Genomic DNA, 115,343 nt, shown 5'->3' with positions numbered 1-115,343 from the left:
GTTCTTCCTGCACATTTCGGAAAAGTATCCGAACTTGGGCATGGAGGAAAAGTAATGGCGAAATTGTCGGAACTCTTTGGTAAGAATCCAGGTCTGAATATTCAAGATGAAGAGGCATTCCGGAGCACTGTAACGGAAAACCTTCCACCTCAACCGAATGCCTACCAAGAAATCCGTCAAACGAACATGGGTAAAATGACACCAAGTGAAGAAGAGCAGCAAGAGATGGAAATTGGTCCAAACCGCTGTGCCGTTCACGATAAATAAAAGGAGGATTTAATAACATGCAAGTAGATCTTGTGGTCGATACAAAAGGATTAGCTTGTCCAATGCCGATCGTAAAAGCAAAAAAAGCTTTGGACAGTCTTACAACTAGTCAAATCATGGAAGTACAATCAACGGACAAAGGTTCTATCAATGACTTTCAGGCATGGGTCAAACAAACCAAACACGAGCTTATTAAATATGAAGAAGAAAATGGTATCTATAAGTTCTTTGTAAAGAAGATTTAGAAAATAAGCGAACACGCACGAGCGTGTTCGCTTATTTCAAGCCGTCATAGACAAATCTTACACCAAGAGAGCCATAGCTCTCCTCCTTATAATGACCTTTGGGACATATTTTGGTACAGCAGGCAGCATTACTATGGGCATTCAATCTATCGTTGCATACTGGACACTTATCTTCAAAAAGAGATTTCAACACACTAAACATACTTAATCACTCATTTCGCATAATTTTACTTGGTAATATTATACCCGCCTATTTCTGATTCGTATACAATTTTATTTTTTCTTCTTTACCATATACAGGGGGGTGAAATCCGATGGACATACTGCTTTTTATCGTAATGGTATTGCTCGGTCTGGTCGGTTCTTTCTTTTCGGGATTGCTTGGGATTGGTGGAGCAATTATTAATTATCCGCTGCTCTTATATGTTCCCTCCTTGCTTGGGGTAGCTCATTTCTCCGCCCATGAAGTGTCGTCGATAAGCATGTTCCAAGTTTTTTTCGCTTCGCTTGCAGGAGTTATTGCTTTTCGCCGAAAAAAAAACAATGGGGGGGTTGTTCATAAGGGTCTAGTAGCATATATGGGGAGCAGCATTCTTGTGGGCAGCCTGGCTGGAGGATATATCTCGGGGCTGCTAAATGGAGATGTGATCAACTTGATCTACGGAATCCTTGCAGTTTTAGCGTTTATACTCATGCTTATCCCGAGAAAAGGAAGCGAAGAACAGTCGGAACATTTAACATTCAATAAACTCATTGCAATAAGCGCCGCTATATTGGTAGGTATCGTTTCAGGAATCGTAGGAGCAGGCGGTGCATTTATTCTTATTCCTATTATGCTTACTATTCTCAAAATCCCCACTCGTACAACCATTGCCACCTCGCTTGCTATCGTCTTTATATCAGCAATCGGTGGTTTAATCGGTAAAATCTCGGCAGGGGGTATTCCTCTGGAACCTACAATCTATACCATAATCGGGAGTCTACTCGGAGCACCGCTTGGATCCAGGATTAGCTCCAAAATGAATGTTAATGTGTTGCGGTATGGATTAGTCGTCTTAATTGCCCTCACGGCAGTAAAGGTATGGTCTTCCATTCTATAATCATGCCTTATAAATCATAAAAAGATTTGTACTAACGATTATTCATGTTATAATACCCATAGGGGTATGAGTATTAAGTAAAATGAAATAAGAAGAAAGGTGAGGATTAATGATGGATTACAATTATTCGGATGAAATGAAAACACGCTTACGCAGAATCGAGGGGCAAGTTCGAGGTGTGCTGCGAATGATGGAAGAAGGGCAGTCGTGCAAAGAAGTTGTGGCTCAATTGTCTGCCGTACGCAATGCATCCGATAAAGCCATTGCCCAAATCGTCGCAGAGAATCTGCATCAATGTATTTTAGCTGAACAAGCTGAGGGTAACCAAAATACCGAGAAACTAGTCAAGGAAGCCATCGCACTTCTAGTAAAAAGTCATTAACGGATAACTCTAACTTTAAGAATAAAAAAATAAAGGAGCCATTCCTGTAATGAATTAATTTGAGGTTTGAATGAAAAAAGCGCCAACTGTATACTGGGAAACGTTCCGCCAAAGAACAATTCCAGCACAGGAGGCACTCAACATGAAGTATAAACAATCGAAGAAGCAGAATCAACGGATTACACGAATTTCCGACAAGACCCTTGTCGTAGGCGCAGACATTGCGAAAGAAACCCATGTGGCTCGCGCTATCGACTACCGGGGGATTGAACTCGGAAAGGATTGTGTGTTCTCAAATACCCGTACCGGACTGGAGCAACTGGTTCAGTGGATGAAGGAGCTTCAGCGGGAGCATGCCAAGAGCGACGTCCTCTTTGGCATTGAGCCTACCGGACACTATTGGTTTAACCTGGCCGAGTATTTGGGACAGCACGGCATTCCTTTGGTCATTGTCAATCCGCATCATGTACACAAAAGCAAAGAACTGGAAGATAACTCACCCACGAAAAACGACTATAAAGACGCTAAAGTCATTGCCGATTTAGTGCGGAATGGGAAATACAGCGAACCTAAATTGCCAACGCGTATCTACGCAGATCTGCGAATTCTCATGAATCTTCGGGAGAAGATCATGGTGAACCTCGGGCAGGTGCAAAGGCGGGTGCAGAACTGGCAGGATCGCTTTTTCCCGGAATACACTGAGGTGTTTAAAGACTGGGAAGGAAAAGCCTCGCTTATTACTCTAGACGAGTTTCCGACGCCGGGTGAGATCGTAGGACTCGGTGCAGAAGCCATCGCTCAGCGGTGGAAGAAAGACGTGAAACGAGCGGTGGGAACGAAGCGAGCCCAATTGCTGGTCGAAACGGCGAGAGGCTCTATCGGTCTGACCGAAGGTCTTCCTGCAGCAAAGATCGAGATTAAAACACTTCTGGAGCAGTATGACATGTTCGCCAGACAGCTTGAAGAGATTCTGTCCGAAGTAGAACGTCTACTAGGGCAAATTCCAGGCACGAAAGAGATGCTTACCGTGCCCGGTGTGGCTGTAGTGACGTTAGCGGGATTCCTGGCGGAAGTGGGCGATCTGAGTGGTTACGAGCATGGACAGCAGATTATTCGGCTGGCCGGACTGAATCTCAAAGAGAATAGTTCGGGAAAGAAAAAGGGCAAGTCCAGTATTACCAAACGTGGACGTGCAAAGCTGAGGGCCCTGCTGTTCCGGGCGGTCATGCCCATGGTAGCAAAGAACGCCGAATTCAAGGCACTGCACCAGTATTTTACGACACGAAGTCAGAATCCACTGAAGAAAAAGCAATCCCTTGTGGCGTTGTGCGGGAAACTTATTCGCGTGCTTCATACGCTCGGGACGAAGCACATTCCATACGATGCAAACAGCGTGTTAGGGCCGGTCCGTCAGGCCCAGCTACAGATGGCAGCCTAAGAAAAACCAAACTCATTTTGCTCATTGAAGTAGGTTTCACCAAAGACAAAAGAAGCACGGAGCAGCCGCAGGAACTAATTCCATAAGGGCAACGACCCTGTAAAGGAGCAAGAAACGGCGTCCACCTCTTGAGAGGCAGAACGAAGGAATGTAAGGGCAAAGACCCCGCGTGACATGGGAGGGTAAGCCGTCAAGAGACAGGTGTGGATATCCAAAGTGCGATCACAGGAACGATCCATGGGCTGGGGACAATCCCCCCAACCTCTATTCCCGCCACCGGCTCTGCAAGAAAATAATGTCATCCTTACATGACTTCTCCAACTCTCAACCTGTCCATGGCTGAAAACCTAAGAACGAGTGAGCAAACAAGAGAAAATATTAATTTATAGTGGGAGAGATTAACATGGCTTTCAAAATTTCAAAAGAAATCGCACCCCAAAAGGTAGCAGCACAGCTCAAGAAAGGGGAGTCTCTTAATATGCTCGATGTTCGCGAACCCGCACAAGAAACCATTGTCATCTGTCGAAGCGGAAGCCGGAGCGGTCTGGCTTGCGAACTGCTGACTGAAAAAGGATTTAATGTTGTGAACATGACCGGTGGGCTTAAGGCCTGGACGGATGAATTGGTTCGTAATTAACGCCTTACAAGTCGGTTATGCAGTAGCCGGGGCAATAACCAGTAGCTGCAACGCTATTGAAAGGACTGGATCAACATGATAATACTTTTGTACTTTTTGACTGGAGCAGTGGTTTTATGGGGCGCGCGCCAGTTGTGGCCCGTTCGCTCACTCTCCTATATGAATGCTCACGACTGGGTCCAAGAAAAGGATAACTTAAACTTGAAAATGCTCGATGTCAGGGATGCTTCGGATTATTTAGAAGGACATATTTCCGGCTCGATAAATATATCTTTGGGGCGTCTTCCTTATGTATGGCAACACGATCTATTTCCTGATGATAAGGTACTAATTCTGTCCAAGAATTGGTACCAAAGCAATAAAGCAGCAAGAATCCTCCGTAAGTATGGATTCCACAGTTTGTTCACAATGCAAGGTAACGTTTGGTCGGCACTATCATGTTTCCATAAAAAACCAGCAAAAGAAGGAGGATATTGTGGACACAGGTTCAATCATTAACATTGCATGTACTGGAGCCGGAGAGTATAAGACCGTAGTGGGATGCGAAGCAAGAATGCGGCAAGAATTCTGCTGAAGAACGGTTATACAGGGCTTGTTCACCTGCAAGGTGGCTTGAGCGCCTGGAGCGGTAAACTGAAACGCTGATAAGGAAGTTATCCCTTTATGACCTCACTATGTTCTGATCGTATAAAAATAACAACAGGAGGATGAAGGATCATGTTCCATTATACTGTTGAAACCACCAAGTCTCATCGGGCTAATAGATAATGACAAGTTAATATCTATCGCGTCCGATATCGAGAAGCGCCTTATCTCATGTGTAGTTAAAAGTCAGTAATATGATTTCTATTTTGTTATAATGCTCTGATTGAATGGAGTGGATTTCATATTAACTACTGTCCAGTACCCGTCGGTACTGGGCTTGTTTTATTTGGATGAGCTTAACGGATGGTTACCACATGTAAGCTGCTCGAAAGCGGGCGGTAATTGCATGCTGCGCATATATTGCTTGGATGGATGCCCTGATAGACTTGGTGTCAAAACATCCATCAGAGAAATTAGTACTTATGTACAAAATACGGGTTTTGTGAAGTAGTACCAAGTAAATAAATAAGACCAGCCTAATTCAAGCTGTTTCAATCCGTTTTTGCATCTGATTTGGCTCATTGTACTTATGTACTTTTAATGCTGATTTAATCCTCTTTCTCTTTACTTTACATAGATCATTTTGTAAATCGTTTTTTCTTTTATCGGCACAACACTTTTCATTTAGCTAGTACCGTCATTCAAATATTGTTAATGTTTATGACGGTCTTAATTAGGCTGTGCTTGATGATTATTAACTCGACCGCCTGAATCATCCCGTGAATCCCAGGTTATTCCTAATTCAGTCTTAATTATAATCCTGAATCTCAGTATCATAATTCGAGCTGATTTATTTAACTCTTCTCATATAGTTCTAAGTTAGTCCTGTTGCTAATCATTAGCCGTTTGTTACAATTTTCAATAAAATCCCCACCCCTGCCCTCATACTAATTAATTAACATATTATGTTATTTATATATCTACGCTATTTCAGAATTATTTATAGAATTCATCAGTCCACCCACAATACAAGATCCCTCAGCCAATGAGAAGGCGTTGCCATCTGATTTTCCAGAAAAATATTGTCAAATCCTTAATAATCATGTCATTATAAGTAGGTTCGTATTATAAATAACATTAAAGGGAGTGTGTTTTTGAGTCGGTTTAATCTAGTTCTCATCTTTGTTTTATCCATCATGATAGCTTTTCTCCTGGGAATCTATGTGGCCCCTAGCATTGACCCCCGTCTGAGCGGGCAGACCGTGGCAAGCAGTCCCATTGCGGCAGAAAACCCGCCGATCCCTACTGAGAGCCCCTCTGCTGCTGCAGTAGACGTCGCACCTGCACCTTCTCCATCCCTGGAACCCGTTGTCTTGGAAGATATGCCTTCGGACAATGATACGGGTACCATCAGTGATGACTCTGTCGGCTATGACGCTGAGGAGCTACCGGCAGACGTCCCATCCGGAGAAGGCATTGGAGAGCCCATTGATTTCAAGTACAGCATGAACTCAGCCGATGCTGTTAAGCTTACCTGGGAAGCCTACAACCTAACCGGAAAGACAATCAATTATTATACAGCTCATATCAGCACGTATAATCCGGTGGGCGATCCTTCGTATGATCAGTTGAGCGGTGAAAGCAACTTTCTTGTTAAATACGTGGGGCCGGTTGAGCCTGATGAAACTTTATTTATTTATAGTGACTTTACATACCAGAATACACTGGACCGGATTATCATTGACCAGCTTACTCTTCAATATGATGACGGTACTATAGAAACCTTCGACTATGGTTACGAAACCACCGAAGAACGCGGCTTTTAATCGGAAGATTCAATTGGAGCGCAACGTCAATGGGTTCTATCCGATTTCTTTTAGGTTCGTCCAGAAGCCTGGAGGGATTTTGATTCGATCTGTAAAATGAGCGTTTTATGGCAACCAATTTCAAGAGACAATATCCAATTGCAAAAGGTCCACGGAGCCCGTGGACCTTTTCTTCTTCTGATTATCGACTAGCCGTCGAGCAGCGTCATCTGTTCTTTCATATAACGCATGCCGTGAACGACATTCTTGGGGCTGACCTGATCGATTCGTTCGAGGTCCTCCTTCATGAGAAGGATATCAGCCGCGGCCGCATTTTCCTCCAGGTACTTAATACGTTTCGTACCCGGGATAGGCAGCGCCCCGTTGGCAATCGTCCAGGCAATGGCCAATTGGGATGGTGTACAATTCTGCTCCATCGCGATCTCCTTAATCTTGTCGACAACCTCAATGTTCTTCCGGAAGTTATCTCCTTGGAACCGCGGCATCCATCTGCGAAGATCATCGGCGGGCAGATCCTCGAAAGTGCGAAGCTCGCCGGAGATAAAGCCCCTGCTTAGTGGACTGTAGGCCACATGGGTAATCCCCAGCTCTCTTACGGTAGGGAGTATCTCCTCTTCGATGTCACGGCTCCAGAGCGAATACTCACTCTCTAGCACGGAGATCGGATACACGGCATGAGCGCGGCGAATGGTGGGAGCGGAAGCCTCGGACAGGCCGAGCGCCCGAACTTTGCCTGCCTTGACCAAGTCTGCCATCGCTCCGACCGTCTCCTCTATGGGGATTTGCGGATCGACGCGGTGTTGGTAGTATAGATCGATGTAATCCGTATTTAAACGGCGAAGGCTATCCTCCACTACCTTCTTGACGTAATCAGGATGGCCGCTGATGCTCTCATAATTTGGGGTGTACGAGAATTTGGTGGCGATAATGGCTTGCTCGCGGCGCCCTTGAAGAGCACGGCCAAGCAGCTTTTCGTTATGCCCGTTCCCGTACACGTCCGCGGTATCGAACATCGTGACGCCTATGTCCAAAGCGCGATGGATCGTTTGGATCGACTGTTCGTCGTTAGTCTCCCCGTAAATGCCTGGAGACATTCCCATAATTCCCAGTCCGATCGAAGAGACGAGGATATTGCTATTGCCCAAAATTCTTTGCTGCATTTGTTAATCCCTCATTCTATGTTTGTTGTCGCTCTGACTCCTCCATCTTGATTAACAACTGGCTCTCGGAAGGGATTCTCCCTTTCTCGATATCTTCGTATATCGACAGTTTGTTATTGACGGCGTCGAGCGCTTCGGCTAATTCGTTCTGGCGGCGAAATAAATCTTCCTTGTACTGGTTCAAGATCGCTTTGCGCTGTGGAATCGTGGAATCACCACCCAGCGCAAGATCCACCATCTCCTTCAGTAACGACAGCTTCATCCCTGTCGCCCGGAAACATGTCATCAGCCGGATCCAATCTAGGTGGTCTTGTTCGAACAGTCGATTCCCGTTCTTATCTCTCTTAATGTAAGGGAGCAATCCCTCCTTCTCGTAAAAACGAATCGTATGAGCTGGGCAACCAAGCCGCTCTGAAGCTTCTTTGATCGTAAATGCCATTGGCCTGATCGCTCCTTGTCGGTTATTTTCAGGGCAGAATCAGCTGGTTCTTCCTCATCCTAAACCTTAAAGTACACTTTAAGGCAAGCGCTATTTTAGGAGAATAAACTGCCGATTGATTGTTATATTCTTATGTTTCGGGATTTTCCTTCACAGGATTAAGTATCCCGTAATAAACAATATCCTCATATGAATCGTTCTTGTAAATATGATCTTTCAATGTGCCTTCATAGCTCATTCCGCACTTTTCCATGATTTTACCGGATGCCGGATTAGATGCGAAATGACGTGCGTATACCCGGTGGTAGTTCTTTTCGGTGAAAACAAATTCAATAACTGCTCGGGCTGATTCGGTTCCATAACCTTGACCCCAATGGGCTTCCCCTATCCAATAAGCGATCTCACCGTTATGATATGGCTGATGGTTGGAAATGCCGACTGCTCCATACAATTTGCCTGTGTTCCTATCTGTGATTGCGAATTCATACATCCGGCCTTGGTCAAAATTCTGCTCATGATTGGCCATCCAGGACACAGCGCATTCTAGTGGATACGGATACGGCAAGGTCAATGTACTCCGGTAGATATTGTAATTGTTACAATAGTCTCTAACTTCCTCCGCATCCACTGGCTTAAATAGGCGCAGAAGTAATCTGTCCGTTTCAAGGGTCCGGTCTGTACGGTTATATTTCATCTGACTTCTCCTACTCTCTATATCATAAAATGAACAGCTATGAAATTCTTGTATATTGGAATCCCTCAATCTACATAACTATTCTCAAAAATATCCATAAAAGCGGTCACCCGTTGCGATTGCGCTATTGCATCCGCATCTTCCGTCTCCGTCAATTGCCATCCGTATGTACCATACTGCTGATAGTTCTCCATAGACAAAGGACGCAGCTCAAACTCTTTACGGATAGCTTCAATACCTGCAGCATAATCAATCTTCATCCGGGCGAACGCCTGTTCCGGGTCCTTAAAAACTGCATACCCTTTGCGGTCTGCCCCAATGTGATATGCCGGATCATCTCCCCACTGCGTAATGTCTACAGAGCCTTTGATTCCAGGAGCACCAATCACATACTCTCTAACATACTTATTCATGTTACCGGACTGAGAATGGTTCGAATACACCCACAGTGCAGCCAATATCACGAATGACAGCAAAGCCAAACAGCCAATAACCTTAGATTTGTTCATAGATTTCATGAGGCTTATCCTTCCCTTAGATGGATGCAACAAAAAAGCGGATGCACCAGGACCGTGAATTCAGCCTTTGATTGCCGCTTTTGGGAGAAACGAATCAAAAGATCCATATCATTTAAACAGGCCAAGAATCAGAGACGATTCCCAGCCTGCCTTTTTGCCAGCTATACTATAATACTATACCTTATGCCGCACGGGTCAGCTTACGGACAACCTCCTGGCTGTACTTGCGCTTGGTGATGAAGTAAAAGCTGAGCTGGAATACGAAATAGATCGCGACCACAATCGTTGTATTCTTCATGAATTCCCCAATGATGTCGGACCCGCTCATGACGTGGGTGATCAGATAGATGAAGCAGTAGCCGAAGATGCTGCCCAGCAGCAGCGGAACAAAGAAGGTGATGAGCAGCTCTGCCGATACTACCGACCTTATCTCCTTATCACTGATGCCAATCTTATACAGCTTGCGAAAAAAGACGGTGGCGTTCCCGATTTCGGTATATTGCTTGAAATATAGCACCATTCCGCCTGCTACAAAGAACAGTACGCCGATCAGCGAGGTGACGAACACGAAGAGTGAATAGTTCTTCTTCAGCTCCTTGTAGGCATCCACTTTGGAGGCTACCGCAAACATTTGCCCGCTTCCATCCTTATCCGTAGCATTCAGCGTATCCTTGAGCTTCTGGACAACCCCTTCTGTCCCTTTCCAGGCTGTAAAATCAATTCCGTAGTGGGTACCTATTGCATTCGGGCTTACCTTAGACTCCATATTCTTGTAATCCTCATTGCTTACTACGATCCCTGAGCTAGTTGGATAAGAGCTCGCTGTGGCAAACCAATCCCCGTGATAGGATGATTTCACCTTGTAATTGAAGGTTTGCGTGCCATCCGTGAATTGAATGGCCTCCCCTTCGCCAATGCCATGGGTGCCCGGCTCCCAGGCTGTAACAATATTAAGAACTTCTCCGGCGCCGACCGTTACCTTCTCCCCGGTCAGAGAGTTGTACATGTCCTGCGACACAATCGGCTTCGTCTTCAGGACATCGTATTTATCTCCTTCCAGATTCATTTTGAGGTTCAGGAAGCTGGTTTCCTGGATCGACTTCAGCGGCTCGGAGGACTGCTTCAGCACCTGCTCTAATTGTCCGCTCTCCAGCACATGCACGCCGGCTACCGAGATATACTCGATATCATACTTATTTCGTTCCGCGATGCTCTCCGACAACTGCAGCAGCGAGAATGGCGAAGCAACGAGAAAGATAGTCATCCCGCTGAGAATGCTCAGAATGAACATAATCCGCTTGTTCTGGTTGAATTTGTGATTGATTTCGGTGATGGACAGGATATGCCGGTAATAGAATTTCTTATTCTTCAGGAAGCTGATCAATGTGTTCCCAAGATGGGAGATGACCATGTAGATCCCGATGAAGCTAAGCAGGATATAGGTAATGATCATGAAGGGATTCGTATTCAGACTTTCGTGATTGGAGATGACCACCAGGAAGATGATCGAGGCCACAACCAGCCCCACTCCCACCAGCCCAAGCCGGGTGTCACTTTTCTTCGCCTGGTTATCCTGCTTGCGGGAATCCTTCATCAGGTCTGCGATGTCCAGTTTACCGACCTTAACACTTGAAATCATCTGTGAGGCGGCAAAAATCACGGTAAATACAACCGCAGTAACGATGAAGCTCGCCGCGCTGAGTGAGTAGGACACCCCTTGCAGATCCAGCAGATCAATCGCCACATTCTGGAACAGCCGTGAAAAGATCGCGCCCGTGATAATCCCGGCAATGAGCGAGGATACACTGATAATCAGATTCTCCAGCAGGATAATCTTCTGCAGATCGTTCTTGTGCATCCCAAGCGACATAAAGATGGCGAATTCCTTGCTTCTCGACTTGATGAACGAGGAATGCGCATAGTTGATGAAGAACACCGAGAACAGGGTCAGTGCAGCCAGACTCAGCATCAGCACAATCTGGATCACATCCTCTGTCGCCCCTTCCCGGATGCTGTTATTGAACAGCAAGGCGGCATAGAGGAAAAAGATCGTAATCGCAAAGGCGCTGCAAATGAAATAGGAGAAGAAATTCCGCACATTGCGTTTGAAGTTCTTAATCGTGACATCTCTAAAGGTCATTTCGTTCCCCTCCGATGATCGCCAGGCAGTCGAGGATTTGATCAAAAAACTCCTTGCGGACCCCGCTGCTGACAATCTCCATGCTGATGGCACCGTCCTTGATGAAGATGATCTTTTTGCAGAAGCTCGCGGCGAAAGCGTCATGCGTCACCATCAGGATAGTGCTCTCACGTTCCTGGTTCATCTTCTCGATACATTTCATCACTGCATTGGAGGACTTGGAATCCAGGTTGCCTGTAGGCTCATCGGCGAAAATAATATCCGGATCATTCACAAGCGCCCGGCTGACCGCCACCCGCTGCTGCTGGCCGCCCGATATGTTGTAGGGATATTTGCCGGCAATTTCTTCAATGCCCAGCAGCTTCATAATCTCTTCACTTTTGGCTTCCATTTGCGCTTGGTCCCGCTTATCAAGGATCATGGGCAGCATGACGTTCTCCTTCAGTGTCAGACTGTCCATCAGATTGAATTCCTGGAAGACAAAGCCGAGATGCTGTCTGCGGAAGAGCGCCATTTCATTCTTATCCAAGGAGGTGATATTCTTGCCCCCGATGTAAACCTCGCCGTAGCTCGGCTTACCGATGCCGCTCAGGATATTCAGCAATGTGGTTTTGCCGCTGCCTGAGGGGCCCATGATGCCGATAAATTCCCCCTTCTCTACGTTAAAGCTGACGGAATCCAGTGCCACTGTGGAATTCTCACCGTTCTGCACACCATAAACTTTCTTAACCTCTTTGACTTCCAGTACTACGCTCACAGTTTCATCTCCCGTTTGTCGTATATTTATCCTCAATTACAACTTATAACTTCATTGTAGTAGACACTGGATTCCATATCCATCCATTTACATTACGTTATCTTTCATTTTTGAAAGGTAAGAAATCTGCACCTCTGTACCTTGATTGACTTCCGAGGTAATCGTGAGGCGGTGGCCCAGCTTCCGGGCAATTTCTGAGCAGACATAGAGGCCGATGCCTGTCGCCTGGTGATGGGTACGTCCGTTTTTTCCGGTGAAAAAGGGCTGGAAGACCCGCTGCAAATCGACGGGCTCAATGCCGATCCCCTCATCCCGGATGGATAACACCACCTTGTCGCCACGCTGCTCAATGTGGAAGTGGATGGATTTCGCCACTTCGCCCGAGTCAGAGTATTTAATTGCATTGGAGATGATCTGATCCAGCATCGCGGTATTCCATTTGCTGTCCGTCATGACCGTGATGCGCTCGTCCTTACATTCGATGACCGGGTAGACATTATTATAGATATATTGATTCCGCTTGCTGTTAATCAGGCTTCTGAGTGATTCCAGCAGGTTGATAGGCTCCGGATTATAGTCCCGGGTGAAATGCTCCAGGCGGAAGAACTTCAGCATCTGGTTCAGCATGCTAAGGAGCTTATCCTTCTCTTCTTCCACATGCTGCAGAGCCAGGGCATGGCCCGTTGGATTCAGCTTGTAGTTCTGCAGAATGAGGTCGATGACTGACAAGGGCGTTTTGAGATTATGTATCCACTGCGAGATGAACTTATGGGTGTTGTCGGCCTGGGCTTTGACCTCGTAGATCTGGTCCTGATAGCTATGGTGTATCCGGTGAATGAGCTGAATGACGGCTTGCTGCTCGTACGAAAAGCCCTTTTCCTCAATCTCGATATTCTCGGATAACCGCTGTATTTCCCGGTGGGTGGAGACGTATTTGATCAAACGGAAGCACATAAATATGATAAATACGTAAAAATAGATGCTAAGCAGGTACATGAGCTGGATATTGCTGCTGATAAAGAAATTACAGTATACGCTCACCAGGATATGACTTAAAAAATAGACAAGGGTAAACGCCAGATGATCGCGCATGAACCCCCGAAACAGCTTAATGCTCACTGGCGGGTCCCTCCGATCATAGCCGAATCAAAAATGTAACCCACGCCTCTTTTGACTTTGATTACATCCTGAAAGCCGAGACTGGCCAGCTTGCTTTTGACCCGGGTGACATTGACCGTCAGCGTATTATCCACGACGAAATGCACATCATCCCACAGCTCTCCCAGCAGTTCTTCCCTGGTGACAATGGTATCCTTATTCTCCATCAGCTTCTTCAGCAGCTTGTATTCATTCTTGCTGAGCTCTTCAACGGCTCCCTTGCAGGAAATGCTGAAATTACGGTCATCCAGATGAATCGGCAACGGCTCTTTCTCCAGTTCCGGCTTGCCTGCATACTCCCCGTAATTCCGGCGCATGATCGCCATAATCTTAGCCAGCAGCACCTGAATATTCAGCGGCTTCACGATATAATCATCCGCTCCCAGCTCCATGCTGAGCACCTGGCTGGATTCCTCATCCCTTGCTGAGATCACAATAATCGGCACCGTTGTTTTCCTTCTGAATACCCGGCAATAATAGAACCCGTCATAATAAGGCAAATTCAGGTCAAGCAGCACAAGCTGCGGCGCTTCCTGCTCGAAGATCTTCTCCACCTGCAGGAAATCCGCAACCTCCACCACTTCATAGCTGTATTTGCGCAGGATATCGGTCATCAGGGTTCTGATTTTGATATCATCCTCGACGATCATGATCTTGAACAATTGGCTCACCTCTTAGCAGCCCGGGCAAGTCCTGAGACTCTCGCTGTTATGAAGCCTCCGCCAGCTTGTTATCGATAAACCCGATAATTGTAGCAATGCTCGCGAAGTGTTCATGAATCAGTTCCTCGGGCAGAATAATAATCTTGAATTCCTGCTCCAATCTGGCAACCAGATCCAGGAGACCCAGGGAGGTCAGTAATCTGGACTCGAAAATATCGGTATCCAGGTGCAGCTCCCCTGCCGGAATACGGGTCAAACCCGCTACGATCATTGTAACTTGTTCTGTGATTTTCATATACTATTTTCTCCATTCCTGGTGGATTTGTAGTAGGGATCAAAAACATGGGCAATCGCCCGGATAAAGTACGTACCGGTAAGGGTTACTGTAATTCGCGGAGAGTCCACACCCAGCAGCAGGCCATCCTTCTCCATGCCTCTAAGCACGCTCAGCTCCTCCTGAAAATAAGAGTCAAAATCGATACCAAAGCACTCCTGAAGCATTGGCTTGTCAATAGGGTTACCGCCCAGCAGCTGCTTCAGGATGATATCCTCACGAATGGCATCTTCGATGGACAATAGATGGGTTTTGCCGGTCTCAATTGGGAATTTCCTCAAATCAAGTGCGGCACGGTACCGATCCATCGCCGGGACATTCTTATAATAGAGACTGCCAATCTTACTAACGGCCGACTTGCCCAGACCCAGCAGATGCTGGCTGCTTCTTTCGGAGGAGCCCATGAAATCACGAACCACATGCGTTCCGGGATGCTTCTCCCGCCCGTTGTTGCGGATAAAGGTATCACTGCCCATCTCAGTGTAGTCCTGGGATAAAACCTGGCGGGCCAGCTCGAACAGGCGGGACACCATGTAATTATTGGGCAGGCTGAGATGCGGGATTTTGCGCTGCAGCGGATAAATGGCCGGGTAATGGGCATAGGGAAAAGCCACGATTTTATCTGGGGCAATCCGCACGATCTCCTGCAAGGTACGCTCGAATTCTCCGAGTCCCTGAAAGGGCAGGCCATAACATAAATCCACATTGACGGTGAAGCCCATGCTCCGGGCAAGGCCGATAATCTCCCGCGTATCCTCAAGATCGCATTCCCGGTGAATTGCATTCAGAACCCGGGCATCAAAGTCCTGAATGCCAAAGCTGATATAGTTAAAACCCAGTGCCTTCAGCAGCCGCAGCTTGCCTTCGGTAACAATCTGCTTGTCCGGGTAAGCCTCCAGCTTGATTCTGGCGTTATCTTCAAAGTCCACATACTGGGCAATAATTCCGTACAGCCGCTCGATCTGCCGTTCATTCAAATATGCCGGGGTCCCCCCACCCCAGTGCAGATTACCGGACTTCAGCTTCCGGGCACGGCCGGAGAGCTTGAGTGCCAGCTCCTGCTCCAGCACATCGATATATTGATCCTTGTCTTCATCCTTGCCGCTCAGCACCCGGTCACAGCAGCAGTAATAGCAGATCGACTTGCAGAACGGAACATGCACATAAACCTGTGCTTCTTCGATTTCCTTAAGCTCCTGAGCTATAGCAGATTCATCCGCAGGCTGGCGCCAGTGGCTGTCCACCGGATAGCTTAAATACATGGGAAGGTTATATTCGTTGTACTTTTGCGATAAATAATGCAGCTGATTCTGAATGGTCTGATTCATTGCCAAGCTCCCTCCTTGCCCCGGCTTGCCGGGCGGCACATCATCTCCATGACTTCCTGCTCCTTGTGTACAATGTCTTCCAGTAAGCGGCTATGAACAGTTCTCCAAGTGTCCGGCAGCGCAATGCCTTTGCTGCACCTGATCAGGTCACTGCGGATGTCCATCCATGCACCGGTAATTTCTCCGAGCCTGGCCGCAGCCGCTTGCCGTTCGGTAAGAAGACGCTCCAGCCGGTACTTTTCAGCCCGCTTAGAATCAATGATGGCGTTCAGGCCAGCAATCTGGCGGTTGACGTGCTGCTCTGTATAACTCCAGTGCTGTGAAGTATAGTGATCTTTGAAGGCGGACAACGTCAGCAGGCTCTGCGTAATGGCGTCCCGCTGTGTGCGGTACAGGCAATTAAGTCGATTAACATCTGGCAGCAGTTCATAGGTGTACGGCTGCTGGACACGCGGGAATTCCATCAAGGTGTACGTCTGCGCAGATGACATTAGATGCTGGCGGTACCCCTGATAACTGTTCAGCAGATCCTCTGCTGCCAGAGTCCGTTCCCTGTAGTTCAGCGCATCCTTATGGCTGTGCTCCAGCACAATAAACTGATCCTGCGCCTCACTATAACCGTAGACCAGCAGCGTGTGGGCAAGATGTTTCTTCATATAAGCGTCTCTACGGGCCGGTTCATAGAAGCTGTCCACCCAGAGAATGAACAGGCTTTGCCGGGCCAGCCCAGGGATAAGCCTCTCCTTCAGCCCATTCCCGCCCTGCGGGGACTCATACCGGGCCGTAAGGTGCAGCTGCTCCAGAATAGCTTCCGGGGGCGCGGATTCCATGCAGGCAGCAGAGAGGTACGGCTCTGCCTGTGCAGAATCAAGAATATACACAAACATATCGCTGCTCAGAAACGTGTTGATATTCCGGCCAAAGACATTCAGTACAGGAAATAGTGAGTTATATAAGCAGCTTTTGTAATAGAGATCGTTAAACGGCTGCGGCTGTGTGAAATAACGGGACAAGCTCGGCTCCGTTATGATCTTTAGCGGGAGGCTGGAGGCAGCTGCGACTTCCCCGCAGTGAACCTGAACCGGCGGGATACAGGCCGCACTTACCCGCGGAGTAACTCCCGCTTCCACAAGCCCGGCCTGCGCCCTAATGGTAGAGGCGCTCAGCAGCTCTTCGTAAGAAAGGGGAATGCCCCTGCGGGCAAGCTCACTCTGCAGCGTAACCGCCTCAATCGAGCTTCCGCCAATTTCGGAAAAGTCATGGTCCGCTCCGATGGGTTCAAGCTCCAGGACAGCCTGCCATGCCTGGCAAATGGACTGCTGCAACGGAGTGGTGCAGGGTGAGAAATCACTATCCGTAAGCATGTTGTGCAGAGAAACCTCAGGCAGCTGCTTTTTGTCCACCTTGCCGTTGGCATTCAGCGGGAACTGCTCCAGCCGGACGAACACGGACGGGAGCATATAAGCAGGCAGGCGCGCAGCCAGGTACTGCTTAAGTGCAGCGCCGGAGACGGCTTGAGCGGCAGTCAGATAGGCACAGAGGTATTTATCCCCTGAACTGTGGCTCCTGGCCATAACGGCAACATCCCGGATGCCCGGATATTCCAGCAGCAGCTTCTCCACTTCCTTCGTCTCGATGCGGAAGCCGCGGATCTTGACCTGATCATCGCGGCGGCCGAGGAATTCGATAGTTCCGTCCTCCCGCATCCGGCCCAGGTCGCCAGTCCTGTACATCCGGTCTGCCTCAGATTCGCGGAAGGGGTCCGGCATGAAGGCTTGTGCCGTCTTCACCGGGTCCTTGATGTAGCCGCGCGCTACCCCGATACCGCCGATATACAGCTCACCTGTCTCTCCCGCCGTAACCGGCTGCAGGTCTTCGTCAAGAATGTACCAATAATTCTGTTCAACCGGTAGCCCGTAGGGAATGCTTGTCCAGTCCTCCCGGACCTCCGTAACCGGATAATAGATGGACCAGACCGCAGCCTCCGTAGCCCCGCCGAGAGCAGTCAGCTTCGCCCGGGGGAAATAGCGGGAGTAGTTCCTCGCCAGCTCCAGGGGAACCCAGTCTCCGCTCAGGAAGATGTGCCTCAATTCCAATTGGGCGAAATCAGGGATACACTCCGCCAAGTGCCGGACCAGAACATGCAGTGTGGTCGGGACGGAATTCCAGAAGGTGATCCTCTGCTCCAGCAGCAGCCGTGTTAAGCTGTCAGGATCAGTAATCTGCGGCTCCGGACACAGGACGATCGTGCCTCCGGCGGCCAGCAGGCCGAAGATATCATACACAGATAGATCAAAGCACACCGAGGTTACGAACAAGCCTCTATCACGGCTGCCCATATCCAGCTCGCGGTTCACCCAGGAGATTAAATTCACGGCGGAACGGTGCTCGATCATTACGCCTTTGGGCGTGCCGGTAGAGCCGGAGGTGTACATGATATAGGCCAAAGCACTGCCGTCAATGGAAAGATCCGGGTTGTCTGACGGATAGCCGGATGCTGAGGAAGCAGCGGTTGCGCCAGCTTCGGCAGACCCTAGGCGGATCTGAACCAGCACATCGAGCGGTTCATCGTCTTCACAGATCGCAGCAGAGGCCCCGGAATGCTGCAGAATATAGTTCTTGCGGCTGGCCGGATAGCCGGGCTCCACCGGGACGTAGGCCGCGCCGCTTTTTAACACGGCAAGCAGGGCAATAACCAGATTCATATTGCGCTTCACACTTACGCCTACATGATCATTCGGACGAACGCCCCGGGCAATCAGCTCATGCGCCAGGCAATTGGCACGCAGGTTCAGCTGCTGGTAGCTTATTGACTGTCCGGCAAAAACAATGGCCGTATGCTCCGGATGCAGGGCTGCCCGGACTTCGAACCCTCCATGAAGCGTGGCAGCAGCAGAAAGGGACTGCTTGGAATTGGAATGAAAGTTGGCCAAAGGTCTCACCTCCCCGGAAGGCTGTCCAGCGAATGTTCCCTGCCCAGCTCAGCGGTCAGCGCTGTCAGCTCGCCCAGCGTCTCACAGCTGAGCAGCTCATCTACATGCTCTTCCAGGTTCACGTCAAGCCTGCTCTCCACCATCGCGATAATCTCTACAATCATCACCGAGGTAATGGCCAGATCACCCTCAACCGACAAGCCGGGATGCAGCTCCTCCTTGTCGAAGTAGCATACGCTGGCGATAATCTCATACAGCTTGTCCTGCATCTGCACAGTCTTCTCTCCCCTCATCTTCCTTCAGAGCCGCTTGCGGAATTCATGCTTCAATTGCTGCCGGTCAACCTTGCCGCTCCCCCCTGTAGGGAACCTGTCAAAGACATGCACCATATCGGGAATCATATACCGGGGCAGCAGCTTGCCGACAGCCTGCTTCAGCCCAAGCACGGTGAAGCTGCCAGCTTCATGCACAATCACGGCAGCGCAGATCAGCGGATAGCCTTCACCATCCTGGATATCCACGACCGCGGCATCCAGAATATTCTCCATGTCATGCAGCACGCGTTCAATCTCCGGAAGCTCAATGCGAAAGCCAGAACGCTTAATCAAGGCGTCTTTACGGCCAATCAGGACGAGCGCTCCGTCTTCGTTAACCATAGCCATGTCCCCGGTACAGTAGAGCTTGTCTCCAAGACCCCAATTCGGCGGTATGCTGCGGAAGCTCTGCTCTGTAAGCAGAGGGTTGCGGTAATAGCCCTTCATGACTATTGAGCCTCTTACACAGAGTTCACCCTCTTCACCGGCACCGGCAATGCGTCCGTCAGCGGTTACCACGACAACTCCGGTATTTCCGCAGGGATACCCGATCGGTACGGGAGTGTCGCGTATACCGTCTTGCTCACTCAGCGGATAATAGGTACAGACGTTGGTTTCAATCAGCCCGTACAGATTGTAGAAATCCGCCTCTGGCAGCAGCTCCATCACCTGGTGCAGCAGCTTCGGCTGCAGAACCTCGCCCGCAAACAGCACGCCCCGCAGCGAAGGCAGCCCGCCTGCCGGCAACCGGCCGTATTGGACCACGGCAGCCCAGAGTGAGGGCACGGAATAGACCCAACTAATTTCCCCCTGTTCGATGGCCGTGGTAAAACGCGCCGGATGCTGAATGACTTCAGCCGACAGGAGGACGAGCGTTGCCCCCACGGCAATCGGCACGAAAATATCAAACACCGAAAGGTCAAAATGAAAAGGTGCGATGGCCGCGAAGCGTTCATGTCCTTCCGGTTTGAAGTAACCGCAGCACCAGTCAATGAAGGTTCTGGCATTCAGGTGGGTAATCATCACGCCTTTGGGTACTCCTGTGGAGCCTGAAGTGTACAGAATATAAGCCAGATCCTCGCTGATCGGCTGTCTTCTGCCCTTGTACAAATGGCGCAGGGGCTGATCCGGCGCAGCTTGAACGATCATGCCGAAATCTGCGTCGTCCAGTTCGGCGCCCCCCTCCACCAGCAGTATATGAAGTAACCTCAGCCGCTCCAATTGCTCCGGATTCGCACCTTGCAGCAGCTTCAGCAGATTCGCACCATCAGTAACCAGAAACCGCGTCCCGCTCTGCTCCAGAATGGTCAACATTCTGTGTACAGGAGAGTAGCTCGTGTCCAGCGGGATGTACGCCCCTGCGGTGAACAGCACGCCGAACATGGCGCATACCGCCTGCGGGGACTTGTCCAGACAGATTGCAGCGGTCTCCCCCGGCTCCATGCCGGTATCGATCAGTGCATCGGAGATTTGAATACTGCGCCGAAGCAGCTCACCGTAGCTTAGCTCCCTGCCTTCAAAGCGCAGCGCAGTCTGGTCCGGGCAGCGCTCAGCGCTGCGGAGCAGGTAATGCTGCAGCAGAAAATCACTCATACCCTTCCCCCAGACCTTCCAGCATAATTTTCTTCTGCATCTCGCTCGTTCCCGAGTACAGCTTGGAAGCAAGGGAATCCCGCATCTGTTTCTCCGGCGGGCTCTCCTTCACATAGCCGTAAGCTCCCCAGATTTGCACTGCCGCAAGGCTGTTCTGCACCTTGGATTCGGAGGTATGCAGCTTCAGCATGGAGGCGCTGTGCATTCCGCAGCGCCCCTGGTCAAAGTCCTCGCACACCTTATACAGCATCAGCGTGCTTGTTTCCAGCCGGATTCTCATCTGGACCAGCTTGTCATAGACCCCTTCGAAGGAGCGGATAGCCTGTCCGAATTGCTTCCTCTGGCCCGCATACTGATAGGTCTGTTCATACTGCTGTTCCATAGCTCCGACATGATAAGCACTGACTATAATCCGCTCCCACAGCATCGCCTTGAAAAAAATACCCATCCCCTGCCGTTCCCGTCCCAGCAGCCTGTGGGCCGGAATGCGGGTGTGGTTCAGCAGAACCTCACTCATCGGGCTGGTCCGCAGGCCCATCTTCTCAAAGACCTGTCCAATCTCGTATTCCTGCTGCCGCGCTTCCAGAATAAAGGCCGACACATCCAGCATGGGCAGGCCTCCCGCATGCTTGCCGTACACCAGCAGGATGTCGGACTCCGGGGCGAGTGTAGCAAAGGTTTTGATGCCGTTCAGGATATAACCTTCCGGTTCCTTCTCGACAGAGGTGGTCATGGCGGAAGAATCAGAGCCCGCCCCAGGTTCCGTAATTACACTGCTGCCGATGAATCTTCCATCAATGAGCGGTGCCAGATACCCGGCCTGCTGCTCCTCACTACCATATACCCATAGCGGCACTTGGGCCGCTGACATTTGAGCGCATACCGAGAAGACCAGGCCTTCATCCTGACAGCGGCGCGCCAGCGAACGGATCGCCAGCGCCGTGGTCAGCATTCCCTGCTCCGCTCCTCCATACGCTGCCGGAAAGGGAAGCCCGAGCAAGCCGGTACCGGCTAATCGGGACCACTTATCCCTGCGGAAGGTGCCGCTCTCGTCATCCGCATACACTCCGTCATTCAAATACCGCTCACAACATTCCTCCATTAAGCCGCAGATCTGCAGCTGCTCCACGGTATAGCTGAAATCCACAATAAGCGCCCCTCGACCTGTGATTTATTGAAATATAAGAATTTGAGCTAAAACCTCACTTAGCGGGGTTATCTTGTAGCTCCCCGGCCATGCCTCTGACGATCGTGTCATTGAGCAAAAACTGGCTTTCCGCCGGAATACCCTCTACGGCCCATCTTCGGAGGATGTTCTTCTGCACCTTTCCGGATTCCAGCACCGGCAGCTGGGAGACGAGATGCACCCGGTCCGGAACCTTATAGTTGGCGATTTTGCCGCGGCAATAGGCTTTGACCTCACCTTCGGTAAGCAGAACTCCGGGCCTTGGGATCACAAAAGCAGCCAGGGCCTCACCCAGAATCTCATCCGGCTCTCCGACAACTGATACATCCTCAACCTTGTCCATGTTCAGCACACATTCTTCAATATCTACCGGGTAGACATTGAAGCCGCCGCGGATGACCATATCCTTGATGCGGCCGGCAATGCAAATATTGACGCCGTCCTTGTAATAACAGGCCAAATCCCCGGTGTACAGCCAGCCTTCCTTGTCAATCACCTCGCGCGTCTTGGCTTCGTTGTTGTAATAGCCCTTCATCAGATACCCTCTGATCGCCAGCTCCCCGATCTCGCCCTTCGGCAGCTCCTTGCGGTCCCGGTCTACAATCTTGACCTCGAAGCCTTCAATCGGCCTGCCGACGGTGTTCAGCCGGACCTCCGGCGGATCATCCAGCCGGGTCATTGTGACCAGACCCGTAGCCTCAATAATGCCGTAGGCGTTAATCAGCGTGCAGCGGGTCGTTTCCTCGATGGAGCGGGCTAAATACGGGGTACAGAGGGAACCGGAGACCACGACCTTGCGCAGCTCCCTGAACAGCCCGGGCTTGCAGTAAGGCATGGCCAGGATCAGGCTCCACATCGTCGGCTGGGTGTGAAAGAGGTTGATCCCGTTTTTGGCGACATGGGTCAGAATATCATTCGGATTGAAGTTTGCGATCCATTTCATCGTGATACAGGAGACAAAGTAGACGAGCACGGCATTGAAGCCCTGCGCAGCATAGAGAGGAGCAATCGAGAAGCCGATATCATCGTGTATATCCAGCAGCTGTCCGCCATAGTAGGAGGTGGCCACCAGATTGCGGTGCGTGATCATCACGCCTTTGGGGTGGCCGGTGGTTCCGGAGGTGTAGCCGAGAATCGCAATATCCTCAGGATCAATAGGCTCGAGCTGTCTGTCCTGAAAAGGGACTGTGAGCGGCTTCAGCAACCCGGCAAAAGACAGGCTGCCCTCCGCAGGCTCATCGCCGAGCACGATATAATTGCGGATCGCCGGCAGTTCGGGCCGAAGCTCGGAGAGAATTTCCTCATAGTTAAAAATGCCCAGCCGGTCCTGGTATATGATTGTCTCCGCATCGGAATTGTCCAGAATCCGCCGGATTTCATCCGGTTCGTACCGTGTGCTGACGGGAACAATCCACGCGCCGATTTTGAACAGGGCGAAGTAGACGTACAGATATTCAAGACTGTTCTGCAGCAGCACGGCCACCTTGTCGTTCTTCTTGATCCCGAGGTCCAGCAAATTACCGGCAATGGTGAGGGAATAGTCATACAGCTGCGCGAAGGTGACAGACTCCTGCTCGAACACCACCGCAGGCTTGTCCGGGAAATCTCTTTGTAATGTATCCAGCACGCAGTCAATGGTCAAACGTTCATATTGGATCATCAGTGTGCCCTAGTCTCCTTTGTTAGCCCAAATAGGATAAATCAAAGCCTTCGAAATGCTGCGCGGCCTCTTCCTCATTGAGAATGGCGCCGATACAGCCCGGCAGCCTGCGGGGGCGCTGCATGGCCGTCATAATATACTGGATATAATTGAAGTTGTTCGAGAACGAACGGATGCCGATGGCCTGCATGATGATCCCGATGAACGCGCCGGGAGCCAGATTGGTGTTCATCATTTTGTCCGCAAAATCCGGAAACAGCACCGCCTTCAGCTTCTCCACGCATACGAACAGAAACTTCTGCATACGGATGAAGATATAATCCTTTTCCTTCTGGTAGATTTCGTCTGTATGGACCAGCTCCCCATCGAGATAAAACTCCGCCAGAATCGGAGATTTCAGCTTCATATAACCTTCCTGGTCGAAGGTAATATGATTGAACACATCGTACAGGACAACCGTATACTTGATATCCTCCTTACCGCTGAACGCCTGGAGCCCGGTCAAATACAGATTGCCTTCAGCGGCGTAAATGTCCACGATATCTTCCTCATAAAATAAAGCGCCGGGGCCGGTGTCCCCATGCTGCTTGTGCATGAAATAGGAGCTGTAAATCCCGCTCATAATCTCAAAAATATGAAAACATTTAAACCGGTCAAAGCGGAGCCGGGCAGCGAGTTTTTTGTCAAACCACTGACCCTCCAGCTCCTCCTTCAGCTTCTGCTCCAAATAATCCCTGGAACAGAGCACACCCTTGCCGCCGTTAAAAAGATCATCCACCGCCGCTTCCAGAATCAGGCCGTCCGGGCTGACGGTAAGATGAACCATGAAGGACAGGGAGACATCCTGCTTGCGCATGCGGGTGATATCCCGCTGCCAGCCGATAATGTGCAGATTCCCTTCACCATCCGTCTGCAGATTGGTGCCACGCGCCCTGATCATGGGCACAAGCTTATCCGTGCAGGAATAGTTGCCGTAGGCGACCTTTTTGCGGATGATTTCTTTGTCTAGGGGTTCTCTTACAATCAGCCTGGGAACGGGGAAACTCGTGGCCGTCATAGTCTGTCCCCCTCCCTTACCATATGAGGTATGCCGCCGCATAGGTTAAGCCGCAGGCACTGCCCAGCAGCAGGATCGAGTCTCCCTTATGCAGCAGCCCCTGCTCCTCGGCGATCGCCAGACCGGCGGGAATATTGGCGCTCCCCATGTTGCCGTTCTCGGGGAAGGTATTGACGGGGAAGACTTTCTCCGTCCTGACCTCCAGCTTGTTCAGGAGCGAGTTGGTGATATTGCGGCCCAGCTGGTGGGAGAAGATATAATCTATGTTGTCTTTGCGCAGCTCATGCTCCTCCAGGAATTCAAAGACAAATCCGGGCATGTCGCGGATGACCTTGGCGGCAATCCCGCGCCCGTCCGCCCAGCTCATGAAATCCATTCCCTCGAACCTTGGTGCGGGCATATGGATTTTGGGCGATACATACAGCGACAGCTCCCAATCCGCATGGTTCCTCTGCTCCCCGTAGTACTTAATGGACTTCTCGCCATTGTCGGCACTCAGCAGCATCGCGGCGGCTCCGGCTCCGGCAAACAGCAGATTCATTTTGTAATCGGCTTCTTCAAGACTGCCGACCTTGCCTGCGTAGTTGGAGGCCTCCAGCAGCTCCAGCGGATTCTCACTGGTTACAACGAGGATATTGCGGTATTTGCCCGATTGAATATAGAGGCTGGACAGCTCCATCGCTTTCAAGAACCCGTTGCAGGTGTCGTTGATGTCGTAATAATTGCCCCGGGTCATACCCAGCTCATGCGCCAGGATAATCGCATAAGACGGTTCGCGGAAGGGATTACACACACCCACGAACAGCAGCAGATCAATTTCGCTTGCTGTGATGCCCGCTTTGCCGATCGCTTCCTGCGAGACCTTAACGGCCATCTGCACAGAGCTCTCCTCCCGGTAGTCCGCTGAGCAGGAACGGGTCGTAATTTCCAGAAAATCGAGCTTGCGCTTGCTGCCGTACACCAGTTGCTCCAGATCATCCTCCGGCAGATGCTGAAAGTACTTCTCCGCGAACAAATCTACGATCTCCCCGTTGGTCATCCGCCCCTTGGGGATGTAATAGGATAGGGCACGTATAGACAGATTCAACATGGTCATGCTCCTCTGCATCAAGATGATTAACTGCCGGTCTGCGTGTCCCGGACCAAACTTCTATAGTTGTCAAACAGCTCATAGGCTTCGCCCAGTGTCCGGGTCATTACCCGGTCTTCAGGGTTGAACATGACCTGGTACTCTCTTTCGAGCCTAAGCATCACATTGACCAAAGATAAAGAATCCACCCCCAGCTCCAGCAGCAGATTGACCTCAGGGGTCAGTCTTGAAGCTTCAATCCCCAAATATTCGGCAAAGATTCCCTGGAACTGTGCAAAGCTTATCCGTTCTTCCATATGCTCACCTGCCTACTGTTATGTTTTGTCTAACCTGTTCAATCAGGAGCGGCACCGCCTCGAACAGATCGGCAACAATACCGTGCGCTGCCAGTCCCAGAATAGGGGCTGCCTTGTCCCTGTTGATAGCAATCACGGTGTCCATTCTGCGGATGCCCACAGTATGCTGAACCGCTCCCGAAATGCCGACGGCGATATAGATTCTGCCGCTCACATTCCGGCCTGTTAAGCCAATCTGCCGGGAATAATCCAGCCAGCCCTGGTCAATCACGGGTCTTGTTGCACCCAGCTCTGCACCCAGACATGCGGCAAGCTCTCTGACCAGCTCTATTCCTTCCTTGCTGCACACGCCCCTTCCTGCGGCAACGATAATACCGGAAGCGGCGGAGCCTGGCGCCTCTCTGCTCTTGATCACCTCAAGGATAGAGGTGCGTAGCACGGATGGAAGCTGGAGCTGCGGATGTATAATCCGTCCGGTCCGCTGCGGATCGGGTACGCAAGGGGGCATGGCCCCGGGCCGGACTGTCGCCATTTGCGGTCTGGCCTCCGGGCAGCAGATGGTCGCCATTAACGCCCCTTCCCGGGCTGGCCGGATCTGCAGCAGTACCCGGCTAGGCAGATCAATGTCTAGCTCTGTGCAGTCCGCAGTTAATCCGGTGTTAAGCCTTGCAGCTAATCTTGCGGCGATGGATTTGCTATGTATAGTGGAGGGAAGCAGCAGGATTTCCGGTTTAACCTCCAATACCAGCTGATGCAGCAGCTCCGTATGAACCTCTTCGCTCAGCGGACTGAGGCCGGGCTGATCGAGTACATAGACGGTGTCCGCGCCATGGCTGATGCAGGAGGCCGCATAGGCTGAAGTACCGCTTCCGATAAGCACGACGGCAATGTCCGTCTGCAGTTTCCGGTTCAGCTCACGGGCTGAGCCCAGCAGCTCATATACAGCCGGGCTAAGACGTCCTTCCGCGTATTCACCGGCAATCATGAGACCTTCATATTCTCTGGCCCGCAGGCTCTGATCCGGCATGGGAGCCTCCTTATCTGAATGAAAATAACAAGTGGAAACGGCTTTGCCGTCCTTTTGTAAGAACGGTACTGTTTCAGCGAGAAATAGAAGGATAAGTTATCATGTGAAACATATAAATTCTTATATTTTAGAAAAAGCATCATATACCCGGTGACATATTCTTAGCTGTCAAAAGCTGCGCGATCTCCTCAATCTGCTCCCGCAGGCTCTTGCCGCTTACTGTGAAGGGCACCTGCCGGTCTGCGGCATTCCGGGTTGCCTGCACCCGGGTGGGCGATCCCGCAAGCCCGCAGGCTTGCTTGTCCAGGCTCAGGTCCTGGGCGGACAGCCTGGTGATTTCACAGCGGTTAGCCTTCAGAATTCCATTAATGGTCGCCATCCGCGGCTGATTAATGCCTTTATGCACCGTTATCAGGGCCGGGAGCATCAGCTGCACAATTTCAAAACCGGTCTCTGTCATCCGCCTGCAGGTGATGTGCTGCTCCTCCAGGGCGAGGATCTCCAGGACATGCGTGATGTGCGCAGTGCCCAGCTTCTCCGCCAGGGCGGGACCGACCTGCGCGGTCTCCCCGTCAGTCGAATGGGTGCCGCAGAGAATCAGATCCGGCTTGCCTGTTAGCTCAAGCCCACGGGAGAGCACAGTGGCCGTTGCGAGTGTGTCCCCACCTGCGAATAGCCTGTCCGTCAGCAGCACGCCTGCATCCGCACCCAGTGAGATGCAGCTCCGCAAGATCTGGGCTGCGGATTCTGCTCCCATGCTTACGGCGGTTACACTTCCGCCCTGGCGCTCCCTGATCCGCAGCGCCTCTTCCAGGGCAAAGACATCCGCCGGGTTCATAACAGGCCCCATGTGAGCGGAGGGTACCTGCTTGACACATACAGCGATTTGCAATCCGCTCACTCCTTCCTGGACACGGGCCTGCTCATGAGGTCTGGCGCAGTTCCTGGAGAATCGGCGAAATGTTTTCTTTGCGCACATCGTCGCAGTTTCTGACCATTTCTTCGGCCATTTCCTTGCCCATGAACAGCCGGGTCATTTTCTGTCCGACCTTCATCATGGTTTTATCCTTGTCGGCCAGCTGTTCAAAGTTAAACCGGCCTTCCAGCGGGAAATATTTCAGCCCGGCACGGATTTTTTCGGGTATGCTTTTGTTGTAGTTTTTGACGGAGGCTTCGCTTTGCACAGGCGTTTTGGAGACGGAAAAGAGGATGACCTTCTTATGCTTCAGCTGGTCCCAGACCTTCTTGAGATAATCGGCAATGACCAGCTTCTGAACCCGGACATAGGTACCTATAATTACGGTGTCATACGGGCCTACCTGCTTAATGTCAAACGTGTCGATGTCCGCGAGATCGGCTCCAAGCTCCTCCGCGATCCATTCTGCATACTGCTTCGTACTTCCATAGACGCTTGTGTAAAGGACGAGACTTTTCATAAAGCACCTCCTGAAATGGTTGATACTCTTACGTTATAATGGTAGCATCTCTTGCAGACATTGCATTAACCGGGCTTCCGAGCCGTCAGTCATGGCCTTGGCCGGAAGCACAATGGTAAAAACATATTCACGGCGCAGAACGGATATGGCCTTGAATTGCGGGAAATTCTTGAACTGGCTGATCACTCCATGTCCGCTGCATGCGCAAGCTTTGATTTCGAACAGATCGGTGGGAACGGTGAAGCCGGTCTGAAGCACCTTGGACATCGCTTCCTTCGCCGTCCAGAGCAGGGTCAGGAAGAACGGCGGCGCAAGCTCAGGTCCTATGTCCTTCATCAGGCCCTCTTCCTCCTTGGAGGTAATCCTTCTTAACGCGTCCATCGCCTTCTCATCCACAAGCTCCATGTCAACGCCCAGCAGCAGGCGCGGGTCATAATCAACCGCCGCTCCCAGGGTGTCGCAATGGGTAATCGTAATCTTCCGGTCCCTTCCGGCCACCAGCGGCTGACACATAATCCCGTGATCGATCTTAATTTCGGACAGATCATCCTGCTCCCCGGCCACGGCCATCTTGGCGGCCAGCTTGCCGAGCAGGTAGCTGTTGCGGCGTCTGGGATATTTGAAGCCGAAGTATTGCTCCTTCTCCGCCGCACTCAGATAATCCAGAGGCCCGTCCTCCTGCGGCAGGGAGACCACACTCAGCTTCAGCCCATAGCGATCCTCCGGGCCTTCCAGCTCAAAGCTGAGCCTTCTTACCGTCTGGGAGAGGAACTGTTCATATTGCCTTGCGAAGGTTGTATATAGCATCTCTGTGCCCCTATTCTTTTTCCCAGGGAAATCTTTTGTAACGCACATAATTCTGAATGTTCTCTCTGACTTCTGCGGAAGCGGTCAGCTTGTCAATCTCGGCTACGGCGTCATTTTCCATCGTTTCGTTGATAATCCACATTTGCCGGAAAAAGCCTTTGATCTCCCTTACTGTCTGCGGCGTGATCCGGCTGATTCTCCGGTATAGCCGCAGAATGCTGGCATCCGGCTCAGCAGTCACTTCATCGGCCAGTCTGCACCCTAGCGCTTCTTCCGAGGACAAGGGCAGCGTGGTCAAGGTCATCTTGTATGCCTGCCAATAGCCGGTCCGCCGGATTAGATATGGACTGACGAGAGCAGGCACGAGGCCCCAGATCGCTTCAGGCAGGGCAAAGGTGGAACGCGGCGAAGCGACCACATAATCACAGGCAGCCATCAGCCCCACACCACCGGCAAGCACCTGCCCGTCTACCTTGGCGATCACCATTTTGGACAGTTCGCCAATCCTTTTCATCGTCTGCAAAAAATCTACGGATGGCGGGGCGGCAGAATCACCGGGTGCGTCATCCTCCCCGTCCGTAAACGCCTGAAAATTCATCCCGGTACAGAAATACCCGCCCGTACCTTCAAGGACAATCACCCGGCAGGCGCTCAGCTCCTCCAGCATCCCTAAGGCATGCTGCAGCTCTGATACCAGGGTGGCAGTGATACTGTTCTTATGCTCCGGACGGTTCAGCCGGATGCTGTAGAGTCCTTCTTCCAGGTGACTTACGGCAATAGAATGATACTCCATAGCAGTCACTTGTCAGCTCCACGCATATTTGCGGTGAAAGTCATCGACTTCGGTCAGAACCAGATAACCTTTGCCCTTGAAAAAGTGATCATAGATGCGGCTGAATCCGGAGAAATCCACCTTCTTGTCCCGAATCCCGAACAGCCACTCCACGTTCTGGTCCAGGATGTCGTCATATTCCTCAAAGCTGAGCTCATAGCGGCTGTCCAGCCCCGCCTGAATATTCATCGCACTTAGCTTCCTTACGGATTCCGGCGTAATCACCCCGCTGTAAAATTCCGAAGAGCAGCCTGAGCCGTAGGAGAATAACCCGACTCTGCGGTAATCCGCAATGTCCGCCTGATCAATCAGACTACATAGGCTGAGGTATAAAGCTGCGGAATAGACATTGCCCACCTGCATGCCGTAGGTCAGGGACGGGGCGACTCTTTTGTCAAAATCCTGCTGGACTGCCGGGCCTCTCAGTTTCAGCTCCTCATGGATCAGCTTGCGGTGTGCACCTTTGACCATGCCGCCGAAGGGTGTATGGAAGGCCAGGAAATCAAAGGTTTCCTGAAAATGGACACCGTCCACCTTCTCTTTATAATTCTTATAGGCATTCTCCAGGCAGTCCAGATAAGACAGCAGCGACAAATCCGGGTTCCCGGTCTCGATCTCCGGTAGCGGCCGGCAGGTATCCATCACCTCATAGCTGTAATGTCCGGTTGCGCCGAAATCCAGCTCCAGAATCTCCGGATTGGCACTGATGAGCATGGCCACGGCTCCAACAGCCTGAGTCGGCTCACCGTAGGTGCTCTTGGCTGCGGCTCTCGCTACATCCGTGGCGATGACCAGCGCCTTGGCTCCGGGGGAAGCACCCGAGGCGATGAAGCAGGCAGCCATGTGCAGCCCGGCTGTTCCGCCGTAACAGGCCTGCTTCAGCTCGAACAACCGGCAATGGCGGCTCAGCCCCAGATAGTCATGGATATAGGTACTGAGCGATTTGCCAAAATCCACACCGGACTCGCTGGCTGTAATCACCAGCTCGATCCGGTTCTTGTCCTCTTCGCTTAAGGCATCGATGATCGGCTTCGCCGCATTGACTCCGCCTGTTACAGCATCTTCGCAGGCTACACCCACAGATTTCCGGTCCATCATCAGATTATCGAACCGGCTGAGGTCAAGGCCTCTGCCTTCAAAGATACTGCGGGCGGAGATCACCGCCGGCCCCCCGTAAAAGTTGATACTCTCAATTCCTACTCGCATTCAGCTTGCTCCTTTTCTGATGATAATGCTGGTATTGATTCCTCCGAAGCCGTAGGAATTGCTAAGCCCATAAGTAAATCCCGCCGGTTCCGCCAGGCTGGAAGCGAAATAGTGCTCACGGCTGATGGGGTCCTCCAGAGAGGGCAGCGGATGAAGGAAATTCCCCTGCAGCTGAAGGATCGTAGCCACGGCTTCCACCACTCCGGCTGCATACAGGCAATGTCCGGTCAGCGCTTTGGTCGAATTCAACCGGATGTGACTTAGCTGGCCGCCAAACACCCGTGAGATTGATTTCAGCTCCGTCACATCCCCCAGCGGTGTAGAAGTGCCATGCGCATTGATGTAATCAATGACAGAGGGGGCGATTCCGGCGGTGTGGAGCGCCTGCTCCATCGTCCGCACCTGTCCATCTTCGCTCGGGTCAGACAGGCTGTGTCCGTCCAGAGCAGCCGCCCCGCCGGCTATAGTTGCCAGTACCTCCACTTGCCGGGCCTCAGCACTGTCCTCCCCCTCCAGGATCAGGCAGGCGGAAGCCTGTCCGAAGATGAAGCCTTCATGCCTGCTGTCGAACGGCCGGCACGCCGCGGCGGGTGCATCATGGAAGCTGCGGCCTCCGTACGCCCCAATATTGAGGAAGCCCTGCAGCTCCAGCGGGGACAGATCGGCCAAAGGTCCGATAACCATACAGACATCGACAATCCCGAGCTGGATTATTTGCGCTGCCCTCAGCACCGCCGCATTGCCGCTGGCTGAGGCGCCGCCAACCGTCGCCCCCTCTCCCTGAATGCCGAACATTTCACTAAGTACCCCAAGCTGATGGGTATCCATGTAATTCAGCGCATATCTGGGATGGAGCAGCTCCAGCTGGTGTCCGCATTCCATCATTGCTGCATAGCTGACCGCCGGAGAAATATTGCTTCCGGCAATGATCAGGCCGATCCGCTCTGCCTCCGGCCTGCTTACATTCAGCTTCGCCTGCTGCCATGCCTCAGCCCCGGCCAGCGCCGAGGCCTTGACCGACTTGCCGGAAATTCTGAACAAGCGGCCGGCGTTCCGGGATAAATCCCCTTCATAGCGGCCGAAGGATTCCTGCAGCCCTTCCCCGCTCAGCTCAGCACCGATCAGCGGCTGTCCGTCCGCATAGGTTAATCCTGAAAGATAGCCAATTCCGCTGCGGCCGTCTTTCAGGGACCGCCCGAAGGCTTCCACACCGCTTGCTGCCGGGCTGAGGATACCCATCCCGGTGACGGTCACCAGGCGGAAATCCTCAAACCGCCAGCCGGCTGCACCGTTATAGATTCTCATGCAGGAAATCTACGACCTCACCGATATTCTTCAGGCTCCCGAACTGCAGCAGCGGGATCTTAATATTCAACTCATCCATGGTGTCGGAAATAATATCAAAGCGGTCAATGGAGTTCGCGCCGAGGTCTTTCATGCTTACTTCTCTCTGAATCTGCTCGGTGGTCAAATCCGGCAGGATATCGATCATTTTACTCTTCATAATTTCCAGTACCTGGTCTTTGTTCATACGAGAACCTCTCCTTTTATGATCTGGGCAGCCCCGTTCATCATTGTGACGGCAATCTCGCCAGCCCGGCGGTTTCTCCAGGCTTCCAGCGGTGTTCCCTTCACCCACTGGTTGAAGGCTCCCATGGCCGGACCGCACATAATGCTGTAATTGACCTTATTGGCGGATTCACCGGCGATGGCGGATGCTTTGCCTTTGGCGATATACCATTTGAAGACGGCCGCAAGCTGCTGCTTCGAATCACCCTGGACAGCTGCTTTCTCCTCCGCAGACATTCCACGCTTGCATACCTCCAGGACGTCCGTCATCGGCTGGCCGAAATATTTGTCTTCCAGCTGAGACTTCGTCTTGCTGTCCAGCTGTGCAATAGAGCCGGTATTGCGGTACAGCTCATACAATTTGTTGGCTCTTGCCGAGAAGAACAACCCCTTCTTGAGCACCTGGGCCTTGCCGCCCAGCTCGAACAGCTCCAGGGAAGGGACATAGGCCATGTCGTAGACATTCACCTGCTCCAGAAGCTCCTTCACCTCCGGGCTTGCGCCGCTCTCCACCGTGCATTGATTAATCGATCCGGTCAAAATAAAGTCTGCGCCCATCAGGAATACGCCAGCTGCAGCTTCCGGGGTTCCAATCCCTCCAGCGGCACCGATGTGCATCTCCTGCACCGGAGCGAAGGTACGGGACAATTCCTTCTTCAGACGCAGTAGCGTCGGCAACAGGCTGATGAGATTGGCCTGATCGGTCGGTCCTGCCGAATCACCTGCTGCGCAAAGATCATCCGCCACCGGAACTAACCGGGCCAGCTCTGCCTGCTCTGCCGTAATCTGCCGGTCAGCCAGCAGCTTGTCCACGATACGGGCCGGAGCCGGAAGCATGAACAGTGTAGCGATATCCGGCCGGGATACCTTGGCAATGATCCGGTTGGCACGGCGCACAGATCCATCCTCCGCTCTCGTAAGTCCCAGCAAACGGTACTTTACAAGCGCCGGTGTCAGGGTGAGGTACGAGGAGGCTTCAACCAATTGAATCTTCTCTCTCAATAGAAGATCTATCAGCTCCTCTTCCCGGTTCGGATAGATCGGATGATAGGTTACGGCAACCCCAATAGATTTGCTGTTCCCCAGCTCCCGGCGGATATGGCGGATGGCATCTGCAAGCTCTGCCGGCTTCATCCCGCCTGCGCCCAGAAAAGCGAGACAGCCTGTCTTGCCAGCCTGTACAACCAGTTCTGAGGAGGAGATTCCGTCATTCATCCCTCCCAGCAAATACGCATAATCCAGTCCGTAGCGCTGCTTGAATGCCGCGCTTCCGAGCCGGGTTCCGGTGAAGGCAGTCTGTACCAGCGCCTCTTCCTGCGTCTGGACAGGCTCCGGCTCCACTGTGAAATCTGCGGCCGGAGCTTCAACTACAGCAGGCTCAGCTGTGTTCAGAGCTTCAATTGCTGCATCGGACTCAGCCGTTTCCGGCGCTGTCTCGGCTTCGGCAGTTGATGCCGATTCGGCAAATAACAGCCGGGCCTCGGCGGCATCATCCACGATCAGCGGCTCCGCTTCCCGTTTGATTTTGCTGACCAAGCCTGCGATGACGTGACCCGGGCCGATCTGGGTCAGCTCCATTTCGGGGTGTCTGCCCATGAGGTAACGGACCGATTCGGACCATTTCACGCTGCTGACCATCTGCTCTGTCATGTAATGTACGGCATCGCCTACGGAATAAGGCCGCGCCGTCAAGTTGGCGATAACCGGAATAGAGGGCGGAGCGAGCTCGAACTGGCTGAGGAACTCCTGAAATTGCAGCGCCGAGCTGCGCATATACCGGGAGTGGAAGGCGCCGCTGACATTCAGAACGACATAAGCAGAAGCTCCATTCTGTTCAAAAATCTCTTTGGCGGCCTGCACATCCTCCATCAGCCCCGAAAGGGCAATCTGCGTAGGCGTATTCAGGTTGGCCACATCCAGCTTATCGAGGCGGTGGTCGGCGAGAATCCGGTGAATGGCTTCCTCGGTCAGCCCGATGACGGCGGCCATACCGCCACCGGTCGCCGTGTTCATGAGCGCGCCTCTCTTTTGCACAATCTTAAGTCCGGTCTCGAAATCGAACACGCCTGCCGCATACAGCGCACTGTACTCGCCTAAGCTGTGTCCGGCTACGAAATCGGGAGCCTCCCCGGAATCCCGCAGCTCCTTAAGGTAGGACAAGACATTAACGACATAGAGCGCGGGCTGCGTATAAGCGGTAGTATCCAGCAGCCTGCTGCTGTTCTTCAGACATAGCTCTTCAATGGAGTAGCCCAGCACCCGGTCGGCAATCGCGGTGTATTCGGGGAACTCCTTGAACAGTGTGCCTCCCATACCCATGAATTGCGCGCCCTGTCCCGGGAATAAATAAGACTTCATCTTCATCTTCGCCTCCCACGCTTCTTTCTTAAGGTTCATTTGCCCATACTCAGCCACGATCTCATTCAGCTTCTTCAGCTCGCTGCCCATTGGCGTAATCACAGAGCGTACCTGCCGGGCCTGCGGCTGCTCCAGAATGTATTTACTGAAATTCTCCAGCGTACCCGACGGACCCAGGTCGAGAAACAGCCGCTCCCCGCCGGAGGACAGGCTCTCCAGTGCACCGCGGAAATTCATCGGCTTCCTTAGCACATCCCACAAAAAGGACTCTCCCACAGCCTGCACGCTCCCCCCGGTCATAGCCGATACCAGACGGACTCCCCGGGCTGGAGTCTTATAGTCAATCTTCTGCAAATATGTACGGTAAGGCTCCTCCAGTTCATCGATGGAAGCGGAATGAAAGGCATAGTTCACAGGCAGCTTCAGACTGGCGATGTTACGTTCCTTGATGAACTGCTGGATCTCTTTGACATGCTCGCGTTTGCAGGCGATTGTAAAATGCTTCTCAAAGTTCACAGCAATCAGCTCCGAGCGGGTGTTCAGCTCCGCATTCCCGTGATACAGCTGTTCATTGTCCAGAATGGCAATCATCGCACCGGTTTTGCAGGTCTTTTTGAGCAGCTCGACCTGCTTCACGATAAGCTCCAGCGCTTGCTCAGCCGTCAGCACCCCAGCCACCGCCAGCGCCACATATTCCCCCAGGCTAACCCCCAGCGTATAGCGGGGAGTCATTCCCTCAGCCTTCAATGTCTCCGCCAGCGCATATTGAACCATGAAGATCGCAGGATGGGTATACAGGATATCCTCGAATCTGGAACCCTTGCGCTTGGTGTTGAGATATAGCTCTTCTATTACGCTTTTGCCGGTCAAATCATGAAAAATACGGTCCAGCTGTTCCATGGCTTGACGAAACACAGGCTGATTCTCGTATAATTCAAGACCCATTTTGTTGTATTGCGAGCCTTGCCCGGAGAACATAAACACCATTTCACTGTGCATTACGGTACCTCCTGAATTTGAGCAGCTTATTTGAAATCAAAAACTCTGGCATTGTTCTTTCTGTTCCTGTATTTCACAAAATGATTGATGTCATCGATTTGGAAATACAGATTTCTTTTATAGAGATAGCTCATCTCTTTGCCCGGCGGATCGCCGAAGGAATGGCCCGGGAAAACACGCACATGTGCCGGAATCAGCCGGATCAGCCGGTGGATGCTGTAATACATATCCTCTGCCGAGCCCCCCTCGCTGTCGCATAAGCCGCAGCCTTCGATAAATACCGTATCCCCGGAGAAAAGGTTGTCTTCACCCCAGTAGCAGACACTTCCCTGCGTATGCCCGGGAGTCACCAGACAAGTAATCTGGGTGTCACCGATACGTATCCGGTCCATGTCTTCAACGGTTCTGAGCCGGGTGCAGCGGTATCTGTAGTAGTCCGCCTCTGTTCTGGAAATATAGACCGATGGGTGATAGAGCATTTCCAGTTTTTTGACCATATTGGTGTGATCGAAATGAGAATGCGTCAGCAGTACAGCCTCCAGGGAAGCGCCCTGCTTCTCCAAAATCTGAATCATCTGCGATACATCCCAGGACGGATCAACAACAAAAGCTTTACGGGAGGTCTTGTCAATTCCGAGATAAGCGTAGTTAGAAAAAGTCATACACTGCGTTTTGATGGTAAACAGATCATACGTTGCTTCCATGTCCGCCTCCTCGAAAATCTGGTTTGTCATATTTCCACAATTTTCTTGATGAATCTACTAAATTATCATCTACGATTTCCTTCAATGTCAATGAATGTTTATGCTGTATAATGTTAAAATTAGTATCATATTTTTGAATTTTTACCTTTTATGCGCTGCGACAAGAACACAGTCGGCCATAAAGCGCCGTTCATCGTCGCCAGGGAAGACCTGAATGTCCTGATAACCGGCATTCGTGAATACTTTCTCCCAGGCATACGGGTCAATAATCGGAGATTTATCGCGCAGGCTCCGGTCCTCGAACATCCACCAGCCTTCCGCCAACCCCCAGACCATATCCACCCAGCGCAGGCGTTTGCAGGCCTCAATCAACAGCATCAGACCATCCGGCACAAGCAGCTGCCGCAGATTAGCCAGCGTTCCGCCGATATCTTTAGTGGCATGAACCACATTCAGCCCAAGCACAACATCAAAGCTGTGCAGTGCCAGGCCCTGCTCCGCCGGATTTTTGCTGATATCAAAAGTCTTAAAGCGCAGGGAAGTGAATTCGGGCTCATCCTTCGCCTTGTTAATAAAATACTCGCCAATATCGGTGAAATAGTAGTTCACATTCGGGAGTTCTGCCAGATCCAGCAGCTGCCGGGTCAAGAGTCCGGTTCCGCCGCCGACCTCAAGGATATTAAGCGGCCCGCCGCCTCCATCCCTGGAGATCAGCATGGAGAGAATATCATGCACCACCCGGGCATAGACCCGTTCCCTGCCATGCTCCACGGTATCCCGGTTGCTCCGCTCTAGGGCGTCAGAGCTGCCCTTAGGGAACAGCACGCTGACCGGAGGGACCCGTCCGCTAAGCGCATCCTTATAATTGCCGGTGCAATAATCCAGGAACTGGAGCATCCCCCGGAACTCATGGAAATCCAGCAGACAGGCCTCATACAGCTCCTGCGGCTGCGGAATCTCCGCTTCGGCCTTGATGAATTTGACGCGGCTGTTCAGCAGCTTCACTACACCGTCTTCCGCCAGCATGTCGATCATGCAGTCCAGCAGCTTGGTATACCCGGGGAGGATCTTCAGCCGCTTCACCCACTCTGATCGGTCATGAATCGTGCCGGGAGTGGTGTCGAGACCGCACTGCCTGATATAACGGTAGGCATAGCTCATGCACAGCTCGTTCAGACGCTCTTCCAGTCCCTCGTAGCCTTCGATTCCCCGTATATTCAGCTCTGCTCTACGCAATTGCTCAGCATCCAGAATTTGCGCATAGCTGTCCCGCAGGCTGAAGGGTTCAGCCTCCGGCCGGAAGATGAACTCTTCCATCGCCCGGTGCAGCTGCTCATGATGCGTCATGAACAGGAAGTGGGCGGCATCTTCCATTTCAACGCAGCGGGCCCCCGGAATTGCAACTGCCATTTCCTTGGATTGCCGGGTATTGATGATGGTGTCGTTCTTGCCATATACGATCAGTACAGGCACCTGAATGCGGCCGATCAGCTGGATGGTCGAGTAGCTTTTGTGATTGCCGGGCAGATAATATTCCATGTACTTCGTGAAAATCTGCTTGTTGATGCTCTTCCCGTATTCCATCAGCTCCAGGGAATCCAGTCCCCGCTCGACTGCTTCAAGATCCTTCTTCATCGCTGCGTCGGCATTCATTTGCGGATTCTCATTGACGATTTCATAGATGGAGCTGACCAGGATCAGGCTGGAAACCCGCTCCGGATACTCCACGCTGAAGGTTTGCCCGACGAGTCCCCCCCAGGAAATGCCGACAAAATCCACCGGCCCGCTCACTCCCAGATTGTCCAGCACCTCCGCAATCACCTTGACCCTGTGCTCCAGCGAGTAATTGTCAATATCCTCACTGAGTCCGCAGCCCGGATTATGGATACTGATGACCCGGCAGCGGCTTGAGAAATAATCGAGCTGATGCAGAATCATCGGCGAAGCCATACCCACACCTCCGACAATGACCAGCGGCTTGCCCTGACCGGAGATTACTACCTCCATCTTCTGACCGGCCGAGGTATTCACCAGCAGCTGGATGTATTTGTGCGGGACGCTATCCAGCTCAGCAGTGGACAGCGGAGGATAACCCGTCCCGGGAGCGTTGATGGAGGAGTCGGCAAGCTTGCTCCAGAAGTCGAGGAAAAAGGTATCTGCACTGTTGACCAGCCACAGGGAATCCTGCCGGGCAGGGGTCAATTGCCCAGTCTCAGCGGGGCTTTGAGAAGGCAGGTGGCCCGTTGGCTGTACAGCAGGCTCCCCGCTGAAGCTGACGTCTGCACCGGAGGTTTGGGTCAGTAGAAACCCGGTTAAGGTGTGGATTGTGCTGTATTCAAAGAAGACATCCAGGGGAAAGCTGAATCCCAGCTTCTCTGTCAGATAGCTGTGAAAGGCCGTGAAGCTGATGGAATCAAACCCAAAGCTTTTCCAGTCGGCATCCGGGTGGATTTTGCCCGCCGGTACCTTAAGCAGCGTGGCTACTCCCTCCACCAGGAGCTTGTTCAATTGCGAGCCCAAATCCTGCCGGTCCGCAGGAGCCGCGTTAAGCGGATCCTCCTGAATCGGCGGCTGCGGCTGCGGCTGCGGCTGGCCTGCAGGACGCTGACTGTTCTCCCTGATGATCTTCAATGCTCCCTCCGGAGACATTTGCTGGTTCTCCACCAGCTTTAACAACTGCATTCTCGAATAGGTGCTCATTCCAAGAGATCCCCCACTAACAGATTTAAGTTCTCGGCGCTTATTTCCCCTTTGTGTACCTTGTTCAGCCACAGCAGCAGCTGATCGTCATCCAGAACAACCGGCTCTTCTTCCGCATGTGCTCCTGCTTCCGGAGTATGAACCGGGCTTAGGGCAGATTCTGGCGCGCTTATGCAGTCCGGTCCGGGCAGCCAGTATCTCTCCTCATCAAAGGCATACTCGGGAAGCGGCGTCTTGCGCAGCGGCTGCGGGTACCAGGCCGTCCAGTCGATGGCAACGCCCTGCACCCATAGCTGGGCAATCTTGTCCAGCTTCTCTCCCAGCAGCAGCTCATTCATGAACAAGCGGCTCTCCTCGCCGTCGAACAGCTTGCTGAGCGCCGAGCGCTGGCTGCTCTGTCCTTCATGTATGCCCGCCTGATCCTGCTTCCCGGACAGGTACATTCCCAGCTTCCCGTGAAGCGTGCTCAGGCTGTCGGCCACAATGGCCAGCCGTTCCGTCATCTCAGCGCGTCCGGTCTGCAGACTGTAAGCCAGCTGCTCCAGGGTGAGGCTGTCCGGCAGAGCAGTTCCTTCCTGGTGCACTCCACTGCGTCCCGCCGCGTAGTAATTGCTGATCCCGCCGGGGTCGTGCTGCAACAGGAACATCACCAGACTGTTCAGCGAAGAGAAGCCGTACACGGCGTCCTTGAATTCGAGCGAGAATTTGTCCTTCAGCAATTCCAGCAGCTGCACGTTCTTGACCGCGTCCAGTCCGTATTCCTCAAGCTCTGCCGCAGGATCAATGTCCTCACCGTCAAGAACCATCACCTGCCGGAACAAGGCGATGACATCACGCCGCAGGCTTGTTTCCAGGCTGTGGGCGTTGTCCTCCGCAGGAAGGGCCGCCTCTCCCGCAAGGCTACGGGCGACAAAGGCCTGGAGTCTGCGGCTGTTCTCCTTTAGACTGCTTTGACTTTTGGCAGACAGGAGAATGATGTGCCGGGAGCGGCTCTGTGCAGGCAGCCCAACCGGCGGATTGCGGTATTCTTCCAGAATGATATGCGCATTGCTTCCGCCTACACCGAAAGCGCTGATGCCCGCCCGGCGCGGAATCTCGCTGCCCCGGTTGCCGGTGAGCGGCTTCCATGGGGCTGTATGCGCTGCAATACTCAGACCGCTGCCTTCCAGCTTGATATAGGGATTCAGCTCCTTGAAGTGAATATTGCCCGGAATCTTCCCGTGCTTCATGGACAGCAGCACTTTGCTTACGCCCGCTATGCCAGCCGCCGATTCCAGATGGCCGATCGCTGTTTTGACCGAGCCGATTACGCATTGCGGCAGCTCTGATTCCGGCTTGCCCCACTCTTGATACAGAGCCTTGAATGCCTTTTTCAGTCCCTCTACTTCAATCGGATCGCCCAGGCTAGTGCCTGTTCCGTGCGTCTCAATATAAGTGACCGTGGAAGGGTCTATGCCTGCCCTCTCATGTGCGCGGATAATGACTTCCGCCTGGGATTTGGCATTCGGGGAAGTAATGGAATTCGACTTCCCGCCATGATTGACCGCCGTCCCCCGGATTACGCCATGGATATAATCCTTATCCCTTAGCGCGGCAGACAACGGCTTCAGCAGCAGCGCCCCCGCTCCTTCGCCTCTCACATACCCGTCGGCGTCCTTGTCGAAGGTCTTGCATTTCCCGTCCTTGCTCAGCATCCCCAGGCTGCTGCCGGCAATGAACAGGTTCGGGCTGGCAATCAGATTGATTCCGCCTGCGACTGCATAGGGGCATCCTTCATGCCAGATCGACTCCACCGCGCGGTGGATGGCTACCAGCGAGCTGGAGCAAGCCGTATCAACCGGTTCGCTGGGTCCGCTCCAGTTGAAGAAATAGGAGATCCGGTTCGTCAGCATCGTGCGGGTCAGCGTGGTGGCAATCTCATCCTTCAGCAGCAGCTCCTGATAATCCCCATTCGATACCCCGATGTACACCGAGGTCCGGGTTCCCGACAGCTGCTCCGGCTTGTAGCCCGCATTCTCGAGCGTATGCCATACGGTCTGGAGCATATGTCTTTCCTGCGGGTCCATCTTCTCCGCTTCCACCGGCGAAATGCCGAAGAAGAGCGGATCAAAGGTGTCGATGCGCTTAAGGAAAGCACCGTATTTCACATCGGTTCTGCCCGTCTCCCGGCGCGGGTCGCCGTAGCGGTTCTGCCAGCTCCAGCGGTCTTCAGGAATGGTCGTGACCATGTCCTTCTGTGCTTCCAGATTGGACCAGAACTGCTCCAGATTGTCCGCTCCGGGCATCATCCCGCTCATGCCCACGATAGCGATAGGCTCCTTGGTGTCCGGCAGGGCACCGGTGTTCCGCCCTGAACGATCCGCCAGGTCCGGGAACAAGGAGGGATCCGGTTTGCGGTGCAGCAGCCTGAATGCAGTCTCCGGCTGAAGGTACGGGTGCGGCGCTTCCGCTTGCAGAGCCTGAACCGGGAGGCGTTCGCCGCCTCGTTCCGTCGGTGCAAAATGAAGGTCGATCACCGTCCGGTATTCACTGTATATCGCTTCCGCAATGGCAGCCGGAGTAGACTGCTCGAAGAACAGCGTTGGTGTAATCTCCACTCCTAAGGCCCTGTTGATGGCATTCGACAGCTCAGTGAACGAGATCGAATCAAAGCCAAGCTCACTGAGATCGGAATCCCGGCTGACCTCGCTCCGGCTGCTCTTGAGAATATCCGCCATGATGCCGATGAGCGCTTCCTCCAGCTGATGGCTTTGTCCGTTATCCCCAGGCGCAGCGGCCGCAGCGGTGAAACTGCCTTCCGGCTGCCGGCTTTGCCGGCTGGCCTGGCGAAGTTGGCCGGTGAAGGTACGGATGAGCTTCTCCCTGTCTCCCGATACCGCCATCACCTGATCCTCCCGGAAGGACAGGCTATCTTCCAGGGCCCGCAGTCCCTGTTCATCGGACAGCGGGTTCATCCCGAACTTTGACCACAGCAATTCCCTGGTAGCGCCGTCCACCTGCATGCCGCCATTTTCCCACAGGGACCAGTTCACTGCGGTATCGCTTCTGCCCCGCTTCTCATTCATCAGCGCCACATAATGATCCAAAAAGCTGTTGGCATAGGCATAATCGCACTGGCCGATATTTCCGACTAAGGCGGTTGAGGAGGAGAAGGGCACGAACAGCAGCTCCGGATTTTCCCGTGACAACGCCCGGTACAAATATACCGTTCCGTATACCTTGGGACTGAGCACATCGGCAAAATCCGCCATGTTCTTCTTAACCAGCAGCGAATCCTTGATTACACCGGCGCAATGAATGACTCCATCCAGCTGATTAAACAAATTCTTAACCTCAGCTACCGTAAGCTCCACCGCTTTCGCATCGGCCAAATCCATCGGAAGATAGACCGCGTCTGCACCCAGCGACTTCAGCCGCTCAAGCTTGGCCGGGTCACCTTCCGGGCTTCTGCCGCACAGCACCAGGCGCGCCTGGTAATTCTCTGCGAGATGCTCGGCAACCCTATAGCCCAGTCCGCCGAGTCCGCCGACGATCATATAGACGCCGCGGGCCTTCAGCCTGCGCGTACGCTCCCGGGGCGGCTGTGCAGGAATTAACTGTCGGGTATATCTGCAGCCCGCTTCATATTTCACCTCATGCTCAGGCTGGCTGGCTGATAACTCCTGTTCCAGCACATGATTCAACCTCCTGTGATCCTTAATATGGATCAGGCTGCCCTGCAATTTGGGACTCTCCAGCACGGCTGAGCGGAAGAAGCCGGACAATGCGCTATAAGCGGCCACTGTTTTCTCATCGCGGTATATGCAGAACAGTCGGACCGGGCTTTGAAACCCGAAGGAAGCCAACCATTTGGACAGATGGAACACGGGATAGACGTCCTGAGCCACACACTCTCTGACCGTCCGGGCGCCTGTGCCGCTAAGCAGATAAACAATCTGCAGCTTCGTATCCTCAGCAATGCCGCAGGCTTTCGCCAGTCTCGTATAACTCTCCGGATCGGCTGGATCAATCTGAAACTGATTAACGGCTAGTGCCTTGTACACTGAGCCAAAGCTTACCCGTACAGCTGGGTCCCCAAGTGAGTTTGTCAGACTCGCCTCCTTCTCCGCCAGAGCGCCGCCCATGAGCAGTAGTCTGGTTCCCGGAGCAGACGGCAGCGCAAGTGGATCTATGGGACTCTCCACCCAGCCAGGGGTCAAATAGACTAGCTCACTTCCGGCGAAATTCGGCTGCAGCAATGCTGCGGAGGCTCCCGCCAGCGGGTTCACCTGAAACGGACGGATGGCAAGCTCCCTCATTCTTGAAACCACTTGTCCTGCTTCTGCCAGAAAAGCGATATCGAATTTCAGTCCCTGACCCGGCGAACGCTGAACATAGGCGTAGGCAGGCTGTACTGAAGCATCCAGAATTTCGAGCTGTCCCAGCACGAACGGCACAAACAGCACCTGCCGGTCAATCAGCCCGGTCCGGTAGGCAAAAGCCACCGCAGACTGCAAGCCTCCGTCGGTCAGGGTCGGGTGCAGCTGATAATGATCCAATGTGGTCATAAGATTGTCCGGAACAGCCAGCCTGGAGACGGCTTCAAACGGATTGCAGTACAAAGCCTGAATCCCCGAGAACCGGCTGCCCAGCTCAGCGCCCAGGCTGCCCAGCAGCTCATAATAGGCACGCGCTTCCTGTTCGCCTCCGCTGCTTCTGCCGATTAAGGCGCTGATATCCAGGCTCTCCTGCCGGAAGTTCCCGGAAGAACCCAGCTCCAGCTTGCCCTGGGCATGGTCCACCCGCTGCCCGCCTTGCTCGGAGTAAATCCTGAAGTCAATCCCTTGGGGTCCGGGCTGCACAGCAGTTCTGACCAGTAACGCTTCCTTGTCCACAAGCACCGGAGTCGACCAGACCACATTGCGGATTCCGGTTACAACATGCTTAGGATCGGCCAAGGCTCCGGCTGCCCGGACCATCTCCAGATAGACAACGCCTGGCAGAACATGCCCATGATCAGCCAGATAGAACTCGTCGCCCTGAAAGGTCTTCCCGAACTCCTGTTCATACAGCGTCGACAGGTTGCGGTCGATCAGGGCGTGCAAGGCTGGCTCCGAGACCACCGTCTTGACGGAAGCGGGGTCTGCCTTCTTCAGCGGCATCCAATACCGGGTCTGTGCAAATGGATAGCCAGGCAAGGAAACTCTCGCCGGACGCTGATTCCCATATAGCTCGGTCCAGGAAATACGGGCTCCGGTTGACCAGGCCTTGGCGAGGGTAACGTGATCCGTAGCCGCCAAGGCATGGGCGATAACCGCTTGTGAATAGTCCTCAGCTCCTGTCTCTGAACGGGATTTCTTAACGCTGCCCGTGTACAGGCCGGATGCTTCATATCCGCCGCAATAGGCGGCAAGCCTGTCCCGCAGCTCCTCTGCAGTGGCTGCGACGATAGCCAGCCGTTCCTCCAGCTCTTCACGTCCCACCTGGAGCGTGTAGGCGATCCCTCGCATATCTACAGCCTCAGCTAGAGCGCCGCGGAAGAGTGCGGCGTATTCGCGCAGCCGGTCACGATTCTTGGCCGACAGGAGGAATACTACAGGTTCATCCGCAGTTTGAGCAGGAGCCGCAGACGGCACATACTCCTCGATGACGGCATGGGCGTTCGTGCCGCCGAAGCCGAAGGAGCTGACACCTGCGCAGCGTGGTAAGAACTGGCCGGACGCGTTCACCTTGGCCTCCCAGGTCTTCGTGCGTTCCAGCACGTAGAACGGGGAGCCTTCCAGTTGAATGTAAGGATTCAGCTCCTTGAAATTCAGGTTACCCGGCAGCTTGCCCCTGGAGAGGGAGAGCAGAACCTTAATCACTCCGGCAATACCGGAAGCCGGCTCCAGATGCCCGATGTTCGTCTTGAGCGCGCCCAGACCGATCTGCGGACCGGGGCACGGAGCCTGGCCCCGGCTCTGGTAAAGCTCGGAGAAGGCTTTTTTCAGCCCGTTGATTTCCACCGGGTCGCCCAGCTCCGTTCCTGTTCCATGCGTTTCGATATACGATACCGCAGCCGGATCTACGCCCGCTTCGGTGAAAGCCTGCACCACCAGCTCAGCCTGCGCATCCGGATTGGGAGCGGTAAGGGAATGCCCCCGGCCGCCGTGATTCTCGGCTGTGCCTTTAATAACGCCGTAAATGTGATCGCCATCCGCCACAGCCTGATCCAGCGGCTTCAGCACTACAACGCCGACGCCTTCTCCTTTGACATAACCGTTCGCACTGCGGTCAAAGGTTTTGCACTGTCCCTCCGGTGAGAATACCCCCATAACTCCCGCACCTACATAGGTATTGGGATCAAGCATCAGGCTCACCCCGCCGGCCAGCGCAAGGCTGCTCTCGCCGTGCTGAATGGATTTCACCGCCCGGTGCAAGGCTACGAGACTGCTGGAGCAGGCGGTATCAATTGATTCACTGGGCCCTTTGAAATTGAACAGGTAAGAGACGCGGTTGCTGAGCAAGGCCGTTGCGTTGCCGATGCTGGACTGGGCCTGAATCTTCTCCATATTCGCGGACAATAACTGCTGGTAATCGGTAAATTGTACGCCGGAGAATACACCCACCGGCTTCCCGGCAAGTGTAGACATTTTATAACCGCTGTCCTCCACCGCTTTCCAGACCGCCTGAATATATAATCTGTGCTGCGGGTCCATCAGCTCCGCTTCGCGGGGCGACAGCTGGAAGAACTTGGCGTCAAAGGTATCATGGCCGCCGATAAAGCCGCCCCAGCGGGAATTGGTGCGGTTCTCAGCCTGCGGGTCGGTGCTGTAATAGGCTTTCCAGTCCCAGCGGTCTGCAGGAATCTCCCGGATCTGACTCTCCTGGCGATCGAGGAAATTCCACAGCTCCTCCGCCGTGTCCGCACCCGGCAGCTTGAAGCTCACGCCAATCACCGCCACATCCCGCCGCGCCGAAGCTTCCGGCACGGCCTTGGTGCGGCTGGTCTTGCTGCGGCCGGAGAATTTCTGTGCCAGCGGCAGCAGCGCAGGCGGCTGTGCTTCCCCTGCACCTGCTTCTATGGAGCGGGGCAGACCGGCAGGATCCTCCTGCGGAACAGATTGCGGTGCCGGAGCGGTCTGTGGCTTCAGCTGAATTGCCTCCTGTGCGGGCAGCGGTGCAATACGTATCTGCTGCTCAAGTGAACCAGTCACAAGAGTCGCCGCTGCATAATGAGCCTGAACCTCCCGGCTGAATTCCTCCATCAGGAACGGGGTCAGCTCGCTCAGTGTGGTTTTGGCGAAAAAGACAGCCGGAGACAGTTCAATTTCATACAGCTCGCTTAACCCGTCAGCAAATTCCTTCAGTGAAATCGAATCAAAGCCGAAATCGCCCATGTTCTCCTCCGGATTCAGCTTGCCGGGCTGTGTCTGCAAAATTTGCGCCGCCAGGTGCAGCACATCGCGCATTACCTGTTCTTCCATGGACTCGGTTGTATTCCCCGTATGCTCCTCCAACTTAGCTATTCCTCCTCTGGCCTGCTCGGCCTCCTTCGGCTTCAGCCTCAGCTGCGTTTCCAGCCTTGTTCGTTCCCCGTACACTACTGCAGCTTGCTGCTCCTGGCCTGCCAGGATGGCTTCAAAAGCACTGATGCCCAGCGCCTCTGTTAAATACCCCATTCCGGAAGTCTGCAGATAGAGCTGTTCCCCCTGATTGTCCAGGTGCATTCCGCCCGCTTCCCATAGCGGCCAATTCAGGCAGAGGCTTCTGCCCTGCCGTTCGCCCTTCTCGGTCTTTTGCTGCCTGCGGCGGCAAAACCGGTCCAAAAACCGGTTCGCCACGGCATAATCACACTGTCCGAAATCACCAAGCAGGGATGAAGTTGAGGAGAAGGCGGCAAAGAAATCCAGCGGCTCCTGCTGCGTGGCTTCATCCAGAGCAGCAATACCCGCGATTTTCGGCTGGAGAATCTCTGTGAAGGCGGCCGTGCTTTTCTGAAAAATAAGCTGATGGCTCGCTTGTCCCGCCGCATGAATCACACCGTTAAGGACTCCGTAATGCTGCTTGGCCAGACGGACTGCCGAATGCACTTCAGCGAACTTCGCAATATCGCAGGTCAGATACAGCGCGTCTCCACCGGAGGCACGCAAGGCCGCCAGTTTATCCTCCAATGAGGCTGTAAGCGGACTTCTTCCCAGCAGAACCAGCTTCGCCCGGTAATTCTCCGCGAGATGAGTGCTCAGAATCATGCCCAGCGCACCGGCTCCGCCGGAAATCATATACACGCCGCCTTGCTTCAGAAGAGCAGGCCCGTCTGTCCCCAGGTTAAGCTCGCTGAACCGCTGCTCCAATCGGCAGCCACCCGTATATCTCACTTCATGTGCAAAAGCAAAGCGGGTCAGCAGGCTTTCCTCCCGGATGAGTTCCGCCAGATTCGTTTCTCCACCTTGCAGCCCGATATGGGTGAAGCGAAGACGCGGATATACCCGCTGCAGCGAGCTGCCGTAGGCTCCCAAAGCTTCGATTGCAGGCTGCTCTCCGCCGCCGCTCCGGGATACGGACAACCAGCGGATATTCAGCCGCAGCTTCAGGGCATGAAAGGCCTGGACCCAATGAAAAATAGTGAAAATAGCACCGGTGTCCGGCGGTGTCAGTAAATCATCCGGCGGCGCGGTATTCTTCCAGAGCATCGCCATATAGGCGATTTGCAGGTTGTCCATGGCAGCTTCAGCCAGCACAGCGGTATAACCCTGCTCCACCGCAGGATTGATCGTGTACGTATGACCGTCCTGTTTGTGAAAGGAGTTTCCCGCCAGCACGGTAATTACAGTGAAATCCCGGCTGAGTTCCTTCGCTGCCGCCTGGCCCTCCATGTCCTCTGCCTCCATAAACAGCAGCATTGCCTTAGCCTCTTCCTTAGAGGGGATCGCCCGGGCTTGCGGAACGGGGGCGGATTCCGCCCACAGCTCCTGGAAATAGATTAATTCCTTACGGTCTTCCGGTTTGTCCATGCTCATTGTGCTGACCACCAACCTATGTTTGATATGCTATATTCTGGCGCTTGCCCTCTTCAGACGGTTGCGGGTACTCCCCGCCGTTCTGCGTCTAAGACTGAGGCTCCTGTGAGCTTCAGGGTCAGCTCTTCCATGGTCATCAGAACCCGCGCTTGCGGATCAAGGATAGAGATGTCAACTGCCGTCAGCCCGTCACTCATCGTCCGCCACCGGGCGAGTACCTGAACATCCCGGGTCATCGGACCGAGCACCGTACATCTCAGCATCTTGCGGTATTCCACCTGGTCAGCCTGTACGGCCAGCTGCATCAGGCTAGCCAGCAGTTCTTCAACAGCTGAATAGTGAAGCAGCGCCCGGTTCTGCGCGGAGTCCAGAGTTTCCTTAAGGCGAACGCTGATTGCTGCCTGATGTGCGCCGGTCCGCAGCTCATGAATAGTCTCAATATGCTGAAAGGCGGTGGTATTAGGCTCAGGCCATGCAGCGGGCGCTCCCAGTTCAGCCATACGGAATGGCATTACTGCGGCTGCAGGTCTGTAAGGAGCTGCTGTGACTTTTCCCTGGGCACAAATAACATAATCGCCTTGCTCGTTGTCATAGCCTGTCTCACATTCAATGTGCGCACCAGCTTCATACAGGGAAGTCATAAGGCTGTCCGCCGCCACAGGCTGCGGCTGCACGCCCCAAATCACATCCTCAATCACATGGCAGGGCGACTCCAGTGACAGCTCTGCGGTGATACGGAACAGCTCGATAAAGGCTGTATTCGCCAGTCCGCTGTTCCTATCAGACGCCTGAAGGACCGTCTCGTACCGCTGCTTGCTGAAGCTGGACAGGTTGCGGTCCACCAGCGGATGCAGCTTGCGTCCTTCCCCGCCCTTTGCGGAAGCCGGCGATTCGGTCCGGGTAATCCAGTAACGCTCTCTTTCAAAAGCATAGGTCGGCAGCGGTATAATCCGCACTTCCTCGCCCGAATGCAGCTTCGGCCACTCAACCTCGGCCCCCTGCACCCATTCAGCTGCCACTTCTGCAGCATCTCCGGCCGTAAGCACTGTCCCTTTCGTCCGCTTGGATACCTTGCCGGAAAAGATGTCTTCCAGGTTCTCACCGGCCAGATAGCTGTCCAGCTTCGCCTGTAATTCCGCGATGCTGGTACATACAAAGGCCAGGCGGCAGGTCATTTCTTCCCGTCCGGTCTGTAAGGTGTATGCGGCATCCGCAAGCGCGGTATCCGGATTGCCTTCCAGGAATGAGCGCAGCTTCACGGCCATTTGCTTCAGGGAATAAGGTGTCTTGGCTGACAGCACGATGAACTGAGCGCCGCTGCTGTGTCCGTTACCGGAACCAGACTGTGCCGAAGGCACACCCGCCTGGACTTCAGCGGTGTATTCCTCAATAAGCACATAGGCATTGGTTCCGCCGGCCCCGAAGGAACTGACACCGGCCCGCCTTATGGCTGAGCCGTCCGGTCCGGCCACCGTCCAAGGTGCCTGCTCATGCTGTACTCGGAAATAAGAATTCGCAAAATCAATATTGGCATTGGTCTGCTCCGCATGGATGGAAGGGGCAAGCTGCCGGTGTTTCATCTGCAGAAGCACCTTCGTAATGGAGGCAATGCCTGCTGCCGCTTCCAGGTGGCCGATATTGGATTTGACCGAACCGATGGCACAGGACTGCTTGGGCGGATTCGCTTCAGCAAATACCTGATTGAGCGCATTAATCTCGATGGGATCTCCCAGCTTGGTCCCTGTGCCGTGCGCCTCGACATAAGAGAGGCTGCTAGCATCCACTCCCGCCTGCTTCAGCGCCTTGGAGATCAGGCTGACCTGGGCATTCGGATTCGGAACGGTATACCCGCTGACCTTGCCGCCATGGTTGATTCCGGTCGCCTTAATCACGCCGTAGATATGATCTTTATCCTTAATCGCTTCGCTCAGAGGCTTTAAGAGAACGGCCCCCACCCCTTCGCCGGGGACAAAGCCGTCAGCGGCATCGCCGAAGCTGTGGCATTTCCCCGTCGGAGACAGCATCTTGGTCTGGCACATCAGCACATATTTATAAGGATGCAGATATAAGTTCACTCCGCCCGCTACCGCGAGGCGGCATTCTTTGTTCTTCAGGCTCTCGCACGCCGCATGAATGGCCGCAAGTGACGACGAGCAGGCGGTGTCTATCGCCAGGCTGGGACCGCTGAAGTTGAACATATAGGAAATCCGGTTGGCGATGGACCAGGGTGACACGTTCGGCATGGCCGAAAGATTGCCCCGTTCCCATTCCTCCGGTCCCCACAGCTGGTACGAATAGGTGGTCGCTCCGGCAAAAACGCCGATATTCGCGCCGTTCTCCTCCCCGTCCCGCTGCAGCTTCTTCTTGGTGTAGCCCGCATCCTCCAGAGCCGACCAGACCGTCTCGGCAAACATCCGTTCCTGCGGGTCCATGATCACTGCTTCCCGCGGCGCAATATTAAAGAATGCCGGATCGAACTTGTCCACATCATCGAGGAACCCGCCCCACTTGCTGTACATCTTGCCTTCCTGCACCTTCTCGAAGCTTCCGCCCAGATATTTCTTGTAATCCCAGCGGTCTGCGGGGATCTCGCGGATACAATCCCTTCCGCCAGCGATATTGTCCCAGAATTCGTAAATATCTCCGGCCAGCGGATATTTCCCGCTTAGACCGATAATTGCGATCTCTTCGCCCTTCCCGGCCGCCGCATGGGCCGTACCCCTTTGCCCGCCTTGTCCCGCGAAGGAGGTCAGTTCTTTCCATAACGGCGGCTGGGCGGCAGAGATTACCGGCTGGCCTGCCAAATCAGCGGTTGAAGAAGTAATAGTCTGCTCCATGGGCTCCCGGCTTGCCCCGTGAACGCGGAACAGCTTGTTCAAAGCACCGGTGTAGCGGCTGACCATATGTGCAGCGAGGCTCTTAAGGGTCTGGTATTCAAACAGCAGGGTCTTGGAAATCTCGCCGAGATCCTCTTCCAGCTTGCCGTTGAAATAGCCGACCATCACCGATTCAATGCCGTATTCTTCAAATTCGGCGGTAATATCAATCTCTTCCGGCTGAAGCTTAAGCAGTCCGCTGAACAGCTCCGTCAGGTAGTGCAGCGTCCGGTCCAGCAATTCAGTGTCAGACAGGCTGCTGTCTTCAAGCTGATCCGGGTGAATCTCCGCTTCCGCCGGATCAACGCGGTTAATCCGCTCCAGCAGCCTGCTTACGCGCTCCAGCTGACCGTATCCGACAATCAGCGGATTGATATTGCCCTGCTGGAGCAAGAATTCAAAAGCTGCGATGCCATGCTGCACAGGGAGCGGCGTCAGGCCGGTCTGCAGCTCCAGCATCCTCCGCTGTTCCGTGGTCAGCTGCATGCCATCTGCTTCCCACAGCGGCCAGGCCACCGAGAAGGTGCGCCCGGACCGTGCGCCTGCTTCGGCCAGCCGTTCGCGGTAGAGCGCGAATTCATTCATGAAGCTGTTCGCATAGGCGTAATCCGCCTGCCCGGGATTGCCTGTCTCTCCGGTAATGGAGGAGAACAGCAGGATGAAATCCAGCTTCTCCTCCTGTGCAGCCTGATCCAGATTCAGTGTGCTGAGGATCTTGGAGGAGATGACCTGGTCAAAGTCTGCCTGTTCTTTGTTCAGAATAAAAGCATCCCGGTGAATCCCCGCACAGTGCAGAATGCCGTCAATCCGGCCGTATTTCTGCTTCGCATAGCCGACAAGCTCCCGTGCTCGCTGTTCGTCTGCGGCGTCCGATACGAGGTATTCGGCAGAACCCCCGTGCGCCCGGAGCGCCGCGAGCTTCGCCTCCTTCTCCCGGTCCAGCGGCGAACGGCCGGTCAGGACAAGCTGCGCCTGCGCCGTTTCGGCCAAATAAGCGGCGAACACGCGCCCCAGCCCGCCAAGCCCTCCTGTAATGATGTACACACCGTTTGCTCTGACGGTTACCGGAGTGCCGGGCTTTGCTTCACTTCCGGCTTGAACGAGCCGCTTAACGAACCGGCCCGCGCTGCTGTATTGAACCTCTTGCTCCCCAGGGTCCAGCAGCAGCTCTTGTTCCAGAATGGAATGAAGCTCCTCCTGCGGCAGCGAAGCTGCCAGGGAGACGGTCTTGAAGTTGTAGTTCGGGCTTTCCAGGTGCAGCGTCTTGATGAATCCGCCCATTGAGGCATCCAGCAGACTGCCTGCATCCCCTGTCTCCCTGAAGGCATACAGCAGCCGGATGCCGGCCGCAGCCTTACTCTCCATCAGCGCCTGGGTCAGGAACAGCAGCGGGTATACGCTGTGGTTTAGCTTGTCGCGCGGCTTCATTGCAGCCGAAGCTGCCAAATATATAATCTGCGTCAGGCTTACACGCCGCGCCTGCAGAGATTCAAGCAGCATATGAATATGCTGCTTGTCGTCAAAGCGCAAGCTGTAGAGATTGTCACCGAGCTGGGCATATTGCTCCCCGGCGGTGACGAAGATCAGCCTAGCGCCCGCTGCGAAGCTGCGCTTGAAGTGCGGCAGCTCCTGCATATCATCCAGGAACAGCACTACATCACCCGTCAGATTTCCGGCCGTCTCCTGCGGACTTAGGGTCCATGCGGGGGTGTAATACTGGACGGTTTCCCGTTCCTGTACCTCCTGTACCTGAAGACCGGTAAGACGAACGCCTTGCATTATCCAGACCACTGCCCCATCTCCGGTTAATACAGCCAGTGTGTATTCATCCCCGGCAATGCGCTCGGCACGAATCACGAATTGCTGCAACGGCTTGTGCCGGAATGACATTTGATGGATGGAATGCAGCACCACCGGATGCTGCGGCTGCTCCAGCGCAGCGAGGGCCAGCAGAGTGTGGCAAGCTGAATTCACGGCCTCTGCGGAGAAGGAGTCCGCTGCCGGAGCTTCTCCCAGATCAACAAAGGCCAGCAAGATGTTCTTGTCTTGCCGCAAGCCGGTGACATGCTTCAGTCCGGACTCCATGCCATAGAGTAAGCGGAGTGCCTGCCGGGCCTGCTTCAGGACCGGCTCCCCTTGTCCTGCTTCCGGGATATCTTTCTTTGCATAGACCGCATCTACGTTCTGATTAGCCTCTTCAACTGCCTCACATTGAAAGACGACTTGCTCCCCAATCCGGATCTCGCCCGCTGCGGTTCCCCTGTCCGGGAAGATGTGAATGTCCAGTGCCGGTGGAAGCTGCTGCCGGTCCATCAGACCCGACCAGGCCATGTTCTCCAGCAGCAGCCCTTCCTGCTTATAACCGGCCAGCTCCAGTGCTTCCCGCGCAAACGCCAGCAGCCCGAAACCGTTCATATATTCTTGTCCCTGCCAGGTGTAGGGTTCATAGCAGCTGCTGATCACCGCAGACCGGGAAGAGAAACGGTAGCCGTCAATGGTGGACAGATTATGCTCGACCAGCTCTCCCATACCGGCAGCCTCCGGGACCAGAGCCGGGATGCGGATTTCCCGCCGCTTCACCTCGCTGACCCAATAACGGTTCCGGGCAAAGGGGTAGGTCGGCAGCGGAACTCTTGTGCAGCTGTCCGCTTCGTACAGCTTCCGCCAGTCGACATCCAGTCCCAGGGACCAGAGCTGGGCTATTTTACCGGTATTGCCGCCGTCCAGCAGCAGGTCTACATAAGAGATTCCCGCCTGACCTGCGTTGAACAGCTCGATATAATCCTTGAAGCCTTTGACATTGCCACGGTATACCTTGCCGCCCGGCAATCGGCCCTGATTGAATTCATCCAGTAGCGCTTTAAGCTCGGAGACCGAACCGGCAATGATCGCCAGCCTCTCTGCAAAAGACTCCCGTCCCACCTGCAGCGTATAGGCAATGTCCTTAAGACTGGCCGCTTCCGCTTCAGGCAACTCCAGATACTGTGCCAGCTTCAGCGCGTAAGCCTTCAGCCGGTCCTCTGCTCTGGCAGATAAGACAATGATGTGCGGCTCTCCGCTGCCTTTGCTGTCTTGACTGCTGCTCTGCGGGGCCGGGATATATTCTTCCAGAATAATATGCGCGTTGGCTCCGCCTGCCCCAAAGGAGCTGACCCCTGCCCGGCGCGGATATTCCTTCTGACCCCCGCCTTTCGGCAGCGATACACGATCCCACGGACCCGCCTGCCGCTGCACATAAAAAGGCGTTTCCTCAAAGTTAATGTGGCCGTTCAGCTCCTCGGAATGAAGCGAGGGAACAAGCACACCGTACTTCATTTGCAGCAGCACCTTGGTGATTGCCGCGATGCCGGCCGCAGATTCGCAGTGTCCGATATTGGACTTCACTGAGCCGAGGGCACAAAACTGCTTGTCGCCTGTCCCCTCCTTGAAGGCCTTGACCAGTCCGCTGACTTCAATCGGATCACCGAGCGAGGTTCCTGTACCATGGGCTTCAATATAATTGACCGTACGCGGATGAATCCCAGCAGCCTGCAAGGTCTCCTGGATCAACGCACCCTGCATGGACGGATTCGGCACGGTATAGCCTGTGGTTTTGCCGCCATGGTTGATGGAGCTGGCTTTGATTACGGCATAGATATGATCGCCATCCTGTACTGCCCGGTCCACCGTTTTCAGTAGAACAGCGCCAACGCCTTCCCCGGGAACATATCCGTCTCCGCCTTCACCGAAGCTTCTGCACCGCCCATCACTGGCCGCGAACTTCTGCTGGCTTAGGAATATGTATTTATCGGGATGAATGGAGACATTCACGCCCCCTGCGATGGCAAAATCGCTCTCGCCCCGGCGGATACTGTCACAGGCAAGATGGATCGAAGTGAGCGACGAGGAACACATCGTATCCAGTGCGATACTCGGTCCATTCAGGTTGAGATGATAGGACACCCGGTTGGCAATCGACGCATAGACGGAGGATAGGGCGATTTTATTGCCGTCAATCTCAGCATCCAGAAGCTGATACTGGCCATACATCACACCGGCAAAAACACCGACCTTGCGGCTGCCCAGCGTACCCGGTGTATATCCGGCATCCTCAATGGCGCTGTAGGCGCACTCCAGGAACAGCCGCTCCTGCGGGTCCATAATTTCCGCTTCCCGGGGCGATATATTGAAGAACAAAGCGTCAAAGCGGTCTACATCGTCAAGGAAGCCGCCCCATTTGCAGTACATTTTGCCGAGCTGGTTCTTATCCGTAGTGTAATATTCGTCAATGCTCCAGCGGTCTGCGGGAATCTCGGTAATGCAGTCCTGCGCCTGAAGAAGATTATTCCAGAAGGCCTGCAGATCCGGGGACATCGGGAATTTCCCGCTGACGCCGACGATCGCAATATCCTCATTCGCCCGGCTGCGGTCCCGGTGCCTGGCAGCCTGCACGGCGTTTGCGGAAGGCTGAATCCGCTTAGGCGGAATAGGCGTTTTGCCAGAGAGCTGCAGGCGCGCATCCGGGCGAAGGGCCTGCGGCGCAGCAGCCTTTTTGGGGGTCGGAGGATCAATCAGTCCGGCGAGTGCCTCACTGTGCTGTTCAGTGAAATATTCGCTTAATTCCCGCAGCGTCTGGTATTCGAACAACAGCGTTTTGGACAGCTCGCCGAAGCTGGCCTCCAGCTCCTCGTTAATGCTCATCGCCATAATGGAATCAAAGCCGATTTTCTCAAACGAATCATCCAGGCCCAGGGCATGCGGCGGAATTTTGGTGACTTTGATGAAAATACTCTTCAAATATTGCTCCGCGCCTTGCTTCAGCGCCTCCGTATCTATAGATATAGTGGGTGATGCTTCAGGCAATAATACTGCTCCGCCACCGGCAACCGCCGTGTCAGCCCTTGGCTTGTCCCTCTGCTGCGGATAATTGATTGCCTCTACCGCTTGCTCTATCCGTGCAGCGTCGCCATAGAGTACTAAGGCATTCTCCACCATTTGACGGCTGAGCTTATCGAACGCATCCACTCCCTCGGCTGTAGGCAGGACCGATATCCCTAGGTTCCTCCGCATAATGTCCAGGCTGTCCGCTGTCGTCATCATCCCGCCCTCCTGCCACAGCGGCCAGTTGACGGAGAGGATGTTTACACCGGCAGCGGCTCTTTTCTCATTGGCAAAATGGTCCATGAAGCTGTTGGCATAAGCATAATCGCATTGCCCCACATTGCCGGTCACGGCGGAGATGGAGGAGAACAGCAGCATGAACTCCAGCGGCTCTTGCCCAAACGCCTCATACAGGTTCTGCGTACCGGCAACCTTCGCGGCCAGCACCCGTTCAAACTCTTCCCGCTCCTTATGCAGGATGAAGGAATCGCTGGTCATTCCGGCACAGTGCAGGATGCCATCAAGCCGGGGGAAGCTGGCTTGGACTTCGGAGAGCAGCGCCAGGGTATCGGCTGGACTTGCCACGTCGGCACGGACATACCTCACCTGATTGCCGTTTCTGTGCAGCGCCTGCAGCTTCTCTTCCAGCGCACGATTCAGCGGCGTTCTTCCGGTTAGAATAAGGCTGGCCGAACAGGTATCCGCCAAATGGCGGGCTAGCGTGTAGCCGAGCGCACCCAGTCCGCCTGTGATGAGGTAGACCGGATGAGCTGCGGGACTTTGCTGCCGTACAGGGACGTGATCTGCCGGAGCAGTATACCGTTCAAGAACCGGCACATACCGCCGGGAACCCCGGTAATGGATTTCCCGGTGGCCGTTCAGCATGGAGCCCAGCTCCAGCAGCAGCTGCTCCAGCAGCTGCGGGTCAAAAGCTTCGCGGCCAAGATCGGTGGATACCGTCTTGTACAGCAGGCCGGGATTCTCGATCATGACGCTTTTCACAAAACCGTCCAGTGCAGCATGCACCGCATGATTCTCTGCATGTTTATATTGGAACAGGATATTAACCTTTGCGCGTTTTTTGAAGGAGAGCAGGGCTTTGGTCAGCGCAAACATTGAATATACACCGCTCTCCATGGCAGCATCCGTCTCTCCATCGGCCACTTCCTCCTGGGACAGGAGATGAAGAATGCTGCCGGGAAAACGTCCCTGCTGCTCCAGGCCGGACAGCAGCCGTGTATAATCCTCCTGACTCTGCAAAGGAGGCCTGTCCTGCCCAGTTTCCGCGCCGGTGCCGGCTTCATCCGCCGTGACAAACGTAAGCGACTGGAACAAGGAGGCAAACTGGCCGCGCAGCTTGGGCTCAAGACCCCTATCGGCTGCCAGAACGAGCACATGTCCGAGAGAATCCCCTTTAAGGTCTGTAAGCGGCTGTTCCGTCAAAGTCTTGGTGAAGGTTAGGCACACTTGCTTATCCGAGCGCTTAAGCGCCGCAATCTGCCGGAGGCCTTCCTCCTTGGAGATGGCTCCGCTGGCGATCCTTTCAATAATTGATCTCACTTAGATTCCCCCCAGCATTCTCTCAACTTCGTCTACCCCGGCTTCTCCGTTCAGCAGCTTGGTAAGCATCTCATCCAGCAGCGCAGTCCCCGCCAAAGCCGCCGAATCTGCTTCCGCCGCCCTCGTGTTCTGCGCCGAAGACGTCAAATCTCTTCCTGAAAGACAGGAGAAACGCACCGCCGGCTGGCCTGAGCTGTCGAGCAGCAGCAAATCGAACTGCATATCCTGCTCCTTCGCATAAGCGGCAGGCGCAACCAGACAATAGCTCACAGGTGTCAACGGTCTGTAGACCTCTACAGTCTGTAAGGCAAACGGAACAAAGGTTCCATACTGCCGCTGGCCGCTGAGCACCGAATACAATGCTGTCTGCATCGCTCCGTCAGCAAATCCGGGATGCAGGATATATTCCTGAAGTGGCATTTGCGTGTGTACCGGCAGTGTCAGCATGGACAAGGTGCCGTGATCCCCGGTATATACCGCTTCAATGGTCCGCAGATTCGGGCCGTATTTCATTCCGTGAGCCGAGAACAGCTCATAACAGTCTTCGCGGTAACGGGTGTGGCTGGCTGTTTGGAGGATGTGCGGAATATCCACAGCATTCACATCCGCGGCTTCGGCTTCACCGTCCGTATAATTCACCGTACAGGTGCAGTACAGTACTCTTTGACCGTTCCCGTTCAGGGAATAGATACTGGCTCCTATCCCGTCTTCCTGGGCAACCAGCGCCACAAAGATGTCCTGGACATCCTTGTCTGCCGGCAGCTCCAGCGTTCTGCGCCATTTCACATCGGTCACCGACTGCACCTTCCACTCCCGGCTGGAGAGCGCCCCTGCCCGCCAGGCCATTTCGAGATAGACCACTCCCGGCAGCACCATCCGGCCTTGGACCACATGATCGCGCAGGTAGGCATCGGCTGCGCTTAAGCTTTTTTTGTAGCATTGCTCCTCAAATACCGATTCATTGGAATCGATGACCGCCGCCAGCGCTAAGGGTTTGCTGCTGAATACTGCTGCAGCGGCTTCCGCCGAGTTATACCAGTAGCGTGTCCGGTCGAACGGATAAGTTGGTAAGGAGATTCTGCCCGGCTTGCTCTGCGCATACAGCAGCTGCCAGTTGAAGCTCACCCCGCTAACCCACAATCTGCAGAGCTGGCTCAGCTTGCCGGACTGCACCAGGGACAGCAGGAAGGCTTCCCCTTCCTCACTTTCCGAGAAAACGTCGCGGATCTCGCTGCCGGCGCTGATATTTCCCGCATAGACCTCGGAGACTTTGCGGCTGCCGGCCAGAAACTGGCTCAGCTTCTCCCTCAGCTCCTGCGTACCGGATACCACGATCGCCAGTCTTTCTTCCATGGGCTCCCGGCCAACCTGAAGTGTATAGATCAGCTCTTCCAGGCGGAAATCATAGACGGCCGTACGGTTCGCATCTATTGCGCTTTCCACATCTTCCGTTGATTCTGCCGTTCCCGCTCCAAGTCCGTGTCTGGCCGTAATGGCTGCAGAACCCAGCTGCTCCAGCAGATGACCGGCAATGCCTTCAATCGTGGCGCTGCCCGTCAGGAGGCCCATAGGCAGCCGGACCGGATAAGCTTCATAAAGAGCGTCCGCAGCAGCCATCAGCTCTTCTTTGGACAGGCCGTATTCCTCAATGGCCTCCTGGGCGCTGATGTATGCAGGCAGGAGGGCCGATTGCAGGAAGCAGGCGGTGATGTCGGCGATCACATATTTTCTAAGTGCAGTGCTGCTGATCTCTTCCGGCACATTTCCCTGCCACACCGTGTGCAGATCAATGTAATCAAGGACATGCTTGGCATAAGCGTTCAGCCGGTCCTTGTTTTTGGCGGATAAAATAAAGATGTACGGCCCACAGCTGCAGTCACTGTTCGGTGCGGACAAGACACTTTCCGGCTTCCCCATGTATTCCTCCAGGATGACATGCACGTTCGTGCCGCCTGCGCCGAATGAGCTTACCGCCGCGTAACGCGGGCATTCCCTGGACACGCCCCCCTCTTCAATAATGGCAGGTTTCCACTCTTCCAGGCGGCGCTGAACATAGAAAGGGGTCTCCGCAAAGTTAATATTCGGATTCAGCACCTCGGAATGGAGCGAGGGTACAAGCTGCCTATGCTTCATTTGCAGCAGCACTTTAATGATGGAGACCACCCCGGCCGCCGATTCCAGATGACCGACATTGCTTTTGACCGAGCCGATTGCGCAGTACTGGTTATCTGCCGTCCGGGTTCTGAAGGCTTTGGTCAAGCCGCTGATCTCTATCGGATCACCGAGCGCGGTTCCCGTTCCATGTGCCTCCATATAGCTGATATGCCGTGGATGGACGCCCGATTTGCGCAGCGCCTCCGCGATAATATTCGACTGCGCATTCGGATTGGGAACGGTGTAGCCGTTCGTCTTGCCGCCATGGTTAATCGAGGTTCCCCGGATCACCCCATAGATGTTGTCTCCGTCCTCCATTGCTTTGGCGAGCGGCTTCAGCAGCAGTGCACCCACCCCTTCGCCGGGCACATACCCGTCTCCGCCGCTGCCGAAGGCGCGGCATTTGCCTTCACTCGAGGCGAACCGCTGATTGCAGAGGAACAGATACTTATCTGGGTGAATGGTGACATTCACTCCCCCCGCGATCGCAATCTCGCTGTCTCCCCGGTAAATGCTCTCACAGGCGAGATGCAGCGCGGTAAGCGACGAGGAACACATCGTATCCAGCGCAATGCTGGGCCCGCTCCAATTAAAGAAATAGGACACCCGGTTGGCGATGGAGGCATACGACGAGCTGAGTGTCAGGGTATTTCCTTTGGCGGTCTCCTCCGCTCCGTACAATTGATAGTGACCGTACATGACACCGACGAACACACCTGTCTTACTGTTCCACAGGGATTGCCGGGTATAGCCGCCATCCTCAATGGCGCTGTGTGCACTCTCCAGGAAAAGGCGTTCCTGCGGGTCTAGCTGCTCCGCATCCCTTGGCGTCAGCTGAAAAAACAGCGGATCAAAGCAGTTATATTCGTCGATAAAACCGCCCCATTTGCTGTACACTTTGCCTTTCTTGCCTTTCTCCGGATCGTAGAATCGGCTGTGATCCCACCGCTGCGGCGGAATCTCGGAAATGCAGTCCACACCGTTCTTCAGATTATTCCAGAATTCATCCAGATTGCGGGCACCCGGAAAAACGCCGCTGATGCCAATGATCGCAATCCCCTCGTCCTTTGCCGGATGAGCCTGCTCCACTGCCTGGTCCCGGCTCTTGCCGGGCGTTACGAAGGATCTATATTTCTTCGAAGGTTCATCACTCTTCTTCTGAACCGGTGCAAGGTCTGCCGCCGGTACGGCGGGCTTAACCGCCTGGTGATTCTCGCGGGTCTGCCGGTACCCGGCCTGCCCTTCCAGCAGCTCCCGCTGATTCTGTACAAAATACCCGGCAAGCTCAGCCAAGTTACCGTATTCGAACATCAGCGTCTTCGGAAGATTCGGAAAATCCTTGTCCAGCAGCGAGTTGATCTCCATAATCGCCACCGAATCCACCCCGTACTCCTCCAGGCTCTGCCCCGCATTGATCCGGTCTGTGTCCAGACCGATGACCTGCGAGAGCAGCCCCTTCAAATACTGGACAGTATAGTCATGAAGCCCCTGGCCTCCCTGTGCCTCTGCATTTGATCCGGTTGCCCGCTTGGTGTCTGCTGGCACTGTGGGCTGGCTTTTCAGCTGCCGGATCAGCGTATAGCCCTGCTCGGGGTCTATCTCTCCCCGCTTGATCTGCTCCAGAATTCTGCCCATTTCCAGGTTTGCGTCACTCATCGTAGGCCCCCCATCCACTGTTCCACTTCCGCTTCGCTCATCTCTCCGGCCTGCAGCCGGGTCAGCAGGTCAACAATGGCCTCCTTGTCCTCTAGCGGAACTTCTTGCACCGGTGTGTTTTTTTCCAGCTTGAACGCATGATCAATCTTGGGCTTGTTCCCCGCAGCAACTATGATATTGCCGCAGCCCGCCTGGCAGATGGCTTCAAAAGCCCGGATGCCCGTATCTTCATCCATCATGCTCATGCCCAGGTAGCTGGAATAGAATGCCGACTCGCTATCGGGAATTTCAAATCCCCCGTCCTTCCACAGCGGCCAATTGACCGAAATCGTCTGGCCCTTGCGCTTCCCTTGTGACACTGATTCATTTCTGAGCTGTGCATAACGGTCCATGAAGCTGTTGGCCATGGCATAATAACCGACGCCCAGATCACCCAGCTCCACCGAAATGGAGGAAAAGAGGATCAGAAAACCGAGATCAAAATCCGTACTGAACAGGTCCAGGTGGATCAAGCCTTGTACCTTGGAATTCATGATCTCCCGGCCTGCCGCGCGGTCCGCTTCCGTTACGGGTACTGATCCGCCTTGGCCTGCACAGTGGATGATACCGTCAAGCACGCCGAACCCGCTTTTGATGATGCCCATGATCTTCTTCACATCCCCGGCGCTTGCGATATCGCCCTGAAGATAACGGCCCTCTCCTCCAAGCCGCTCCAGCTCCTCCATGAAGACATCCGTCCGCTCACTTGCCGGCTGTCTGCCGGTGCAAATAACGGTGGCCTGGTAAGTGCGGGCAAGATATCTGGCAAAAATCATACCCAGCGCGCCTGTACCGCCCGGAATCAGATACACACCGTTTTCTTTAAAAACAACGGTGCTTGACACGGCTGCCTTCCTGCCGCCAAGCTCCAGCGGCTTAATCTTGCGCACCTGCCGCTGTTCTCCGGTATAGCGGATATCCGTATGACCTATGTTCTCTGAAGAGAACAGCTCCTGATAAAGTCTTTCCTGAAAGCCCACACCGCTGATTGTATGGTCATCCGCCGATACGCTGGCAATCTGGAACTTATGGTGCAGCGTTACAATCGACTTCGCGAAGCTGGTAAGCAGTTCATGAGGAGCCGAGAAGGCTCCCTGGTCTGTCCGATAGATGAACAGCAGCTTCAGGGGCTGCTGTCCGTACACCTGAACGAAGGCTTTAAACAGTGAGACGACGGAAAATACGCCGTTCTCCAGCATCTCTGTCAGCACAGGCTGGATCATGTCATCACTTAGCGCAGTCAGCGGCAGCGGCGCTGCCGTTCCTGCCCACTGATGCAAGACATGGGTGGCGTCAAAGCCGCTCTCCCGCAGCTCCTGCAGCAGTCTCACATAATCCGCTTCCCTCAGCGGGTTAATCGCCATATGATTTCCCTGACGTGCCCGGTATTCCGTATGCGGTGTAATCCAGACGCAGCCGTCTGCTCCGCTTGGCATCATGTGCAGCGGCGGATGAGCGGCATCCTTATCACCGTTGCCCCCGCCGCCTGCCGGTTCGCCAAAGATCAGAACATTCCGCCGCTCTGCACCCATTACCGGGACAAGCGCTTCATTCTCATAGACCGGAGTATAGTAGAATATCTCCTCCTCCGGGCGACGGCCTTCCGGCTTACCGGCAAACGGCCGGACGATGAAATCCTCGATTCTGACCACTTCATGGCCGTCCAGGTCGAGAATGGCAATATCAAAAATGTTCAGTCCCTGGTTGTTCTCTCCCGGCTGCTCCTTCACCCGGGTGTACACATAGCAGTCGGCAGGAATTGGTGCGAATATCCCGATGTTCCCCATCGAGAATGGAATGTGCGTGGCTCTGCCTGCTTCATCCCTGCCTGCGGCCACCGAGCGTACCGCCCCGTCGAATAACGCGGGGTGAAGTACAAATTCAGGCAATGCGGCTCTGTAGGCCTCGTTCAGGGACAAGCGGGCCAGCGTCTCTTCCTTCCCGCTCAGCACCTCTTCTGTCACCTGGAAGGAAGGACCGTAATCGAACCCAATTCCTTTGAATACATGCTGGTAGCATTCGTATTTATCCTTGCGGCCCGGGCAGCGGCCCTTGATTCCATCCAGGTCCAGGCTCCGGCTTCTCCGGGATGCAGGCACCTCAGCGAATTCCAGAACGCCTCTGGAATGCACAACCTTGCCGCTCCGGGCATTACTGAAGATTTCATAATGCACGGCCTCCCCTTCAGGCTCCAGAACGATATCCAGGTCCATGGAATCCTCTGTCATCACCACCGGCTTCAGCCAGACAATGTCCCGGACCGCGCTGACTGTGGCTTCGGCTGCAATTTCACCTGCAGCTCTGGCCATCTCAATGTAAGCGACCCCGGGCAGCAGCATCTGCTCCGCAACGATATGATCCCGCAGGTAGAACTGCTCGACAGAGAGCCGCTTGCGGAACCGCTGCTCGCGCAGTGTGGAGATATTGACATCCACCAGCGGATGTAGCGGGTGCAGAGAGAGCAGCCCTTCAGGCATTAGACCGTTCTCCGCTTGTCCGTTCGCTGCAGTTACAGCTATTCCTGTGCTGATGCTGCCCGTGTTCTCCAGCCAATATCGTTCTCTGGCAAAAGGATACAGCGGCAGAGAAACCTTCTGCGGCTTATAGCCTGCAAAGAGCAGACTCCAGTCAATCGGCGTGCCGAGGACCCATAGCTTCGCAATTCGTTCCAGCTGATTCTTGCGGGCCAGCGCGGCGATATAAGCAATGTCCTCGGGGTCATTCCCGAGAATGGCGGCTCCGTTCGTTAGCGCCGCAGCCGAATTGCCTTGGTGTACCCCTTCGTGGACAACACCGTCCGCAATAGCTTGCAGGGCTGACTTCAGTTCATCCAGTGTCGAGGCGGCAAAAGCCAGCCGTTCCTCCATTTCCTCCCGGCCCGTGCTCAGCGTGTAGGCGATATTTGCCAGTGTGTATTCTCCCGTAAGCGGTGCTTCCAGGAAACTGTGCAGCTCATGAATCTTCTCCATGAGTCGTTCCCGGTTCTTGGCGGACAATACGATCAGCTTGCTTCCGGTAATTTCTGCAGCGGCCTGCGCCGGTAGGTATTCTTCGGCAATCAGGTGCACGTTGGCTCCGCCTGCCCCGAAGGAGCTGATGCCGGCTCTGCGCAACTCTCCGCTGCCCGGAGCTTGCTCCCAGCGGTCCAGGCTGCGCTGCACATAGAACGGTGTATCCTCGAAATGGATACCGCTGTTCAGTTCCTCCGTATGAATCGACGGTGCCAGCATCCGGTGCTTCATCTGCAGCATGACCTTGGCTACTGAGGCAATCCCTGCAGCAGATTCTAGATGTCCGATATTCGATTTGACCGAGCTGATCGAGCAGAACTGCTTCTCGTCCGTGTACTGGCCGAACGCCTTGGACAGTCCGGCAATTTCAATCGGGTCGCCCAGTGAGGTCCCGGTGCCATGCGCTTCGAGACTGGTAATTGTTCTGGGATGTACGCCCGACTTGCGGAGGGCCTCAGTAATAGCCGCAGCCTGGGCACCCGGATTCGGCACGGTGTAGCCGCTGGTTTTACCGCCGGAATTCACTGCCGTACCCTTGATGACTCCGTAGATATGATCTCCGTCTTCTATGGCCTTGCTGAGCGGCTTGAGCAGAACTGCGCCCACACCTTCACTGGCCACATAACCGTCTCCGCCTTCGCCGAAGGCCCGGCATTTGCCTTCACTGGAGGCGAAGCGCTGGCTGCACAGGAACACGTATTTGTTGCGGTGGATCGTCACATTGACGCCTCCGGCAAGCGCAGCCTCGCTCTCACCGCTGCGGATACTCTCGCAGGCCAGATGAATCGCGGTCAGCGAGGAGGAGCACATGGTATCAACCGCCATGCTCGGCCCCTGGAAGTTGAACAAGTACGACACCCTGTTGGCGATGGACGCGAAGGACGAGTTAGGCGCTACCAGATTGCCTGAGGCGTAGCTTTCCGTCCCGATAAGCTGATAATGGCCATACATGACGCCGACAAAAACACCGACCTTGGAGCGGGCGAGCTTCTCACGGGTGTATCCGGCATCCTCAACGGTGTGGTAGGTGCATTCCAGAAACAACCGTTCCTGCGGGTCCGTCAACTGGGCATCCCGCGGTGTCATCTGGAAGAATAACGGATCGAATTTGTCCACATCGTCGATAAAACCGCCGTATTTGGTGTAAATTTTGCCCTTCTTGCCCTTCTCCGCATCGTAGTCACGCATGTAATCCCAGCGGTCAGCGGGAATTTCGGTTATGCAGTCCCGCCCTTCCCTCAAGTTATCCCACAGCTCGGAAATATTGCCCGCCATCGGGAATCTGCCATCCATGCCGATGACCGCGATATCCATACCGCCGTTGTTCACCGCGTTTCTTACCGGCGGTGCAGCTTCCCCTGCCTTCGGCAGGAAGCGTCCGCCCTGCGCTGCGGCACCAGTGCGGCCGACAGAATTGCTGCTGTGCATTTGCACTGCTGCACTTGCCGCAGCCTGCGGATCTACTGACAATTTCACCGCCTCCGGGTTCCGCGGCTGCTCAAGCTTCAATAGGGAAGCAAGCTGTGCTCCGTAATGCCCGGTGAAGTAACCGGCAAGCGATTCTACCGTGTTATATTCGTAAAATAATGTGGTCGGCAGTCCGCTGAAATCGCGCTGGAGCGACTCATTCAGCTCCAGAATCATGATCGAATCCAAACCAAAGGCATCCAGCGGTGAAGCCTGGCCGATCCGGTCCCTGGAGATGCCCAGAGTCTTGGCAAGCAGGCTGACAAGATAAGCCTGCGTCCGTACCAGCAGTTCCCCGCTGTCAACGCTGCTGCTTGCTGACTGCGCCGCTGTCGCCGCCTGACCAGCTTGACCAGCTCCGCTTATACCGAGCACCCGGGCGATTTTGTGCGGATCGCCGTAGCCGACGAAGGCCTGCACGGCATCCTCTTTTAGCACAGCCTCCAGAATATCCAGGCCTGTTCTGCTGTCCAGCAGGTGCATGCCATAATAATCGGCCAGCACCTGCTGCTGGGCTGCGGCAACCTGATATCTTCCATCCTGCCAGAGCGGCCAGTTGATGGATACGGTCTTGCCCTGCCGCTGATGCTGTGCGGCAAGACGGTCACGATAGACGGCAAACCGGTCCATGAAGCTATTGGCAGCCGCATAGCTGCCCGCTCCCATATCCCCGATCTGTGCAGAGGTGGACGAGAACAGGATGAACAAATCCAGCGCTTCCTCCTTGCTGGCCAGATCCAGATTCAGGGTCCCGTTGACTTTGGGGCCGAGAATGCGGGCAAAGCCTGCTTTGCTGCTCTCCGCTGCCTTCACCGTCTCGCCGATTCCGGCACAATGAAGGATGCCGTTAATCCCGCCGAAGCGAGCTTTGGCTTGTCCGATTAACCGGACTGTACCGCCCATGTCGGCAATATCGGCCTGAAGGTAGACCGCTTCTGCGCCAAGACCCGCCAAATGCTCCAGCTTCGCCTGAATTTCCACATCCACCTGCTGCCTTCCGGCCAGCACCAGCCTGGCTTGAACCGTAGCGGCCAGTTCAGCCGCCACCAGCATGCCGAGTGCTCCGGTGCCGCCGGTAATAATATAGACACCGCCTCTGATGAACCTGGATTCCCCGGCCTGGTGAAGCATGGGCTGCGGAAGGAGCTTCCGCAGATAACGTGCTCCGCCGTCGTATCTGATCTCTGTCCCGCTGGCAAGCTGCGGCGGCAGTAATTCTTGAACCAACCGCTCTGCAGCTTCTGCTGGTGCCGCTGCATTTAGCTGAACAAGACTCAGTTGGAACAACGGATGATCGGCAGAGATCGAATGGGCTAATCCGGCAGCCATTTCATTCAGCGGCGTCAGCACATGTTCTGCACTGTCATAGGCATATAAGCATCTGATTCTGGACTTCGGCTTCGATGCTGACACCGCCTGCAAGAGATGCAGCAGGGAATACAGCCCTTGATCCATTTGCACCTCCAGAAATTCCGCCAGCCCTTCTTGCAGACTTCCCGTATCTTCCAGCGCAGCCCCAACCCCTGCACCGGCATCGGCATTCACATTCCAGCCATGCACAATATGCTGTAGCTCCACGCCCTGAGTGTTCAAAGCTTCCAGTAACCGGAGGTAATCCGCTGCCTGTCCCGGGTTGATCACATACTCTGTGCTGCTCAGCCGGGCATATCCGGCCCCGGCCTGAACCTGAATACAGCGGTCTGGCGCCAAGCCTTGCTGCGTAGCCTGCCCCCGGATAGAACCGGCCAAAGCCGCTGAGCCGAACACCACAATTGAGGACAACGCAGCGGATTCCTGCGGCAGACCAGCTTCTACCCATTCCGGAGCATACAGCGATAAACCGGCAGCTTGCCCGGGTGCGGCTCCTTTGGCTGTGGCGTACTGCTTAATCGAGAATCCAAACAGCCGCACAACCTCCCGGCCTTCAATATCTGTAATCCGGATATCATACTTCCGCGTTCCCTCATCATCCGTGCCGGTTGCCCCCTCTGCGGTCTTCGCATAGGCGTAGCAGTGCCGGGGAACCTCACCGACCAGCTCCATACGGTCCAGGGCGAACGGCACCCGGAGTGTCAAGTCCTCATCGCTGCGGTTGCCTGCCCAGGAGAGCGACCGCACCGCACCGTCAATGATCGACGGATGCAGCACATAGTCCGCGTAATCCGCTTCTAGATGCTCCGGCAGAGAAATTTCGGACAAGCCCTCCTGTATAGAGCCATAAGCAGTCTTCGTCACCCGGAAGGAGGGGCCATAATCGAAGCCGACGCCCTTGAAGATATGGTCATAACACTGTGCATGATCGAAGGTGGATGTACTTCTCTCCTTGATCATCGCAATCTCCAGCGTTTGGGCGGAAGCCGGTGTCTCCTGCAAAATAATCCCCGAGGAGTGCAGAACGCGCTGATCCCCGGCTTCACTGAACACCCGGTACTCCAGCTCTCCTGATTCAACAAGCCGGAAAGAGGTGTAAATTTCCTTCCGGTCTACCTCCAGCTCCACGGCCTTAATCCACCGGACATCCTTCAGCCCCGTTACCGGGGTGATTCCCGCCAAAGCGGCAGCAGCTCGTACCATCTCCAGATAGGCTACACCAGGCAGCAGAACCTTCCCGCCAACCACGTGATCCTTCACAAAAAACTGGTCCAGCCGCAGCACTGTTCGGAATTTCTCCTCTTCCATAGTGGAGACATTGCTGTCAACCATCGGATGGAGTACGGCGGCAGCCGCTTCTGCGGAAGACAGCTTGGGAGCGATACGGCGTGTATTTTTACGGACCCAGCAGATTTCTCTGGCAAAAGGATACACCGGCAGCGGAATGCGTCTGCCCTTCCGGTTTACATACAGGCTGCTCCAGTCCACCGCCTCTCCGGAGGTCCATTGTTTCGGCAGCTCCGAAAGCTCCAGGGCTGTAACCGGCTGCGCCGATAAGCGGTCTCCGGCTTTGGCGGACAGCGATGGTGAAGCCGCAGGCTGTGCGGGTACCCGACCGTAGCACACTGCATAGGCTTGTTCCGGCCCGGCGAGGCAGCTGCGCAGAATGTTCACCAGCTCCTCCTTGCCGGTGGCGGCAAAAGCCATCCGCTCCGCCATTTCTTCTCTTCCTGTCTGCAGCGTGAAGGCGATGTTATGCAGCGTAAGCTCTTCCTTATCGCCGTGAAGCGTCAGGTAGCTGAGCAGCTGCTGCACTTTTTGCTGAAGCTGGGGCTTGGTCTTAGCGGACAGGATGATCACGTTGCCCTGCCCCGACTGTTCCGACTTCCCGGATTGCCCGAAACCGGAACCAAGACCAGAAGAATCCGTGGCGGCTGCAGGTATATAATCCTCCAATACCACATGGGCGTTCACTCCGCCGAAGCCGAAGGAGCTGACCCCTGCCCGTCTCGGCACACCTTCAAGCGCTGTCCATTCCTGCGTCTTCTCTACGATATAAAAAGGCGAATGCTCAAGCTCGATATACGGATTCAGCTGGTTAAAGTGAACGTTGCCCGGCAAGGTCTTATGCTTCATCGCCAGCACAACCTTCAGGATTCCGGCAATGCCTGCGGCGGCTTCCAAATGGCCGATATTGGTCTTGACCGCGCCCAGTCCGCAATACTGCTCCCGGCTCACCGGGATTCCGTGTCTGTGATACAGCTCCTTAAAAGCACTTTTCAGCGCATTGATCTCCACCGGGTCACCCAGGCTGGTACCGGTGCCATGCGCTTCGATATAACCGATGGTATCCGGGGAAATGCCGGCTTTATCATAGGCTTCCACCAGCACCTCAGCCTGCGCCTTCGGATTCGGCACCGTCAGCGAGCTGACCTTGCCGCCATGATTGATCGCCGTTCCTTTGATAACCGCATATATATAATCCCCGTCTGCTTCGGCCTGGCTTAACGGCTTGAGAAGAACAGCTCCTGTACCTTCTCCGCGCACATAACCGTTAGCGCTTTGATCGAAGGTTTTGCAGCGTCCGTCCGGTGACAGCATGCCTGCCCGGCTGAAAGAGATGTGCAGGGTTGGGGCGGCAATCACGTTCACACCGCCGGCAATCGCCTGTTCGCAGTCGCCGTTCTGAATACTCTCCACCGCCCGGTGCACGGCCACCAGAGAGCTGGAGCAGGCCGTATCAATCGGCTCGCTTGGGCCGCGGAAATTGAGCAGATAAGAAATCCGGTTAGCGAGTACGCAGTGAGAGCTGCCTGTGGAAGAATAAGCTTCAATCTCGATGTCGTTGTCCTGCAGTAGAGTGCTGTAATCATTCGTAGAGACCCCGACGAACAGCCCCACCTTCTTGCCTGACAGCGCCGAAGCTTTATATCCGGCATCCTCAAGGGTGGACCACACGGTTTCCAGGAATATCCGCTGCTGCGGGTCCATCAGATCGGCTTCACGCGGGTTAATACCGAAGAAGCCCGGGTCAAACTTGTCGATGTCCTTCATGAAGCCGCCCCAGCCGGAGATCGGCTTGTCCGGGCCGCGGCCCTTCAGCCGGTTCAGTTCCTGAATATCCCAGCGGTCGCCGGGAATCTCCGAGATCAGATCCTTCTGCTGCCGCAGCTGGTCCCAGAATGTCTCCAGATCCCTCGACTCAGGCATAGCTCCACTGATCCCGATAATGGCAACCGGCTCGCGTTTGACGGCTCCGGCTGACTCCGGCTGAGGCAGCTTCCACCCTTGTCTGGTCTTCGTACCGGAGGTCCCCGCCTTAACCGGCCCATAATCAACAGTAGTTGCAGCTGCCTGCACGGCTCCATGGCTGAAATATCCAACTAATTCGTCCGCATAGCTCTCCGCCAGATGGGCAGATAATGCACGGACCGTCGGATATTCAAAAAAGACCGCCGGTGTCATCCGCACCTGAAACGCATCATTGACCGCATTTGCGGCATCAGTGAACGTAATGGAACTCATACCGTATTCGCCCAAATCCTGATCGGGATGGATCACAGCTTCATCCAGCTTCATCAAGCGACTGATGACTCCGGTGATGGCTTGCTGAGTCTGCTCCAGTAATTCGGCCGCCAGATTCGCCCGGTGACCGGCTCCTTCTCCGGTTATAGCTGCACCGGAAGCCGCTGAATCAAGACCCAGAATCCCGCTGATTTTCTTGCGGTTTGCCTGAAGCGGCAATATTTGTGGTACAATCCCGTTCAGGATTGCCTCGAAATAGCCCAGTCCTGCCGCAGTCTCCAGCGGCTTCAGACCCACGGTATTCCGGAAGAACAAGAGAGTCTGTTCCTCCACCTGCATTCCCCCGGCTTTCCAGAGCGGCCAGTTAATGGAGATAGACTTTCCGTATCTGTGCCCCGATCGCACCAAGGTATGTCGGGCCAGCATATATTCGTCCATAAAAGCATTAGCATAAGCGTAATCGCTCTGCCCGGTATTTCCCGTTACCGCGGCTATTGAGGAGAATGCTGCTATGAAATCCAGCTTATCCCCCTGCGTTGCCTGGTCGAGATATATCAGCCCCTGGACTTTGGCCCCAAGCACTTCGCCGGCCTGCTCCGCGTCCTTCACCTGGATAAGTGCATCGCGGGTGACTCCCGCCGCATGAATGATGCCATTCAGGCTGCCGAACCGGCTCCTTGCTTCGGCAACAGCCGCTGCTGCTGCCTGTTCCTGTGAAATATCCGCCTGCACGTACAGCACTTCTGCCCCGAGCTTCTGTAAACGGATGATTTGCTGTTCCTGTCCTTGCTGAAGTGGGGATCTGCCGATCAGCACAAGCTTGGCCTGAACCTGCCCGGCAAGATGCTCCGCCACAATCAGCCCCAGCTTGCCCAGTCCGCCTGTTATGAGGTAAACGCCCTGTGGCCTGAGGATATCCCGCGCGGCTTCCTTCTCGGGCAGAGCGATCTCCTTGAGTGTATGAACATACCTTCTGCCCTGCTGGTACAGCACTTCATCATCAGCCGAGCGAACCTCGGCGGCAATCATCCGGTACAGCTCCTCCGTGCTGTCCTGTCCGGTGAACAGCGTGCTGAAATGCAGCTTGGAATGCTCCAGCCTGAGCGTTTTGTTGAAGCCTCTCAGTGCTCCAAGCTCCGGTGGTACAGCCTCTTTCTCCCCGCCCTTGCATAACTGGATCACCCGGGTATGCCGGTTTTCCTGGCCAGCCATCAGCGCCTGCGCCAGATACAGCTGGTGCAGATATGCCCCCGCAGCAGCGGCCCCGTTTGAAGCAGCAGCAACCTCAGGTTGTTCATACACGATGGTCTCCAGCGTACAGCCTCTGCTCTTCAATTCACGAATCAAGCGGGCATAATCGGCCGGCTGCTCCGGGTTAATCCGGTAATGCGCTTCTCCGTCCTGATGATACTCAGCACCGGCTTCTACAATAGTTAACTGCCCTGAATCAGCATGATTATTAGCCTTGGCAAATTCCTTGAATAGCTCGGACTGCCCGGTGAATAAGAGCACATCGCCTTGAATAGAATTCTGCTGCGGAAGGGACGTACCGCTCTCCTTCCACTCATAGGCAAAGCTCATCTCCTCTGTACTCTGCTGTCTTCCCTGATGGAAGACCTTCAGTACAAAGCGGGTGAACTTCAGCAGGACCCGGCCCTGCCCGTCGGCCAGCACGACGTCGAACTCCTGGTCACCGCCGGTATTGGCGGACTCCCGCTTTTTCACATAGGATACACAGCTCGCCGGCAGGGTCCCGAAGATTTCCAGCTTGTCAAAAGAATACGGCAGAGCCACCGCACCCTCCAGTTCTTCCTGAGAGCTGACCAGCCCGATGACCGCTTCCAGCACTCCGTCAACCACGGTGGGATGCAGCGTAAATTCCTTGAAGCCTTCGCGTAAATGTGCAGGCAGTTCGATGAAAGCTAACGCTTCTGTCTCCCCCGCAAACATTTCGGTTATCGACTGAAAGGACGGGCCGAGCAGCAGCTGATGTTTTCTGAACTTGTCATAGATTTGGGTTCCGCTGATGCGCGTCTTCCCTTGGCTTAACGCGGTAATATCCAGGGTGTCCAGCAGATTACCAGACGGTTCTTCCGCTGTATAACTGATACTGCCCTGGCTATGAACGACCGTATTTCCTTCGGACAGGCTTGTAATCTCGTAATCTAGTTCAGCTTCCGCTTCTCCCGGATATAGGCGCACCTGCACAGTCTTAGCGGCTTCGCCGTCCTCCAGTTGAATCGGGTAAGCCCAGACAACACCCGTTATCCTGCGGACCGTTGTACCCGGCAGTGAAGCAGCCGCAGCGGACAAAGCCATCTCCAGCTGGACCACACCAGGAAGCAGCTTATGTCCGGATACGATATGATCGTTCAGGTAGAACTCTGTGCCCGTCAGCTTTTTCGCAAAACACTGTTCATGCACCGTAGAATGGTTGCTATCCAATACCGGGCCTATCGCTTGTACCGCAGCGCCTCCTATTGCAGCTAAAGGCGCTGCTGTGTTCAGCTCCAGCCAATACTGGTGTTTCTGAAACGGATAAGTAGGCAGCGGTGTTTTGTTATATTGGCGATCGCTGTACAAGACGTTCCAGTTGCAAATGCAGCCTTCCATATACAGTCCTGCGGCCTCATCCAGCGCTTGCAGGGAGACTGGAGTCCCACTTGTCCCGTCAGCTATTCTTTTCCCCACTATCCCGTCCAGCCTGCGCTGATCCTCACGCCCGTTCTGGTTTCGCCGCAGCACACGGGAGGCGCTGCCCGTATCCGCAGCAAGCGCCTCATGGGTGCGCAGCAGCTCCGTTTCCAGCTCCTGCAGATCGCCGGCAATCACGGCCGCCCGCTCGGGAAAGTGGCTTCTGCCGACGGATAACGTGTAGGCGATATTTCCGACATCCGTGCTGGCATCCGCCTCTTCCTTGATCCACTCTTGTAGATCCGCAAGTCTCCGAATCAGGCCCTCCCGGGTCTTGGCTGAAAAGAGAAACAGATAAAAAGGGCGTTCGCCGTTATGTATGCCATTATTGCTCATCTGTTTAGCCTCCACTTCTCTTCCTAATGAATGTATGAATTTCGGCCGCTCTTACAGCTCCTAGCTTCCCCTGCGGTATTCTTCGATGACGATATGGCAGTTCGTGCCACTGAAGCCAAACCCGCTGATTGCAGCCATTCTGGAGCCCCGTTTGTTCTCCGGCCAATCTACCAGCTCGGTGTTGATGTAGAAGGGGCTTTCGTCCAGCCTGATCTTCTCATTAAGCCGGTTATAGTGGATCAGCGGCGGGATTTGTCTGTTTTTCAGGGACAGCAGGATTTTGATCATTCCGGCGACACCGGCGGCCATTGTGGCATGTCCGATATTGGCTTTGACGGACCCAAGCGCGCAATACTGGCTGTCCTGTGTAAATTCGCGGAACGCTTCGGTCAGGGCCTTTACTTCGATGGGATCACCCAAAGCGGTGCCCGTTCCATGCGCTTCGACATAGTTGATCTCGGCCGGATCGATGCGGAACTTCTCATACACCCTTTTCTCCAATTGAATCTGCGAGTTCACGCTAGGTGCGGTAATGCCATTGGTCCGGCCGTCCTGATTCACACCTGAGCCGCGGATTACACCATAGATATGATCCCTGTTCTCCAGCGCCTGGTTCAGCGGCTTCAGCACCACGACCCCTACGCCCTCGCTCAGCAAGGTTCCGTCTGCTTCCTGATCGAAGGGTCTGCATACGCCCTGCGCTGACAGAATCTCCATCTGACTGCTCTGCACCATGCTGTCCGGGGTAATCATCAACCGGATGCCTCCGGCCAGCGCCATGTCGCATTCCTCATTCCAGAGGCTGACACATGCCTGGTGTACGGCAACCAGCGACGAGGAACAGGCGGTATCTATTGAAATGCTCGGGCCTTTCAGATTGAGAAAATACGAGATTCGCGCAGCCAGAATCGACGAAGAAGTCCCGGTAAACGCATCTGCGGTATTGCTTAGACGGTTCGCTTCCAGATGCTTGGTATAATCGCTTGGTGCACAGCCGACAAATACGCCGCAGCGGGTATCCTGCACCGCCTGGTCGGAATATCCGGCATCCTCCAGCGCCTTCCAGGCCTCCTCCAGAAAAATCCGCTGCTGCGGGTCCATAATCTCCGCTTCTTTAGGAGATATATTGAAAAACAACGGATCGAATTCATCCACATGGTCAAGCAGTCCGGCAACCGTGCAATAGGTTTTCTGATCCGCCTTCCGGTCTTCGTCATACCATGCCTGAATATCGAACCGGCTGGCGGGAATTTCTCCCGTGCTGGCTACGCCGTCTCGGAGATTACGCCACAGCTCTCTTGCCGAAGCGGCACCGGGAAACCTGCCTGATAACCCGACAATCGCAATGCCTTCTGCCGCAGCGGCTGTGGCTAGGTCAACGGAAACTCCTGGTGGAGCTTCCGGCATGATCTTTACCGGTTCTTCCGCAGGGCGGGAGGCGGCAAAGCCCAGTTTGATTTTACCTGTAGCCTCTGTACTTGAAGCTGCGGGAGCTATGGGGGCTGCGCCGGTTTTCAGTGTCAGCTTGGGCGCTCCAGAGGCCGGTTGTCCAGCGGAAAAGGGAGCCTGCGGCGCAGGTGCTTGTTCCTCCTTGGTCTGACGCCCGGTTAGTGGCTTCAGGGATCGTGCGGCTGGCTCCTTCATTGGCGCTTTCGGTTTGACCGGCGCTGCTGCCGGTTTGTTTGTCGAGAATTGGTCGATTAGATCGTTCATATATTCATATCTGTGGTTTAAGCGTTGGGATTGGACAGGTTCGTGTATCTGCTCTTGCGGGTTCGCATTCACAGCATTGGGATTTATTCCCTTCTCCGGCATTGCGCCGCTGTTCTTCTGAATCTCATCTACCATATACCGGGCCAGCTCGGGAATGGTCGGATAATCATAGAGCACGATGCCGTCAAGCTGGATATGCAGCGCTTCATTCAGATCCCGGACAATTTCCACACTGCTGATCGAATCAATGCCCATTTCCTTAAAAGAAAGCTCATAGCTCAGCTCCTCCGGCTGGAGCTTCACTACCCGGCACAGCACATCCTTGACCTGCTGCTCCACGGCTTCCGGAGAGAGGGTCTGCTCTGCACCGGAAACCGCATCTCCCCGTTGCTTCAGCTCATGGATGCGTCTCAGACCTTCGCGGGCCTCCAGCTTATGGTCCTTGATCTGCTGCAATATGTCCTTGATCGTCTCGCCGTTACTCATAGTACACCTCCAAAAACTGGGCTACTTCGTCCACATCCAGCTCATCCTCGTTCAGCCTGGACAACAGCTCCAGCAGATCACGGTCCTCCTGGTTAACCGATGATGTTCCTGAGACTGCCAATACTCCCGGTACATCCGCTTCTGGAGCCAGGGACAGGGGTCCATGCTTACGCCCGATATGCGCTGCCAGAAGGTTAAGGGTGTAGTAATCATAAATATCGATGGTATCGAGCTGCAGGCTGAAGCTCTCATTCAGATCGCGTACAATCTCGACGCCGCTGATGGAATCCACACCCATATCCTTGAAATTCATATCCTCGTCCAGTTCCGTTTCATCCAGTTGTATCCGGTTAGCGATGATCCGGGTTAGCTCGTCCTTGATGTTCCGTCCGGCTCCTGCAGTGTGTATGGAAGGACTGGAGCCAGCAGAATCTGTTGAACTGTCAAAACCTGTTGAACCGGTATGATCCGTTAAACCGGCATGCACCAATATCCCCCCGGTCAGCAGGGTTGCCTTGTTTCCTTTATCTTCAGGTGCAGACAGGGGTGCTGCCGTTACAGCTTCCCGCTCATTCCCCACGGGTTCCGCGGCCCGGTATAAGTGGCGGATCTTTGCTTTGACCTCTGAGGTGGTGAAGGTAATCCGGTGCATTTCATTCTCACGTTCCACGCATTGCAGTAATGAATCCAGCACCCGGCTGGACAGCTCCTGCTTCAGCACACTGACCGTGGTTCTCGGCTTCTCGGCTATCAGCCGGGCAATCGACACCGCCTCCTGCAGCACCTTGTCCTTTGCCCGGAAGATGACGGAGGCTGATCTGCTTTTGAGCTGTTCGCCGGAATACATTTTGGCTGTGAACATCATCTCAACAGCGAGATTCTTCCCCAGCTTGTCCTGCAGAATGAAGGTTGCGCCCATTCCCGGAGTGAAGCCGTATTTGGCAAAAGCAGCGGAATACAAGCTCTCCTCAGCCATAACCACAATATCCGCATACAGTCCGAACAGCAGGCCGCCGCCGGAAGCATGGCCTTCCATTGCAGAGATCACAGGGATAGGACACTCCAGCATACCCCTGTACAAAATCGGCGCATCTGTAAAGCTCAGCTTCGAGTCGGAAATATCCAGCAGCTGCTCCTGGGTTCCGCCCATGGAGAAGATCCGGTCATTCCCGGCAACCACAATCGCCTTGATCTGCTCATCCTGTTGTGCGGCCTGGAAGCAATGGGTAAGCCCTTGTATAACCTCATGGGTAAACGTATTGTTATGCATCGCGTCCTGAATCCGAATGATAGCGACGCCGCCCTCCACATGCTCCAGCATAACTTCATTTCCCGCATACGCCGGAAATGCCTCAAGCGCTGCGAATCCGGCAGTTGGAGCGGGTTCTGCATACTCTTGTATAGTTGTAATTAGTTGTGAAGGGTTGATCGGCTCGATCCAATAGCTTTTACGGGCAAACGGATAATGCGGCAGCGAAAGAAGCTCAGGTGCGTCATTCCCGTATAATGTCCGCCAGTCTATAGCTGCGCCTTCCGCCCATGCTTGGGCCAGGCGTTCAGCATCGCCCAGCGTATACGGATTAGCCTGGATTTGTACATGTCTCTGCCTTTGAGCCTTACTTGCATGCCCTTGTGCAGCCAAGCCTGCCTCTGACGTGAACAGTTGAGCGGATGCCCGCTGCTCCAAATAATCCCCGATCGTCACCAGCAGTTCACTGAGTGTACGGTACACGACAGCCAGCCGGTGCTTCATGGGTTCCCGGGCTACCTGAAGTGTATAGCTGAGCCCCGGCAACGACAGTTCCTGCACAGCCCCGGCCCTGACTTCAGCAGCCTCATGCCCTTCCAACCCTGCAACTCCGTGTACAAGCTGACTGCTGAGCTCTTCCACTGTTAAGTCACCGCTTACGGCAGAAGCGTTTGCCTGGATGCCAAAGCTCCCCAGGAGCCTGTCACACAACTGGATGAATTCAACAGGCCCGAGGCCCAGCTCCTCCAGAGAGTGATCCTGTCCGATCCCGGTGACCGGAAGGTCTAGCATTTGAGCAATGACCTCTTGAAGGGCAGCTATCATGTCCTTGTGACTACCGTGGCCCTTTGTTGTTCTTTGTTCCATAAAAGCTTTCATCCGCCGGGCATAGGCCTGCAGCCGTTCAGGGGTCTGCGCGGATAATATGAAGATATACGGATCATTATCAACATTCTGCTGATCCTGATTCCCGCTGCTTCTGCTGCCGGTATATTGCTCTAGAATGACATGGGCGTTAGAACCTCCCGCACCAAAAGCACTAATGCCGGCGCGTCTCGGGTACACCGTTGTCCGCCCGTTTGCGGTACGGATGACCGGCTTCCACGGCTCCAGCTTCTGCTGAATATAAAAGCCCGAATCGCCAAGCCGGATATGCGGGTTAATTCGTTCCGAATGAATTGAAGGCACAAGCTGCCCGTGCTGCATCTGCAGAAGCACCTTGGCGATGGAGGATATGCCTGCAGCCGCTTCGGCATGGCCGATATTGGACTTGACTGAACCGATGGCACAGCTGAAGGCTTCGTCCTTGTGGGGAGCAAAAGCATTCATCAGTGCCTTGATCTCAATGGGATCGCCCAGCGAGGTCCCGGTGCCATGCGCTTCGATATAATTGATGGTGCCGGCATCGATGCCGCTTCTGCGGATCGCTTCGGACACGGCTTCCTCCTGCGCCCGCTGATTGGGAACCGTGAACCCGCTGGCCTCCCCGCCATGATTAATGGCGCTGCCTTTGATGACTGCATAGATCCGGTCATGGTCCCGCTCCGCCTGCTTCAGCGGCTTGATCAGAATTGCGCCCGCTGCCTCGGCGGGCACGTAACCATCTCCGCCTTCGCCGAAGCTGCGGCATCGGCCATCTGAGGAAGCGAAATTCCCCTGGGACAACAGTAGGTACTTATCCGGGTGCACGGAGAGATTAACCCCTCCAACCAGGGCCATGGCACAATCCTGATTCTTCACACTTTGACAGGCCATGTGCAGCGCCGTCATCGAGGAGGAACACATGGTATCAATGCCCAGCGAAGGTCCGGTCAGTCCAAAATAATATGAGACCCGGTTGGCAATCGACGAGAGGGTCGAAGTGGAGACCTGCCGGCTGGTGTTGTAGAGCTGGTACTGCATCCACATGGCTCCAGCGAATACGCCTATCTTTTGACCTTTGAGCGCAGACCGGATATACCCGCCATCCTCGAATGCTTCCCAGGCCAGCTCCAGAAACACCCGCTCATGCGGGTCCATCAGCACGGCTTGATAAGGTGCCACATTGAACAGCAGTGAATCGAACTTGTCCACATCGCGGAGGAAGCCGCCCCACCGGGAGCTCTCCTTGCCCCAGCTCTCCCGGGCAATCTGCTGCTGCTCCTCATGACTCCACCTCTGCGGATCGATCTCCGATACGGCGTCCCGTCCTGCCTTGAGCAGCTCCCAATACTCCGACAGATTGTCCGCACCTGGAAATCTCCCGCTGATTCCGATAATCGCGAGGTCATCCTCTTCTGTACTTCCGGCAGAACGGGGAATCGGATTGGGAGCCATCTCAGGCTGCGTGGCCGCCTTTTCCTTATGTAACTCCTCCTTCCACTCCCCGTCCCGGACCAAGACAGCATCAATCCTGCCTTCTTCCCCCGGAACCATGAGCAATAGGGTTTCTTCCCGCTGCAGCGCCCATTCCAGCGCCTCTATCCCTGCGGAAGTCTCCAGGAGCGAGATGCCAAATCTGTGTTTTAGCGCAAGCTCCGTATGTTCGTCGCCTTTCATACCGCCCTCGCGCCAGAGAGGCCAGTTGACGGACAGGGATTTGCCGCTTCTCAGCCCCTGCGCTCTCCAGAGTTCTCTTTGCTGTATATAGGCGTCCATATATAGATTGGCATACGCATAATCACTTTGACTTGGATTGCCCAGAATTCCCGCCACGGAGGAAAATGCGGCAAAAAACGTGAGCGGCTCCCCCTTGAACACTTCATCGAGATTGGCCGTCCCCTCCGCCTTCACCCGCAGCACCTGACGCAGCTCATCACTGTCCTTATGCACGAGTAACGAATCGCGTGTAAGTCCCGCACAGTGAAAGATTCCGTCCAGTTCCCCATATTTCTCCTTCACAAAAGCATGCAGGCGCTCGACCGATGTCCGGTCCGTTACATCACAAGCCACATAATCCAGACGCTGATGCGCGCCTAACCCGGCTGCAGCTTCTTCCGGCAGATTGGCAGCTCTGCCGCAGAGAATGGCTGTCCCGCCTTGCTGCAGAACATGGGCTGCCAGCTTCTGCCCAATGCCTCCGGCTCCCCCTGTAATCAAGTAGACCTGATTGCCGCGAATGGCCGTTTTACCTCCGCCAGCTACGTGTCCTGCCTTACGGTAGGTCTGTATTCTCCGTATGTCCTGCTCATACACCACACGGCGTCCGCTATCCCAGCCCCTGTAGAGTTCATCTTGGAAAATAGTCCCGAGCTGCCTGCGGTTCTCCGCATCCAGGCCGATACATTTATAAGCCACCTTATCCGTTTCGGATTGGATGCAGTGCAGGAATCCCTCCATCGCTGCATCGCCCGGATGAGCGGCAGCCCCCTCTTGATCGAAGAAATACAGCACCTTTACTGCCGATTTAATTCTGCTTCTCAGCAGCTCCCGCAGGATATAGAACATGGGAATCACCTGCTGCTCGGACTCCGGCAGACCGCCCTGCTTCCACCCGCCGCAATTCAGGCTGTTGACCAGAACTGTGGGCATGCGGTCCGCTAGCTGTAATTCATCTGCCAATTGCTTGTAATCATCCTCGCGGTTAAAGTTCATGCGGTAAATGCCGGCTTCTGCTGCGGCAAATTGCTCTCCCGGAAGCACGTAGGTGTAGCGATTGCCTGCCTCCATTCCAGCCAGAGACAGCAGTTCATCCTGCTGCCCGCATAAGACCAGTACCTGCTCCTGCTGCACAGGGTATCCAGACTCGCTATGCTCTGTTAGCGGGCTGTTGATCCAAGCAGACGTATAGGCATGAATGGCCGCAGCGGACGGTTCCGGCTTGGCCGATTGATGCACATCGCCAGCCGCTGTATCGCAGTTAAAAAATGACTCGCTATGCTCCCGGAGAATATACTGGCTTAACTCCTCCAGCGTGGCGTATTCAAACAGCAGCGTTGGGTAGAGAGGGCTTCCGAGCTTCTCTTCCAGCCGCTTGACGATGTCCAGCAAATGCTGTGAGTTCAGCCCTTGATTGTAAAAGCCCTCATCGGTCCGCAGCTCAGCTTCATCCCTTCCGGACAGACTGCTTACCAGCCGCTTCAAATAAGCGGTGACGGCAGCCTTGCGCATACCTTCTTCCGCCGGATCTCCTTTACGGGCCAGCGGAGCTTGGACTTTGACTTGGACCGGCTCCAGCTTAGCAGGTGCGGACGAAGCCAGTGGGGAAGCAGCTGGAGATTGAACCTTCTGAGGCCCGCTGATCAGTTCCCTGGAGCGGATCTTCTTCAGACCCCAGCGTCTGAAGCTGGCAATCTCCTGTCCTTGCCCGTTATACACCTCGATATCGAAATACATCAGGTCCTTGATGTCTCCATCCGGATAACCCTCATCCTTGATATAGACATAGATCCGCTCCTTCATCGGTTCATAGGAACGGAAGGATTCGATGAACATCGGAATGGAAGCCTGAATCTCCCTGGAGAAATCCAGCTCCTGCAGTACGACGAATCCCTGAACCAGCGTTGCCGCATCCAGATAACAAGGGTGCATGTAGAACTGGTCCATATATTCCCTCGCCAGCTCGCCCAGGGTAATCTCAGCCAGGATACGCTGATTGCCGTAATACAGCTTCCCCAGGCCCTTCATAAATTCCAGATGGCGGATATCAATTCTCCGCACATAGCTGTAGGCATGGTCCATATCTTCTACGCGATGACTCAGACTTTTAATCTGCTGAATGTCGATTGATTTCCGCTCGCCGGTGCGCGCAGGGGACAAATGCAGCTCACAGCGCAGGTTTTCATCCCAGGTACTGTCCAGGAGCTCGTGCTCCTTAACCTTCCGGCTCTGCGCCACGACCTCGTATCCGTCCGCTTTCTTGGTGAACGAGATTTGGATTTTTTTATCGTATTGTCCGCTGGTGGAGACCGGCTCGCTGAACAGAACCTTACGCAGCTCGATATCCCGCAGGTTGATGCCCTTGGTCTGCAGGAACCGGTAGATCATGTCAAGCAGCGTCACACCCGGCATGATCCGTACACCGTGAACCCGATGATCTCTGACGATATAATTGCTGTTTTTAATTACTGTACTGAACTTCACACCGTTTAAAGCGTCCATGCGTGCACACCTCTCCGCTCTCCCGTATTCATGCCTACTCTTCCACGAATTGCAGAAAGGACAACTGATCCTGCTCATCCTGTGTCTGCCTGCCCTCTTCCTTCCCGCGGTTTACCCAGGCCTGCTGCCTGTTATACAGCGGTGCAGGCAACGGATATCTGCACCGGGCATAACCGCTGAGTGCATCCTCCCCGCACTCCCCGATGATCATATGAACATTGGTGCCGCCGAATCCGAAGGAGCTGACGGCTGCCCGCCGGGCCTCCCCGTGGCTGTCCCAGGCTGCGGCCTCAAGCACCGGATAAAAAGGCGAGTGCCCGAAGTCGAAGCGCGGATTGGGCCGGCTGCAATTCAGCGTTGGAACAAGCATCTTGTGGTGGACGCACAGCGCCGCCTTAATGAAGCTGGCAATGCCGGCCGCGCTGAGGCAATGGCCAATATTGGTCTTCACGCTGCCCACACCGCAAAAGCCTGTGGCACCGGTATATCTTTTGTAAACTGAGGTCAGGGCCTTCAGCTCAATGGGATCGCCGATCATCGTACCTGTGCCGTGGGTCTCCACGTAACCAATCGTTTCCGGGTGAATACCGGAACGGCGGATCGCTTCAGCGATAACCTCTTCCTGGGCCTGCATGCTTGGGGTGGTGACCCCCATCGTACGGCCGTCATTATTGGTTGCCGAGGCTTCAATAACCGTGTAGATTCTGTCCCCGTCGGCGAGGGCGTTGGCCAGCGGCTTGAGCAGCACCGCTCCGCAGCCTTCTCCCGGGACGATGCCGTTCGCCTCCTCATCAAAGGTATGGCATTTGCCGTCCGGCGACATTGCCTTGGAGGCGCTGAATACGAGATGGGGACGCTCATCCAAAAGCAGATCCACCCCTCCCGCTATAGCCATCTCCGACTCGCCGGAGCGGATGCTCTGGCAGGCCAGGTGCAGACTGAGGAGCGAGGAAGAACAGGCGCTGTCCACCGTTAGGCTGGGACCCTTAAGATTGAAGAAATGGGAGGCATAAGCCGCGATGAAATTTTGCCCGATGCCGATAATCGTATTCTTATTGATATCCTGCACCCAGCCCGGATAAGAGCCTGGATGGGCGCCGATGAATACACCGACCTTCTTCCCGCTGATGTCCTCCATTTCATAGCCCGCATCCAGAATAGTCTCCGCTGTAACCTCAAGGGACTGCCGCATGAGCGGACTGATCTGCTCCACATTCTCCTTAAGGTCGAAATACCTGCCGTCGAAGCGCTCGATATCGTCCAGGAACCCGCCCCATTTGCTGATGCTTTTGCCTTCCGCATAGACAGGTGCGTACCATTCATCCTTGTCCCAGCGGCTGGCCGGAACCTCCGTAATACTGTCCAGTCCCTGCCGCAGATTGTTCCAGAAGGCGTCCTTGTCTCCAGCCCCCGGAAAATGGCAGCCCATGCCGATAACGGCAATCCGTCCGTCATGCCTGCCTTCAGGGCTTGGCGTTTCGTCCTGTACGTTGTGTACCGCTTGCATTCTTGCTTCCCTGCTTCGGCCGTAATGAAATTCCGGCACCCGGTTATACGGTTCAGCGAATCTGATTCTATTGCCTGTCAGCAAAGGCGTGGCATCCTGCTCCAACTCCGGCTGACTCTTATATTCTGCGCCGTTTGAGCATAGATGCTCTGCCAGCGCGCGCATGTCTCTAAGCTCGAAGAACAGCGCCGGATCCATGCGGGTCTGAAAAGCGGTGTCCAGCTTCTTAATGACCTCGATCAGCAGTATGGAATCCACGCCGATTTCGGCAAATGGAACATCCTCACGTACACGGTCCCGCGGCAGCTTCAGCTCTGCACAGAAGATATCCAGGATCAGGGCGGACGCTTTTTGCAGCTCACTTGGAGTAATCAGTGTATTCTGTACATTCTCCCCGGCTACCGCAGCGTAAGGACTGCATTGACTCTTTACAACGGCCTTCAACCCAGGCGAACCCTTAACCCGTTCAGCACTTGCCTTGATTAATAATTCCGGGCGGTAAAGGTCCATTTGCAGGATAGCAGGGATCACACTTGGCGAATCACTGCCAATGATGATGTCCTCCAGCATAAAGAGGCCATCAGCAAGGCTGTGTGCGGTAAGTCCTGACTGTGTATAGAGCGGGCTAAGCTGAAATCCGGAATCCGCCAGCATCCCGACCTCTGACCAGCTCGGCCAGATGATCGACTGATAATAACTATTTCCGAGGGTGTGCTGATGCTGTGCATACAGGTCCAGATAATAGTTGGCTGCACTGTAATCACTAAGCCCGGCAGACAACAGCGGCGCCAGAGCTGAAATGGAGGAGAAAAGAATAAAGAATTCCAGCTTATCCTGGGCAAAAATGTGCTGGAGTGCCGCCACCCCTTCAACCTTAGGTTCAAAGACCTGCCGGATATCGGCGATTTTTTTGTTCACAAAGGCCGGGTGCTGATTCAGATTGGAGCCTGCGCAGTGCACAACACCGCCAATTTCGCCCCACTGCTGCCGGATGCACTCAACAAACGGCATAAGCTGCCCGGCATCGGTCAGCGAACCGGAATATACCTCAACCTGGGCGCCGGAGGCTTCCAGCTTCACTACCCGCTTGATTCGTGCCAGACTTCCCGGATCATGGATAGCACCGGACAAGATGTCCGGCCAATCCTCCCGGGCAGGAAAAGCCTGAACCCCCATCAGGACCAGCTTCCGTGCGCCTCTTCGGACCAGCAGGCGGGCCGCCTCGGCCCCGATCCCCCGCGTGCCTCCGGTAATGACATAGACCTTCTTGGGGTCTACCTTCAACCGGTTATGCCGCTCGCGGCCGATCCATTTATTCTGCTGCTTCAGCGTGGTGATCACCGGCTCATATCGCAATCCGTCCGCATAGCACGCTTCAGCAGTATCCGATTCCAGGCTTAATTCACCTAGGACAATCCGGAGCTGCCGGTTAATATCCCAAACATCCAGGCCGATATCCACGGTGCGGGCGGTAACTTGTCTATATTCTGCGCCAAGCGTGCGGATGATCCCGGCGATATCCGCTCCGGCCAGAGTAACCGTGCGGTTCTCCGGATTCTGAACCCCGCCGGTCAAATGAACAATCCGAAAATCCTTGCCCGCCTGCTTGACCAGCGCTTGCAAAAGCATGATTTTACCGTAGCTCTGCTTGGACATGGGCTTCGGCTGTGCATGGAGATCGGAGAAATCAACGATTCCCTTGAGTTTCAGCTTCATCCCGAGTACGGCTTCAATCGTCTGCTCACTATCCTCTGTAAGCGTGAAGTCAACGGGTAACACGGAGTCACGGGTTTGCTGGGCCTTTCCGTCACACAGGATCAGCGGCGCTTCAAAGCTAGCTCTGACCGCTGCAAGTGCGTCATCACCCATCTCTTCATTTACGATGATGAGATACTGCCCTTCACCCTGTTTGGGCTCACGAGGCTGCTCCGATTTCATCCATTCCTTCTTAAGCAGAGCATATTGCTCCCCGGTAACAATCTCACGGGTGCTGACGGGAACCATCTGGATGTTCTTAAAGGACAGCACCGCTTCACCCGACTCATTCAGCACATGAACGTCATAATGAAGCTCACCGCCGGCAGTCTCCAGACCACCCGACTGAAAATGAATATATTTCGCCGATGAGGCTTGACGGATAAGCTGTATTTCGCCGATCTCATAAGCTGCAGACGCCGTGCCGCCATTGCCGATAATGTCCATGTTCAGCCCCTGCAGGACAGCTTCAGTTAACCTAGCTGCCAGGACATCGTCCGCCGAATGGAACGGGCCTGGTGAAATTACCGCCAAGTGGTCTGTCAAGCTGCTGTACATGCCTGTTATGATCTGTGCCTGTGCTTCATAAGCTATCCTTTGATTCTCCAGTACCCGGTAGACTTCATCCCCAGTCCGAACATGCGCTGCTTCCTGCTTAAGCTTGCCTATATCCACCGCTGCCGGTTCGTGAGACGGATAAGCCAGGCCTGTTCTGGCCGTACCTGCTGCCAGGATATCCTGCTGCGATCCTTCTCGCAGGACAGCGAACCGGAGGGAATCCCCCTCACCCTCACCTTGAAGTTGAATATTCAGTTTCACTTGCTGCTTGTCAGAAGCAGGATGGCAGAACTGAATCTGCTCCAGTGAGGCAATACCCGGAGCACCGCTTCCCAGCAGTGCAGCCTGCGCGCCCATGGCCAGCAGAATAGCTTCACTGAATACCGCTACCCCATAAATGGACTTGCCGAACACGGCCTTTCCGGCAGCCTCCGGTTCACTTACAAAGCCGATTCCCTGCACCGTTGACACATTGCGGTGAACCAGCGGATGTAGCTGCCCCTCTGCCGCTGCTCCAGCACTTTCGGCAGCCCCGGCAGTTGAGCTGCTTCTGGATACTTGGTCAGCTCCTATGGCAGCTCCGCCACTCCCGGATACTCCGCGAGCCCCTCCTGCAGCTGCGGTACTTCCGTCAACTCCGCCATTCTCCGCGCTTCCCTTCTCATCCACTGCCTCGATCCAGCAGCGCATATAATCAAAGGGATAGCCTGGAAGCGGTACTCTGCGGAAGCTCCCGGCAGCGGACAGGCTCTTGAAATCGGCTGCATAGCCTTTGATGTAATAATTGGCAATCAACTGCGCCGCCTTTGCCCGTTCCTGCGGAGTAAGCCGGTCCTGATGGAACTGGACCAGCAATTGCTCCATCTTGGATTTCAGCGCAGGGTTCACCCGCTCACTGCCGCCCGATCCGCCGCCGCTATACCAGCCTGAGCTTGGCTGCTTATGAAGAAAAGCCTCCAGCTCCCGGACCAGCTCTTCCTTGCTTGCGGAAATAAACATGCTGCGGTAGGTGTAATGATCTCTTCCGGCCAGCAGTGTATACGATACATTGGCCAGTCTGCCCAAGCTTGTGCGCCCCTGCAGATAATCCCGCAGATTCCGTACCTTGGCCTCGAGTGCCGTATCGCTTTTCGCTGACAAAGCGAACAGCAGTACTTTCCCGTCATTGTTCCCGGCTGTACCGGTGGCGGCTTCTTCTTGCTCTATATGCTCCGCAACCACCACATGGCAGTTGGTTCCGCTCATTCCAAACGAGCTGACCGCCGCCATTCTTGGCCGTCCGGCTTCCCTGCGCCATTCCTCGGTCTCTTTTCCCACATAGAATGGGCTGTTCTTAAAATCGATCAGCTTGTTCCCCTCACCGGAGTGAAGCGTGGCGGGAATTCTGCCGTGCTGCAGGCTCAGGAGAACCTTGATCAGACCCGCCATGCCCGAGGCGGACAGGGTGTGTCCTATGTTGCCTTTGACTGAGCCGAGATGGCAATATTGCTTCTTGTCCGTGAATGCGCCGAAGGTCTCCGTGAGGGCAGCGACCTCGATCGGATCCCCCAGCCGGGTGCCCGTGCCATGCGCCTCCACATAGCTGATGTGTTCAGGGTTAATCCCGGATTTCTCATAGACTTCACGTTCCAGCGCTGCCTGTGAGAGACCATTCGGGGCGGTAATGCCATTGGTTTTACCATCCTGATTGACCCCGATGCCCTTGATGACTCCGTAGATATGGTCTCCGTCCCGCTTCGCGGCAGCATACTTCTTGAGGAGCACAGCGCCTACGCCTTCGCCCAGGCCTATGCCGTCCGCCTCCTCGGCGAATGGCTTGCAGATTCCGTCGGTGTTCAGCATCCCCAGCTTGCCCAGCGACATATAAATCCAAGGCGTGAGCATAAGCTGGACACCTCCGGCGATCGCCATCTCGCTGCTGCCGCTATGCAGGCTGTCACAAGCAAGTGACAAAGCTACCAGTGACGAGGAGCAGGCGGTATCCAGGGCGATGCTCGGCCCCTTTAAATTCAGCAGATAGGAAATTCTCGCCGGAATGACCGACAAGCTGTTCCCTGTAGGGACATGCTCGTTCGTCTCACCCAGGAACCGCTCCAGATACTCCCCTTGCTGAAGGCCCACGAATATGCCGCATTTGCTGCCTGACATATCCTGAAGCGAATATCCCGCATCTTCAATGGCCTTCCAGGATTCTTCCAGAAACAGCCGTTGTCTGGGGTCCATATGCTCCGCTTCTTTGGGAGAGATGTGGAAGAACAAAGGATCGAATTGATCCGCGCCAGGGAGAAAGCCCCCATAGCGGATATGTGCCTTCTGCGAAGGGGTCAGCTTGGTCAGCTCCGTTCGTTCAGCAGGCGCTTCCTGAAGACTGCTCACTTCCTGTACAAGGTTGTCCCAATACTGCTGCACATTGCGGGCGCCGGAGAATCTGCCGGAGAGGCCGATAATGGCGATATCATCGCTGCGCACATTCCCACTATTTTGCGTAAAGTCCGGTGTATGTGTTCTGCTCTGCATAGGCATTAGCTCCCCTCCAGTAAGAGTTCAAGTTCATTCAGATCTATAGGGCTATCCACCGTCAGCCCGGAGTTCCCGGAGGTCGCAGATCCCGTTCCTGCTGTCTCCAGAATATGGGCAGTTAGCAGCCGTACCGTGTTGTAATTGAACAGATCATTGGAATGCAGCGCAAGGCCGAGGCGATCGTTCAGCTTGTCTATCAGTTCCAGCGTCAACACAGAATTCACACCCAGTTCCGAGAAGGGAAGATCGGCGTTAACCTCTCCGGCCTCCAAATAAATGACCTCCTCCAGCGTGCGGTTCAGACATTGCTCCACCGAGTCTGCTGACGTTTCTACATATCCGATCGATTCTGCCGGCGTCACGGTTTGCGGAGTCTGTGAAGTTTGTGGCCGAAGGCTCTTGTTCTGCTCATCACAGGCCGGTTCCGATTCCCAATCCGGCTCCGCTTCAAGCGTGTAGCGATTGGCCTCTGCGGCAGACGCCGAGAAGCTATTGCCGATCCAATATCTCTTTTTGTCAAAAATATAATTCGGCAGCGGAATCACCCGTGCACGGCTGCGTTCATCATGCAGCAGCTTCCAGTCTATCTTCGCCTTCAGCAGCCAGAGCTGGGCAATCTGCGGCCATTGTCTGTTACGAACCGCGCTGTCGATAAACCGATGCCCGGATTCGTTCTGGAACAGAATGGCGGCAATATCACGCTGCGGGTCCAGGCTGCCTGTGTAGACATCCGGCAATTTCGGTTCTCCGGAGGCAAAGCGGATTAATACTTCCCTAAGCTCTCCTATATTCCGGCTGACAATGGCCACTCTCTCGGTAAAAGCTTCCCGCCCAACCTGCAGCGTATAAGCGATATCCTCCAGGCGCAGTGTATATCCTTCTGTATCGGCGGCATCCATCCCCGCTGCACTAGCCGCAGCAGTCTCGACGTAAGCCTGGGTATCAAATCCGATTCCGGCATTCCTCCGGCTAAGCTCAGCCGCTTCCAGATGATTCATCAGCTCACGCAGCGACCGGGTAGCCCCTAATGTGCTGTCGGCAGCATGTTCCTGAACCAGCTCATTGATGGCATCGGCCAGCCTAACCTGGTGTACAGCATCCGCGCACAGCTCAGTCAGAATTTCGTCATAGTCGATCTGCCCGGGGTTCACGCCAAGCACTTCCGCGACAACGTCCAGACAGCGGTTACGGACAGCCTGTAATCGGGCGGTTATTAGCTCACTTGTGTCCACAGCCCGTCCACCCGTCCGGTGGCGGGCGATAAATGCCGCGAGCTGCCGGGCCTGCGCCTGCAGCTTGTCCCTGCTCTTGGCGGACAGCACGATGAGCTGCTCCTCACTCTGCGCTGCGGGAGGTACGTCCGGCTCATATTGCTCAATCACAATGTGGGCGTTGGTGCCGCCTGCCCCGAAGGAGCTGATGCCCGCCCTGAGCGGCTGAACCTTCAGGCCATCCGGCGTCTCCTCCATAAGCGGCTTCCACGGCTGGAGCGAACGCTGTACATAGAACGGTGTCTTGGCAAAATCTATATTCTCGTTGAGCTGCTCCGCGAGAATTGAAGGCACCAGCTGCTTGTGCTTCATTTGCAGCAGCACCTTGGTCAAGGAGGCCATCCCGGCTGCTGATTCGAGATGTCCGATATTACTCTTGACCGAGCCAATGGCGCAAAACTGCGTTTTGGCGGTGAATTTCTTGAACGCCTTGGTTAACCCGGCCACCTCGATCGGGTCTCCCAGCGCGGTTCCGGTACCATGTGCCTCAATGTAACTGATCTGCTCGGGATGCACGCCAGACCTCCGCAGCGCCTCCTCAATCAGCTCGGACTGGGCATTCGGATTAGGCACAGTATAAGAACTGACCTTGCCGCCGTGATTGACTGCCGTTCCTTTGATTAAGCCATAGACTGAGTCCCCGTCGCGGAGCGCCGCCTCCAGCGGTTTCAGCAGAACCGCGCCAACGCCTTCACCGGGAACATAGCCGTCCCCGCCCTGGCCGAAGGCCCGGCACTTGCCTTCCGTGGAGCCGAATCGCTGATCGGTCAGGAAGATATATTTTGCCGGATGTACTAGGGTGTTGACACTACCGGCCACCGCCATCTCACTCTCACCATGCCGGATGCTCTCGCAGGCCATATGGATAGCCACCAGCGCAGACGAGCACATCGTATCAATGGCCAGGCTTGGTCCCTTGAAGTTGAAATGATATGAAATCCGGTTAGCGATGGAAGCAAACGAAGAACGGACATCCATGAGCCGGCCGTTATGGTATTGCTCGACACCTAGCAGCTGATAATGGGAATTCATTACGCCGATAAACACGCCAACCTTTTTGCCGGAGAGGGTATCCGCGGCAGCTCCCGCATCCTCCAGCGTGTGGTAGGTGGTCTGGAGCATGAGCCGCTCCTGCGGGTCCATCAGCTCCGCTTCCCGCGGGGAGATATGGAAGAATCCGGCATCGAATTTCTCGACATCCTTCATGAACGCGCCCCACTTGGTGTACACTTTGCCCGGCTTGCCTTTCTCTGGATGGTAATCCTTGCGGTAATCCCAGCGCTCCGGCGGAATCTCCGTAACGCAGTCCCGCCCCCCGCTTAGCACATCCCAGAATTCCTCCAGCGTATCCGCCATCGGGTACTGTCCGCTTAAGCCGATAATCGCAATATCCCCGCTTACTGCTTCTGCACCCTGATGCAGGGACATGGCGGGGGCAGCTTCCTCTTTTACAGCCACATCATGGACAGTTCCCGTTTCTGCTGACACCGCTTCTGGCATCACTTGTTCGGCCGCTTCTTCCACTGCGGTTCCTCGTTGCTCTGATCCCCCGCTCTGACCTGGTTCCCCGGCGGACTGCTGAAAGAATTCCGCATGATTATCCATAAAGAATGCCGCTAGAAGAGCAATCGTGCTGTATTCAAAGAAAAGCGTGCTTGGCAAATCGGAGAAGTCCTTGCCCAGGATCCCATTCAGCTCCATGATCATGATGGAGTCGATGCCGTATTTGGAGAAGTCGGCTGAGGCTTCAAGCTGCGCTGCCGGAACCCCGGTCGCCTGCGACACGACTCCTTTCAAGTATTGCTGAACAGCTTCCTCCACCTTAACGGTGGAGACAAGACCGCTATGAAGCGGCTGCTGCTGGATTGGCGGAAACGGAAGCTTCAGTGGAGCTGTTGCCCCGCCCGTTACCGTTACCGCTGCTGCCCGCTGCCGCTCATGAACACTCTGCGCGGAAGCATTCAGCACCCTCTCCTGCTGCGGCTTCTCTTCTGTAACTGCCGCAAGTACCCGGCTCAGCTGCTGCCGTTCTCCGCAGACTACAATAATACGGGATTCACCCGTGCGGACCAGCTGCTCCAGCAGTTCAAGACCAGTCTGTGTATCCAGCTGCTCCATCCCGGCCTGCTGGCGGTATTGTACGGCTTCCTCTCCGGACAACTGCATCGCGCCGTCATTCCACACCGGCCAGTTGATGGACAGGGATGCACCTGAACGGATCCCCTCCTTAACCTGCTCAGCCCGGAGTAAGGCGAAGCGGTCGAGATAACTGTTCGCCGCCGCATAAGTGCCTCTGGCGAAATCTCCAATGATTGCGGAAATGGACGAGAAAAGCACGAAGAAGTCCAGCTTCTCCAGCTGCGTAGCTTCATCCAGGTTGATCGCTCCCTGGATCTTGGGCAGCAGCACTTCTGCCATCTGTTCAGGACTGGCTTCCATGAGCGGATGCTCACCAAGCACTCCGGCACAATGAATGACGCCTTGAATGGAATGAAAAGCCTCTTGGGCCTGCGCCACGATCTCTACGGCAGTTCGCCGCTCCGCGATATCACCAGGCAAGTAAATAACCTGCCCGGGATAACTCTGCAGCCGCTCAAGCTCACGTCTTCTCGGTTCATCCAGTGCGGATCTTCCGGTCAGCACCACATTGGCTTCATAATTCCGCAGGGCAAATTCGGCCACGGCAAGTCCGAGCTTACCCATTCCGCCGGTAATCAGGTAGGTACCCTGTTTGCGGAAACCGCTGAATTCTGCTTCCGGTAATGACTCCAGCGGAAGGACCACACGGCTGGCTCTCGCTCCGCCTGTATAACTAATTTCCACAAAGGACGCCTGCTTGCGGTACAGCAGCTCTTGCGCCGCGTAGAACGGAATTTCTTCAGCATCGTCGCAATACATTATGGACGGGATGAAGCTGCGGTTGGTGGCCTGAAGGGCCTTGGACAGCCCCCGCAGCATTCCCGCTCCCGGCTGGCTGCCGCTGCGGACTGCGCCCAGCAAGAAGCGGACCTGTGCTTGGGAATAGAGCTGAGTAACCGCCTTGAACAGATACAGAACCGGATAAAAAGCGTTCAGGATCTCTGCCTGTTCCCCATCCCACTCATACAGAATAGCGTCAATCCTTATCCCCTTTGCCAGCAGCTCCGTGAGCAGCCTGCTATAATCCGCTTCCTGTTCAGGCCGGATGCTGTATTCCTTATTTCCTGCAGCTGCGCTGTAGTCCGCTCCCGGATTCACAATAATGATGTTGTCCGGCACCGTATGCTCCCGGGCGAATGCTTCTGTCAGCCGTTGAACCTTCCCTTTGTCCCGGACCATATACAGCATATTCTTCACTTCGGCCTTGCTGATCCCTTCACTTTGGCTGCCAAGCCCCCAGGCTTCCGGAAGCTGTGCTTCCTGCCAGCGCTCGGTATACAGGTGAATGCGACTTGCCGTACTCACCGGATTGGTTGGCTGAATAGCCCGGATCGTGAAGTCTCTGGCTTCCACCAGCACTTCCCCCTGCTCATTCAGAATATAGACATTGAACCGCTTCATCCCCGCAGCCTTGCCTGCTGTCTCCGGTACGATCTCCGCATATGAATAGCAGCTTGGCGTCAGCCTGCCGTAGATGCGGACTTCACCGAGTGCGAACGGAATATGTAATCTAAGCTGCTTGTACGCTTCGGCTCCGCCGATCCAGGTCACTGCCCGTAGCGCAGCATCGACAAGGGACGGGTGCAGCATATATTGGCTAAATGCAGGCAGCAGGTCCGGAGGAAGGTCGAGCTTCTCCAGCGATTCTCCGCTTCCGCACAGTGCTTCTGTTGTAGCCTGGAAGCTTGGTCCATATTGAAAACCGATAGAGCTGCCAAAGACCTCGTTGTAGCAGAAATCCTTGGCAATTCTGACTCCGCCCCGGGCCTGAATAGCGTCAAGATTGAAGTTGTGCCGCGTCGCCTGCTGTCCAGTCCCGGTATAGAGCTTGCCTGTGCAATGAATAAGCCGGGTGCTGTTCTCTGTTGTATACACCTGGAACTTCATGTACCCTGATTCGGGAGTGAGCTGAATATAGGCATCCCGTGTATCGGTCACTTCCAGCCGGTTCACCCATAGCACATCCTTAATGGAGTGCACCTGTGTCCGAGCTGCGAATTCGCCGGCCGCCCTGACCATCTCCAGATAAGCGACTCCCGGCAAAATCACCCGTTCATCCACAATATGCTCGCCAACATAGAAATCGCTCACCTTAAGTGTCTTCACGTATAACAGCCGCTCTGGGCTGGACTTCGCCAGATCAATCATCGGATGGCTCTGAGCCGGAGCGGCCTGAGGGGCCACCATCCAATGCGAAGAACGGTTAAAGACATAGCCGGGCAATGGCTGCTTCATGAAGCTGCCGCCGGGATACAGCCTGCTCCATTCCAAATCTGCGCCAGCCAGCCATAACTTCAGCAGAACCTCATGGAAGCCAAAGGCTCCGTCACTCTGAGGCGATAATGCTGCCGTTTCCTTGTCCCCTGCACACAACCGGATTATCTCAGACTGCAAAACGCTCTGCCCTGCACATTGCTCCTGAAGCTGTTCTCTCCAGCTTGCAGGCTCGGCAATTTCTGTCATATGGTTATTGGCTTCGTGCAGACAGGTGTAGGGGACATTTAAATTCAATTGCTCCTGACGTTCATTGAGCTGATTCCGGACAGCTTCCATCACTCCAGCCTCTTCTTCATCAGAGGTAGTTAACAGCCGTACGGCCAGTTCCTTGGATATAACCTCATCCAGAATAAGCTGGACCCATTCACTCAGCCGCGTATCACTTAAAGTGATGCGTTCCGACAAATCCCATTTCTGATTCAGCTTCAGCAGCGAACCGTAGGCGATCAAGAGCAGAAGAACACGCTGCCGCTCTATTGCCTGGCCGCCCTCACCGGCAGCTAACAACTGCTCCTGATGCAGCAGCGAGTCTGTGGACATCTTCGCTGCTTGCAGCGCCGGGGATTGATCCCAATCCCGCAAATATTTCTTAAAGGTAAATTGGGTCCGGCTGAGTATTCTGGCTTTCTTCACATAATGCCTGAACGCCGCAGCGTCAGCATCGGTGATGCACACATTGCGCAAGCCAGCAATATAAGCCGGGCCAATGTTAATACGGTGAATCCTCACTTGATGAACAGGGTCTATGAAGGTCAGCTTCGGTCTTTGCAGCACAGTTTCCGCAAGAGTAGCCCTGCCGGTCAGCATGTCATACGCCTGAACAGGCGTAATCATTCCGCTGACCGCCATCGCGAGCAGCGTCCCTTGCTGCTCACCGCTTACGGACGCGACATCTACCCCAAGACTGATCAGGACTTTAGCCAGCGTATAATTAATCAGGAAAGAGTAGGCGGCAAGCTTATCCTTGTTCCATTTGGCAATTGTAATGCCACTTCGGATAGCGGCCGGCCCATCGCGCAGCTCAGTTTCGGCAATAACCTCTTCAAGAACTTCACGGATATACGGCTCTTCCATTACCCTCTTAATCTCCGTGAATCCTGTATAGATGACATTGGTGAAATGTACCGACCACTGCTTGCGGCCCGGCTCCAGCCGCTTAACAGCGGAGGCAGCGGATTGCAGATACTCGGCTAGCTCCTGCCTGCTCCGGATGACAGCGCCGATTCTGTATTCCCGGCAATGGCGTCTGCCTGCAAGCAGCGTTTTGCAAAGCTCGGCGATGGATGCGTCCGCCATCTCCGGCGAATTCAAATGAGACTTCCAGACGGCTATACTCTCGTACATACTGTCGCTGTTCAGGGCAGAGAGAGTGAAGAGCTGCGCACCCGGTACGGATTTGTTACTGGCTCTGGCCGGTTTCGGCGGCTCGTAAGCCTCAAGAATCACATGGGCATTAACTCCGCCGAAGCCAAAGCCGCTTACGCCTGCCCGCAGCGGGGTCTCTTCATTTACCGGCACCCACTCTGTGTTGTCCGTGGCTACCTTAAACGGGGTATGCTCCCAGTCCAGGAGCGGATTCAGACCGGTAAGGTTGAGCAGCTTGGGAATAGTCTTATGCTTCATCATCAGCAGCACCCGGATGATCCCGGCAACGCCAGAGGCACTTGCCAAATGACCGATATTGGTCTTGACCGAGCCAATGGTGCAGAACTGTTCCTGATCGGTGTACTGCCTGAACACCTGGGTCAACGCTTCGACTTCAATCGGATCGCCAAGAGCGGTTCCGGTGCCATGCGCCTCAATATAATTGACGGTCGAAGCATCTACACGGGCTTCCCGCAAAGCAGCTTCAACTAATTCCTTCTGCGCTTTCATGCTCGGTGCAGCGATGGTCTGTGAAGCGCCGCAGTGGTTCACTGCGGTTCCCCGGATAATGCCGTAGACATGGTTGCCGTCCCGCACCGCATCCTCCAGCTTCTGCAGCAGCAGGACGCCAACGCCCTCTCCCTGCACAAATCCGTCCGCATTCTCGTCAAAAGCCTTGCATTGTCCGTCCCGGCTCATCATATTCGACTTGGAGAAGCTCACGTACCGCCAAGGATGATAGGCTAGGCACACGCCTGCCGCTATGGCATACTTCGCTTCTCCGGCCTGGAGATTCTGTCTTGCTTTGTGAACAGCAACCAGTGAGGAGGAGCAAGCGGTATCCAGAGAGAGGCTCTCTCCGGTCAGGCCCAGAGCATGCGAGATGCGGTTCGCCGCAATACACTCGAAGTTGCCGAGGCCCGCATAATGATCGACCTTATCACCGCCGGTCAATGCAATCAGACCGTAGTCATTGCCGGTAACTCCGACATACACAGAAGTCCGTTCCTTCTGGAGATCATGCAGCGGAATCCCTGAATCCTCAAGACAATGCCATGTTTCTTCCAGCAGAATCCGCTGCTGGGGGTCCATGCTCGCCACCTCTCTGGGTGACAAGTTAAAAAAGGTATTGTCAAACTTGTCGATGCCGGATAATGAAGCGCAGTATTTCACAAACTGCTCATTGTCCCAGCCGAGGTCGGCCTCATTCTTCAGTCCGTATCTTCCGTTCTGCCAGCGGTCATAACTGATAGGCTTGACGGAATTCACATGATTGATCATGTTGTTCCAGTAGCTGCTGTAATTCTCTGCCTCTGGGAATCTGCACCCGATGCCGACAATCGCCACATCCTGCTCGGCTGCTGCCCTCCGCGGCTTAAGCTTGCTTGCCGAAGCCTTAGAGCTCATATACCGTCTCCTTTTCTCTGGCGACCCGTTGTTCCCTCATCCCTCTAATCAGAGAGAGAATGCTGTCCTCCTGATACTGCTTCTTGATATACTTCTCCATCGTGCTCTTCCAGGCCCCGAATTCAAATCCAAGCGCCTGCAGCAGCGCGCCCAGCATGACGAAATTCTCATTCCGCACATTTCCCGTTTCCTTGGCAATGGCTGTTCCTTCGACATAAGTGACATGCTTGTACCGGCTGAAGCTGTCCTCGTACTTTCCTTTGTATGTTTCTTCATTCAGCTCTGCCAGATTGACGAGCATCCGCCCCTCCTGTTTCAGGAAGCTTCCCCAGCGCAGCGCTTCGATCTGATCGAAGCCGACAATATAGTCCGCTGTGCCCATTTCAATCAGGGGAGAGTAGATTTTGTCGCCAAAACGAACCTGCGCATGCACGCTTCCGCCTCTTTGCGACATGCCGTGCACCTCGGAGACCTTCACGTCATACCCGAGCGCAACCAATCCCTGGGATAACACATTGGTTACAGTAATGACACCTTTTCCGCCCACACCGGCTAAAATAATGCTTGTAGCTGCTGTCATAGGTCGCTTAAGCCTCCTTAATACTGTCATAGGGACAAACCTGCTGGCAGATGCTGCAGCCCTTGCAGTCCAGCGGGTCAATCATAATTTGGCGGTTTACAATTTTGATTGCCGAGCAGCCTAGCATAGTGCATTTTTTGCAATTCACACAGGTAACATTGTTAATGATGTATTTTTTTATGGGTTCCGCTTTGCTTTTGAGAAGTTCACAAGGATGTCTGGAGATGATTACGAACGGTTCAGTGCTGAGCTTGGCTGTCTCCACACACTGCTGCGTTTCTTGGAGGTTGGTGGGGTCTAATATTCTGAGGTTGTCCGGTTTAATGCCCAGTGCGAGCACGATATCTTCAATCCGTATGGCTTCCGACGTGCTGCCCTGCAGTGTGCGCCCGGTGCCCGGGTTCTCTTGATTGCCGGTCATGGATGTGGAGCGATTGTCCAGGATACAGATGACAATCGGGGTCTTGTTGTAAACTGCGTTCAGCAGTCCGGTCATACCTGAGTGAAAAAAGGTGGAGTCACCGATGAAGGCGAATACCTTCTTGCCCATCGGTTTGAAATCCTGAGTACGCTGCATGCCCGTTGCCATAGAGATGGAAGCGCCCATGCAGAGCACGGTGTCGAGCGCCTTGATCGGCTCCGTGCCGCCCAGCGTGTAACAGCCGATATCGCCGGCGGCTATAATGTCCCTGTGCTGCTTGACTGCGCTGTACAGCCCCAGATAACCGCAGCCTGCACACAGCCTTGGCGGTCTTGGCGGTACTTGGACACCCTCGTAGCAGTCGAATTCTTCACGGGTGATCGCTTTTCTGATAATTTCCGGGTTCAACTCGCCGCAGACGGGAATGATCTCCTTACCAGTACAGGCAATGCCCATCGTTTTAAGTGAGGTTTCGATGAAGGGCTCGCCCTCCTCGACGACATAGATTGTTTTGGCCCATGCAGCGAATTCTCTGGCCTTCTCGTCCGGAAAAGGATAACTCATGCCCAGCTTCAGCACGCTTACCGTATCTCCGAACACTTCCTTAACATATTGATAGGATATTCCGCTTGTCACTATGCCGATCTCCGGAGAGCTGTACTCTATTACATTTAGAGGGGAGGCATTGGAGTACGCCTGAATATCCAGGAGATTCGCTTCGATTTCCAGATGCCGCTTTCTGGAGATAGCCGGAAGGAGCAGCCTGTCCAGCTTGTTTTTCTTATAGGTTCTGAATTTCTCCTCCACCGCCAGGTCTTCCCGGAAGTGAACAATCCCCTTCGAATGGGACACCCGGGTTGTGGTCCTGAACAGGACAGGTGTATTGAAGCGCTCGCTGATCTCATAGGCTTCGACAATCATATCCTTGCATTCCTGGGAGCTGGTCGGCTCGAGTAGCGGCATCTTGGCATGACTGGCATAAATGCGGTTGTCCTGTTCGTTCTGAGAGGAATGGATCCCCGGATCATCTGCTGAAACAATGACCAGACCGGCATTTACACCTTCATAGGTCATATTGAACAGCGGATCTGCCGCAACATTCACCCCTACGTGCTTCATGGTGGTCAGACTGCGGATACCGGCGATACAGGCGCCTGCTGCTACTTCCAGAGCTACCTTTTCGTTGGGTGCCCATTCGGCATATACACCCTCATAGACACTGATGCTCTCGACTATTTCCGTACTCGGTGTTCCGGGATAGGATGAAATGATTTTACAATTTGCTTCATAAGCGCCTCTGGCAATTGCCTCATTACCCATCATTAGAGCTTTCATCGGATCGTCCTCTCGTTCATCTCATTTAACAGAACCGCGCAGCTGCATTACTCCCAAATCACAGATTACATTTTTAACATTTATAGGCGTTTACTACTTATTTATAGGCTATAATCAATATTATAGTGTTACTATTAACTTTGTTACTTTTTTTTAATAAATTCCAGATATTTAGTTCCTTAATCTGCTAATTTTCACAAAATTGAAATAATTAAAAAGCCCGCAACCTATTGTTGCAGACTTTCCAAATTAAAACATATATTTATCTTATATAGCATTTATTGTCGTTTCCTCGCAAAAGGCCAAAGCAAAAGGCTACTGCTCCTCAATGTGGAAGAAGTAGCCTTGGATTTCAGTGATAAATACCGGACTCCTGCTGGGATTCACTGGAAAAAGTCTGAACCGGTACGGCTGCATGGTTTTCGCGGAATTTATGCTTATAGTCTTCGAAATCCCATGTCTCCAGGAATTTATCTGCCGCAGCGTGGCCGGATGAGAGCAAGAAATGCTTATCTTCCTCCGTCAATTCGAACTTTGTCGTCGTTACCTTTCCAGTGGGAATAAATATTGTGCGCTCTTCCGCATGTTTGTCTACATGTCTTTGATCATGAGCCTGCAGCATGGTTTTGAACATCCCTTTGAGTAACGAGACCGGACCATTGATCTCAATCGATTGGGCATAGGTCCGCCTTTCCGACAGTCTGAATCCGAAGGTTGGCCACCGTGGGACTCCATCAACGTCAAATAGCCAGATCGGATAATTGCTAAGCATTCCTCCGTCCAGCATATAATAGGGTTTCTTCTGAAGGGGCGTATGCCAGACATAGGGTTGAAAAAAGAAAGGCAGCGTGGTGCTCATCCGTACTGCTGCGGCTATGGGGAATTCGGACGCCTTATGGCCATAGTGAGGCAAATCATTCGGGAAAACTGCAATCCGCCCATTGCTTATATTCGAAACTATAATCGAAAGCTTGCCTTCGGGAATATCTCCAAACGTTACAACTTTCTTACGCTTCAGCCATTCCGTCATTACCTGTTCTAAAATGTGGTTGCTGTAAATGCCTGACTTCATCATTAACGGAAGCGTTTTGTTCAAGATCGGCAGGCTGTTCATTCTGGTACGCCCGAGCAGCTTCATATAGTCAAGCGAGCTCATCAGCTCTCTGATATCAGCACTATTGTAACCGCAGGCCAACAAAGCTGCAATGATCGCGCCGGCAGAAGTCCCCGCAAGCTTGTTCCAGGTGTATCCTCTGGATTCCATCACTTCAATGGCTCCTACAAAAGCAATTCCCTTTACGCCACCGCCTTCAAAGACTGCATCTGCCTCCACCTGAGTACCCCTCCTGTTACAAATAAAAGATGTTCTGTAAGTATGTGTTGGATACTCTGATTTATTCACTTGTAAAACAACAACAAGCGGATGCACCAGGACCATGAAGCCAGTCTTGGACAGCCGCTTGTTGGGGAGACAGATCAAAAGATCCACATGATCACAAAAATGAAAAAGGCAATGACAGCTATGGCAATAACCAGATCGGATATTTGCCTCCATAAGCCTGGAGGGCCTTCGGTGTGATACTTCTGCGCATTCACGTCATGGTTGGCTTTATGCCCGCCGGGATCAGTCGAATTCGCATGTGGCCCCGGATTAAAGAAGTCAGCCATGAAATCACCTCCCTTTCCATGATTATACACCATTTAATCTCACTTTTGATTCATTTGTCCTGAAACAGTATTTATTGTTAAAAAGCGATTTGCACGGATCCGTCCTCGTAAATATCGACCCGCTGGGTGCATAGGAGCATGCCAAGTCCGGAAGCGGTGCCTTTGGTCTTCAAATCCTGTTGTCTGCGCTCCCACAGCTCCCGGTCGTGGATGATGTCATACAAGTAATAGCTCTCAGCGTTAGCCGCTTCCATCTCCTCCACAAAAATGAACCCGCCCGGGAACATGCTGCGGAACCACTGGGCCGCCTCCAGGTGAGAATGGAATGCCGGAAGCTCCTGCTCAAAGCGCTCTGATAAATAACGCTGCTTCAGACGGCCGATCCTTACATAATACTCTTCAAGATTGTACGGAGTTATCACCGGTAAGCCCCCCATTTCTATAAATATTTGAAATTTCGCATAAAAATATCATACTTTTAGAGCGATGAATATGACATTCTGCATAAAGTGAAGTGTTCATTCTTCTGCTCAGCGGGTAGTAGAATATGATAGGTCTTGTTACTGTGATCAATGCTATAAGGGCAGAAAGGAGCCGCTCCCATGGACAATACGGATATTATTGCAATTCTGGCTTTGGTTCTTGTGTTGCTGCTTATGTTAAGTGTGTTCCGTCTCAAAAAGCGCGTAACAGAGCTGGAGTCTCAGTTGGCGCAGAGGGATGCTTATGGGGGACCTGCAGGAGCTGGAGGCAGGATAGCCGGCATTCCGACCCCGCTGTTCGTGCAGAACCCGGAGATTGCTCCTGATCTGGAGCGGAGACTGCATCTGCTGCTCGGGGAGGGCAAGAAGATTCAAGCGATTAAGGTAATGCGGGAAGCACGGAATTTATCCCTGAAGGATGCCAAGGACTTCATCGACAATCTGGAACAAGGCGGTCCCTTCCGCTGACCTGACCCTGCACAGAACCAAAAACGACCCCGTCCACCACTTTAAAGTGGAAGCTGAGGTCGTTTTTTTATGATGCCGGATTGCTGGCAACCCGGCTGGGGTTATACGTCCTTTTTAACAAAAATCCGCATAGAGAGCATATAAGAGCTGTAGATAATAACAAGATAGGCCAGAACACCGATGAGGGGCAGAAGCATGCTGTCCAGCCTGCCGGTCCGGAACCATTCAGCGAGTGCTGGAACCCGTTCAGATAAACTTTTGAGTGCCGTGACGTTCAGTATGATTAACATGATGAATATGAAATTGACTACTTGCATGCCCTTTTGTCCCAGCCAGAAATACAGCGGCAGATAGAAGGAAGCAAGCAGCGGAAAAGACGCGGCCGCAAGGCCCAGCTCTCTCCAGCGGAGCGGAGCGTCTATCTTCCCCATCGCAAATGCAAACAGATAGAGTAGCAGTGTGCAGAGGATGCTGAAGGCCAAGAAAGGAATGAGCGTTAAATATTTGGCCTGAATCAGACGCTGCCTAGGTACAGGAAGACTGACCAGAAATTTCTGATTGTTATGCTGCATATCAATAGCGCAGGCATTGATCAGCAGCAGCATAGCCGGGAACACCGAGAACAAGGTGTAGGCTTCCGCATTCGTATATCCCACGAGTATATAATACGGCACCAGCAGCATAATGAATTTCCGGGTAAGGATGAAGTCTTTGCGGATCAGATACAGGGAGCTATACATGCGCTTCACTTCCTTTTACCGTAAAATACATGATTTCTTCCAGAGTAGGCGTCTCGCAAATAGCAGTATCCTTGAAATATCGTTCGCCCTCCGAACGGTTGCTGATCAGACCCTCGAACCCCAGTCCGCTCTCGCGGATGCCGACGAACCAGCGCCGGACATCACGGTCGAGCAGTTCCTTCCCGCCTTTGACCAGAAGGTAACGCTCACTGATGCTCTCCTTCATCTCATTGAAAACAATCCGCCCCTCATTGATGAATACAATATAGTCGGCAATCCGGTCCAGATCCATCGTGTTATGGGTGGAGAACAGAATCGATTTCTTCTCGTCCTGAATATGCTCACTGAGCAGCTCCAGCATCTCTCTGCGGAAAATCGGATCAAGCCCCGAGGTGGGCTCATCCATGATTAGCAGATCGGCACCATGGGATAGGGCGATGGCGAGCGAGAATTTGATTTTCATCCCCTTGGACAGATCCTTGATCTTCTTGCCGGACGGAAGCTTGAACAGCTCCTGAAACTTCACATATGTATCTTCATTCCAGCGGGTGTAGAACGGAGCGATAACTCTCTTCATCTGCTTGACGGTGAGATTCTCATAATAGATATTCTCATCCGAGACATAACCGATCCGCTCCTTGACCACTGCCTGATATAGCTGGTTATTCTGGCCGAATATCGTGATATTGCCTTGATCCGGGTAGATCATCCCCATCATCATTTTGATCAGCGAAGTTTTGCCTGCACCATTCGGGCCGATCAGGCCTGTAATAAACCCCTCCTTGATGGACAATGAGATATCTTTCAGCTCAAACCGGTCGTAGCTTTTGGTTAAATGGTCTAACCGGATTACATCGCTCATTCCTGTTCCTCCTCATAGAGCAGTTTCAGCATCTCCGCCAGCTCGGCGTACTCCATGCCCAGCAGTCTGCTCTCATCAATGATTTCTTTCAGCTTGCCCTCTACAATCCGCAGCCGCTGCTCCCGGATATATTCCTGATCCGCCCCCGAAACAAAAGAGCCCTTACCGACAATCGAGTTAACCAGCCCTTCCCGCTCAAGCTCTTCGTAAGCCCGCTTCGTGGTAATGACACTGATCTGCAGCTCCTTGGCCAATAAGCGGATCGATGGCAGCGGCGTACCGGAGACCAGCTCCCCTTGCAGAATCATCTGGCGGACTTGTCCTACAATCTGGGCGTAGATCGGTTCACCGGACGTACTTGATATCAAAATATTCATGCAGCAGCACCAGCGTCCTTTGCGGTATTTGTATTTAATGTATATATATAATATATACACTATGTTCAGTGGTGTCAATCCTCTAATTAGCAACGCTCCGGTTGGAGCTGCGGCATATTTGGACTACCACTCTCTCGCAGGTATTGATCTAATCACTTATGGGAAGTGGTGTTGTTATATAGAGGCGGAAGCCAAATGCCAACACGGAGGGGAAGCTCATATGTCTAGAAAAATCATTGTTTATCCACTCAGCTGCGGGCTGCTGACGGCTGCCGTTATGCTGCTCATGCAGCCTAAATATTCGTATAATGATCCAGATACGTTCTGGCATCTGGAGGTCGGACGCTCCATGCTTGAGCACGGGAAGGTGCTGCATCATGCGATACATACCTTTTATGGAGACAAGCTGCCGTATATTCCGCATGAAGCCGGCTTTCAGCTGCTGATTACACCACTGTACCAGTGGTTCGGCTGGCCTGGGATCTATCTGCTGACCGCCCTGTGCCTGTTCGTCTTACTGTTGGGGCTTATACGTCTTGGAGAAGTATCACGTAAAGAGCTGGGTCTGCGGGAGAATCATGTTCTGCTCCTGCCCTTTGTCCTGCTGGTCTCCTGCTGGATCTACTATAACTACTTCAAGGGAAGACCACAGATGGTCTCCTCTCCACTGATCCTCTGGTTCTTCATCTGCATGCGGGAATATCAGCTGAAGCCCCGGGCCAGATATGCGGCACCAATGATAATACTCTCCTGTGCCGTTGCCAATGTCCATACTGGCGTATGGCTGGTGATTGCCGTGTTTACCGGTATGGCCGTACTGGAATCGCTGATTGCGCGCAATCTCAGCTGGAAGCGAGCTGCCGTCTTCCTGCTGGTCCTGCTAGCCGGCCTGCCGAATCCGGGAGGACTTCAAGCACTGCTGTTTATCTTCACCGTCACACACAATAACTACAATCTGCTCATTAATGAATGGCAGCCACTCTCCTTCAGCCGGCCGGACCAGCTGCCTATTCTGCTTCTGCTGCTCTTTTTCGCGGTCACCCTGCCCTTCTCCCTGCAGCGGAGGCCGTTTCGCTTCTTCCTGATGACCGGTATTCTCTATCTCGGAGTATCCAATTTCAAGCAGAATCTGTTCATGTGGCTGTACATTCCTTATTTCGCGGCAGTCCTCTTCGAAGCGGTTCCGCTTCCGGGCAAGCTCAGGTTGCGGACAAGCGGAAGAGCGGTTGCCCTTGGACTTGTCACCGGGTTGCTGATCAACACTGTATATATCTTCGCGGTCCCGCCAGTGGTGACTGCTTCAGATTACCCTGTCTTAGAGATGAGCTATGTACTGGAGCATACACCGGCAGGCAGGCGGCCTAAGGTGCTGTCCAGCTATGGGTCTTCAGGTTATGTGATGTTCCGCGGCGGGGATGTGCTTTGTGACGGGCGCCAGGACCCTTTTATCACCAAGGCTTCGATTGGGATCATGGGCTGGAATGCCTTCGAACGCTCGATGTACGGCTTCTCCGAATACTTGCCTGATATCGTGAAATATGACCGCCCGGATTATGTGATTGTGCGGAACGGCAGCTCCGGGAGGCTGTATCAGGACTGGGTGAAAGCACTCGGCACTCCTGTCTACAAAGGAAGCTACGGGAGTGTATTTGTTCCCGGCAACGGGAAGCAGTCCAAGGAAGATCCTGTGTTCCAGAGCAGCTGAACTATACGGCATCAGCCGGTTAAACCCGCAGCCCGCAGGAAATGGCTGACAATCTCACTTTGCAGCCGCACCCTTAAGGAGAAATCGAGACTCCAGCAGGTTTCCACTGTAACGGCTCTCGCTCCGAGCAGACGCTGCATAGCCATCCGTGAAGTCCCGGCGCGCTCCCGGCGGCGGATATTGAAGCGGTAAGCTTTATTCGGAACCGACAAATTCATCTTCTTCACAATTTGCTTCGCTACACCTGCCGCCCGGCTAGCCGGACTGATAATCAGCGTCTGCCCTACGCGCCGCGGATTAAGCTGTGATAGCCCGTTCGCTTCATGCAGATCCAAATACCAGGATGGACGATAACGCGCGGCAAGTTGAAACACCGCTGCTGACAACGGATGTCTAGCCTTAGCGCCTGTACCGATCGGGAAGGTACGGTTCAAATCAGGTTTGCCGCGGATGCCCTTCAGCCGTGCGGATACATTCACCAGCGGGACAATAATCAGCTTTCCTCTGCGCAGAACCCACTCTCCGCGGTTGAACCGGTTTACGATCCCCTGTGCCGCACGGGTACTCGCCGGTTCATTGCCATGGACACCGGAGATGATCATAAATACAGGACCGGGAGCTACGCTGTTCACGATATAATAAGGTGTGGCATAGGGAGTTCCTGCTGCTAGCATATGCTTCTCGACAGACACTGCGTTTCACCTCCGTTTAGGTATGCAGAAGTACATTCACTTTATTCTGTAATGTATGCGGATCGACAATGGTGGATTGGACACATAGACAGGCGCGGCAAAAAGCCGGGTAAAGTCCAGATGGACCTTACCCGGCTTCTGTGTTCTTAACGGTTATTCAATGAAATACAACCTGGTTTTTTCCGTTGGATTTCGCCTCATAGAGCGCCTTCTCCGACCCGGCAATGAACTCTGAAGTACGGTCCGTTGTAAGAGGGACTTTCAGCAGACCGCCAATACTTACGGTGACCACACCTTCTTCTTCATAACGGTCGCGGGGAATTTGCAGATCATAGACACCCTTGCGCACAGCTTCGGCCAGCTGCTCCGCCTCTCCGGCGGTTGCCCTGGACAAGGTCAGGATGAAGGCAGCTCCGCTGAAGCGGGCGACGTAAGCGCCATGCTGCTTGCTGATGATGTTCAGTACATCCGCCACCGATTGAATACACAGATCTCCGCCTTTTAATCCGTGGACCGCATTATAGGAATGGAAATCATCGATGTCGATAGACAGTAAAAGAAGCGGATCCTGGGCGCGCAGACATTCCTTCCATGTCTTAGTAAGCTCGTTCTCGAACGCCAGCCGGTTCGGCAGATCCGTTAAGGAATCCGTTGTCAGGTAACTCTGCAATTGGGTAGTTACAGTGGTGTAGGCTTCACCCTTCGCATCAGCGTTAGACCCCTTACTCAGAACAGCCATAATGGAAGGTTTGCCGCCGTGAATTACGGAGGCCAGTGTCAGGTTCATGTCCAGCGTTAGTCCATCCGCATTCTGAAACTGTCCGCTGCCGGTTACGAACTGGCTCTTGTTCAGGCTGAGCTCCGAGAAATACTGACGCAATGCAGGACGGTATGATTCGTGCACATATTTCAGGAACGGCTGACCCGTTAGGGACTTGTCCCTCTCTATAGCCATCAGGTCCAGCGCACGGTTATTGCTATAGACGATAATATCATCGGTAATCATAAAAAAAGCTACCGGTGACAGCTCCATCAGCTGCAGATAACGTTGTTCATTATGACGCAGACTGCGTGCATTCTGCAGTGCCTGTTCTTCGGCCAGACGCAGCTGATTCTCCGTCTGGCCGCGCAGGATAGATTTCAGCTGAGGCAGAATGTTGAGATGCTGATCCTTCCAGGGAAGTGAAGTAGACTGAACGACCTGACGCCATTTCTCAAAAGATTTCCGGGGAGACAGACGAATCCCGTCATTCTCCTGAATAACAGCCTTTGCAGGATCTCCTGCCCAGTCCACAATCTCTACAACTTCTGGTCTAAACCAGATCATATAGTTCTGCTGTCCGGGAGTCAGCGCCAGATACAGCACGCCGGAGGCCTTGTCCTTGTAGGCTTTGGCTGATTCGTATTCCAGACTGAGCCTCGAAGTACAGTAGGTGTAATCCCTGGCTTTACCGGCCAGCCAGCCCGCAAGCTCCCGTACCTGATCCTGGGAAGGCGTAACCCCGTACAGCATCAGCTTGTCCTGGTAACATACAGCAGCTCCTGAAGCATCCATTAGCGCAAGCAGCGTCTGCTCTTCCTCTCCCAGCTGCTCAATTACACGGAAGGAGCTTGAATTCCCTGTGAAAACATCGACAATCCGTGTCGCCTTGGTCCGCAGCTGCAGCTCTGTCTGATACGTATCCAGCTGCTGGCGCTGGTACAGCTCACTGGAGAAGAAGGAACCCAGGAAATTGCACAGATTGCGGATGCGATGCGGTACATACTTTGGCGAATGGTGATGGCAGGTGATCAGTCCCCAGAGCTTGTTATTATGAATTAACGAGATGGTGGTAGTCGCTCCAACTCCCATATTCTGCAAATATTCGATATGCAGCGGGGAGACACTGCGCAGGATCGACAGGCTGAGGTTCAGCGGCTTGCCGGTTAAGGGCTGAATCACAGGGATAATCGGTACCGGCGTATAGTGCACATCAACGATGGTCCGCAGCCAGTTGCGCAAGTACAGCTCACGCGCCTGCTTGGGGATATCAGATGCCGGGTAGTGATGCCCGAGGAACGGTTCCAGACCTTCTTCCTTCGCTTCAGCTACAACTTTCCCGTTCCACTCCTCATCGAATTCGTAGATCATCACCCGGTCATAACCGAGCATTTCCTTGACCTGTTCAGCCGCTGCCTGACTGGCTTCAATCCGGCCTGGAGTCTGCTTCATACGGCCGAAGAATGTGCGGATCCATTCAAAATCATTGGTGCCTGCACCCTCCTCTTCCGAGGCAGGCTCCAGCTCGACGATCATCAGCCCTTCACTTTCGTGAATAATGCTGAAGAAATCGGTCATCTCTCCTTCAACTTCAATCTTCAGGACAATATATTGTAAATCTGCAGTTTCCTTTGCATTCACACTGCGCTCAAGTAAGGCCTTAAGCTGACTATCGCCTACCAGCTCAGCCATAGAAGTTCCGAGCAGCGACTCTGCAGGAATTCCCAGCAGTACATCTGTGTTGCGGCTGGCCTGGACAATAAGATTGTCCTTGCCCTGCGTCACTGCCAGCAGCACGCCATGCGGCTGAATAAGCCCGGGAATATGGATCGGCTCCTTGTCACAGTTCGTGAGGTCCAGCGATTCCTTCAGTTCCAGACCGGTTTCGTTCAGCAGGGTGCGGTTGAGCGGATCATTTTCGTTATGGGCTTTAAAGTCTGACATGATGCGACGCCTCCAATGAAGTGAAAGATTTCCAAGCATCAATGATGCGTAGTTTCATTCATTTTATCTTATTTTCGGCAGAGTTAACAAATCGCGCAGTACGTTTAGGAACGACTCTATCTGGGAGGGCGGGTTATTTTCCGGGACAGATGTATACAAAAATCCCGCCAGTTCAGAACTGGCAGGACCGTTAGGAGTGTCCTTGGGGTAAGACTAAATCAGTAAACACTAATGTTTGAAATAGAATAATTATGTATAATATCTATGGATAGCGGAAAGTCTTAGGAGGTTAAATCTTATGGAAGAAGTACGGATTCAGAAGCAGGACCGCTCCGTAAGCTTCAGAGTTGCAGTAGATGCTGGGGAGTTTATCGTCTTTGATATGTCTCTTTCCAGCCCTACCCGTAACCGCACCCTATACAGCGGTACGGAGTTCAGTCAGGCTTGGGCAGCCGCAGAAGCGGTTCTGGGTAAAATCGCAGTCCCTGATGAACTCTTGAAATTTGCAACAACAGCCTGATGCCCCAGAGTTGACCCCTCCACAGGGGTCTTTATTATTCTTATACCAGGATGCTTCTGGTCTAACGTATCCCACTAATCCGAGGTGACCGTAATGAGTAAATATAAACGTTCAGGCAGAGACATTGTTTCTTTTCTGCTGGGATTAGCTTCTGTGCTGATCATTGCCTTCTTCGTTATCCGGTATCTTCTTCAGAATGTTTCGTTCGGGCCTTAGGGGTGGGCTGAGAAAGTCCTGTCACTACTTAGCTTTGAAATGTTGTACGTAATGCAACTTGGACTCATAGATATTAGGAAATTTGTAAGGTTTGTTGTATGAAATACAACAATTCCTCAGCTCAAAAGCTTCAACACAGGGAAATCCTGCCTTTTGGAGTCAATTTCATAATTCAGTTTGCTGAATAGTTAGACTCGGCCCCAAATCTGAGGTCATTTTTTAGAAAATCAGGCTACTTGCTGGGATTTGCTCAACTGTTTGTTCAACTTGTCCAATGCAAACTTACTAAGATTGTAAGCTAGTGTACTGAGCTGGAAATCGACACTTGCCCGTACGCCGCGGTGACGTGTGCGTTTCATGCCAAAATACTCTTTGAGATAGGCAAAAACACGTTCCACTGCCGTACGCTTTTTGTACAGCTCTGTAAAGCTTTCGCTCCCTCTTGCGGGATAGGTATGCTTACGCAAATCCGTTTGGATGCGGATTTTAAACACCTTTTGGCATCCGGAACCCAGTAGTGGGCAGCCTTTGCACTCGCTCGGCTGGGTATACTTCAGCGTTTCGTACTTGGCATCAAAACTGTCGTAGCGGTAGGCATGTCCGTGGGAGCATACCGGCGTGTAGTCCACGTTCATTCCCTCGGGCGGATCTTTGCGGTGAATCATGGGAATCGCCGGATAGGCACCTAACGAATGAATCAACTGGTAGATAGACGCGCAGTCGTACCCTTTGTCGCCCAAGATATGCTTTACCTTCAGTGTGGGAAACTTCAGGGGCAGGCCTTTGAGAAGAATAACGGCCATGCGCTGGTCATTCGGATTCGCCGAACTAAAGAGGCCGCTCAAGATATACTGGCAGTCCGTATCGACGAGCAGATTCGCCTTGAACCCGTAGTAGCTCGTCATTCGACCCTTCGTATTTTTCTTGTCACAACGCGCGGCATGCCGGGGCAGCGCGGCCAGCAGTTCGTCATACGTGTAAGGTAACATCGCTTCAATGGTTTTCTGAAACGGTCCGAGACTTTGGTCATATGCTTCCTGTTCCTGACGCCGGCGTTCCCTTGCCGCATTCGTTGGACGTCCACGCTTGTCGTAGACGGGTTTCTTCGGTGGTTCGTTCACAGCCGCCTCAGGCTCAGGCTCGGGAAGTTTGAACTGAAGTTGCTGGGCTCCTGGAGCCTCATTTGGCTTTTGCCCTCGGCGAGCCGCACGGCGCTTGGCGGCCGATTCGCTAAATTGGCAATCCCAAGCCTCGACCATGGAGGAATCCACGGCAATATGTGTGCCGGTTACAAAGCCTTCTTCTAGGGCAGAGGTCACCAAGGTATCCTGCAGTTTTTCAAGCATCCCCGTGTGCTCCAGCGCATGAATCAAACGGGAATACGAAGATTCGCTCGGGATATTATCGGAGCCGGTAAATCGGCACTGCGCCCGAAACTCTTCGCTATGGGTAAGACGCCAGACCAGGGAAGAAACAAACTCGATGTTCTCCATTTTAGCGATGAGCAAGGAATAGATCATGGCAGGTACATTCAGTTGTTCGGGCCGGCCCCGGTTGTTCTTTTTCCGAAGAACGTGCAGAACCTTGGCGAGATCTAAGTGTTCAAAGATTTGGCTGTATTTATCTTCCGGGCGCATCAGGAACAATTCCTTGAAGGAAAACAGTTCTTCTTGTCGAATGGAATAGATAGGGATTACCTCTTTTCGTTCTCGGGTGTTGGTTTGGTCGCCTATATCTTCGAGAACTTGGGGAGGTACTCCTTTTTCTATGCCTAAAAAAAACAGTCCCAGCAAGGGTTTGGAATTATGAAATTGACTCTTTTGTACAACATTTTTCGTTTAAGCTCAATTTCAAGAGAAGAATGTTGTATTTCGTGCAGGATTTTTTTGGATTCCTTCGTCATCGAGAAAGCATAGCTCCTATTCCAACGCAAAAAGGAGCATTGGGGGAATGCTCCTCTTCGGCTTGCATATACCGTCATTTGAACTGCGCCTCCGGCAAAAGTTAATCCGGAAGTTATATCAATAAGTTACCTTAAAAATGACAATAATACAAGTATTTCCTACTCCGTCCAAGAAAATAAGATCATCTAATGACTGTGCTTCCTTGTATAGCAGCCCATGCGGATATTTCGGCCGGAACGGACTTTGCCGACTGACGAGCACACCCGTTATAATGAACCTACTTTGCGCAGAGAGTAAACGAGAGAAGGTTATTATACTATGGATGCTAATCCCCCAATTCAATGCAGGACCGCACAATATTCCCATATCGTTACGGAAGGCACTCATTATGAGGTCGGCCGTGCCTTGGGCGCTCATTACAAGCATAATTCCGAGCTCATCTCATTCTTAACCTCGCCGTTCATGGGGGCTTCCCCGCTGCTGCCGTCTGCGGCAGATAGAGTTATGGAGAACTTCGAGAAGTATTGCCCCGGCATGAACGAAGAAATCAAAGGCTTCGCCGACGAGACAGGTATTGAACCCGGCAAGGTTGTGTTCTATTACTCCTACTTCCAGCCTTCCGGCCACTGCACGCAGGCTGTATACCGGACGGGCGGGCATACCTGTCATATGCGTAATTATGATTTTGGCTGGGAGGATGAGCCTTATAATCAGCTGCTGCTCAGTACAACACGGGTGAAGGGCAAACCTGCGCATACCGGCTTTGCGCTCCAGCTGTTCGGCCGTTATGACGGAATGAACGATGCAGGACTTACCGTAACAACTACATCGGGGAGAATCCGGCCGGAGATGACCGGGGAAGGCTTTATTTTTCCGGGAGTGGTCCGCGTCTTGCTCGATAACTGCTCCACTGCGGAAGAAGCGGCGCTGCTTATGCGTAGTATCCCCATCTCTGACTACCGCAATTTCCTGATCGCAGACGCCAAAGGCGATATCGTACTCGTTGAAACTGCCGGTACACAAAAAGAGGTCCAATATTATCCGGCAGCGGCTGGCGGGAAACGCAACCAGCTTGTCCTCTCAGCCAACCATTATACGCTTCCATCCATGCAGGTTCATAATCTGCAGGTAATGGGGAATTCGAGAACAAGGCATGAAGCGCTGCAGTCGGCACTTACGGACGAAGTTGCCCTCCAAAGCCCCGTGGCAGCCATGCAAGCTATCGCAGGAACAGAATACCCTAAGGGAGACTGCTGTCATCATTACAGTGAGGGCTTCGGAACGTTATGGTCGATGGTCTGTGATAACTCGGCCCGAGAGGCGCATATCTGCTTCGGTTCCCCGCAGCTGAACAGCTGGAGGAGCTTTGGGTTCAACGACCCCGCCGGAGTCCGCGAATATCACGCGGTTCTTCCTGACCGCCCTTCCGCAGCCGGGTTCTGGGATCGGCTGCCTTCTGCAGAATAGAGTGCACGAACGCAGTCTTCCCCTCACAATACGAATCAATATCATAACGATATTCTTGCGCGAGTCGCTGCTTAACCGCTTGATACTCCTCACGGGCAGACGGACGGTTGCGCAGATAATTGCGGAAAGCGATATGCTCAAGATATCCCTTCCCGTCCTTCGGACATACGTAAAGGTGGTATTTCATAAATCCGTCCTCCTTCACGCTCCGGAAGGCTTCCCTGCCCTCAATCCCCAAATTGCCCTGATGCTCATAACCGTACTGCTGTAATCTCCGGATGATCTCCGGCAGCCTCTCATAGCTCTCCATCACCAGATCGATATCGATAACGGGTTTGGCCGATAACCCCTCGATGGAGGTACTGCCCACATGCTCAGCCGCTATGATCAGATCTCCCGCGATCTCCAGCATCCGCGCTTCAATTCTGGCGTATTCTGCCTTCCAGGCCGGGTCGTAGGGAACCACTTCAACAACTTTTGTTTTCTCAGCGATGATCTTCCCCTCCTTGGTGAGAACAGTTTTTAGTAAATATATTATAGCGCACCTGTCAACGGGAGAGGATGCCTGCCTGCCAAGTATTCTATGTTTCGTTAAGTCTGCCGGGATAAAATGCAAACCGCTATCTCATACTATCCATCAGATATGGAGGTGAACAGTGTGCCCAAGAACAGTGCAGATCCGAAGCATGACCGTGCTGATAACCGTGCCGATAAAAAGAACAACCAGCAGAATCACTCCAGCATCACCGAAATCCCCCAGATGGTGAATCCGGATAAAGCCGAAGATTATGTGCCAAGCTTAAATGGCGTGACCAAGAACGAAAGCTGAATGTAAAAGGACCGGGCTTCGCCGATGGAAACATTTGGCGGAAGTCCGGTCTTTTTTTATGTTTCCGATGAAATTCCAGATCTCAAGCACAGCCGGGAATCAGAATTCATATATGAATTAGAGTGTGTGAATCTGAACGGGCAATGTAGTGATAAAGTTAATGTAGTGATAGAATAATACAATCATTCTAATAATCACGGGAAGAGTGGAAATATGCGAATAGGATTTTTTGACTCCGGAATAGGCGGGTTAACGGTGCTTCATCAGGCACTGAAATTTCTGCCGCAAGAAGATTACCTCTTTTACGCAGACACTGCACATGTTCCTTATGGAGAGAAAACAAAAGAAGAAGTTAGAAAGTACATTCTAAATGCTGTAGATTTCATTGCTAAACACAATATAAAAGCTTTGGTTATTGCTTGTAATACTGCCACCAGTATCGTGATTGAGGAGCTCCGAAGCCGGTATGACTTTCCTATCCTGGGCATCGAGCCGGCTGTGAAGCCAGCCATTGAACAATCAGAAGGAAAACAAAAAAAGGTTCTGGTGTTAGCCACAAGACTTACGCTGCAGGAGAAGAAGTATCATGATTTAGTTCACCGTATAGATCATGGGGAAATTGTAAACAGTTTACCTCTTCCCGGACTGGTGCAGTTCGCTGAAAGCTTTGAATTTGATGAAAAGAAAATCATCCCCTATTTACATCAAGAATTGTCCCGGTTCAATTTGCAGCAGTACGGCACAGTGGTACTCGGATGCACTCATTTTCCTTATTTCGAGAATAGTCTCAAGAAGGTTTTCCCTGAAGACGTCGATTTCATCTCAGGAAGTATTGGAACAGCCAGGCACCTGAAACGGATACTCGAACACAAAGGTCAGGTTAACCAAGGTACTGGTGATATCATTTTTTTCAAGTCTGGTGTGAAAGTTGAGAATACCTGCACATTAGGAAATTACCATCGACTGTTTAAACTTCTGGATGAACTGTGAATTTAATTATGTTCAGCTGCTGATGATTACCGGAGAAAAGGAAGTGTATGACTTGAGCCACTATGAAGCGATCATGGGGAGATTACGCCGTAG

At 53.8% G+C, this 115,343-nt stretch carries 66 protein-coding genes (2 of these 66 running past the window's edge); 17 read left to right on the top strand and 49 right to left on the bottom strand.

The features are described 5' to 3' along the window. The 9 genes from MKZ24_RS20665 to MKZ24_RS20630 form a co-directional block, all read left to right on the top strand. On the top strand, window positions 1-267 hold the 3' end of the coding sequence (locus MKZ24_RS20665; RefSeq protein WP_042236623.1) for an MBL fold metallo-hydrolase. The gene continues 882 nt to the left of window position 1, outside the view; only the last 267 of its 1,149 coding nucleotides appear in the window; its start codon lies off the left edge, out of view; it ends in the stop codon at window positions 265-267. A 17-nt stretch (window positions 268-284) separates the two neighbouring features. Beyond that, complete coding sequence (locus tag MKZ24_RS20660; protein ID WP_042236625.1) at window positions 285-512, top strand: sulfurtransferase TusA family protein; 228 nt, start codon at window positions 285-287, stop codon at window positions 510-512. A gap of 314 nt (window positions 513-826) precedes the next feature. Next, the gene (locus MKZ24_RS20655; protein WP_042236627.1) at window positions 827-1,612 is read left to right on the top strand and encodes a sulfite exporter TauE/SafE family protein; all 786 of its coding nucleotides are present in this window, start codon (window positions 827-829) and stop codon (window positions 1,610-1,612) included. A gap of 112 nt (window positions 1,613-1,724) precedes the next feature. Next, the gene (locus MKZ24_RS20650; protein WP_042242599.1) at window positions 1,725-1,994 is read left to right on the top strand and encodes a metal-sensitive transcriptional regulator; all 270 of its coding nucleotides are present in this window, start codon (window positions 1,725-1,727) and stop codon (window positions 1,992-1,994) included. A gap of 142 nt (window positions 1,995-2,136) precedes the next feature. Next, the gene (locus MKZ24_RS20645; protein ID WP_042234001.1) at window positions 2,137-3,432 is read left to right on the top strand and encodes an IS110 family transposase; all 1,296 of its coding nucleotides are present in this window, start codon (window positions 2,137-2,139) and stop codon (window positions 3,430-3,432) included. A gap of 403 nt (window positions 3,433-3,835) precedes the next feature. Next, window positions 3,836-4,069: a rhodanese-like domain-containing protein gene (locus MKZ24_RS20640; protein ID WP_042236629.1), complete on the top strand. Its 234-nt coding sequence runs from the start codon at window positions 3,836-3,838 to the stop codon at window positions 4,067-4,069. Between the two features lie 75 nt (window positions 4,070-4,144). Beyond that, entirely contained in the window at window positions 4,145-4,567 is a 423-nt protein-coding gene (locus MKZ24_RS33140) for a rhodanese-like domain-containing protein (protein ID WP_052416430.1), read from the top strand. A gap of 42 nt (window positions 4,568-4,609) precedes the next feature. After that, window positions 4,610-4,714, top strand: coding sequence for a rhodanese-like domain-containing protein (locus MKZ24_RS20635; protein ID WP_340785938.1), 105 nt, complete (start codon window positions 4,610-4,612; stop codon window positions 4,712-4,714). Window positions 4,715-5,916: 1,202 nt separating this feature from the next. Then, window positions 5,917-6,480, top strand: a complete 564-nt coding sequence (locus MKZ24_RS20630) for a hypothetical protein (protein WP_340785936.1) — start codon at window positions 5,917-5,919, stop codon at window positions 6,478-6,480. 188 nt (window positions 6,481-6,668) lie between these two features. Here MKZ24_RS20630 and MKZ24_RS20625 read toward each other — a convergent pair whose 3' ends face one another. The 42 genes from MKZ24_RS20625 to MKZ24_RS20420 all read right to left on the bottom strand — a co-directional run bounded on the left by MKZ24_RS20625 (window position 6,669) and on the right by MKZ24_RS20420 (window position 101,716). Then, complete coding sequence (locus tag MKZ24_RS20625) at window positions 6,669-7,640, bottom strand: aldo/keto reductase (RefSeq protein ID WP_042236631.1); 972 nt, start codon at window positions 7,638-7,640, stop codon at window positions 6,669-6,671. Between the two features lie 16 nt (window positions 7,641-7,656). Further along, the gene (locus MKZ24_RS20620; protein ID WP_042236632.1) at window positions 7,657-8,079 is read right to left on the bottom strand and encodes a MerR family transcriptional regulator; all 423 of its coding nucleotides are present in this window, start codon (window positions 8,077-8,079) and stop codon (window positions 7,657-7,659) included. 130 nt (window positions 8,080-8,209) lie between these two features. Beyond that, window positions 8,210-8,773 carry a GNAT family N-acetyltransferase gene (locus MKZ24_RS20615; RefSeq protein ID WP_042236633.1) on the bottom strand — a complete coding sequence of 188 codons (564 nt, stop codon included), beginning with the start codon at window positions 8,771-8,773 and terminating at the stop codon, window positions 8,210-8,212. Between the two features lie 65 nt (window positions 8,774-8,838). Then, window positions 8,839-9,291 (bottom strand): hypothetical protein, encoded by a 453-nt coding sequence (locus tag MKZ24_RS20610; protein WP_052416434.1) that lies wholly within the window; start codon window positions 9,289-9,291, stop codon window positions 8,839-8,841. A gap of 181 nt (window positions 9,292-9,472) precedes the next feature. Continuing rightward, window positions 9,473-11,431 (bottom strand): ABC transporter permease, encoded by a 1,959-nt coding sequence (locus MKZ24_RS20605; RefSeq protein WP_042236634.1) that lies wholly within the window; start codon window positions 11,429-11,431, stop codon window positions 9,473-9,475. After that, window positions 11,421-12,188, bottom strand: coding sequence for an ABC transporter ATP-binding protein (locus MKZ24_RS20600; RefSeq protein ID WP_042236636.1), 768 nt, complete (start codon window positions 12,186-12,188; stop codon window positions 11,421-11,423). Before MKZ24_RS20600 ends, MKZ24_RS20605 begins: the two co-directional genes overlap by 11 nt. Window positions 12,189-12,275: 87 nt before the next feature. Further along, the gene (locus MKZ24_RS20595) at window positions 12,276-13,307 is read right to left on the bottom strand and encodes a sensor histidine kinase (RefSeq protein ID WP_340785929.1); all 1,032 of its coding nucleotides are present in this window, start codon (window positions 13,305-13,307) and stop codon (window positions 12,276-12,278) included. Next, complete coding sequence (locus tag MKZ24_RS20590; RefSeq protein WP_042236637.1) at window positions 13,304-14,008, bottom strand: response regulator transcription factor; 705 nt, start codon at window positions 14,006-14,008, stop codon at window positions 13,304-13,306. The genes MKZ24_RS20595 and MKZ24_RS20590 overlap by 4 nt, the downstream gene beginning before the upstream one ends. Window positions 14,009-14,054: 46 nt before the next feature. Then, window positions 14,055-14,303, bottom strand: coding sequence for a phosphopantetheine-binding protein (locus MKZ24_RS20585; RefSeq protein ID WP_039291970.1), 249 nt, complete (start codon window positions 14,301-14,303; stop codon window positions 14,055-14,057). After that, window positions 14,300-15,670 (bottom strand): radical SAM protein, encoded by a 1,371-nt coding sequence (locus MKZ24_RS20580; protein WP_042236638.1) that lies wholly within the window; start codon window positions 15,668-15,670, stop codon window positions 14,300-14,302. The genes MKZ24_RS20585 and MKZ24_RS20580 overlap by 4 nt, the downstream gene beginning before the upstream one ends. Further along, complete coding sequence (locus MKZ24_RS20575; RefSeq protein WP_052416439.1) at window positions 15,667-18,603, bottom strand: non-ribosomal peptide synthetase; 2,937 nt, start codon at window positions 18,601-18,603, stop codon at window positions 15,667-15,669. The genes MKZ24_RS20580 and MKZ24_RS20575 overlap by 4 nt, the downstream gene beginning before the upstream one ends. 5 nt (window positions 18,604-18,608) lie before the next feature. Next, entirely contained in the window at window positions 18,609-18,872 is a 264-nt protein-coding gene (locus MKZ24_RS20570) for an acyl carrier protein (RefSeq protein WP_231637901.1), read from the bottom strand. A gap of 30 nt (window positions 18,873-18,902) precedes the next feature. Next, window positions 18,903-20,510, bottom strand: coding sequence for an amino acid adenylation domain-containing protein (locus tag MKZ24_RS20565; RefSeq protein ID WP_042236641.1), 1,608 nt, complete (start codon window positions 20,508-20,510; stop codon window positions 18,903-18,905). Further along, window positions 20,503-21,657, bottom strand: coding sequence for an acyl-CoA dehydrogenase family protein (locus MKZ24_RS20560; protein ID WP_042236643.1), 1,155 nt, complete (start codon window positions 21,655-21,657; stop codon window positions 20,503-20,505). Before MKZ24_RS20560 ends, MKZ24_RS20565 begins: the two co-directional genes overlap by 8 nt. A 55-nt stretch (window positions 21,658-21,712) precedes the next feature. Next, on the bottom strand, window positions 21,713-23,356 hold the full coding sequence (locus tag MKZ24_RS20555) for an AMP-binding protein (RefSeq protein ID WP_340785922.1): 1,644 nt from the start codon (window positions 23,354-23,356) through the stop codon (window positions 21,713-21,715). A 22-nt stretch (window positions 23,357-23,378) separates the two neighbouring features. After that, on the bottom strand, window positions 23,379-24,413 hold the full coding sequence (locus MKZ24_RS20550; RefSeq protein WP_340785920.1) for a hypothetical protein: 1,035 nt from the start codon (window positions 24,411-24,413) through the stop codon (window positions 23,379-23,381). 16 nt (window positions 24,414-24,429) lie between these two features. Beyond that, window positions 24,430-25,503, bottom strand: a complete 1,074-nt coding sequence (locus tag MKZ24_RS20545; RefSeq protein WP_340785918.1) for a 3-oxoacyl-ACP synthase III family protein — start codon at window positions 25,501-25,503, stop codon at window positions 24,430-24,432. Between the two features lie 26 nt (window positions 25,504-25,529). Continuing rightward, the gene (locus tag MKZ24_RS20540) at window positions 25,530-25,799 is read right to left on the bottom strand and encodes an acyl carrier protein (protein WP_340785916.1); all 270 of its coding nucleotides are present in this window, start codon (window positions 25,797-25,799) and stop codon (window positions 25,530-25,532) included. Between the two features lie 4 nt (window positions 25,800-25,803). Beyond that, entirely contained in the window at window positions 25,804-26,826 is a 1,023-nt protein-coding gene (locus MKZ24_RS20535) for an electron transfer flavoprotein subunit alpha/FixB family protein (protein ID WP_340785914.1), read from the bottom strand. Window positions 26,827-26,965: 139 nt separating this feature from the next. Next, entirely contained in the window at window positions 26,966-27,718 is a 753-nt protein-coding gene (locus MKZ24_RS20530; protein WP_042236659.1) for an electron transfer flavoprotein subunit beta/FixA family protein, read from the bottom strand. A 31-nt stretch (window positions 27,719-27,749) separates the two neighbouring features. Continuing rightward, window positions 27,750-28,262 (bottom strand): flavodoxin domain-containing protein, encoded by a 513-nt coding sequence (locus MKZ24_RS20525; RefSeq protein ID WP_042236661.1) that lies wholly within the window; start codon window positions 28,260-28,262, stop codon window positions 27,750-27,752. A gap of 33 nt (window positions 28,263-28,295) precedes the next feature. Next, window positions 28,296-29,069: a 4'-phosphopantetheinyl transferase family protein gene (locus tag MKZ24_RS20520; protein WP_340785910.1), complete on the bottom strand. Its 774-nt coding sequence runs from the start codon at window positions 29,067-29,069 to the stop codon at window positions 28,296-28,298. A gap of 10 nt (window positions 29,070-29,079) precedes the next feature. Continuing rightward, the gene (locus tag MKZ24_RS20515) at window positions 29,080-29,862 is read right to left on the bottom strand and encodes an enoyl-CoA hydratase-related protein (RefSeq protein ID WP_340790194.1); all 783 of its coding nucleotides are present in this window, start codon (window positions 29,860-29,862) and stop codon (window positions 29,080-29,082) included. A gap of 12 nt (window positions 29,863-29,874) precedes the next feature. Further along, the gene (locus MKZ24_RS20510) at window positions 29,875-31,107 is read right to left on the bottom strand and encodes a hydroxymethylglutaryl-CoA synthase family protein (RefSeq protein ID WP_340785908.1); all 1,233 of its coding nucleotides are present in this window, start codon (window positions 31,105-31,107) and stop codon (window positions 29,875-29,877) included. After that, entirely contained in the window at window positions 31,108-32,412 is a 1,305-nt protein-coding gene (locus MKZ24_RS20505; RefSeq protein ID WP_042236665.1) for a beta-ketoacyl synthase N-terminal-like domain-containing protein, read from the bottom strand. Further along, entirely contained in the window at window positions 32,399-32,638 is a 240-nt protein-coding gene (locus tag MKZ24_RS20500) for an acyl carrier protein (protein WP_042236666.1), read from the bottom strand. Before MKZ24_RS20500 ends, MKZ24_RS20505 begins: the two co-directional genes overlap by 14 nt. Further along, complete coding sequence (gene fabD, locus MKZ24_RS20495; protein ID WP_340785905.1) at window positions 32,635-36,033, bottom strand: ACP S-malonyltransferase; 3,399 nt, start codon at window positions 36,031-36,033, stop codon at window positions 32,635-32,637. The genes MKZ24_RS20500 and fabD overlap by 4 nt, the downstream gene beginning before the upstream one ends. A 26-nt stretch (window positions 36,034-36,059) precedes the next feature. Continuing rightward, window positions 36,060-36,737, bottom strand: coding sequence for an MBL fold metallo-hydrolase (locus MKZ24_RS20490; protein WP_039291928.1), 678 nt, complete (start codon window positions 36,735-36,737; stop codon window positions 36,060-36,062). A gap of 141 nt (window positions 36,738-36,878) precedes the next feature. Further along, complete coding sequence (locus tag MKZ24_RS20485) at window positions 36,879-39,437, bottom strand: alpha/beta fold hydrolase (RefSeq protein WP_340785902.1); 2,559 nt, start codon at window positions 39,435-39,437, stop codon at window positions 36,879-36,881. Continuing rightward, the gene (locus MKZ24_RS20480) at window positions 39,434-48,415 is read right to left on the bottom strand and encodes an SDR family NAD(P)-dependent oxidoreductase (RefSeq protein WP_340785900.1); all 8,982 of its coding nucleotides are present in this window, start codon (window positions 48,413-48,415) and stop codon (window positions 39,434-39,436) included. Before MKZ24_RS20480 ends, MKZ24_RS20485 begins: the two co-directional genes overlap by 4 nt. Window positions 48,416-48,468: 53 nt before the next feature. Next, window positions 48,469-57,711, bottom strand: coding sequence for an SDR family NAD(P)-dependent oxidoreductase (locus MKZ24_RS20475; protein ID WP_340785899.1), 9,243 nt, complete (start codon window positions 57,709-57,711; stop codon window positions 48,469-48,471). Beyond that, window positions 57,712-61,521 carry a beta-ketoacyl synthase N-terminal-like domain-containing protein gene (locus tag MKZ24_RS20470; RefSeq protein WP_340785897.1) on the bottom strand — a complete coding sequence of 1,270 codons (3,810 nt, stop codon included), beginning with the start codon at window positions 61,519-61,521 and terminating at the stop codon, window positions 57,712-57,714. It lies immediately after the preceding gene. Continuing rightward, on the bottom strand, window positions 61,518-73,964 hold the full coding sequence (locus tag MKZ24_RS20465) for an SDR family NAD(P)-dependent oxidoreductase (protein ID WP_340785895.1): 12,447 nt from the start codon (window positions 73,962-73,964) through the stop codon (window positions 61,518-61,520). Before MKZ24_RS20465 ends, MKZ24_RS20470 begins: the two co-directional genes overlap by 4 nt. Window positions 73,965-74,024: 60 nt before the next feature. Next, window positions 74,025-76,163, bottom strand: coding sequence for a beta-ketoacyl synthase N-terminal-like domain-containing protein (locus MKZ24_RS20460; RefSeq protein ID WP_340785893.1), 2,139 nt, complete (start codon window positions 76,161-76,163; stop codon window positions 74,025-74,027). Further along, window positions 76,156-82,491, bottom strand: coding sequence for an SDR family NAD(P)-dependent oxidoreductase (locus tag MKZ24_RS20455; RefSeq protein WP_340785891.1), 6,336 nt, complete (start codon window positions 82,489-82,491; stop codon window positions 76,156-76,158). Before MKZ24_RS20455 ends, MKZ24_RS20460 begins: the two co-directional genes overlap by 8 nt. A gap of 34 nt (window positions 82,492-82,525) precedes the next feature. After that, window positions 82,526-88,828 carry a beta-ketoacyl synthase N-terminal-like domain-containing protein gene (locus MKZ24_RS20450; RefSeq protein ID WP_340785889.1) on the bottom strand — a complete coding sequence of 2,101 codons (6,303 nt, stop codon included), beginning with the start codon at window positions 88,826-88,828 and terminating at the stop codon, window positions 82,526-82,528. A 5-nt stretch (window positions 88,829-88,833) separates the two neighbouring features. Beyond that, window positions 88,834-97,290: an SDR family NAD(P)-dependent oxidoreductase gene (locus tag MKZ24_RS20445; RefSeq protein ID WP_340785887.1), complete on the bottom strand. Its 8,457-nt coding sequence runs from the start codon at window positions 97,288-97,290 to the stop codon at window positions 88,834-88,836. Beyond that, the gene (locus MKZ24_RS20440; RefSeq protein ID WP_340785885.1) at window positions 97,280-97,870 is read right to left on the bottom strand and encodes an indolepyruvate oxidoreductase subunit beta; all 591 of its coding nucleotides are present in this window, start codon (window positions 97,868-97,870) and stop codon (window positions 97,280-97,282) included. Before MKZ24_RS20440 ends, MKZ24_RS20445 begins: the two co-directional genes overlap by 11 nt. A 7-nt stretch (window positions 97,871-97,877) precedes the next feature. Next, a complete protein-coding gene (gene iorA / locus MKZ24_RS20435) occupies window positions 97,878-99,626 on the bottom strand; it encodes an indolepyruvate ferredoxin oxidoreductase subunit alpha (RefSeq protein ID WP_340785883.1) in 1,749 nt (582 codons plus the stop codon). A 352-nt stretch (window positions 99,627-99,978) separates the two neighbouring features. Continuing rightward, complete coding sequence (locus MKZ24_RS20430) at window positions 99,979-100,959, bottom strand: patatin-like phospholipase family protein (RefSeq protein ID WP_340785879.1); 981 nt, start codon at window positions 100,957-100,959, stop codon at window positions 99,979-99,981. Window positions 100,960-101,102: 143 nt separating this feature from the next. Then, window positions 101,103-101,294, bottom strand: coding sequence for a hypothetical protein (locus MKZ24_RS20425; protein ID WP_039291913.1), 192 nt, complete (start codon window positions 101,292-101,294; stop codon window positions 101,103-101,105). Window positions 101,295-101,371: 77 nt separating this feature from the next. Beyond that, window positions 101,372-101,716, bottom strand: a complete 345-nt coding sequence (locus MKZ24_RS20420) for a hypothetical protein (protein WP_039291910.1) — start codon at window positions 101,714-101,716, stop codon at window positions 101,372-101,374. Between the two features lie 180 nt (window positions 101,717-101,896). On the opposite strand from MKZ24_RS20420, the gene MKZ24_RS20415 reads away from it, so the two are divergent. After that, the gene (locus MKZ24_RS20415) at window positions 101,897-102,244 is read left to right on the top strand and encodes a ribosomal protein L7/L12 (RefSeq protein WP_340785876.1); all 348 of its coding nucleotides are present in this window, start codon (window positions 101,897-101,899) and stop codon (window positions 102,242-102,244) included. 101 nt (window positions 102,245-102,345) lie between these two features. Here the strand turns inward: MKZ24_RS20415 and MKZ24_RS20410 are convergent, their stop codons facing one another. The 3 genes from MKZ24_RS20410 to MKZ24_RS20400 are packed head-to-tail and all read right to left on the bottom strand — an operon-like array spanning window position 102,346 to window position 104,223. Continuing rightward, window positions 102,346-102,984 carry an ABC-2 transporter permease gene (locus MKZ24_RS20410; protein ID WP_042236684.1) on the bottom strand — a complete coding sequence of 213 codons (639 nt, stop codon included), beginning with the start codon at window positions 102,982-102,984 and terminating at the stop codon, window positions 102,346-102,348. After that, window positions 102,977-103,846: an ABC transporter ATP-binding protein gene (locus MKZ24_RS20405; RefSeq protein ID WP_042236686.1), complete on the bottom strand. Its 870-nt coding sequence runs from the start codon at window positions 103,844-103,846 to the stop codon at window positions 102,977-102,979. Before MKZ24_RS20405 ends, MKZ24_RS20410 begins: the two co-directional genes overlap by 8 nt. After that, window positions 103,843-104,223 carry a GntR family transcriptional regulator gene (locus MKZ24_RS20400; RefSeq protein ID WP_039291902.1) on the bottom strand — a complete coding sequence of 127 codons (381 nt, stop codon included), beginning with the start codon at window positions 104,221-104,223 and terminating at the stop codon, window positions 103,843-103,845. Before MKZ24_RS20400 ends, MKZ24_RS20405 begins: the two co-directional genes overlap by 4 nt. 220 nt (window positions 104,224-104,443) lie before the next feature. Between MKZ24_RS20400 and MKZ24_RS20395 the strand changes: the two genes are divergently transcribed. Then, a complete protein-coding gene (locus MKZ24_RS20395; protein ID WP_340785867.1) occupies window positions 104,444-105,928 on the top strand; it encodes a hypothetical protein in 1,485 nt (494 codons plus the stop codon). An 11-nt stretch (window positions 105,929-105,939) separates the two neighbouring features. Here MKZ24_RS20395 and MKZ24_RS20390 read toward each other — a convergent pair whose 3' ends face one another. Together MKZ24_RS20390 and MKZ24_RS20385 are read right to left on the bottom strand one after the other, a co-directional pair. Next, on the bottom strand, window positions 105,940-106,620 hold the full coding sequence (locus tag MKZ24_RS20390) for a succinylglutamate desuccinylase/aspartoacylase domain-containing protein (protein ID WP_340785864.1): 681 nt from the start codon (window positions 106,618-106,620) through the stop codon (window positions 105,940-105,942). Between the two features lie 157 nt (window positions 106,621-106,777). Then, the gene (locus tag MKZ24_RS20385) at window positions 106,778-109,324 is read right to left on the bottom strand and encodes a diguanylate cyclase domain-containing protein (protein ID WP_340785862.1); all 2,547 of its coding nucleotides are present in this window, start codon (window positions 109,322-109,324) and stop codon (window positions 106,778-106,780) included. A 298-nt stretch (window positions 109,325-109,622) separates the two neighbouring features. On the opposite strand from MKZ24_RS20385, the gene MKZ24_RS20380 reads away from it, so the two are divergent. Then, a complete protein-coding gene (locus tag MKZ24_RS20380; RefSeq protein ID WP_042236694.1) occupies window positions 109,623-109,844 on the top strand; it encodes a hypothetical protein in 222 nt (73 codons plus the stop codon). A 93-nt stretch (window positions 109,845-109,937) separates the two neighbouring features. Then, window positions 109,938-110,060, top strand: coding sequence for a hypothetical protein (locus MKZ24_RS20375; RefSeq protein WP_269322068.1), 123 nt, complete (start codon window positions 109,938-109,940; stop codon window positions 110,058-110,060). A 227-nt stretch (window positions 110,061-110,287) separates the two neighbouring features. Here the strand turns inward: MKZ24_RS20375 and MKZ24_RS20370 are convergent, their stop codons facing one another. Beyond that, the gene (locus MKZ24_RS20370; protein ID WP_340785011.1) at window positions 110,288-111,853 is read right to left on the bottom strand and encodes a transposase; all 1,566 of its coding nucleotides are present in this window, start codon (window positions 111,851-111,853) and stop codon (window positions 110,288-110,290) included. A 429-nt stretch (window positions 111,854-112,282) separates the two neighbouring features. Between MKZ24_RS20370 and MKZ24_RS20365 the strand changes: the two genes are divergently transcribed. Then, window positions 112,283-113,431, top strand: coding sequence for a C45 family autoproteolytic acyltransferase/hydolase (locus tag MKZ24_RS20365; protein ID WP_042236697.1), 1,149 nt, complete (start codon window positions 112,283-112,285; stop codon window positions 113,429-113,431). Here the strand turns inward: MKZ24_RS20365 and MKZ24_RS20360 are convergent. Further along, complete coding sequence (locus MKZ24_RS20360) at window positions 113,337-113,897, bottom strand: GrpB family protein (protein ID WP_231637669.1); 561 nt, start codon at window positions 113,895-113,897, stop codon at window positions 113,337-113,339. The genes MKZ24_RS20365 and MKZ24_RS20360 overlap by 95 nt on opposite strands. A gap of 192 nt (window positions 113,898-114,089) precedes the next feature. Between MKZ24_RS20360 and MKZ24_RS20355 the strand changes: the two genes are divergently transcribed. The 3 genes from MKZ24_RS20355 to MKZ24_RS20345 form a co-directional block, all read left to right on the top strand. Beyond that, a complete protein-coding gene (locus MKZ24_RS20355) occupies window positions 114,090-114,260 on the top strand; it encodes a hypothetical protein (protein WP_179093454.1) in 171 nt (56 codons plus the stop codon). Between the two features lie 213 nt (window positions 114,261-114,473). After that, entirely contained in the window at window positions 114,474-115,250 is a 777-nt protein-coding gene (gene murI, locus MKZ24_RS20350) for a glutamate racemase (protein ID WP_042236701.1), read from the top strand. Between the two features lie 52 nt (window positions 115,251-115,302). Next, on the top strand, window positions 115,303-115,343 hold the beginning of the coding sequence (locus tag MKZ24_RS20345; RefSeq protein ID WP_197072937.1) for a GNAT family N-acetyltransferase. 733 nt of this gene lie beyond the right edge of the window; only the first 41 of its 774 coding nucleotides appear in the window; its start codon is at window positions 115,303-115,305; its stop codon lies off the right edge, out of view.

Origin of the sequence: Paenibacillus sp. FSL R7-0297 (assembly GCF_038009025.1) — a bacterium.
Classification (GTDB): Bacteria; Bacillota; Bacilli; order Paenibacillales; family Paenibacillaceae; genus Paenibacillus_AQ.
The sequence above is the reverse complement of the archived record's forward strand: the minus strand, read 5'-3'. Positions and strand labels throughout refer to the sequence as shown.

Coding starts and splice junctions, on each gene's coding strand:
- MKZ24_RS20650 (WP_042242599.1), top strand. CDS start 1,725: ATGGATTACAATTATTCGGATGAAATGAAAACACGCTTACGCAGAATC.
- MKZ24_RS20635 (WP_340785938.1), top strand. CDS start 4,610: ATGCGAAGCAAGAATGCGGCAAGAATTCTGCTGAAGAACGGTTATACA.
- MKZ24_RS20400 (WP_039291902.1), bottom strand. CDS start 104,223: ATGAATATTTTGATATCAAGTACGTCCGGTGAACCGATCTACGCCCAG.
- MKZ24_RS33140 (WP_052416430.1), top strand. CDS start 4,145: ATGATAATACTTTTGTACTTTTTGACTGGAGCAGTGGTTTTATGGGGC.
- MKZ24_RS20380 (WP_042236694.1), top strand. CDS start 109,623: ATGGAAGAAGTACGGATTCAGAAGCAGGACCGCTCCGTAAGCTTCAGA.
- fabD (WP_340785905.1), bottom strand. CDS start 36,033: ATGCACAGTGAAATGGTGTTTATGTTCTCCGGGCAAGGCTCGCAATAC.
- MKZ24_RS20465 (WP_340785895.1), bottom strand. CDS start 73,964: ATGAGCAATAATGGCATACATAACGGCGAACGCCCTTTTTATCTGTTT.
- MKZ24_RS20425 (WP_039291913.1), bottom strand. CDS start 101,294: ATGGCTGACTTCTTTAATCCGGGGCCACATGCGAATTCGACTGATCCC.
- MKZ24_RS20550 (WP_340785920.1), bottom strand. CDS start 24,413: ATGACGGCCACGAGTTTCCCCGTTCCCAGGCTGATTGTAAGAGAACCC.
- MKZ24_RS20500 (WP_042236666.1), bottom strand. CDS start 32,638: ATGAACAAAGACCAGGTACTGGAAATTATGAAGAGTAAAATGATCGAT.
- iorA (WP_340785883.1), bottom strand. CDS start 99,626: ATGAAAGCTCTAATGATGGGTAATGAGGCAATTGCCAGAGGCGCTTAT.
- MKZ24_RS20365 (WP_042236697.1), top strand. CDS start 112,283: ATGGATGCTAATCCCCCAATTCAATGCAGGACCGCACAATATTCCCAT.
- MKZ24_RS20450 (WP_340785889.1), bottom strand. CDS start 88,828: ATGCAGAGCAGAACACATACACCGGACTTTACGCAAAATAGTGGGAAT.
- MKZ24_RS20645 (WP_042234001.1), top strand. CDS start 2,137: ATGAAGTATAAACAATCGAAGAAGCAGAATCAACGGATTACACGAATT.
- MKZ24_RS20585 (WP_039291970.1), bottom strand. CDS start 14,303: ATGAAAATCACAGAACAAGTTACAATGATCGTAGCGGGTTTGACCCGT.
- MKZ24_RS20660 (WP_042236625.1), top strand. CDS start 285: ATGCAAGTAGATCTTGTGGTCGATACAAAAGGATTAGCTTGTCCAATG.
- MKZ24_RS20580 (WP_042236638.1), bottom strand. CDS start 15,670: ATGAATCAGACCATTCAGAATCAGCTGCATTATTTATCGCAAAAGTAC.
- MKZ24_RS20515 (WP_340790194.1), bottom strand. CDS start 29,862: ATGGAGTATCATTCTATTGCCGTAAGTCACCTGGAAGAAGGACTCTAC.
- MKZ24_RS20410 (WP_042236684.1), bottom strand. CDS start 102,984: ATGTATAGCTCCCTGTATCTGATCCGCAAAGACTTCATCCTTACCCGG.
- MKZ24_RS20505 (WP_042236665.1), bottom strand. CDS start 32,412: ATGAGAATCTATAACGGTGCAGCCGGCTGGCGGTTTGAGGATTTCCGC.
- MKZ24_RS20480 (WP_340785900.1), bottom strand. CDS start 48,415: ATGAGCATGGACAAACCGGAAGACCGTAAGGAATTAATCTATTTCCAG.
- MKZ24_RS20375 (WP_269322068.1), top strand. CDS start 109,938: ATGAGTAAATATAAACGTTCAGGCAGAGACATTGTTTCTTTTCTGCTG.
- MKZ24_RS20605 (WP_042236634.1), bottom strand. CDS start 11,431: ATGACCTTTAGAGATGTCACGATTAAGAACTTCAAACGCAATGTGCGG.
- MKZ24_RS20640 (WP_042236629.1), top strand. CDS start 3,836: ATGGCTTTCAAAATTTCAAAAGAAATCGCACCCCAAAAGGTAGCAGCA.
- MKZ24_RS20385 (WP_340785862.1), bottom strand. CDS start 109,324: ATGTCAGACTTTAAAGCCCATAACGAAAATGATCCGCTCAACCGCACC.
- MKZ24_RS20415 (WP_340785876.1), top strand. CDS start 101,897: ATGGACAATACGGATATTATTGCAATTCTGGCTTTGGTTCTTGTGTTG.
- MKZ24_RS20535 (WP_340785914.1), bottom strand. CDS start 26,826: ATGCCGGATCAGAGCCTGCGGGCCAGAGAATATGAAGGTCTCATGATT.
- MKZ24_RS20490 (WP_039291928.1), bottom strand. CDS start 36,737: ATGGAAGCAACGTATGATCTGTTTACCATCAAAACGCAGTGTATGACT.
- MKZ24_RS20445 (WP_340785887.1), bottom strand. CDS start 97,290: ATGAGCTCTAAGGCTTCGGCAAGCAAGCTTAAGCCGCGGAGGGCAGCA.
- MKZ24_RS20525 (WP_042236661.1), bottom strand. CDS start 28,262: ATGAAAAGTCTCGTCCTTTACACAAGCGTCTATGGAAGTACGAAGCAG.
- MKZ24_RS20570 (WP_231637901.1), bottom strand. CDS start 18,872: ATGCAGGACAAGCTGTATGAGATTATCGCCAGCGTATGCTACTTCGAC.
- MKZ24_RS20470 (WP_340785897.1), bottom strand. CDS start 61,521: ATGAGTGACGCAAACCTGGAAATGGGCAGAATTCTGGAGCAGATCAAG.
- MKZ24_RS20620 (WP_042236632.1), bottom strand. CDS start 8,079: ATGGCATTTACGATCAAAGAAGCTTCAGAGCGGCTTGGTTGCCCAGCT.
- MKZ24_RS20615 (WP_042236633.1), bottom strand. CDS start 8,773: ATGAAATATAACCGTACAGACCGGACCCTTGAAACGGACAGATTACTT.
- MKZ24_RS20395 (WP_340785867.1), top strand. CDS start 104,444: ATGTCTAGAAAAATCATTGTTTATCCACTCAGCTGCGGGCTGCTGACG.
- MKZ24_RS20485 (WP_340785902.1), bottom strand. CDS start 39,437: ATGAGCACCTATTCGAGAATGCAGTTGTTAAAGCTGGTGGAGAACCAG.
- MKZ24_RS20510 (WP_340785908.1), bottom strand. CDS start 31,107: ATGCGAGTAGGAATTGAGAGTATCAACTTTTACGGGGGGCCGGCGGTG.
- MKZ24_RS20655 (WP_042236627.1), top strand. CDS start 827: ATGGACATACTGCTTTTTATCGTAATGGTATTGCTCGGTCTGGTCGGT.
- MKZ24_RS20565 (WP_042236641.1), bottom strand. CDS start 20,510: ATGAGTGATTTTCTGCTGCAGCATTACCTGCTCCGCAGCGCTGAGCGC.
- MKZ24_RS20405 (WP_042236686.1), bottom strand. CDS start 103,846: ATGAGCGATGTAATCCGGTTAGACCATTTAACCAAAAGCTACGACCGG.
- MKZ24_RS20545 (WP_340785918.1), bottom strand. CDS start 25,503: ATGTTGAATCTGTCTATACGTGCCCTATCCTATTACATCCCCAAGGGG.
- MKZ24_RS20555 (WP_340785922.1), bottom strand. CDS start 23,356: ATGATCCAATATGAACGTTTGACCATTGACTGCGTGCTGGATACATTA.
- MKZ24_RS20440 (WP_340785885.1), bottom strand. CDS start 97,870: ATGACAGCAGCTACAAGCATTATTTTAGCCGGTGTGGGCGGAAAAGGT.
- MKZ24_RS20520 (WP_340785910.1), bottom strand. CDS start 29,069: ATGCTATATACAACCTTCGCAAGGCAATATGAACAGTTCCTCTCCCAG.
- MKZ24_RS20610 (WP_052416434.1), bottom strand. CDS start 9,291: ATGAAATCTATGAACAAATCTAAGGTTATTGGCTGTTTGGCTTTGCTG.
- MKZ24_RS20455 (WP_340785891.1), bottom strand. CDS start 82,491: ATGGACGCTTTAAACGGTGTGAAGTTCAGTACAGTAATTAAAAACAGC.
- MKZ24_RS20540 (WP_340785916.1), bottom strand. CDS start 25,799: ATGGAAGAACGGATAAGCTTTGCACAGTTCCAGGGAATCTTTGCCGAA.
- MKZ24_RS20625 (WP_042236631.1), bottom strand. CDS start 7,640: ATGCAGCAAAGAATTTTGGGCAATAGCAATATCCTCGTCTCTTCGATC.
- murI (WP_042236701.1), top strand. CDS start 114,474: ATGCGAATAGGATTTTTTGACTCCGGAATAGGCGGGTTAACGGTGCTT.
- MKZ24_RS20460 (WP_340785893.1), bottom strand. CDS start 76,163: ATGAGTAACGGCGAGACGATCAAGGACATATTGCAGCAGATCAAGGAC.